Source organism: Cryobacterium lyxosi, from assembly GCF_004403345.1.
GTDB classification, from domain to species: domain Bacteria; phylum Actinomycetota; class Actinomycetes; order Actinomycetales; family Microbacteriaceae; genus Cryobacterium; species Cryobacterium lyxosi.
This window is the reverse complement of the sequence record NZ_SOGT01000012.1, coordinates 342698-457074: the sequence shown is the minus strand read 5'-3', so window position 1 is coordinate 457074 and position 114377 is coordinate 342698. Positions and strand designations below refer to the sequence as shown.

Annotated in this window: 101 protein-coding genes, 1 pseudogene and 1 riboswitch (2 of these 103 running past the window's edge); of the genes and pseudogenes, 67 read left to right on the top strand and 35 right to left on the bottom strand. The window is 65.0% G+C overall.

Annotation, left to right across the window (positions count from 1 at the left end; translation table 11 throughout):
* The 6 genes from rpsM to E3T27_RS11835 form a co-directional block, all read left to right on the top strand.
* A protein-coding gene (gene rpsM / locus E3T27_RS11860) for a 30S ribosomal protein S13 (RefSeq protein WP_092449488.1) crosses the window boundary here: on the top strand, window positions 1-256 show its 3' portion. Its footprint begins 119 nt before the window's first position; only the last 256 of its 375 coding nucleotides appear in the window; its start codon lies off the left edge, out of view; it ends in the stop codon at window positions 254-256.
* Window positions 257-302: 46 nt separating this feature from the next.
* A complete protein-coding gene (gene rpsK, locus E3T27_RS11855; RefSeq protein ID WP_035834641.1) occupies window positions 303-701 on the top strand; it encodes a 30S ribosomal protein S11 in 399 nt (132 codons plus the stop codon).
* 129 nt (window positions 702-830) lie between these two features.
* The gene (locus tag E3T27_RS11850; RefSeq protein ID WP_092107272.1) at window positions 831-1820 is read left to right on the top strand and encodes a DNA-directed RNA polymerase subunit alpha; all 990 of its coding nucleotides are present in this window, start codon (window positions 831-833) and stop codon (window positions 1818-1820) included.
* A 50-nt stretch (window positions 1821-1870) separates the two neighbouring features.
* On the top strand, window positions 1871-2431 hold the full coding sequence (gene rplQ / locus E3T27_RS11845) for a 50S ribosomal protein L17 (RefSeq protein ID WP_134572949.1): 561 nt from the start codon (window positions 1871-1873) through the stop codon (window positions 2429-2431).
* Window positions 2432-2517: 86 nt separating this feature from the next.
* On the top strand, window positions 2518-3561 hold the full coding sequence (locus E3T27_RS11840) for a GNAT family N-acetyltransferase (RefSeq protein ID WP_104198449.1): 1044 nt from the start codon (window positions 2518-2520) through the stop codon (window positions 3559-3561).
* Window positions 3562-3599: 38 nt separating this feature from the next.
* Window positions 3600-4643: a GNAT family N-acetyltransferase gene (locus E3T27_RS11835; RefSeq protein ID WP_134572947.1), complete on the top strand. Its 1044-nt coding sequence runs from the start codon at window positions 3600-3602 to the stop codon at window positions 4641-4643.
* Window positions 4644-4646: 3 nt separating this feature from the next.
* On the opposite strand, the gene E3T27_RS11830 is transcribed toward E3T27_RS11835, so the two are convergent.
* Window positions 4647-6551 carry an acyltransferase family protein gene (locus E3T27_RS11830; RefSeq protein WP_206750167.1) on the bottom strand — a complete coding sequence of 635 codons (1905 nt, stop codon included), beginning with the start codon at window positions 6549-6551 and terminating at the stop codon, window positions 4647-4649.
* Between the two features lie 142 nt (window positions 6552-6693).
* Here E3T27_RS11830 and truA point away from each other — a divergent pair, with 142 nt between their 5' ends.
* The 4 genes from truA to glmM all read left to right on the top strand — a co-directional run bounded on the left by truA (window position 6694) and on the right by glmM (window position 10140).
* Window positions 6694-7644: a tRNA pseudouridine(38-40) synthase TruA gene (gene truA / locus E3T27_RS11825; protein ID WP_241992231.1), complete on the top strand. Its 951-nt coding sequence runs from the start codon at window positions 6694-6696 to the stop codon at window positions 7642-7644.
* 132 nt (window positions 7645-7776) lie between these two features.
* Complete coding sequence (gene rplM / locus E3T27_RS11820; protein ID WP_104083755.1) at window positions 7777-8223, top strand: 50S ribosomal protein L13; 447 nt, start codon at window positions 7777-7779, stop codon at window positions 8221-8223.
* Between the two features lie 50 nt (window positions 8224-8273).
* Window positions 8274-8759 carry a 30S ribosomal protein S9 gene (gene rpsI / locus E3T27_RS11815; RefSeq protein ID WP_104198445.1) on the top strand — a complete coding sequence of 162 codons (486 nt, stop codon included), beginning with the start codon at window positions 8274-8276 and terminating at the stop codon, window positions 8757-8759.
* 19 nt (window positions 8760-8778) lie between these two features.
* Window positions 8779-10140: a phosphoglucosamine mutase gene (glmM, locus tag E3T27_RS11810; protein WP_104198444.1), complete on the top strand. Its 1362-nt coding sequence runs from the start codon at window positions 8779-8781 to the stop codon at window positions 10138-10140.
* A 100-nt stretch (window positions 10141-10240) separates the two neighbouring features.
* On the opposite strand, the gene pulA is transcribed toward glmM, so the two are convergent.
* On the bottom strand, window positions 10241-15985 hold the full coding sequence (gene pulA, locus E3T27_RS11805; protein ID WP_134572943.1) for a pullulanase-type alpha-1,6-glucosidase: 5745 nt from the start codon (window positions 15983-15985) through the stop codon (window positions 10241-10243).
* Between the two features lie 179 nt (window positions 15986-16164).
* Window positions 16165-17121, bottom strand: coding sequence for a type I pantothenate kinase (gene coaA, locus E3T27_RS11800; protein ID WP_104198442.1), 957 nt, complete (start codon window positions 17119-17121; stop codon window positions 16165-16167).
* 34 nt (window positions 17122-17155) lie between these two features.
* Between coaA and glmS the strand changes: the two genes are divergently transcribed.
* The 10 genes from glmS (at window position 17156) to E3T27_RS11750 (ending at window position 25192) form a co-directional block, all read left to right on the top strand.
* Window positions 17156-19006: a glutamine--fructose-6-phosphate transaminase (isomerizing) gene (gene glmS / locus E3T27_RS11795; protein ID WP_134546174.1), complete on the top strand. Its 1851-nt coding sequence runs from the start codon at window positions 17156-17158 to the stop codon at window positions 19004-19006.
* Between the two features lie 19 nt (window positions 19007-19025).
* Window positions 19026-19382: a holo-ACP synthase gene (locus E3T27_RS11790; protein ID WP_104198440.1), complete on the top strand. Its 357-nt coding sequence runs from the start codon at window positions 19026-19028 to the stop codon at window positions 19380-19382.
* 47 nt (window positions 19383-19429) lie between these two features.
* Complete coding sequence (gene alr / locus E3T27_RS11785) at window positions 19430-20500, top strand: alanine racemase (RefSeq protein WP_134573044.1); 1071 nt, start codon at window positions 19430-19432, stop codon at window positions 20498-20500.
* Entirely contained in the window at window positions 20493-21011 is a 519-nt protein-coding gene (gene tsaE / locus E3T27_RS11780; RefSeq protein WP_134572941.1) for a tRNA (adenosine(37)-N6)-threonylcarbamoyltransferase complex ATPase subunit type 1 TsaE, read from the top strand. Before alr ends, tsaE begins: the two co-directional genes overlap by 8 nt.
* 68 nt (window positions 21012-21079) lie before the next feature.
* Complete coding sequence (locus E3T27_RS11775; protein ID WP_134572939.1) at window positions 21080-21847, top strand: sulfite exporter TauE/SafE family protein; 768 nt, start codon at window positions 21080-21082, stop codon at window positions 21845-21847.
* A 55-nt stretch (window positions 21848-21902) separates the two neighbouring features.
* The gene (tsaB, locus tag E3T27_RS11770; protein WP_104200429.1) at window positions 21903-22538 is read left to right on the top strand and encodes a tRNA (adenosine(37)-N6)-threonylcarbamoyltransferase complex dimerization subunit type 1 TsaB; all 636 of its coding nucleotides are present in this window, start codon (window positions 21903-21905) and stop codon (window positions 22536-22538) included.
* Window positions 22535-23032 carry a ribosomal protein S18-alanine N-acetyltransferase gene (gene rimI, locus E3T27_RS11765; protein WP_134572937.1) on the top strand — a complete coding sequence of 166 codons (498 nt, stop codon included), beginning with the start codon at window positions 22535-22537 and terminating at the stop codon, window positions 23030-23032. The genes tsaB and rimI overlap by 4 nt, the downstream gene beginning before the upstream one ends.
* A gap of 5 nt (window positions 23033-23037) precedes the next feature.
* Complete coding sequence (gene tsaD, locus E3T27_RS11760) at window positions 23038-24123, top strand: tRNA (adenosine(37)-N6)-threonylcarbamoyltransferase complex transferase subunit TsaD (protein ID WP_174722214.1); 1086 nt, start codon at window positions 23038-23040, stop codon at window positions 24121-24123.
* Between the two features lie 85 nt (window positions 24124-24208).
* Window positions 24209-24688, top strand: coding sequence for a DUF4190 domain-containing protein (locus E3T27_RS11755; protein WP_134572935.1), 480 nt, complete (start codon window positions 24209-24211; stop codon window positions 24686-24688).
* 102 nt (window positions 24689-24790) lie between these two features.
* Window positions 24791-25192, top strand: a complete 402-nt coding sequence (locus tag E3T27_RS11750; protein WP_134572933.1) for a hypothetical protein — start codon at window positions 24791-24793, stop codon at window positions 25190-25192.
* Between the two features lie 82 nt (window positions 25193-25274).
* Here E3T27_RS11750 and E3T27_RS11745 read toward each other — a convergent pair whose 3' ends face one another.
* A complete protein-coding gene (locus E3T27_RS11745) occupies window positions 25275-26480 on the bottom strand; it encodes a class I SAM-dependent methyltransferase (RefSeq protein ID WP_134572931.1) in 1206 nt (401 codons plus the stop codon).
* A gap of 126 nt (window positions 26481-26606) precedes the next feature.
* On the opposite strand from E3T27_RS11745, the gene groES reads away from it, so the two are divergent.
* The 4 genes from groES to E3T27_RS11725 all read left to right on the top strand — a co-directional run bounded on the left by groES (window position 26607) and on the right by E3T27_RS11725 (window position 30187).
* The gene (gene groES / locus E3T27_RS11740) at window positions 26607-26903 is read left to right on the top strand and encodes a co-chaperone GroES (protein WP_092107311.1); all 297 of its coding nucleotides are present in this window, start codon (window positions 26607-26609) and stop codon (window positions 26901-26903) included.
* Between the two features lie 99 nt (window positions 26904-27002).
* Window positions 27003-27947 carry an EamA family transporter RarD gene (gene rarD / locus E3T27_RS11735; protein ID WP_134572929.1) on the top strand — a complete coding sequence of 315 codons (945 nt, stop codon included), beginning with the start codon at window positions 27003-27005 and terminating at the stop codon, window positions 27945-27947.
* 101 nt (window positions 27948-28048) lie between these two features.
* Window positions 28049-28756 (top strand): hypothetical protein, encoded by a 708-nt coding sequence (locus E3T27_RS11730; RefSeq protein ID WP_134572927.1) that lies wholly within the window; start codon window positions 28049-28051, stop codon window positions 28754-28756.
* Between the two features lie 126 nt (window positions 28757-28882).
* The gene (locus tag E3T27_RS11725) at window positions 28883-30187 is read left to right on the top strand and encodes an ABC transporter substrate-binding protein (protein ID WP_134572925.1); all 1305 of its coding nucleotides are present in this window, start codon (window positions 28883-28885) and stop codon (window positions 30185-30187) included.
* Window positions 30188-30320: 133 nt separating this feature from the next.
* Here the strand turns inward: E3T27_RS11725 and E3T27_RS11720 are convergent, their stop codons facing one another.
* Together E3T27_RS11720 and E3T27_RS11715 are read right to left on the bottom strand one after the other, a co-directional pair.
* Window positions 30321-31988: an MFS transporter gene (locus E3T27_RS11720; RefSeq protein ID WP_134572923.1), complete on the bottom strand. Its 1668-nt coding sequence runs from the start codon at window positions 31986-31988 to the stop codon at window positions 30321-30323.
* Window positions 31985-32803, bottom strand: coding sequence for a tryptophan-rich sensory protein (locus E3T27_RS11715; protein ID WP_134572921.1), 819 nt, complete (start codon window positions 32801-32803; stop codon window positions 31985-31987). Before E3T27_RS11715 ends, E3T27_RS11720 begins: the two co-directional genes overlap by 4 nt.
* A gap of 57 nt (window positions 32804-32860) precedes the next feature.
* Here E3T27_RS11715 and E3T27_RS11710 point away from each other — a divergent pair, with 57 nt between their 5' ends.
* A complete protein-coding gene (locus E3T27_RS11710) occupies window positions 32861-33334 on the top strand; it encodes a MarR family winged helix-turn-helix transcriptional regulator (RefSeq protein WP_241992230.1) in 474 nt (157 codons plus the stop codon).
* Window positions 33335-33456: 122 nt separating this feature from the next.
* Here E3T27_RS11710 and E3T27_RS11705 read toward each other — a convergent pair whose 3' ends face one another.
* From E3T27_RS11705 to E3T27_RS11690, 4 genes are read right to left on the bottom strand one after another with little or no spacing between them, the layout of a single operon-like run.
* Entirely contained in the window at window positions 33457-34224 is a 768-nt protein-coding gene (locus E3T27_RS11705; RefSeq protein ID WP_104127893.1) for an ABC transporter ATP-binding protein, read from the bottom strand.
* Complete coding sequence (locus tag E3T27_RS11700) at window positions 34211-35131, bottom strand: ABC transporter ATP-binding protein (protein WP_174722213.1); 921 nt, start codon at window positions 35129-35131, stop codon at window positions 34211-34213. The genes E3T27_RS11705 and E3T27_RS11700 overlap by 14 nt, the downstream gene beginning before the upstream one ends.
* A gap of 25 nt (window positions 35132-35156) precedes the next feature.
* Window positions 35157-36137 (bottom strand): branched-chain amino acid ABC transporter permease, encoded by a 981-nt coding sequence (locus tag E3T27_RS11695; RefSeq protein ID WP_104198424.1) that lies wholly within the window; start codon window positions 36135-36137, stop codon window positions 35157-35159.
* Window positions 36138-36145: 8 nt separating this feature from the next.
* Window positions 36146-37411, bottom strand: a complete 1266-nt coding sequence (locus tag E3T27_RS11690) for a branched-chain amino acid ABC transporter permease (protein ID WP_134572919.1) — start codon at window positions 37409-37411, stop codon at window positions 36146-36148.
* A 273-nt stretch (window positions 37412-37684) separates the two neighbouring features.
* On the opposite strand from E3T27_RS11690, the gene guaB reads away from it, so the two are divergent.
* The 3 genes from guaB (at window position 37685) to E3T27_RS11675 (ending at window position 42243) form a co-directional block, all read left to right on the top strand.
* Window positions 37685-39187, top strand: coding sequence for an IMP dehydrogenase (gene guaB, locus E3T27_RS11685; protein ID WP_134572917.1), 1503 nt, complete (start codon window positions 37685-37687; stop codon window positions 39185-39187).
* A 95-nt stretch (window positions 39188-39282) separates the two neighbouring features.
* Window positions 39283-40401 (top strand): GuaB3 family IMP dehydrogenase-related protein, encoded by a 1119-nt coding sequence (locus E3T27_RS11680; RefSeq protein ID WP_104198421.1) that lies wholly within the window; start codon window positions 39283-39285, stop codon window positions 40399-40401.
* Between the two features lie 111 nt (window positions 40402-40512).
* Entirely contained in the window at window positions 40513-42243 is a 1731-nt protein-coding gene (locus tag E3T27_RS11675; RefSeq protein ID WP_134572915.1) for a glycerol-3-phosphate dehydrogenase/oxidase, read from the top strand.
* A 125-nt stretch (window positions 42244-42368) separates the two neighbouring features.
* On the opposite strand, the gene E3T27_RS16610 is transcribed toward E3T27_RS11675, so the two are convergent.
* A complete protein-coding gene (locus tag E3T27_RS16610) occupies window positions 42369-42533 on the bottom strand; it encodes a hypothetical protein (protein WP_166786197.1) in 165 nt (54 codons plus the stop codon).
* A gap of 182 nt (window positions 42534-42715) precedes the next feature.
* Between E3T27_RS16610 and E3T27_RS11670 the strand changes: the two genes are divergently transcribed.
* The 6 genes from E3T27_RS11670 to guaA all read left to right on the top strand — a co-directional run bounded on the left by E3T27_RS11670 (window position 42716) and on the right by guaA (window position 48007).
* The gene (locus tag E3T27_RS11670) at window positions 42716-43039 is read left to right on the top strand and encodes a hypothetical protein (protein WP_134572914.1); all 324 of its coding nucleotides are present in this window, start codon (window positions 42716-42718) and stop codon (window positions 43037-43039) included.
* Window positions 43040-43143: 104 nt separating this feature from the next.
* Window positions 43144-43677 carry a cation:proton antiporter regulatory subunit gene (locus E3T27_RS11665; RefSeq protein WP_241992229.1) on the top strand — a complete coding sequence of 178 codons (534 nt, stop codon included), beginning with the start codon at window positions 43144-43146 and terminating at the stop codon, window positions 43675-43677.
* Window positions 43678-43680: 3 nt separating this feature from the next.
* Window positions 43681-45162, top strand: a complete 1482-nt coding sequence (locus E3T27_RS11660; RefSeq protein WP_134572912.1) for a cation:proton antiporter — start codon at window positions 43681-43683, stop codon at window positions 45160-45162.
* A gap of 5 nt (window positions 45163-45167) precedes the next feature.
* Complete coding sequence (locus E3T27_RS11655) at window positions 45168-45947, top strand: SURF1 family protein (RefSeq protein WP_241992237.1); 780 nt, start codon at window positions 45168-45170, stop codon at window positions 45945-45947.
* A gap of 9 nt (window positions 45948-45956) precedes the next feature.
* Window positions 45957-46391 carry a DUF3817 domain-containing protein gene (locus E3T27_RS11650; RefSeq protein ID WP_104198415.1) on the top strand — a complete coding sequence of 145 codons (435 nt, stop codon included), beginning with the start codon at window positions 45957-45959 and terminating at the stop codon, window positions 46389-46391.
* Window positions 46388-48007 carry a glutamine-hydrolyzing GMP synthase gene (guaA, locus tag E3T27_RS11645; RefSeq protein WP_134572908.1) on the top strand — a complete coding sequence of 540 codons (1620 nt, stop codon included), beginning with the start codon at window positions 46388-46390 and terminating at the stop codon, window positions 48005-48007. Before E3T27_RS11650 ends, guaA begins: the two co-directional genes overlap by 4 nt.
* 15 nt (window positions 48008-48022) lie before the next feature.
* On the opposite strand, the gene E3T27_RS11640 is transcribed toward guaA, so the two are convergent.
* The 3 genes from E3T27_RS11640 to E3T27_RS11635 form a co-directional block, all read right to left on the bottom strand.
* On the bottom strand, window positions 48023-49255 hold the full coding sequence (locus tag E3T27_RS11640; RefSeq protein ID WP_134572906.1) for an MFS transporter: 1233 nt from the start codon (window positions 49253-49255) through the stop codon (window positions 48023-48025).
* Window positions 49256-49328: 73 nt separating this feature from the next.
* Window positions 49329-49481 (bottom strand): hypothetical protein, encoded by a 153-nt coding sequence (locus E3T27_RS16605; protein WP_158251916.1) that lies wholly within the window; start codon window positions 49479-49481, stop codon window positions 49329-49331.
* Between the two features lie 88 nt (window positions 49482-49569).
* Window positions 49570-50388 (bottom strand): Bax inhibitor-1/YccA family protein, encoded by an 819-nt coding sequence (locus E3T27_RS11635; RefSeq protein WP_134572904.1) that lies wholly within the window; start codon window positions 50386-50388, stop codon window positions 49570-49572.
* 220 nt (window positions 50389-50608) lie between these two features.
* On the opposite strand from E3T27_RS11635, the gene E3T27_RS11630 reads away from it, so the two are divergent.
* The 5 genes and pseudogenes from E3T27_RS11630 to E3T27_RS17010 all read left to right on the top strand — a co-directional run.
* The gene (locus E3T27_RS11630) at window positions 50609-51619 is read left to right on the top strand and encodes a glycerophosphodiester phosphodiesterase family protein (protein ID WP_134572902.1); all 1011 of its coding nucleotides are present in this window, start codon (window positions 50609-50611) and stop codon (window positions 51617-51619) included.
* 42 nt (window positions 51620-51661) lie between these two features.
* The gene (locus tag E3T27_RS11625; RefSeq protein WP_134572900.1) at window positions 51662-54202 is read left to right on the top strand and encodes an ATP-dependent helicase; all 2541 of its coding nucleotides are present in this window, start codon (window positions 51662-51664) and stop codon (window positions 54200-54202) included.
* A gap of 186 nt (window positions 54203-54388) precedes the next feature.
* Window positions 54389-55723, top strand: coding sequence for a ferredoxin reductase family protein (locus E3T27_RS11620; RefSeq protein WP_134573040.1), 1335 nt, complete (start codon window positions 54389-54391; stop codon window positions 55721-55723).
* Entirely contained in the window at window positions 55720-56160 is a 441-nt protein-coding gene (locus E3T27_RS11615) for an FMN-binding protein (protein ID WP_134572898.1), read from the top strand. Before E3T27_RS11620 ends, E3T27_RS11615 begins: the two co-directional genes overlap by 4 nt.
* Before the next feature lie 31 nt (window positions 56161-56191).
* A pseudogene (locus E3T27_RS17010) lies at window positions 56192-56446 on the top strand (FAD:protein FMN transferase); the annotation flags it as partial.
* Window positions 56447-56599: 153 nt separating this feature from the next.
* Here E3T27_RS17010 and E3T27_RS16600 read toward each other — a convergent pair.
* Together E3T27_RS16600 and E3T27_RS11605 are read right to left on the bottom strand one after the other, a co-directional pair.
* A complete protein-coding gene (locus E3T27_RS16600; protein WP_166786203.1) occupies window positions 56600-57010 on the bottom strand; it encodes a DUF3054 domain-containing protein in 411 nt (136 codons plus the stop codon).
* Window positions 57011-57070: 60 nt separating this feature from the next.
* A complete protein-coding gene (locus tag E3T27_RS11605) occupies window positions 57071-57781 on the bottom strand; it encodes a VIT1/CCC1 transporter family protein (protein ID WP_104198408.1) in 711 nt (236 codons plus the stop codon).
* Window positions 57782-58034: 253 nt separating this feature from the next.
* On the opposite strand from E3T27_RS11605, the gene sucC reads away from it, so the two are divergent.
* The 6 genes from sucC to E3T27_RS11575 all read left to right on the top strand — a co-directional run bounded on the left by sucC (window position 58035) and on the right by E3T27_RS11575 (window position 64959).
* Window positions 58035-59204 (top strand): ADP-forming succinate--CoA ligase subunit beta, encoded by a 1170-nt coding sequence (gene sucC, locus E3T27_RS11600; RefSeq protein WP_104198407.1) that lies wholly within the window; start codon window positions 58035-58037, stop codon window positions 59202-59204.
* 13 nt (window positions 59205-59217) lie between these two features.
* A complete protein-coding gene (gene sucD, locus E3T27_RS11595) occupies window positions 59218-60105 on the top strand; it encodes a succinate--CoA ligase subunit alpha (protein WP_104198406.1) in 888 nt (295 codons plus the stop codon).
* A 103-nt stretch (window positions 60106-60208) separates the two neighbouring features.
* Window positions 60209-61456 carry a cell division protein PerM gene (locus E3T27_RS11590; RefSeq protein WP_104198405.1) on the top strand — a complete coding sequence of 416 codons (1248 nt, stop codon included), beginning with the start codon at window positions 60209-60211 and terminating at the stop codon, window positions 61454-61456.
* A gap of 10 nt (window positions 61457-61466) precedes the next feature.
* A complete protein-coding gene (gene purN, locus E3T27_RS11585; RefSeq protein ID WP_104198404.1) occupies window positions 61467-62060 on the top strand; it encodes a phosphoribosylglycinamide formyltransferase in 594 nt (197 codons plus the stop codon).
* Entirely contained in the window at window positions 62057-63733 is a 1677-nt protein-coding gene (purH, locus tag E3T27_RS11580; RefSeq protein WP_134572894.1) for a bifunctional phosphoribosylaminoimidazolecarboxamide formyltransferase/IMP cyclohydrolase, read from the top strand. The genes purN and purH overlap by 4 nt, the downstream gene beginning before the upstream one ends.
* A 146-nt stretch (window positions 63734-63879) precedes the next feature.
* Window positions 63880-64959, top strand: a complete 1080-nt coding sequence (locus E3T27_RS11575) for a Glu/Leu/Phe/Val dehydrogenase dimerization domain-containing protein (protein ID WP_134572892.1) — start codon at window positions 63880-63882, stop codon at window positions 64957-64959.
* Window positions 64960-64982: 23 nt separating this feature from the next.
* On the opposite strand, the gene E3T27_RS11570 is transcribed toward E3T27_RS11575, so the two are convergent.
* Window positions 64983-65705, bottom strand: coding sequence for a DedA family protein (locus E3T27_RS11570; protein WP_104198521.1), 723 nt, complete (start codon window positions 65703-65705; stop codon window positions 64983-64985).
* Window positions 65706-66257: 552 nt separating this feature from the next.
* On the opposite strand from E3T27_RS11570, the gene E3T27_RS11565 reads away from it, so the two are divergent.
* Window positions 66258-68120: an ABC transporter ATP-binding protein gene (locus E3T27_RS11565; protein ID WP_134572890.1), complete on the top strand. Its 1863-nt coding sequence runs from the start codon at window positions 66258-66260 to the stop codon at window positions 68118-68120.
* On the top strand, window positions 68117-69922 hold the full coding sequence (locus E3T27_RS11560; RefSeq protein ID WP_134572888.1) for an ABC transporter ATP-binding protein: 1806 nt from the start codon (window positions 68117-68119) through the stop codon (window positions 69920-69922). The genes E3T27_RS11565 and E3T27_RS11560 overlap by 4 nt, the downstream gene beginning before the upstream one ends.
* Window positions 69923-70132: 210 nt before the next feature.
* Here the strand turns inward: E3T27_RS11560 and E3T27_RS17365 are convergent, their stop codons facing one another.
* The 4 genes from E3T27_RS17365 to E3T27_RS11540 form a co-directional block, all read right to left on the bottom strand.
* On the bottom strand, window positions 70133-70384 hold the full coding sequence (locus E3T27_RS17365) for an HIT family protein (protein ID WP_420898065.1): 252 nt from the start codon (window positions 70382-70384) through the stop codon (window positions 70133-70135).
* Between the two features lie 186 nt (window positions 70385-70570).
* Window positions 70571-71035: a MarR family winged helix-turn-helix transcriptional regulator gene (locus tag E3T27_RS11550; RefSeq protein WP_134572886.1), complete on the bottom strand. Its 465-nt coding sequence runs from the start codon at window positions 71033-71035 to the stop codon at window positions 70571-70573.
* Entirely contained in the window at window positions 71032-71817 is a 786-nt protein-coding gene (locus tag E3T27_RS11545; RefSeq protein WP_134572884.1) for an alpha/beta fold hydrolase, read from the bottom strand. Before E3T27_RS11545 ends, E3T27_RS11550 begins: the two co-directional genes overlap by 4 nt.
* Before the next feature lie 64 nt (window positions 71818-71881).
* A complete protein-coding gene (locus E3T27_RS11540) occupies window positions 71882-72271 on the bottom strand; it encodes a cupin domain-containing protein (protein ID WP_134572882.1) in 390 nt (129 codons plus the stop codon).
* Between the two features lie 145 nt (window positions 72272-72416).
* On the opposite strand from E3T27_RS11540, the gene E3T27_RS11535 reads away from it, so the two are divergent.
* Entirely contained in the window at window positions 72417-74045 is a 1629-nt protein-coding gene (locus E3T27_RS11535) for a DUF4389 domain-containing protein (RefSeq protein WP_134572880.1), read from the top strand.
* A gap of 45 nt (window positions 74046-74090) precedes the next feature.
* On the opposite strand, the gene E3T27_RS11530 is transcribed toward E3T27_RS11535, so the two are convergent.
* From E3T27_RS11530 to E3T27_RS11520, 3 genes are all read right to left on the bottom strand, one after another.
* The gene (locus E3T27_RS11530) at window positions 74091-74993 is read right to left on the bottom strand and encodes a sugar ABC transporter permease (RefSeq protein ID WP_369831177.1); all 903 of its coding nucleotides are present in this window, start codon (window positions 74991-74993) and stop codon (window positions 74091-74093) included.
* A complete protein-coding gene (locus E3T27_RS11525) occupies window positions 74990-76603 on the bottom strand; it encodes an ABC transporter permease subunit (RefSeq protein WP_104198396.1) in 1614 nt (537 codons plus the stop codon). The genes E3T27_RS11530 and E3T27_RS11525 overlap by 4 nt, the downstream gene beginning before the upstream one ends.
* 92 nt (window positions 76604-76695) lie before the next feature.
* A complete protein-coding gene (locus E3T27_RS11520; protein WP_104198395.1) occupies window positions 76696-77931 on the bottom strand; it encodes a sugar ABC transporter substrate-binding protein in 1236 nt (411 codons plus the stop codon).
* A 251-nt stretch (window positions 77932-78182) separates the two neighbouring features.
* Between E3T27_RS11520 and E3T27_RS11515 the strand changes: the two genes are divergently transcribed.
* A complete protein-coding gene (locus E3T27_RS11515) occupies window positions 78183-79199 on the top strand; it encodes a LacI family DNA-binding transcriptional regulator (RefSeq protein ID WP_134572878.1) in 1017 nt (338 codons plus the stop codon).
* 48 nt (window positions 79200-79247) lie between these two features.
* Here E3T27_RS11515 and E3T27_RS11510 read toward each other — a convergent pair whose 3' ends face one another.
* Both E3T27_RS11510 and E3T27_RS11505 read right to left on the bottom strand, forming a co-directional pair.
* Window positions 79248-79607 (bottom strand): MGMT family protein, encoded by a 360-nt coding sequence (locus tag E3T27_RS11510; protein WP_134572876.1) that lies wholly within the window; start codon window positions 79605-79607, stop codon window positions 79248-79250.
* A gap of 18 nt (window positions 79608-79625) precedes the next feature.
* Entirely contained in the window at window positions 79626-80078 is a 453-nt protein-coding gene (locus tag E3T27_RS11505; RefSeq protein ID WP_104198392.1) for a GNAT family N-acetyltransferase, read from the bottom strand.
* Between the two features lie 158 nt (window positions 80079-80236).
* On the opposite strand from E3T27_RS11505, the gene E3T27_RS11500 reads away from it, so the two are divergent.
* The 6 genes from E3T27_RS11500 (at window position 80237) to E3T27_RS11475 (ending at window position 92655) form a co-directional block, all read left to right on the top strand.
* Complete coding sequence (locus E3T27_RS11500) at window positions 80237-81451, top strand: NADP-dependent isocitrate dehydrogenase (protein WP_104198517.1); 1215 nt, start codon at window positions 80237-80239, stop codon at window positions 81449-81451.
* Window positions 81452-81801: 350 nt separating this feature from the next.
* Entirely contained in the window at window positions 81802-85500 is a 3699-nt protein-coding gene (locus E3T27_RS11495; protein ID WP_241992227.1) for a S8 family serine peptidase, read from the top strand.
* Between the two features lie 255 nt (window positions 85501-85755).
* Window positions 85756-89430 carry a S8 family serine peptidase gene (locus E3T27_RS11490; RefSeq protein WP_134572872.1) on the top strand — a complete coding sequence of 1225 codons (3675 nt, stop codon included), beginning with the start codon at window positions 85756-85758 and terminating at the stop codon, window positions 89428-89430.
* 252 nt (window positions 89431-89682) lie between these two features.
* A complete protein-coding gene (locus E3T27_RS11485; RefSeq protein WP_134572870.1) occupies window positions 89683-90861 on the top strand; it encodes an MFS transporter in 1179 nt (392 codons plus the stop codon).
* A gap of 75 nt (window positions 90862-90936) precedes the next feature.
* Window positions 90937-91944: a ring-cleaving dioxygenase gene (locus E3T27_RS11480; RefSeq protein WP_134572868.1), complete on the top strand. Its 1008-nt coding sequence runs from the start codon at window positions 90937-90939 to the stop codon at window positions 91942-91944.
* Between the two features lie 60 nt (window positions 91945-92004).
* Window positions 92005-92655, top strand: coding sequence for an alpha/beta hydrolase (locus E3T27_RS11475; RefSeq protein WP_241992226.1), 651 nt, complete (start codon window positions 92005-92007; stop codon window positions 92653-92655).
* 57 nt (window positions 92656-92712) lie between these two features.
* Here E3T27_RS11475 and E3T27_RS11470 read toward each other — a convergent pair whose 3' ends face one another.
* The 3 genes from E3T27_RS11470 to E3T27_RS16595 form a co-directional block, all read right to left on the bottom strand.
* Complete coding sequence (locus E3T27_RS11470; RefSeq protein ID WP_241992225.1) at window positions 92713-93069, bottom strand: YrdB family protein; 357 nt, start codon at window positions 93067-93069, stop codon at window positions 92713-92715.
* Window positions 93070-93176: 107 nt separating this feature from the next.
* Complete coding sequence (gene purU, locus E3T27_RS11465; RefSeq protein WP_104200381.1) at window positions 93177-94037, bottom strand: formyltetrahydrofolate deformylase; 861 nt, start codon at window positions 94035-94037, stop codon at window positions 93177-93179.
* A 4-nt stretch (window positions 94038-94041) separates the two neighbouring features.
* Entirely contained in the window at window positions 94042-94191 is a 150-nt protein-coding gene (locus E3T27_RS16595; RefSeq protein ID WP_158251915.1) for a hypothetical protein, read from the bottom strand.
* Window positions 94192-94232: 41 nt separating this feature from the next.
* Here E3T27_RS16595 and E3T27_RS11460 point away from each other — a divergent pair, with 41 nt between their 5' ends.
* The gene (locus E3T27_RS11460; RefSeq protein WP_134572867.1) at window positions 94233-95498 is read left to right on the top strand and encodes an MFS transporter; all 1266 of its coding nucleotides are present in this window, start codon (window positions 94233-94235) and stop codon (window positions 95496-95498) included.
* A 52-nt stretch (window positions 95499-95550) separates the two neighbouring features.
* Here E3T27_RS11460 and E3T27_RS11455 read toward each other — a convergent pair whose 3' ends face one another.
* Window positions 95551-97026 (bottom strand): amino acid permease, encoded by a 1476-nt coding sequence (locus tag E3T27_RS11455; protein ID WP_241992236.1) that lies wholly within the window; start codon window positions 97024-97026, stop codon window positions 95551-95553.
* A 428-nt stretch (window positions 97027-97454) separates the two neighbouring features.
* Here E3T27_RS11455 and E3T27_RS11450 point away from each other — a divergent pair, with 428 nt between their 5' ends.
* Genes E3T27_RS11450 through mnhG form a run of 6 tightly spaced genes read left to right on the top strand, consistent with a single transcriptional unit; the run spans window position 97455 to window position 103769 of the window.
* Complete coding sequence (locus tag E3T27_RS11450; protein ID WP_134572865.1) at window positions 97455-100406, top strand: Na+/H+ antiporter subunit A; 2952 nt, start codon at window positions 97455-97457, stop codon at window positions 100404-100406.
* The gene (locus E3T27_RS11445) at window positions 100403-100933 is read left to right on the top strand and encodes a sodium:proton antiporter (protein WP_134572863.1); all 531 of its coding nucleotides are present in this window, start codon (window positions 100403-100405) and stop codon (window positions 100931-100933) included. Before E3T27_RS11450 ends, E3T27_RS11445 begins: the two co-directional genes overlap by 4 nt.
* Window positions 100930-102537, top strand: coding sequence for a Na+/H+ antiporter subunit D (locus tag E3T27_RS11440; protein WP_134572861.1), 1608 nt, complete (start codon window positions 100930-100932; stop codon window positions 102535-102537). Before E3T27_RS11445 ends, E3T27_RS11440 begins: the two co-directional genes overlap by 4 nt.
* A complete protein-coding gene (locus E3T27_RS11435; protein WP_104198383.1) occupies window positions 102534-103136 on the top strand; it encodes a Na+/H+ antiporter subunit E in 603 nt (200 codons plus the stop codon). The genes E3T27_RS11440 and E3T27_RS11435 overlap by 4 nt, the downstream gene beginning before the upstream one ends.
* On the top strand, window positions 103133-103402 hold the full coding sequence (locus E3T27_RS11430; RefSeq protein ID WP_174722211.1) for a monovalent cation/H+ antiporter complex subunit F: 270 nt from the start codon (window positions 103133-103135) through the stop codon (window positions 103400-103402). The genes E3T27_RS11435 and E3T27_RS11430 overlap by 4 nt, the downstream gene beginning before the upstream one ends.
* Before the next feature lie 34 nt (window positions 103403-103436).
* Complete coding sequence (mnhG, locus tag E3T27_RS11425) at window positions 103437-103769, top strand: monovalent cation/H(+) antiporter subunit G (protein WP_134572859.1); 333 nt, start codon at window positions 103437-103439, stop codon at window positions 103767-103769.
* 85 nt (window positions 103770-103854) lie between these two features.
* Here the strand turns inward: mnhG and E3T27_RS11420 are convergent, their stop codons facing one another.
* Window positions 103855-104952 (bottom strand): LLM class flavin-dependent oxidoreductase, encoded by a 1098-nt coding sequence (locus E3T27_RS11420; RefSeq protein ID WP_134572858.1) that lies wholly within the window; start codon window positions 104950-104952, stop codon window positions 103855-103857.
* A gap of 140 nt (window positions 104953-105092) precedes the next feature.
* A riboswitch (ZMP/ZTP riboswitch) is annotated at window positions 105093-105181 on the top strand.
* A 21-nt stretch (window positions 105182-105202) separates the two neighbouring features.
* On the opposite strand from E3T27_RS11420, the gene glyA reads away from it, so the two are divergent.
* Both glyA and E3T27_RS11410 read left to right on the top strand, forming a co-directional pair.
* Window positions 105203-106495 (top strand): serine hydroxymethyltransferase, encoded by a 1293-nt coding sequence (gene glyA / locus E3T27_RS11415; RefSeq protein ID WP_420898059.1) that lies wholly within the window; start codon window positions 105203-105205, stop codon window positions 106493-106495.
* Between the two features lie 181 nt (window positions 106496-106676).
* Window positions 106677-107561 (top strand): bifunctional methylenetetrahydrofolate dehydrogenase/methenyltetrahydrofolate cyclohydrolase, encoded by an 885-nt coding sequence (locus E3T27_RS11410; RefSeq protein WP_104127945.1) that lies wholly within the window; start codon window positions 106677-106679, stop codon window positions 107559-107561.
* A gap of 133 nt (window positions 107562-107694) precedes the next feature.
* Here E3T27_RS11410 and E3T27_RS11405 read toward each other — a convergent pair whose 3' ends face one another.
* From E3T27_RS11405 to galT, 3 genes are all read right to left on the bottom strand, one after another.
* A complete protein-coding gene (locus tag E3T27_RS11405) occupies window positions 107695-108237 on the bottom strand; it encodes a gamma carbonic anhydrase family protein (protein WP_104198380.1) in 543 nt (180 codons plus the stop codon).
* A gap of 110 nt (window positions 108238-108347) precedes the next feature.
* Window positions 108348-109523, bottom strand: coding sequence for a galactokinase (gene galK / locus E3T27_RS11400; protein WP_198416532.1), 1176 nt, complete (start codon window positions 109521-109523; stop codon window positions 108348-108350).
* Window positions 109524-109549: 26 nt separating this feature from the next.
* A complete protein-coding gene (gene galT, locus E3T27_RS11395; protein WP_241992224.1) occupies window positions 109550-110734 on the bottom strand; it encodes a galactose-1-phosphate uridylyltransferase in 1185 nt (394 codons plus the stop codon).
* Between the two features lie 86 nt (window positions 110735-110820).
* Between galT and E3T27_RS11390 the strand changes: the two genes are divergently transcribed.
* Genes E3T27_RS11390 through E3T27_RS11380 form a run of 3 tightly spaced genes read left to right on the top strand, consistent with a single transcriptional unit; the run spans window position 110821 to window position 113617 of the window.
* On the top strand, window positions 110821-111714 hold the full coding sequence (locus tag E3T27_RS11390) for a DeoR/GlpR family DNA-binding transcription regulator (RefSeq protein ID WP_174722210.1): 894 nt from the start codon (window positions 110821-110823) through the stop codon (window positions 111712-111714).
* Window positions 111715-111723: 9 nt separating this feature from the next.
* Window positions 111724-112695 carry an aldose 1-epimerase family protein gene (locus E3T27_RS11385; protein WP_134572856.1) on the top strand — a complete coding sequence of 324 codons (972 nt, stop codon included), beginning with the start codon at window positions 111724-111726 and terminating at the stop codon, window positions 112693-112695.
* 1 nt (window position 112696) lies between these two features.
* A complete protein-coding gene (locus E3T27_RS11380; protein ID WP_104198378.1) occupies window positions 112697-113617 on the top strand; it encodes a DMT family transporter in 921 nt (306 codons plus the stop codon).
* 149 nt (window positions 113618-113766) lie between these two features.
* Here the strand turns inward: E3T27_RS11380 and E3T27_RS11375 are convergent, their stop codons facing one another.
* Window positions 113767-114377, bottom strand: partial view of a heavy metal translocating P-type ATPase gene (locus E3T27_RS11375; RefSeq protein ID WP_134572854.1) — the final stretch only. The gene runs 1591 nt beyond the window's last position; only the last 611 of its 2202 coding nucleotides appear in the window; the start codon falls outside the window, past its right edge; the stop codon is at window positions 113767-113769.

The following is a 114377-nucleotide window of genomic DNA, read 5'->3' as shown; positions in this document are numbered from 1 at the left end:
CGGAAACATCCGCGTCAAGGATTTGAGCGACGACCAGCTCGTCCTTCTCCGCGACTACGTCGAGGGTACCTTCAAGGTTGAGGGTGACCTCCGCCGTGAGGTTGCCGCTGACATCCGCCGCAAGGTTGAAATTGGCAGCTACGAGGGCATTCGCCACCGCAAGGGCCTGCCCGTTCGCGGTCAGCGCACCAAAACCAACGCTCGCACCCGCAAGGGCCCGAAGCGCACCGTAGCCGGCAAGAAGAAGGCGCGCTAGGCCCTCGGTCTAACCCGCTAACGCCTTTAGGATTCAGGAGAAATTCATGGCACAACCCAAGTCGGCCGTACGGAAGCCGCGTAAGAAAGAAAAGAAGAACATTGCTGTGGGCCAGGCCCACATCAAGAGCACTTTCAACAACACGATCGTGTCGATCACCGACACGACCGGAGCCGTCATCAGCTGGGCCTCGTCCGGCCAGGTTGGCTTCAAGGGTTCGCGCAAGTCGACCCCTTTCGCTGCCCAGCTTGCGGCCGAATCCGCCGCCCGCCAGGCGCAGGAACACGGCATGAAGAAGGTTGACGTCTTCGTCAAGGGACCCGGTTCGGGCCGCGAGACCGCGATCCGTTCGCTTCAGGCCGCTGGCCTCGAGGTCGGTTCGATCAACGACGTCACGCCCCAGGCTCACAACGGATGCCGTCCGCCGAAGCGCCGCCGCGTCTAAAGCACACGCTGTCATCTCGACGGGCTCGGTACTTGTTACCGAGCCCCGTCGAGACTCTTTTCTTTCACTTTTCACTCTCTCGTCATTGCAAGTGTCATATAGCGGACACTTAGCCGAAAGGAATCAACAGTGCTTATTGCACAGCGTCCAACGCTCACCGAAGAGAACATCTCGGAGTTCCGTTCACGGTTCATCATTGAGCCGCTCGAACCCGGCTTCGGCTATACCCTCGGCAACTCGCTTCGCCGTACCCTGCTCTCCTCGATCCCGGGCGCTGCTGTAACCAGCATCCGTATCGATGGCGTGCTGCACGAGTTCAGCACCGTTCCCGGTGTGAAGGAAGATGTCACTGAGATCATCCTGAACATCAAGGGTCTCGTCGTTTCGAGCGAGCATGACGAGCCCATCACCGCGTACCTGCGTAAGCAGGGTGCCGGCCAGGTTACCGCCGCTGACATTTCGGCTCCGGCCGGCGTCGAGGTGCACAACCCGGAACTGGTGATCGCAACCCTCAACGACAAGGCGAAGTTCGAACTCGAACTGACCATTGAGCGTGGCCGTGGTTACGTCTCCAGCACCCAGAACCGCAACGAGTTCTCCGAAGCCGGCCAGATTCCGGTCGACTCGATCTACTCGCCAGTGCTCAAGGTGACTTACCGGGTCGAGGCGACTCGTGCCGGTGAGCGCACCGACTTCGATCGCCTCGTCGTTGACGTGGAGACCAAGTCGGCTATTTCGCCGCGCGACGCCATCGCATCCTCCGGTCGCACCCTGACCGAACTGTTCGGTCTGGCCCGCGAGCTCAACACCGCTGCCGAGGGCATCGAGATCGGCCCCGCGCCGGTTGACGCTGTGCTCTCGACCGAGCTTTCGATTCCGATCGAAGACCTCGACCTGTCGGTGCGTTCGTACAACTGCCTGAAGCGCGAAGGCATCAACAACGTCAGTGAACTGGTCGCCCTGTCGGAGACCCAGCTGATGAACATCCGCAACTTCGGGCAGAAGTCGGTTGACGAAGTGAAGGACAAGCTCGTTGAGCTCGGCCTGTCCCTGAAGGATTCGGTTCCCGGATTCGACGGCGCACACTTCTACAGCGGCTACGAAGAAGAGACCATTTAAGGCTCGCGCTTCAACGCTGCCTTTCGATTTTTTGATACTGGAGATTACCAATGCCTAAGCCCACAAAGGGCCCCCGTCTCGGTGGCGGCCCGGCGCACGAGCGCCTCATGCTTGCGAACCTGGCCGCGGCCCTGTTCACCCACAAGTCGATCAAGACGACCGAGACCCGGGCCAAGCGCCTGCGTCCGCTCGCCGAGCGCATGGTGCAGTTCGCCAAGCGTGGCGACCTGCACGCGCGTCGTCGCGTCCTCGCGACGATCACCGACAAGACCGTCGTGCACGAGCTGTTCACGGTCATCGCCCCGCAGGTCAACGAGCGTCAGGGCGGCTACACCCGCATCACGAAGCTCGGTTTCCGCAAGGGTGACAACGCTTCGATGGTGCAGATGGAGCTCGTTCTCGAGCCCCTGACCCCCAAGGTCAAGCGTTCCAAGACCGCGACCGTTGCTGCGACCCCCGTCGGAAGCGACAACGTCGTTACCGACGACGTTGTAGCCGACGACGTTGTCGTCGACGAGACCGTCGTAGCTGACGACGTTGTAGCTGAAGACGTTGTTGCCGAAGACGCAGCAGCCGATGACGCCGTTGCCGATGAGGCCGACAAGAAGTAGCACCGCCACCAAGGGAGGGCCAACAGCTGTTGGCCCTCCCTTTTTGTGTATCCGTCCGTCTCGGCTGCCGAAGATAGGGTTGAGAAATGGATCAACGCGAGACTCCGCTGGGTGAGCGCATCGGTATCGTTCCGGCGCCGGTGCTTCCGGTGCACCGGGACGTCCCGACCTGGCGAGCAGCGACCAGCGACGACATCGACGGTATCTGGCAACTGCGCCGCGCCATGGGTGAAGTCGACCACCCCAACTACCTCACGGCGCGCGGCGCGATCGCCGCAGACTTCGGTTACTCTCATTTTCACCCGGAGCTCGACTCGCTGGTCGGCGTCGACCAGGCTGGCCGCATCGTCGCGGTCGGCATGGTCATGTTCCCGCCTCGCCAGGTGACTCTGGTGCGGTCGATGCCGATCGGCGGGGTGCACCCGTCACTGCGCGGCCGCGGCATCGGCCGCCAACTCCTGGCCTGGCAGCTGGGCCGGGCCAAGCAGCAGCTCGCGTCGTCGACCCAGGCGCTGCCCGGTTGGATCCTCACCTACGCCGACGAACGCTCACCGCAGAACGCGGCCTTGTTCGAGCGGGGTGGCCTGACCCTCGAGCGCTACTTTCTCACTCTCGAGCGACCGCTGGATGCCCCGGTGCGCGTCGTCGACGCGGCCGACGGCATCCGCATCGCCGTCTATGCCCCCGCTGCCGCGACCGAAGTGCACGCCGCCCGCGACGATGCGTTCATGGACCACTGGGGCAGCCAGCCGATGAGCGACGAGAACTGGAACGCCTTCGTCGGCGGACAGTGGTTTCGCCCCGACCTCTCGTTTGTGGCCTACGGCACCGATTCGACCGGAACCGAACGGGTCGTCGGCTTCGTCCTGTCGACCGCGAACGAGAACGTCTGGGCCACCCAGGGTTTCACCGGCAGCTACATCGATCTGGTCGGTGTTGTGAGCGGATGGCGCGGCCGCCACATCGCGCAATCGTTGCTGGCTGCCCAACTCGCGGCCGGGCAGGCTCTCGGGCATGAGCGGGTGACGCTCGCGGTCGATTCGGCCAGCCCCACCGGCGCCCTCGGCCTCTACACCGGCATGGGTTTTGTGCCCACGCACCGCAAGCTGGCCTACACGCTCGAGTTCTAACGCTGGCCGCGTTCGGGGTTGCGTGGATAGGGTGAGGCATGACCGTTCCCACGACTCCGCTCTCTGCGCGCGTGACTGCGCTCTCGTCGCTGCCTGTTCCCGACCATGCCGATGTCGCCCTGTGGCGGCCGGCGACGGCCGCCGATACCGACGCCATCTGGCAGCTCGAATTAGCGATCGGCCGCGTCGACCACCCCAACTACGTTCGTGAGCGCGATGACGTGAGCGAGGCATTCACCTTCTCCTTCATTGACGTCGACGCCGACACGCTCGTCGCTTTCGACGCTGACGGGCGCCTCGTTGCCCACGGTCTCGTGCTGCTCCAGCCAGGGCAGGAGACGCTGGTGAAATCCAACCTCGGCGGTGGGGTACTGCCCGAAATGCGCGGCCGCGGCATCGGTCGCCAACTGCTGAACTGGCAGGTAGCCCGCGGTAAACAGCAACTAGCGACGTCCGACAAGCTGCTGCCCGGCTGGATCTCCACGTCCTGTGACGAGCGTGCCCCACAGAACGTCAGTCTCTACGAACGATTCGATCTAGCGTGCACTCGAAACTTCCTTTCGCTCGACCGCATGCTCGTCGACCCGATTCGTGAATTCGTGCTGGCCGCGGGCATCCGTCTGGCTGGTTATACGCCGGAGCTCTCGAACGCCGTGCACGCCGCACGCGACGCGGCATTCAGGGACCACTGGTCCAGCCAGCCGATTCCCGACGAAAGCTGGAACTCCTACGTGACCGGCCCCTCTTTCGTCAACGAGCTGTCGTTCGTTGCGTTCGGAACAGAACCCGACGGCAGTGAGCACGTCGTCGGTTTCATCATGTCGAGCGTCAACGAACAGGACTGGGCGGCGGCCGGCTACCGCAGCAGCTATATCGGGCTCGTCGGCGTGCTGAGCGGATGGCGCGGCCGGCACATCGCGCAGGCCCTGTTATCGGCGCAGCTGGCCGCCAGCCGCGCCGCCGGGCACGAGCGCGCCACCCTCGATGTGGACTCGGCGAGCCCGACCGGTGCGCTCGACCTGTACACGGGCATGGGCTTTTTCGCCACCAACCGGGAGCTCGCCTACGTGCTCGAGTTCTGATTCTCAGCGGTACGGCGGCGAACTGGGCGCGTCGGGGCCGCGCATTAACCAGCTGTTGTCGGGCAGCGGCGGCACCGCCGCGAGACGCTCCAGCGCGGCATGCACCTCGTCGGCGTAGACCTGCCCGCCGGTTGGCCCCGGATGCACGTGATCGCCGGCCAGCAGGTCGAGTCGCCCCGCGATCGCGTCGTGCCAGTTCGCGAGCTCGACCCGACGATTGCCGGCAGCGAAATCAGCGAGCTGTGCGTTGACCGCGGCGGTCCAGTCGCGTTCGGCGTAGGCGTTCACGAGCACGAGCCGCCGGTCGGGCCCGAGAATGCGCAGAATCTCAGTGAGTTCATCGGTCGTGATCGGCCCGTTGGTGCCGAGGCCGATCACCACAACCGGCTTTAACTGGCCCGCCGCCGCGAGGGCCGCCAATATGTCGTCTGCGGAATACATCGCGCGGGAGACCGACGCGTCAACGGTCATTCCCGCAAAGGTGGCCTGCAACTCCGGAGCCGAGGCCAGCATGACCGAGTCGCCGATGGCGGTGATCGGGCTCTCGGCCAGGGCAGGGGCCACTGCGGCTTGGCGGGCCGCCTCGGTGGCCGCAGCCTGCGCGGCGACCCGCGCCGCAGCATCCATTGCCCGCTGACCCCGTTCGATGCGCAGTTGCGCCGAGGTCTGCGCCGGCGCTGCGACGACGGCGGCCGTGGTGCCGCCGACCAGCAGCAGCGATAAGGCGGCCGTCGCCGCAACCAAGCGGCGGCGACGGGTAGGCCCGGTCCACTGCGCACCAATTCGACGGATACTGGCGCGCACGCCGATCCGCCGGATCGGCACTTCCAGCCAGCGGTAGGACACGCCCGCCAGCACCACGGTGATGACCGAGGCGAGCAGACCGATCGGCAGCAGGCTGCCGGCCGGGGACGACGCCGGCCAGAGCAGCTGGATCAGCACGAGCACCGGCCAGTGCCACAGGTAGATGCCGTAGGAGCGCTCACCGAGGTAGCGGAGCGGCGCTGCATCGAGCAGTCGCCCGAACCGGCCACCGCGCACTCCCGCCCAGATGGCGACGGCGGTGGCCAGGGACACGGCGACGAGGCCGCCGCGGTAGGTTATGGTGCCGTTTTCCGGCAGCCAGAGGGCGAAGGCGATGATCGCCAGAATCGCGCCGCCGCCGAGCCATGGACGTATCCGGGGCAGTTCGTTGCGCTGCCCGCTCGGGCGGCGGAGCAGCAGGGCGAGGGCGGCGCCCGCGAATAAGCCGAAACTGTGTGTGTCCGAGCCGTAGTACACCCGGGTGGGGTCGGTGCCGGGCTGGTAGAGCACACCCATCCACAGGGCCGAGGCGACGAACAGTGTGGTGACGATGGCGAGTCGCACGCGGGGACGGCGAACCAGCAGGACGGCCATCAGGAGCAGCGGCCAGACCAGGTAGAACTGCTCTTCCACGGCAAGGGACCAGAGGTTGCGCAGCAGTTCGGGTTCGCTGAGGCTGAAATAGCTGGCGTCGGTTGCGATCGACACCCAGTTGTAGCCGAAAGTGCTGGCCCCGAGCAGTTGCCCGCCGAGACCCACGAGCACGTCGCCGCCAATGAGAAACGCGATGGTGCAGCAGATCAGGACGACCGGAATGAGTGGGGGTATCAGTCGACGGGCGCGCCGTTGCCAGAACCGACGCAGGGAGATATGCCCGGTGTGAGTGTGCTCGGAAACAAGCAGACCGGTGATCAGAAAACCGCTGATGACGAAGAAAACGTCGACGCCGATGAAGCCGCCCGGCAGCATCGCCGGAAAGAAATGATAGAGCGCGACGGCGATGACGGCGAGGGCGCGCAGGCCGTCGAGGCCGGCCAGTCGACCCCTGCTCGGGGCGTTTTTCGGCCCCAGGACCGGTGTGTTCGCGGGGCCGATTGCGGACAATGCTGACCGAGTCCTCCCGGTGAACGGGAACAACAGCGGGGAACGAGTCATGGGCAACACAGCGTTTCTTGGCACTCTTTATGGGGGTAGACCATAGGCCGGAGTCAACGATAACCCGAGCGCGCCGCCTAGGCTTACCCTCGTGAATCTTTTCGTGCCCCGCGCCGCGAACGCAGCGCTCGGCTCCACGCGCATCCGCCTCGACCTCGCCTACGATGGCACCGATTTCACCGGTTGGGCCCGGCAGCCTGGCTTTCGCACCGTTCAGGCCGACATCGAAAATGGGCTCGCGGGCATTCTGCAAAGCTTTCCTCCGCATCCCACCCTCATCGTCGCCGGCCGCACGGATGCCGGGGTGCACGCCCGCGGGCAGGTTGCCCACTTCGACCTCACTGCCGAGCAAGCCCACTCCCTCGTGCGCATCCAGCGGGGCACCGGTAACCGCCCGCCGGTCGACCTCGGCACCGCCGTGCTGCGCCGCCTCGGCGGCATCCTCGTCACCAAGCCCGACATCGTGCTGCGCCGCGCCACGGTCGTGCCCGGCGGCTTCGACGCCCGGTTCTCGGCCATGTGGCGTCGCTACGAATATCGCATCGCGGACCCCCTGGCCCTGCACGACCCGCAGCAGCGCCTGCGCACGACCTGGCACCCGTTCAAATTGGACCTCGCCGCGATGGACGCCGCAGCGGCGACATTGGTGGGCCTGCACGACTTCGCCGCATACTGCAAGCCGCGCCCGGGAGCTACGACCATTCGAACCGTTCAGGACTTTCGCTGGTACCGCGACGACGATGGACTGATCATCGCCAGTATCAAAGCGGATGCCTTCTGCCACAGTATGGTGCGCGCCATGGTCGGTGCCTGCGTGGCAGTGGGGGAGGGGCGCCTCGACGGTAGTACCCTCGCCCACCTGCACTTCGACAAACACCGCATCAGCGAGTTCAAGGTAATGCAGGCGCACGGCCTCACGCTCATTGATGTCGGTTACCCCGATGACGCTTCCCTCGCGCAGCGTGCCATCGACACGCGCAACCGTCGGTCACTGCCGACCAGTGCCCAAGTTGCGCCCACGGTCGGGGCCGACTATGGTTGACCCTTGGTGTTTGTGCGTTGCAGCGCGGCACCCGAACGTGAGCCCTCCATCGACAGTGTTCTCCTCACGAGAACACACCCGGAGCGGGATTCACGAACACCTCCGTTCGAAAAAAAAGAAAGCAGCACAACAGTGACGCGCACTTACACCCCCAAGGCAAGCGAACTCCAGCACGACTGGGTCGTCATCGATGCCACCGATATCGTTCTCGGACGTCTGGCCAGCCACGCGGCAATCCTGCTGCGCGGCAAGCACAAGGCCACCTTCTCCCCGCACATGGACGGTGGCGACTTCGTCATCATCGTCAACGCTGAGAAGGTCGCCCTCACCGGCAAGAAGCTCGACCTGAAGATCGCGTACCGCCACTCCGGTTACCCGGGCGGCCTCACGGCGACCAACTACTCCGAGATGCTCGAGAAGCACCCGACCCGCGCGGTTGAAAAAGCGATTCGCGGCATGCTGCCGAAGAACTCGCTCGGTCGCGCCCAGCTCACCAAGCTGAAGGTATACGCCGGCCCTGAGCACCCGCACTCCGCTCAGCAGCCCACGCCGTACACCCTCAGCCAGGTCGCGCAGTAGCGCCGGCAACCAGACCTCTCGACTCTTAGATAAAAAGGATTCCCATCATCGTGGCGAAGATCGCAGACCAGATTGACCAGGCTCCGGAGAGCTACTCCACCGAGACCCCGGCCGAAACCGTAACCAAGGTGCCCCGCGCCGTCCTCAACGTTCCCGGCGCAGCCGTTGGCCGTCGCAAGCAGGCTATCGCCCGCGTGCGCATCGTCCCCGGCTCCGGAACGATCGTTGTGAACGGCCGCGAGTTCGCCGACTACTTCCCGAACAAGCTGCACCAGCAGCTCGTCAACGACCCGTTCAAGGTGCTCGACCTGCTCGGCTCGTACGATGTCATCGCCCGCATCACCGGTGGTGGCCCGTCCGGCCAGGCCGGCGCACTTCGCCTCGGCATCGCACGCTGCTTGAACCTGATCGACGAAGAAAACAACCGCGCCATCCTCAAGAAGAACGGCTTCCTCAGCCGCGACGCGCGAGTCAAGGAGCGTAAGAAGGCTGGACTCAAGAAGGCCCGTAAGGCACCTCAGTTCAGCAAGCGCTAACCCGAAAGCCGACGACGATATGACTCGTCTGTTCGGCACGGACGGCGTTCGGGGCCTGGCCAACCGTGATCTCACGGCTGGCCTGGCCCTCAGCCTTGCCCAAGCCAGCGCCGCAGTGCTGACCAAGGGTCGTCGTGCCCAAGCACGCCTCGAAGCGGGCCGCCGTCCCGTGGCAGTGGTCGCTCGTGACCCGCGAATTTCCGGTGAATTTCTCAACGCTGCTGTCGCGGCCGGTTTGGCTTCCAGCGGCGTCGACGTCCTTGACGCCGGGGTCATCCCAACACCCGCCGCAGCTTTTCTGATCAACGACATCGGTGCCGATTTCGGTGTGATGATTTCTGCCTCCCATAACGCGGCGCCCGACAACGGCATCAAGATCTTCGCCTATGGCGGAACCAAACTTCCCGACGACGTCGAGGACCGCATCGAGTCCTATATCGGTCGCGACACGCTGATGCCGATCGCCGGCGACGTGGGGCGCATCCGTCGTTTTGCTGACGCTGAAGACCGCTACGTGGTACACCTGCTCACGACTCTGCCGCACCGCCTCGATGGCATCCACGTCGTGCTGGACTGCGCCCACGGCGCAGCCGCCGGCGTGTCGCCGCAGGTGTTCACGGATGCGGGTGCTCGCCTCACCGTGATCGGCGCCGACCCTGACGGTCTCAATATCAACGACGGCGTGGGCTCGACCCACCTCGACAACCTCGCCCGAGCCGTGCTCGAACACGGTGCCGACGTCGGTATTGCGCACGACGGCGACGCCGACCGGTGCCTCGCGGTGGACCGCGACGGCAACATTGTCGACGGCGACCAGATCATGGCGATCCTCGCCGTGTCGATGGCCGAACGCGGAGTGCTGAAAGACCGCACACTCGTGGCGACCGTCATGAGCAACCTCGGCTTGCGGAAGGCCATGGCGGCCAACGACATCACCGTGGTGCAGACCAAGGTCGGCGACCGCTACGTGCTCGAAGAACTCAACGCCCACGGGTATTCCCTCGGCGGCGAACAGTCCGGTCACGTCATCATGACCAAGTACGCCACGACGGGCGACGGTATTCTCACCGGGCTTCACCTCGTCGCCGAAATGGCGCGCACCGGTAAGACGCTGGCCGAACTGGCATCCGTTATGACGGTATACCCGCAGATTCTGGTGAACGTGCGTGGTGTCAACCACACGGGTCTCGGCGCCGATGATGTCATCGCCGAGGCCGTACTCGCGGCCGAAGCCGAACTCGGCGACACCGGTCGTGTGCTCCTGCGCCCCTCCGGTACCGAGCCGATGGTGCGGGTCATGGTGGAAGCTGCCGACCAGCCCACGGCGGACCGCCTGGCGCACTCCCTCGCCGACGTGGTGCGGGAGCGCCTGCCCCTCTAGCCCTACCGGCCAGCACTAAGGGACGGGGCCCGGGCCCCGTCCCCGGGCCCAGCCTATAAACTGGGCCCGCGTTCGGGGCCCAGGCCCCGTCCGCTTCCGGTCACTTCCCACGCTTCTTCTGGTCGTCCACGAGCACCGCCACAGTACGGGCAGGCACGGTGACCGTGCCGGACACCCGGTTCCAGGTGGTGGTCTTGACTACGGCATCCGTGCCATTGGCCTGGATGCTACTGAGCCTGTAGGTCATGCCGGCCAGGTCCGCCAGGGTGATGGTCTGCGACTCGGGGCTCGCGTTGAAGATAGTGATCAGCCCGTCCAGCCTGCGATCGACATCCGTGCCGACGGTGTCGTCGATGCGCATCACGATGACACCGGGGATGGCCGTGGGTCCGCTGGCTGGAAAACTCAGCTTCTGCGTGATGAGCGTGGCGTCACCGAGCCGGAAAAGCTCGGTCGACTGCTTGAGCCGGAGCAGGTCCTTGGCCTGGTTCGACGCCGCGGCGATGTCGGCCGGTGTTGGCACGAGTGCCGGGTTCTCCAGCAACGGGCGCTGGATGTCCCACTTGTCCTCGTTGGAGTCCGCCGACGGCAGCCCCACCCCGAAGTTGTTCGTTTGGCCGGTCCAATCGATGCGGTTGAACCAGTCGCCGGCGTTGTAGCTGTCCCGGTCGAGGGACTTCGAGCGCAGCAGGTCGGTTCCGGCATGCCAGAGCGACGGAGCCTGGGACAGGGTCGCGGTGGACAGGGACAGGGTGTTCATCCGCACCCGGTCGGTCATCGAAGAATCGGAGGGCATCTTGAGGGCGAGAAGATCGAAGAGCGTCTCGTTGTCGTGCGCGTCGACGTAGTTGATCACCTCGGCTGGCTGGTCGGCATAGCCGGCCGGCGACCCGTTGTAGTCCAGTTCGTCACCGCGCTTGACGGTTCCGTCGGCGGTCACGAAGCTGAAGTCCCTCAGGTTCGCGGCCAGCCCGAGTCGCACCAGGTCGCTGGCCTGCGTCAGCTTCTCCAGCGCCTGCTCTGGCGTGCCGTTGATGGCCGCGCCGTTCGGGTCGGTGCCGAGACCGGTGCCGAAACCCTGCTGCTGCACGGTGCCGCCATCGACGGGGCTGCCGCCGTGCACGGCGTCACGCAGCCTGTCGTTGAAGGTACCGATGCCGGTGCCGCCGAGCTGACCCTGCTTCGCCTGCTCGAACAGGGCGTTGTCGGCTACCTCGCCGAAGTTCCAGCCCTCGCCGTAGAGGTAGATTGCCTTGCCGTCGACGCCGTCCTTCTTCTCGGTGAGCTGGTTGAGGGCCGCCCGCACCGCGAGCAGGTTGGCCGTGGAGTGGTGGCCCATAAGGTCGAACCGAAATCCGTCGACCTTGTATTCCCGGGCCCAGAGCACGGTCGAGTCGACCATCAGCCGTTCGGCCATCTGGTGTTCGGTGGCCACGTTCTGGCAGCAGGTGGACGTTTCGACCGCACCGAGCGGGTTCAGCCGATGATAGTAACCCGGTACGACGCGATCGAGCACCGATGTGGCGGCCTGGCCGCTGGCGTTCGTGTGGTTGAAGACTTTGTCGAGCACGACCTGCAGGCCGTCCTCGTGTAATGCCCCGACCATGCCGCGGAACTCGGCCACTCGGGCCCCGCCGCGCGGGTTCACCGCGTACGAGCCCTCTGCTGCCTGGAAATGCAGCGGGTCGTACCCCCAGTTGAACCCATCGGTGTCGGCCGTGGCTTGAATGCAGGCCTGCTGCTCGGGCGAGGCCGGACCGAACGATTCGAGGTCGCACGCAGGCGTGGCCTGCGCAGCGCGGTCTTCCTCGATGGTCGCGATGTCGAACGTCGGCAGCAGGTGCACGGTGTTCAGTCCGGCATCCGCCAGCTCGGCCAGGTGCCTGGTACCGGCACTGTCCACATCGAACGCGCCATAGGTGCCGCGCAGAGCTTCGGGCACGGTCTCGTCGGAAATTGAGAAGTCCCGAACGTGCAGCTCGTAGATCGACCGGTCGACGGGGTTGTCGATCGTCGGCGACTCGGCCTTCTCCCACTTCTTCGGCCGGTAATCCTTGTTCGCCAGGTCGACGAACACCGAACGCGTGGAGTTGGTCGTCAGCGCCACCGAGTACGGGTCGGTGACCTGGTTCACTTCGATGGTGCCCGTGCTGGGTGCGAACACCGTCACCTCGAACACGAAGGATGCATCGGCCCAGTCCTTGGCGCCGCTCGCCGCCCAGGTGCCGTCCTTCTGGCGCTTGAGGGTGACCCGCTCGGGTTCGGCGGCATCGCCGGCGGTCCAGACGAGCAGGTCCACCTTCTGAGCCGTCGGCGCCCAAACTGCGACGGTCGGCCGTTTCTTCGACCAGGTGACACCGAGCGTCGTGGAGGCCGCGGCATCCGCGTAGAGGTCGTCGAGCACCCCGGGCAGTTGCACCCCGGTGAGTGCGGTGAGCACCCCGTCGGACCCGGCCTGGCTGACCTGCAGCTGGGTGGTGAGCAGCCGCTCGACGGCGGCGCGGTTCGTGTCGACTGGTCGCAGCACGGCGGAGTTTGCCAGCGCTGGGAACAACGTCTTCTGTGCGTCGGTCAGGCCGGCCGTGTCGTAGACGAGTTCCACGGTATCGCCGCCGGTCACTGCACCGTCTGCGAGCGTGAGCGTGGCGTCGGACGAGGAGTGCAGGGCATAAACCAGGTCGGCGGGGTCGGCGTTGATCGGCAGCAGGTCGCGCGGCCAGGCCAGCGTCTTGTCGTCGATCCAGTGGGCCCGCTGGGCGCCGGTACCGGCCAGTGGTTGGCTTGCGGTCTCAATGGTGAGTACGTGGCTGGCCAGATCGTAGCTGAAGGCGGTCGCTTCTCCGGTTGTCACACTGAAGCCGATGTTGGCCCCGTTCGGCGCGCCGTCCGCGCCGTAGTTCTCGTTCCAGCTGAGATTGTGCGCCACCTTGCCTTCGTAACTGCCGGTCGGCAGGGTGCTGGTGTTCCAGGTGAGGATGCCGTCGCCGTCGACGTCCTGCAGCCACGTGGCGAGGCAGTCGGGTGTCCAATCCGCGGGGCATCCGGCTTCCTCCTGGAAGGAACCGGCGGCCACGACGATCGGGCCCTGCGCGGTGTTCTGGAAAAAGTTGTTGCGGGGGTCGAAGTAGAAGGTGACCGGTCCGCCGGGCGCGGTGAAGGAGACGTTCGAGCCGTTCGGCACGCCACCGGCCCCGTAGTTGACGTCCCAGGAGCCGTTGATCGCGATCTTGTATTCGTAGGTACCGGCCGGCAGATCGAAGGCACCGGCGTAAATGCCGTCGGCGCGCTGGGTGAGCCTGGCTGCCTCGCAGCCGGGCTGCCAGTCGCCCGCACAGCCGATCTCCGAGTCCAGGTCACCGGCCACGGTGACGAGGTCGATGGCGGGCGCCGGGGTGCCCGTTTCGGCCAGGGTAACCGTGTTGCCCACGGATGCGAAGGTGGAGGCGGCCGCGCGCTGGCCCGCGGCATCCGTGGTCACCGCACGGTACTCGACCAAGGTGCCATCGGCCAGACCGGCCGTGTCGTGGAAGACCCGGGGCGTGGTGTCCTCGGCGGTGCCGAGGGAGGTCCAGTCGGGCGAGCCGACAACGCGCCACGCGAAACCGGTCTCGGCCCAGGTTGAGCCGTCCACCATGGCGCCTACGGGTGACACTCCGGATACGCCGGCGCCGGCCATCGGGGCAGCGACCGTGATCGCGGTGGCGGCGGTGGGCGCCGTGACCGTGCGGTCGGCGACGAGCACGACCGACCCCAGCGCGGGTACGGTCACCTCGAGTTCGCCGGTGGCGGTGGCGGTCGCAGCGGCTCCGGCTCCGTACAGCACTGAGAAGGCTGCACTGTCGGTGAGGGTGGGGACGGTGACGGTCTTGACTGCGGCGGAGTTGTTGACGGCGACGAGGTGTTCGATCTTCTCGGTGCGATCGACCCGGCTGAAGGCGTAGACGCCGGCCCCAGTGTCGGCGTAGCGCTCGATCTGGGCGCCGGTGGCCAGGGCCGCGTGCGCTGTGCGGAGCGCGGAGAGCGCACTGATGTGGGTGTACAACGGAGCATCCACATCGAACCTGTCGACCGAACCCGCCGTTTCTCCCGTGATCAACGGCTGGTCGGTGTAGTCGCTGACCTGGCTGGCGAACAGGGACTGGCGGGAGTCCTTGTCGCCGCCGGTGCCGGCGAAGCCCTGCTCGTCGCCGTAGTACACGACGGGCTGGCCGCGAGTGAGGTACATCAGTTCATGGGCGAGCTTGTCGCGTTGCACCGGCGAATCGGAGCTCTTCAGGAACGAGCCGATGCGACCCATGTCGTGGTTGCCGAGGAAGGTCGGCAGGGCGTAGGCGTTGGAATCGGGGGTGGTGTAGCGGTCGTCGCTGGCGTACAGCTGGCTGAGGCCCTTGGCCGAGTTGCCGGCTGCGAAGCTCGTGGCCTGTGACTGGAATCCGAAGTCGAGCACCGAGCTGAGGTCGGTGTCGCGCACGTAGGGGGAGGTCGTAGCGGCATTCGCGTCGTAGACCTCGCCGAACATGAAGAAGTCGGGCTTGCCCTGGGCGTGTGCGTAGTCCCGCACCGCAGTCGACCAGGTCTGCCAGAACTCGAGGTTGACGTGCTTGACGGTGTCGATACGAAAGCCGTCGATGCCGAAGTCGACCCAGGTCTTGTAGATGTCGATGAAGCCGTCCACGACGGCCGGGTTTTCCGTCATCAGGTCGTCGAGGCCGGAGAAGTCGCCGTCGAGGGCGCTTTCTCCCTCGAAGGTCGAGTCACCACGATTGTGATATAGCGTGGGGTCGTTCAGCCAAGCCGGCACCTTGCGGTCGGCGTTGGCCGGGGTCACGGTCGGTGTGTACGGGAAGGACGTGTCGTCCAGCTCGGGAAAATTGTCGGTGCCCGCATAGTCGGCAGGGTCGAAGGCGTCGCCCGCTGCGGTCGAGTACGGGGACGTGGCCTTGTCGATGTAGGCGTACGCCTTCTCCGCGTTGTCGATCAGGTCGGCGGTGTGGTTGGTGATGATGTCGAAATAGACTTTGATACCGCGAGCGTGCGCGTCGGCGATGAGCGCCTCGAGTTCGGCATTGGTGCCCAGGTGCGGATCGATCCGGGTGAAGTCGGTGATCCAGTAGCCGTGGTAACCGGCCGAGGCGTTGGCCCCCTCACCCTGCACCGGGTTGTTCATGAACGATGGGGTGAGCCAGAGGGCGGTGGTGCCGAGCCCTTGAATGTAGTCGAGGGAGGAGCGGAGGCCCGCGAGGTCGCCGCCGTTGTAGAAGCCCTTGTCGGTCGGGTCGAAGCCGGAGACCATCGGGTCGGAGCCGAGACCAGCGGTGTTGTTGCTCGGGTCGCCGTCCTGGAACCGGTCGGTCATCACGAAATAGAACTGCTCGTCGCTGCCGGGCTGGCGAATGGGCTCCGTCGCTAGCGACGCATCAGCTTCTGAGTACGGTCCGGCCAGGGACAGCGCTTGCAGCCCAACCCGTTTCTTGGCGACGTCGAAGCTGAACCGCAGGGTGCTCTCGCCCGCGATGGTCAGCGGGATGTTGTCGGCGCCGCCATCCAGGCCGTAGGTGACGTCCCAGCTGTCGTCGAGGGCTACCTTGTAGTCGTAGCTGCCAGCGGGGAGGGTGAAGTCCGCCGCCCAGATTCCCTCGGTGCCGGTCGGGACCAGTTCGGTGGCCGCGCAGGCTGGCACCCAGTCTTCGCTGCAACCGAGCTCGTTCTGCAGGCTGCCGACGAGGGCCACGGTCGGCGTGGCCGCTGCCGCTGCACCGGGTGCGAAGACGAGACCGGAGGCGAGAATCGCCCCTGAACCGACCATGGCCAGGAATCGGCGTGCGGTGATCTGGCTAGTCAGCATTGACTTCCTTCGTTCGGCGCCGGAAAGCGCAAAGGACAACGGATCAGACGCTACCCCTCATGGGGAACAGACTGCAAGCGTTTGCACGGATTACTCGGCGGATCGCCCTGTCGTAAAAATCACGGCTGATCGGCCTGCCACGGAACGGGGTCTCGACAGGCTCGACAGACGGTTACCGGTCAGACCTTGCGCAGCAGTACCTTGGAGACGGCGTGCGTGGGGTCTTTGCGCAGTACCAGGGTCGCGCGCGACCGGGTAGGGCGTATGTTCTGCAGCAGGTTGGGCTGGTTGATGCTGGTCCAGATGCTGCGTGCCTTGCCGCGCGCTTCGTCTTCGGTGAGCGCCGCGTAGCGGTGGAAGAACGAGTTGGGGTTGGCAAATGCCCCGCGCTGCAGCTTGAGAAATCGTTCCTCGTACCAGCGGGCAATGTCCTGGGTGCGAGCATCCACATAGATGGTGAAGTCGAACAGGTCGCTGACCGAGAGACCATGCCCAGGGGTGGGAGGCTGCAGCACGTTGAGGCCCTCGACGATGAGAATGTCGGGTTGTCGCACCACGATCTGTGCGTCGGGAACGATGTCGTAGCTCAGGTGCGAGTAGAACGGTGACCGCGCCTCCGGGGCGCCGCTCTTGACCGCGCTGACGAACCGCAGTAACGCACGCCGGTCGTAGGACTCCGGAAATCCTTTGCGTTCCATCAGGCCGCGGCGATTGAGTTCGGCATTGGGAAACAGAAAGCCGTCGGTAGTGACCAGTTCCACCCGGGGGGTGTCGTCCCAACGGGCGAGCATCTCGCGCAGCAGTCGGGCGGTCGTCGACTTGCCCACCGCAACCGAGCCGGCCACGCCGATCACAAACGGGGTAGGACGAGCGCGTTGCCCGAGAAATCCGCTGGTTGCGCGGTGCAGGGTGCGGGCATTCGCCGCGTAGAGGTTGAGCAGGCGACTGAGCGGAAGGTAGACATCCGTCACCTCGTTGATATCGAGCGGCTCGCCGATGCCGCGCAACTGCACGATCTCGGTCTCTTTGAGCGGCCGCAGAGTGGTCGGCGCGAGGGCAGCCCAGTCCGCTCGGTCGAGCTCTACAAAAGGGGTACCGTGACCATTCGCTACAGGGGCCAGCACCAGATCGGACATTCCCCCAAGCTTAGTCCGACTAAAATCGATCTCTATGTGCGGAATCGTAGGTTATGTCGGAAGCAATAAGACCGTTGACGTTCTCATGGGAGGACTCGGACGGCTGGAATATCGTGGGTACGATTCCGCGGGTATCGCCGTGATCGACGAATTCGGGGTGCTCAACACGGCTAAGAAGGCCGGCAAGCTGTCGGCCCTGACCAAGGAGCTCAAAGCCCACCCCATCAACGACGGCACCACCGGAATCGGTCACACCCGCTGGGCCACCCACGGCGGTCCCAACGACGAAAACGCGCACCCGCATCTCGGCGACAACAACAAGCTCGCCCTCATCCACAACGGCATCATCGAAAACTTCGCCGAGCTGCGGGGCGAACTGCTCGCCGAAGGCTTCACCTTTCTGAGTGAGACCGACACTGAGGTCGCCGCGGTGCTCCTCGGCCGTGAATACCAGCGCGTCGGCGATCTGGCCGAGGCCTTCCGCACCATCGTGGCACGCCTCGACGGAGCGTTCACGCTGCTCGCCGTGCACCAGGACCAGCCCGGCATCGTCGTCGGAGCCCGCCGCAACTCGCCGCTCGTCATCGGTCTCGGCGAGGGCGAGAACTTTCTCGGCTCCGACGTTGCGGCGTTCGTCGAATACACCCGTCGCGCCGTCGCCATCGGGCAAGACCAGATCGTCACCATCACAGCGGATGCCGTCACCGTCACCGACTTCGACGGTCACCCCGTCGAAACCGAAGAGTTCGACATTGCCTGGGATGCCTCCGCCAGTGAAAAAGGAGGCTGGACCAGCTTCATGGCGAAGGAAGTCTCCGAGCAGCCTGATGCCGTCGCCAACACTCTTCGCGGGCGCATCACCGCCGAACAGGTGGTCGTTCCCGAACTGACCGAATTCGGCGACGACGTGCTCGCTGGCGTCCGTCGTATCGTGATCATCGCCTGCGGAACTGCGGCCTACGCTGCCCAGACAGCCAAGTACGCCATTGAAAAGTGGGCGCAGGTACCGGTGGACGTCGAACTCAGCCACGAGTTCCGCTATCGCGACCCGGTACTCAGCGAAGACACCCTGGTGATCTCGATCAGTCAGTCCGGCGAGACCATGGACACGCTCATGGCCGTCAAATACGCCATGTCGCTCGGCGCCAAGGCCATCTCCATCTGCAACACGCAGGGCGCGACCATCCCACGTGAAAGTGACGCGGTGATTTACACCCACGCCGGGCCCGAGGTTGCCGTGGCGTCGACCAAGGCCTTCGTGGCCCAGATCACCGCCCTCTACCTGTTCGCCCTGCACCTCGCCCGGGTGCGCGGGAGCCTGAGTGCTGCCGAGCAGGCCGCACAGGTTGCCGAACTGCAGGCCATGCCGGAGAAGATCCAGACCGTTCTCGGCGTTGAAGACGAGGTGCGCCAGCTGGCGCGCTGGATGAGCGATACCCGCGCGGTACTGTTCCTCGGCCGCCACGTCGGCTTTCCGATCGCGCTCGAGGGGGCGCTCAAGCTCAAGGAGCTCGCCTACATCCACGCCGAAGGCTTCGCCGCCGGTGAACTCAAGCACGGCCCGATCGCCCTGATCGAGCCCGGCCAGCCGGTTTTCGTCGTCGTGCCGAGCCCGCGCGGCTCAGCCCATTTGCATCCGAAGGTCGTCTCCAACATTCAGGAGATCCGGGCCCGCGGCGCTCGCATCATCGTCATCGCCGAGGTCGGAGACGCCGCGGTACTGCCGTTTGCCGACACCGTCATTCACATTCCCCTCGCGGCGCCGCTGTTCGAGCCGCTACTGGCTGTGGTGCCGCTGCAGATGTTCGCCATGGAGCTAGCTATAGCCAAGGGTCTCGACGTCGACCAGCCGCGCAACCTCGCAAAGTCCGTCACGGTCGAGTAGTGCCAGTCGAGGTGGCACGATGATCAAGGGCATCGGGGTTGACGTGGTCGACCTGGCGCGGTTCGCACGTCAGGTCGCGCGCACGCCGCGCCTGGTGCCGCGGTTGTTCACGGAAAACGAACGCGGTCTGCCGGTGCACTCTTTAGCAGCGCGTTTCGCCGCCAAGGAAGCCCTGATCAAGGCCCTCGGTGACAGTGGGGGCGCTACCTGGCACGAGATGGAAATTGTGAATGACCCGCACGGCAATCCGGAATTCCAACTCAGCGGGGCGGCCCAGGCTGCGCTCACCGAGCGTGGCATCACGCGGGTGCACGTCACCATGACGCACGACGCGGGCGTGGCTTGCGCCTTCGTCGTCGCCGAGGGGGAGCAGTGACCGGTTTTCGCGAGGCCGTGGTCGACCTCGCCGCCATTCGCCACAACATGGCCCACCTGCGCGCTGTCGCCGGCACCGCGCACGTTATGGCGGTCGTCAAAGCCAACGCCTACGGGCATGGTGCTGTGCCGGTGGCGCGTGCTGCCCTCGCGGGCGGGGCCGACTGGCTCGGCGTCGCCGACATCGACGAGGCCCTGGTTCTGCGTGACGCCGGAATCGATGCACCGATTCTCGCCTGGCTGCACGACCCCGACGCCGATTTCAGCGCCGCGATCGACGACGACGTCACGCTCGGTCTCTCCTCAGCGCAACAGGTGCAACAGGTAGCGGATGCCGCGGCGGAACTCGGCCAGAGCGCATCCGTTCATCTGAAACTGGAAACCGGCCTCAACCGGAACGGCGTGCACGAGAACGACTGGGCCGAGGTCTTCGCGCTCGCCGCTGCGCTCGAAAGGGTCGGGCTGCTGCGCGTCGACGGTGTCATGAGCCACCTTGCCAATGCGTCGGCGTTCGATGACCAGCAGGCGCTCGAATGCTTCGAACGCGGTGTCGCTGCCGCCCGCGCGGCCGGGCTGACCCCCACGCTCGTGCATCTTGCATCGTCCGCAGCGGCACTGCGGCTGCCGGCTGCTCGCTTCACCATGGTGCGATTCGGCATCACTATCTACGGGCTGTCGCCCTTTGACGATGCAACCTCGGCCGATCTCGGCTTGATTCCGGCCATGACCCTGCGCGGACGGGTAGCCCTGGTGCGCCGGGTCAGTGCCGGCGCCGGAGTCTCGTACGACTATCTGTGGCGCGCACCGCAGGATTCCACGCTCGTGCTCGTGCCGCTCGGCTATGCCGACGGCATTCCCCGGCAGGCCTCGGGGGCGGCGCTCGTGCACATTCACAGCGCGAACTACCCGCTGGTCGGACGGGTGGCGATGGACCAGTTTGTCGTGAACCTCGGCTCCGAAAACCCGGGCGTGGCTGTCGGCGACGAGGTTGTACTGTTCGGCGACCCGGCCACGGGCGCGCCGAGTGCCACCGACTGGGCCGACGCCGCCGGCACGATCAACTATGAGATCGTCACGCGAATCGGGCCCCGGGTGACGCGGCGACACATCAATGGCTGAGCTGCACCGCACGATTGCGAATGCGGCGGCGATGCACCGGTTCGGGGTGGATCTCGCCGCTACCCTGCTGGCCGGTGACCTCATCGTACTCACCGGACCGCTTGGGGCGGGCAAGACCACGCTGACGCGCGGCCTCGGCGAGGGGCTGCAGGTGCGTGGAGCCGTGACCAGCCCTACTTTCGTGCTCGCTCGCACACACCCCAGTCTCGTGGGCGGGCCGCCGTTCGTACACGTCGACGCGTACCGCCTCGGCAGCGCCATGGAACTCGACGACCTCGATATCGACTTCGCCCGCTCGATCGTCGTGGTCGAGTGGGGCCGCGGCCTGCTCGATGGCATCACCGAATCCTGGCTGGACATCGAGATCGAGCGGCCGCAGGGCCGCGCGCTCGGGACGTCGGAAACGGATGCTGCAGCATCCGTTCTCGACCTGGATCACGACTTGGATGAGCCGCGTACCGTGACCCTGGCCGGTCACGGCCCCCGCTGGGACCGTCTGGCGTTGGTCTAGCGTGTCTGCTGGTACCCGCTGTCGGCGACGTCGCCGTTGAACACTCAAACACAGGGAACTCTTACTCAATGACTCTTCTTGAAGGCGCGATCATTCTGGTCGCCGGGATTGCCGCTGGCATCATCAACGTGGTCGCCGGCGCGGGGACTTTGATCACTTTTCCTACGCTGCTAGCCCTGGGCGTGCCGCCGATCACCGCGAACGTGTCGAACACCGTTGGCCTGGTTCCCGGGTCGGTCGCGGGTGCCTACGGTTACCGGCGGGAACTCAAGTCACAGTGGCGACCGGTGGCCTGGATGGCCGTGTTTTCGGCTGTCGGTGGGGTGACCGGCGGTTTGCTGCTGCTGATCCTGCCGGAGGAGGCCTTCTCGGTGGTCGTTCCGTACCTCCTGCTGTTGGCCGCCATGCTTTCGGCGGTGCAGCCCAAAGTGGCACGGTACGTTCGGCGCAAAGCGCCCGAAGGCGCCACCACCGACACCCGCCCGATCACCTTCGGTTTGGTACTCGGTATTCTCGGTACGGGTGTGTACGGTGGATATTTCGGAGCGGCCCAGGGCGTGGTGCTCCTTGCCCTGTTGGGAATCCTCTGGTCCACCGATATACACCGGGCAAACGGAGCCAAGAACGTTCTGGCGGGCATGGCCAACCTCGTGTCGGCGATCATTTTCATCTCGAGCGGAACCGTGGACTGGGTGATCGTTCTGTTGATCGGCGTGGGGTCAGCCTTCGGCGGCTGGATCGGCGCCCGCATCGGTCGGCGCCTCTCGGCCCCGGTGTTGCGCACGATCCTCGTCGTCGTTGCACTAACGGCCGCCACCGTGCTTTTTCTGACCTGATCACACCAGCGCCCGCCGCGCAAAACGCTCGCCCCATCAAAGCTAGGCTGAACGAGTGCTACTCGCCATTGATACCTCTGCTGGCACGAGCGTTGCCGTCGTCGACCTCACCCGGGGTGTGATCGCCGAACGCGGCGAGGCCGACACGATGCGCCACGCCGAAATCGTCGGCCCGTTCATTCTCGAGTGTCTGCGGGAAGCGGATATCGCGCCCGCTGCACTCTCCGGCGTGGTCGGCGGTATGGGCCCCGGACCCTTCACCGGTCTGCGCGTCGGCATCGCCTCGGCCCGTGTCTTCGCGCTCGGAGCCGGCAAACCGCTCGTGCCGGTCATCAGCCACGATGCCATCGCCTACGGCCACTACCGTCGTGGACACAGTGGACCGCTCGTCGTCGTGACCGACGCCCGCCGCCGCGAAATCTACTGGAGCGCCTATTCCCAAGCGGATGCCGTGGGTCTGCCGGTGCGCGTCGGTGTGCCCGGCCTCGCCAAACCGGCCGAACTCGACGACCCGACCTGGTTGCACGCGCTGTGGCCCCGAATCGACGCCGCCACGGTGGCGGCTGGAGATCTCGGACTCGTGGCCGAGCTGAGCTTCGCCCACCACCGCCCTTTCGCGGCCAATGCGCCGCTGTACTTGCGCTCACCCGATGTCACGTTGTCGAACGGCCCCAAGCGGGTCAGCCGATGACTTGGCAGCTGCGCCGCGCGCACGAAGTCGACCTGGTTGCCATCATGCACCTCGAGACGACCATTTTTGAAAACGATGCCTGGTCGGCGCCCATGATGCTGCGCGATCTCGGAGACCCGGCCTGCTACTACCTCGTGGCTTTCCCGCCGGATTCCCCGGGCACGATCGAAGCCTACGCCGGACTGCTCGCTCCCCAAGGTGCCACAGAAGGCGACATCCAGACCATCGCCGTCGCCGACTCGGCCCGCGGTCACGGACTCGGCCGTGCACTCATGGAGGCGCTCATCAGCGAAGCTCGCAAACGCGGCGCCCGGCTGATCTTTCTCGAGGTTCGCGCCGATAATCCGGGTGCCCAGCGCCTGTACGCGCGCCTCGGATTCCTTGACGTGGGGGTGCGCCGCGGTTATTACCAGCCAGACAACGTCGACGCCATCGTCATGCGCCTGAATATACCCGAATTGGAATCAATGCTAGTAGCCGTGGAGATCCCGTGACGATTATGAACCGCACCGATCCCCTCGTGCTCGGCATCGAAACCTCCTGCGACGAAACCGGCATCGGCATCGTGCGCGGAACCACCCTGCTGTCCAATACCATCGCGAGCTCGATGGACGAGCACGCCCGCTATGGCGGCGTCGTGCCGGAGATCGCGGCCCGCGCGCACCTCGATGAACTGGTGCCGGCCATCAACGCGGCTATCGCTGAGGCCGGCATCCGCCTGCACGATCTTGATGCCATCGCCGTCACCTGCGGGCCCGGACTCTCCGGCGCCCTGATGGTCGGTGTCGGCGCTGCGAAGGCGCTCGCCGTTGCGCTCGACAAGCCGATCTACGCGGTCAACCACTTGGTCGGCCACGTCGGGGCCGACCTGCTGCATCGTTCCATTCACACCAGCATGACCGACACCAGCGACGCAGTCCCGCTCGAGTACCCGACGATCGCGCTGCTGGTCTCCGGCGGGCATACCTCGCTGCTGCTGGTGCGCGACCTGGTCAGCGACGTCGAACTGCTCGGCGAGACCATTGACGATGCCGCTGGCGAAGCCTTCGACAAGGTGGCCCGGCTGCTCTCGCTGCCCTATCCCGGCGGACCGCAGATCGACCGAGTCGCCGCTGACGGTAACCCGAAGGCCATTCGCTTTCCGCGCGGTCTCAGCCAGCCCAAGGACATGGCCGCGCACCGCTACGATTTCTCCTTTTCGGGGCTGAAAACCTCGGTCGCCCGCTTCGTGGAACAGCGTCAGGATGCCGGCGAACCGGTGCCAGCAGCCGATGTTGCGGCGAGTTTTCGCGAGGCGGTCGTCGACATTCTGCTCACCAAGGCTCTCGCTGCCTGCGCCGACTACGGCGTGCCGCGGCTGCTGCTCGGCGGCGGTGTCATCGCTAACCAGCGGCTGCGCCAAGTAGCCACCGAAAGAACGGATGCCGCCGGCATCGCCTTGCGCATCCCGCCCCTCTCTCTGTGCACCGACAACGGCGCCATGATTGCAGCCCTGGGCGCGCAGCTCATCATGGCTGGAAGCGAACCTTCAACGCTGGAATTCGGCGCCGACTCTACCCTGCCGGTCGACCAGATTCAGGTCTGATCTGCCCCGGAAGTCACCGACTCGCAGGCTCACGCGATATTCTGGTCGAGCGACCCTGAATTTTTGAGCACAGAGGAGACCGCAGATGTCTGATCCCACCCAGCCCCCCGCCAATCCGACGAGCAACGACCCGACGCGCTCCAGGCCGACCGATCCCAGCGCACCCCCCGCTTACGAAACTCCGGCCGCTCCGGCCTATCCGGCGGCGCCAAGCTACCCGGCAACGGAAGGTCAGGAAGCGCCGGGATATGGCCAGGCTCCGGTTTACGGTCAGCCGCCGGCCTACGGCCAGAATCCGTACGGCCAGCAGAACCCGCAGGACAAGTACAACGTTCTGTCGATCATCTCGCTCGTTACCTCGATCCTCCTCGTCTCGGTCGTCGGTATCGTCACCGGCCACATCGCCCTGAGCCAGATCAAGAAAACCGGCGAAAAGGGACGCGGGCTTGCTCTCTGGGGAACCATCCTCGGCTACGTCGGACTGCTCGGCGGCACCATTTTCACCATCATCACGATCGCTTTCGTGATTGCCGCAGCCTCCACGGGCGCGGGTTATTACAGATAGCGACGCAGCAGTGGCCCCGTGCGGGGCCGCTCGGCACGTTTCGACCGACCACGGGTTGATCCCAGCGTTCCGTTGCTCGCGGTTCGCGGCCAGAGGACACCCATGACGACACACCACCAGCACGATGACGCCTCGGCGCAGCTGGGCTACACGCGTGCTCCCGCGCCGCCTGGCAGCCAGCTCGACTGGGCGTCCACCGTGACCGCTCCCACCGAGTTCGTGCCGTACATCTACACCGAGGCGGAGGTAGAGCGCATCACCGGCCGCCGCCGGCTCTCGATCGCCGCCGTGGGTTGTGGCGTGGCCGGGCTCGGCCTGGGAGTGATCGGTGTGTTCGGCCTGCCGCCAGCGCTCATCGCGATCACCCTCGCGCTGATCGCGCGCACCACCGAGAACCGGGCGCGTACTCTCTGGCTCAGCGGTCTCGTCAGCGGTCTCGTTGGCGTTCTACTCGCGGCCGGCTGGATCGTCTTTATCAGTCACACCGTGCTGCCCCTGCTCTAGGGCGGTCCGTACCGAGCTTGAAAATTCGCTCGAATACGCGTACCCGCCGAGAATTTTCGCAGTTGGGCAGCAAGCTCGCCAGCTAGCGCACACGCTCCACGAGCAGCGCAACGCGCTGCCCGGCTGCCCGCGTCAGAATCAAGGTCGCTGACTCGGGCCCCTTGAGCTTGAGTCGGGTGCGCAACGTCGCCGGATCCACGTCGACGCCGCGTTTTTTGATCTCGAGGGTACCGATCCGTCGATGAAACAGCGCCAACCGCAGCTTCTTTTCGTCGAAGGGCAGAGTCTCGAGCACCCGGAACGCGCTCGCGAACGGTGTTGGAGTGAGCCTGTCGTTGGTCAGGTAGGCGATGCCCTCGCTCAACATATGCGCGTCCAGCGAGCGGGCTAGATCACCGATCAGCCGCGCCCGAATCACCGCGCCATCGGGTTCATATACGTAATTTCCCAGGCTGCCCGCTTCGACGTCTGCACTGTCTTCGGGGGCAGTCAGTTCGTGCGTGCCGTCGTGAGTCAAGAGCAGAGCCGATCGACGGATGCCGGTGCGTGCGAGCGCGCCAAACCACAGCCCCATTTCCACCAGCTGGCCATCCACCGACACCCACTGGGCCTCGGCGTCGACAGGAATCCGGTCGCGGTCGTGACCGGGGCCGAGCTTCATCCCGAGCGGCAAGCGGGTGGCCAGCAGGTACGCGAAGTCGAGTGAGGGGGAGTAGTCCTCGGAGCGGGTCAGCCGCGTCGTGTTGCTGTGTCCACTCGTGCGGCGGGCTGGGTCGAGCCAGACCGCGTCGAAGTCACCCAGGTCGAACGTCTCCGCGTCGGCCTGCAGGGCAGAAGCGTTGGGAAACGGTGCAAGGTTGAAGCTCGCGACGGTCGCCGTGACCTCGTCGGCGTCGATGGCGACGACCGAAACGTCCAGGGCCGCGAGTGCCATAGCGTCGCCGCCGATGCCGCAGCCGAGGTCGGCGACCCGCGGCGGGCGGCCCAAGGCTGTGCTGAGCCCGGCGAACCGACCGGCGTGCAGCGCGGCGACTCGCAATCGTGTCGCTTGCTCCAGGCCAGCCTCCGTGAACAGCATCCGTTCGGCGAATTCACCGAACTTGACGGTGGCCTTCGCCCGAAGCCGGGACTGGTTGAGCACGGCCGACACGACGTCGGATGGGTGTCCGGCCTTGCGCAGATCGCTCACAAGCTTCAGCACGTCGCCATGGCTGTCATACGGCGGCAGGGAGTCCAGCAGTCGCAAACTCGCGGGGGAAAGCAGGTCAACGAGTTCGGTTCGATCCATGCTGCAACGTTAGCAAAATGACCCCCCATCTGGCACTCACGTTGCGTGAGTGCCAGAACCCCCCTAAACTTCACTTGGCACTCTCGCTGGGAGTCTGCTAACCCAAATCTTAGAAAGAGGTCAACCGTGTCGGTCTCCATCAAGCCGCTCGAGGATCGCATCGTCATCAAGCAGGTCGACGCCGAGCAGACCACCGCATCAGGTCTGGTCATTCCTGACACCGCGAAGGAAAAGCCCCAGGAGGGCGAAGTTGTTGCAGTCGGCCCCGGCCGCATTGACGACAACGGCAACCGCGTCCCCCTCGACATCGCCGTCGGCGACAAGGTGATCTACTCCAAGTACGGCGGAACCGAGGTCAAGTTCGGTGGCGATGACCTGCTGGTTCTCTCCGCTCGCGACGTGCTCGCCGTCGTCGTACGCTAAGTAGTTCTCTTCGCTCCTAGTCTCTAGACTGAAACTCCCGAATAGCATTGCTGTTCGGGAGTTTTTTGTTTGTGCACTTTTGTTCCGCAGGAGAAGACCATGACGGATGCTGCCGCATCGCACCGCACGACAGCCCATTCCACGTACCGTACCGGCCTTGTCTTCGGTGGTCTCTCCTATGCCCTCTGGGGTGCGCTGCCGCTCTATTTTCTGCTACTCGCGCCCTCCGGCGCGTTTGAAATCGTGGCCTGGCGGGTGCTGTTCTCGCTCGTCTTCTGCGCTCTGATCATCACGGTCACCCGCACCTGGACGGTGCTCGGGCGGGCCCTGCGGCAGCGGCGCCTGGTGTGGACCATGGGCCTGGCCGGGGTGTTCATTTTCATCAACTGGCAGACCTACGTGATCGCCGCGACCACCGGACACGTCGTCGAAGCGGCCTTGGGCTACTTCATCAATCCGATCGTGACCGTGTTGCTCGGCGTTTTCGTGCTGCGGGAAAATTTGCGCCGGCTGCAGTGGGTGGCCATCGTGGTCAGCTGTGTCGCCGTCGTCGTTCTCGCCGTCGGATACGGTTCCCTGCCGTGGATCTCGCTCATTCTCGCATTTTCCTTCGGGCTGTACGGTCTGATCAAAAAGCGCGTCGGTCCGAGTGTGGATGCCGTCACCGGTCTCACCCTGGAGACCGCGTGGCTGGCCCCGGTCGCCGTCGTGCAACTCGTTGTCGTCTCGGGACTCTCCGGAATCACCTTCGGCACGGTGTCGCCCTGGCACACGGCGAGCCTGCTCGCGGCCGGGATCATCACCGCGGTGCCGCTGCTGCTGTTCGCTGCGGCCGCTCGGCGGCTGCCGTTGACCGTGCTCGGGCTCATTCAATTCGTGGCGCCGGTGCTCCAGTTCCTCGTGGGCGTGGTCATTCTGAACGAGGCAATGCCCTTCGAACGCTGGGTCGGCTTCGGACTGGTGTGGGTGGCCCTGATCATTTTGATGGTTGACATGGTGGCGTCCGGTCGCAGTCCTCGGCGTAGCATCCGTGAAGTCGCCTAGCTCCAAAGAACGGGCCGGCCAGCCGATACGTTGAACCGTCAGCTCGCACGCGTCAGGCCAGTTCAGTTCATTTCATTTCATTTCAGTACTTGAGGATTCACATGCCCCATCGCCCCACGATCGCCGTAGTTTTTCTGCTCGCCCTGGCCCTGACTGGCTGTACTGGCGCGCCGGCGGCCACGTCGACCACAATTCCAATTCCGGTCGTCAGCACCAGCCCGACCGGCGACGGCACGCTGAGCATCGGCACGCTGTTTCCCATGACCGGTGATAATGCTGCGAGCGGCGCGGCCCAGGTAGCCGGCACCGAAATCGCCGTGCGCGATATCCTCGCCGACCAGACCACTCCCACCCACCCCGTGCAGCTCATTCACCGCGACTCCTATGGCGACCTCGCCGCCGCCTACGCGGACCTTGCGGCGCGCGGCGTCGACCTGGTGCTGTGGGACGCAACGACAGCGCTGCCAGCGGATGTTGACAGTTTTGCTGGCAACACGACCATCGTGGCCCTCATCGACTTTGCCAACGGGGGAACCCCCCTTGCCGCTGACGAGGAGTTCACTGCCCGGCTGAAGACCGCCGACCCAGGGCTGACGGCCACGGCTGGCGGCGCGGAAGCCTATGACGGGGTCATCACGGCAGCCCTGGCCGCGGTCATCACCGCAGACGATGGTGGCGCCTCGCTCGAAGCGGGCTGGCCCCGGGTGGTTTCGGGAACCGCCGTGTGCACATCCTGGGGAGAGTGTGTTTTTGCCCTGACGGAGAACCAGGTCATCGATTATCAAGGGATGACCGGCCGCCGTTCGTAACGATTTGGTCGCTTTACCAAGTTCTCCTATGAAGGGGTAGGTTTCCGGGCCATTGATTGCCTACTCTGACACCACGGCAGTCAATCGGCTGACCAGTCTTACCCCTTTTATCAATCAAGGAGCAACATGAGCGTTTTCGCGAAGGCCTCGGCCTCCCGCTCAGTTCATACCCTCGTTACCGGTGTCGCCCTCATCGGCGTGAGCGCCCTCTTGCTCACCGGCTGCAGCAATGGTGCTGCTACGGCGCCCGCAGAATCAGCAGCTCCCACTGCGGATTCTGCTGCAGACTTCCAGCCGGTCCAGGCTGGTGATCGCGATCTTTCCCTGAAGATCGGCACTATCCTCCCGCAGAGTGGTGGACTGGCCTTCCTCGGCCCGCCCGAAGAAGCGGGCGTTCAGCTGGCCATCAACGACATCAACGAGGCTGGCCTCGGCATCAACATTGATGCGATCTTCCGCGACTCGGGCGACACCACGACCGATACCGCCACCGTCTCCGTGACCGACCTGTTGTCGCAGGACGTCTCGGCCATCGTTGGTGCAGCCTCATCGGGTGTGTCCAAGACCGTGATCGACCAGATCACCGGTGCCGGCGTCGTGCAGTTCTCCCCGGCCAACACCTCGGACGCGTTCACCACGTACGCCGATAACGATCTGTACTGGCGTACGGCGCCCTCCGATGTGCTGCAGGGTGAAGTGCTGGGCAACCTGATTGCTGAAGACGGAAACGCCACTCTTGGCCTCATCGTACTGAACGATGCCTACGGAACCGGTCTGGCCAAGTACGTCAGTGATGCATTCACCGCCGGCGGCGGCGAGGTCGTCGCGACGGCCTTGTTCAACGAGGGCGACCCGAACTTCACCGCTCAGATCGCCGAGGTCACGGCTCAGGATCCCGACGCGATTGCCCTGATCACGTTCGACCAGGCCAAGGTCATCGTTCCCGACCTGGTCGCCACGGGCTTCGCGGGCGACAAGCTGTACCTCGTCGACGGAAACGTCTCCGACTACAGCACCGACTTCGCGGCCGGCCTCATCGAAGGTGCCCAGGGCACGTTGCCGGGCCTCGATACCGCATCGCTCGGTGACTTCACCAAGCGCCTGCTCGAAATCGACCCGAAGCTAACCGACTTCAGCTACGCCGCCGAGTCGTATGACGCCGTCGTTCTGATCGCCCTGGCCGCCTACGCGGGCCAGGACGTGTCGGGCAAGTCGATTGCGAGCTATCTGCGTCAGGTCTCCGGTGGAACCGGCGATGGCACCAAGGTCACCGATTTCAAGACCGCTGCTGCAGCGCTCCAGGCCGGTGAGCAGGTCGACTATGACGGCTTCTCCGGTCCGATCACGTTTGATGAGAACGGCGACCCCACCGGTGCAACCATCGGCATCTACAAGTTCGATGCAGAAAACAAGTACTCCCGCACCAACTAGCTCGACTGCCTGACCTGAAGGGCCCCGGCTTCTGCCGGGGCCCTTCTCCATGCGGCCGGGCGTCACCATGCCAGTACGAGACATGTGCCGGAATCTCTGCCAAAAACCCTCGCCAGGCTATAAGCAACAGGCCCTAGACCGGTTCCCCCGACGTGCGGGCGGCGGTGACGCTTGCTCCGGTCGCTTCCTCTTCGCGCTGCTCGTGATGCGGCGCCGTTCCGGAGAGCCGCAGCGTCGCCAGGAAGCCGAGCACGAGAAACCCGGCCGCGGCGAAGGCCGAGTACCGGGTACCGTCGCTGAAGGCCTCCCGCGCGGCATCCGCCACAGCCGGGCTCTGCGCCTCGAGAGCCGGGATCGCGGAGCCGGCACTGTTCACGACCGCGTCGACGATCTGCGTCTGGGTCTGGGCCGAAAAGCCCGGCACGGAGGACAACTTCGCGTCGAGCGATGCGCCGACCGCGGTGAACAGCACCGTGCCGAGCACCGCGATTCCGAGCGCGGACCCGATCTGTCGGGCGGTGCTGGAGGTGCCGGAGCCCTGGCCGCTCTGCGACACAGGGACGTCCTTGAGCACCACGCCGGTCAGCTGCGCGGTGGCCAGGCCGACGCCGATCCCGTAGACGAACAGGAACGGCACGACCGTTAGCCAGGTGGCTTCCGCGGTGATGACGATGCCGAGCCCGGTGACACCGATGATCTCCGCGATGATGCCCATGCGCACGATCGCCTCCGGCGAGGTCTTGTTGCCGAACGCGCCCGACAGCCCGCTGGCCAGGAACGAGCCCACCGCGAGGGCGAGCAGCACGAAACCGGTCTGCAGGGCGTCATAGCCGAGCACGTTCTGCAACCAGAGCGGCAGCGAGAGGATGATGCCGAATTCGCCGAGCGACACGATCATGGCGGCGATGTTGCCGTTACGGAACGAGGGGATCGCGAACAGGGAGAAGGCGAGCAGGGTGCTTTGGCCGGCCCGTTGCCGGTAGCGGCCCCAGGAGACGAAGGCGATCCCGCAAACGATGGTGAGCAGGAAGACGAACGGGATAACCGACCATGAGTACGGCCAGGTCCAGTCGCCGATCGTCGGGGCGTTGTTGGTGCGCCACCAGCCGTAGGTGCGGCCCTCGATCAGCCCGAAGACAAGCGAGGCGCTGGTGATGACCGAGAGGATGGCGCCAACCACGTCGACGCGGCGAGGCTCCCCGGCATCCCGGGATTCGAGCACGAAGACCAGCACACCGATGATGATGACGATGCCGAGGGGCACGTTGATGCCGAACGCCCAGCGCCAGGAGAAGTAGGTGGTGAGCCAGCCGCCGAGCAGCGGGCCGACGGCCACCATGCCACCGATGGTCGAGCCCCAGATCGCGAACGCGATGCCGCGGTCCCGGCCACGGAAGGTGGCGTTGATGATCGACAGGGTGGTCGGCAGCACCATCGCGCCGCCGACGCCCTGGATCAGCCGGGCCAGGATCAGCAGGTCGCCCGACTGGGAGAACGCGGCGAAGACGGATGCCGTGGCGAAGACGATCACGCCGAGTATCAGGAGGCGGCGGCGCCCGAAGCGGTCAGCGAGCGTGCCGAACACGAGTAGGAGCGCGGCAAAGACGAGCGTGTAGCTCTCCTGCACCCACTGCACCTGGGTCGACGTGATGCCCAGGTCATCCACGATCGAGGGGATGGCGACGTTGATGATCGTGGAGTCGACAATGATCAGGGCGATCGCGACGCTGATGAAGACGAGGCCGGCCCAGCGGCGGCGGGCCGAGGGGGCCGAGGGGGCGGTGGGGGCGGTGCTGGTCATGCGGGTACCAGTCCTCGCGTTGACGAGGGGGAGGAGCTTCGGATGCGAATGGTGATGGTGACGGTGAGAATGACAACCACCGCGACGAGGGCCGCGATCGCGGCCGGGGCGGAGAGAAGGGGGCCTGTGAGACGGGCAACGGCGATCCAGGCGAGTCCCCAGCAGAGGGACGCGGAGGGGGCGAGCCGGCCACGCCCGGAGAGGGCGATCAGCACGCCGACCACACCGGCCACCGCGATCACCCCGACTGCCCAGACGTCCGGGCTGATGCCGAAGCCGCCGAAGCCGCCGAAGCCGCCGGCGACGAGCACGGCCGTCACGTTCGCCGCGGTGGCGATGCTGACCCAGCCCAGGTACAGGCCGATCGTGCCGTCGGCGACGATCGTCTCGACCAGGTTCTTCGGTCGCGAGGCGAGGGTGAGCTGGAACGCCCGGACGAGCACGGCCAGAAGCAGCACGATCACGGGAACGCTGAGTGCGAGCAGGTCGAATTGGATGCTGAGGATCCAGGCCGCGTTCAGGACCAGTGACGCGGCGACCGGGTAGCCGAGGCTGCGTTGCCGGGCATCCGTTGTCTGCGCCGGCAGGAACTGCCAGATGGCGTAGGCGATGAGACCGAGGTAGATCAGCGTCCAGATGCCAAATGCCGGGCCGGCGGGGGCGATCGGGGTCGCATCGGCGGCCAGGGCTCCGCCCGATGCGTTCTGGATCGGGGTTCCGCCGGCGGCGCCCGAACCGATGAACGATCCCGCGATGGCCAGGATCGCACTGACCAGCACCACGGTCTGGCGCAGACGATCGCTGCTCAGTTTCATCTCAGTCTCCTACTAGTCAGCTAGCTGATTAGTTGACGCTAGCACTAGATTAGGGGCATGACTACACCTGATCCGGAACCCCCAGCGGAGCAGCAGCCGAGACCGGCGCCCGTGCAGGAGTCCATGGCCTGCTGGCCGACCGGACGCCTGCTTTCGACCGCCGCGCGGCTGGTCGAACACGCCTGGGTGGAGGCGCTGGGCCAGCTGGGACTCACCCACGCCGGCATGATCGCACTGCACCTGCTCGGCCCGGGGCCGCTCAGCCAGACCGAACTCGCACATGCCGCCCGCGTGCAAACGCAGACCATGTCCCGCACCCTCGAACGACTCGAGCGCGAGGGCTACGTCGAGCGCACCCGGGATGAGCACGACGCCCGGCGGCACTCCGTGGTCAGAACGGATGCCGGCGCCGCCGTCTGGGAGAAGTCCCGCACGCTCGAGGCCGACCTCTTTCCCGAGCTCGAGAACGTGGACGCGATGCGTGACGCGCTGCTCACGATCATCTCCGCCTCCTCAGCTCGCCGCTGGTGACCCGGGCCATCCAACACTTGGCAACCCCTCCAAAGAGTGTCTCCTAACGGCTCCAACCAGATCGTGACGGCGCGGTGGACGTCTCCGCCCGAACCCCGACTCCACCGGTTAGAAGACTCGCCCTAGTCCTGCCCGAGGGTTCCCAGGTACAGGCCGATCACCTTGGGGTCGTTCAAAAGCTCACGTCCGGTGCCGGTGTACGCATCCCGGCCCTGATCGAGCACGTAGCCGCGGTCGCAGATCTGCAGGCAACGACGTGCGTTCTGCTCGACCATGATCGTGGTCACGCCGGCCTTGTTGATCTCCTTCACTCGCAGGAATGCTTCGTCCTGGCGCACCGGGGAGAGGCCGGCGCTCGGCTCGTCGAGCAGCAGCACGTGCGGACCCATCATGAGCGCACGGCTCATGGCGACCATCTGGCGTTCCCCACCCGAGAGCGATCCCGCGCGCTGGGACATGCGCTTACGAAGCTCGGGAAAGATCTCGGTGACGAATTCGAGCCGTTCGACGAGCCCCTTGGGCTTTTGAAATATGCCCATTTCAAGGTTTTCGCGAATGGTCAGGGTGGGAAACACGTTGTTGTTCTGTGGCACGAAACCGACGCCCTGCGCGACCAGCTTGTTGGCCTTGAGGTTCGTGATGTTGTTGCCGCGTAGCAGAATTTCGCCGTCGCGCACCTTGACCTGGCCGAAGATCGACTTGAGCAGCGTCGACTTGCCGGCGCCGTTCGGGCCGATGATGCCGATGAGCTCACCGTCGTAGGCGGTGAGTGAACAGGAGTTGAGAATGTTCACACCGGTCACGTAACCGGCGGTGACGTTCTTGACCTCGACGACAGCGTCGCGGGTCTCGGTTGGAGCCGGCACGGCCAGCGGGTTAGCGTTCGTCATCGAGCAACTCCTTTATGGCTGACACGTGCTCGGTCTCGGCATCGGGGTCTACCCCAATGTCTTCGTCGTGGTGCTGCCCCAGGTAGGCGTCGATCACGGCCGGATTCTGCATGACCTCGTGGGGGTCTCCCTCCGCGACAACCTTGCCCTCGGCCATCACGATCACCCAGTCGGCGATGTGGCGCACCATGTGCATGTCGTGCTCGACGAACAGTACGGTCATGCCCTGGGACTTGAGGTTGAGAATGTGATCGAGCAGGGACTGGGTCAGTGCGGGGTTGACCCCGGCCATCGGTTCGTCGAGCATCACCAGAGTCGGGTCGCTCATGAGCGCCCGAGCCATTTCAAGCAGCTTGCGCTGCCCGCCGGAGAGGCTCGCCGCATAGTCGTTTTTCTTGGTGTCGAGCTTGAACCTGGTGAGCAGGTCGAGCGCTTTCGCCCGGTTCTCCTCCTCCTGGTTGCGCCAGAGGAACGGCATCAGGGCCCGGAACATGTTCTCGCCGGTCTGACCCTTGGCGCCGAGGAGCATGTTGTCCATGACGGTCAGCAGCCCGAGGGCTTTGGTGAGTTGGAATGTGCGAATCTGCCCCATGCGGGCGACCTTATACGCGGGAACACCGGCGAGGGAACGGCCGTCAAAGGTCCACTTGCCGCCGTCGGGCTTGTCGAAACCGGTCAGCAAGTTGAACAGGGTCGTCTTGCCGGCGCCGTTCGGGCCGATCAGCGCGGTGATCGCGCCGCGCGGAACCTCGACGTGGGCGACGTCGACGGCGGTGAGGCCGCCGAAGGTACGCCGCACGTTATCGACGACGAGAATTGGATCGACCTTCGCGCAGCCTGGTGCGGCCTCGCCGATGTGCAGGCCGGTCGTTTTGACCGGCTTCTTGGTGGGAACGGGCGGCTCCAGCGGAGCCGCCGCCTGAGGAACAGCGTTAGCGGACAAAAGCCAACTCCTTTTTATTGCCGAAGATGCCTTGCGGTCTGAAGATGACTATCAACATGATTGCCACTCCGACGAGGATGAAGCGCAGTTGGCCGCCTTGGATAGACGTCATGAACGGCAACCAGCCCGCTTCCACAGCCCGGGCGACGAAGCCAGAGAAGAATGACAACAGCACCCAGAAGATCATCGAACCGATGATCGGACCGAGCACTGTCGCGGCACCGCCGAGCAAAAGAATGGCGTAGATGAAAAAGGTCAGCGTGGTCTGATAGTTCGACGGAACAACCGCCCGCGGCAGGGCAAAGATCATTCCGGCGATAGTGCCCAGTACGCCACCGAAAATAAGGGATTGCATTTTGTAGGCGTAGACGTTCTTACCGAGGGCGCGTACGGCGTCTTCGTCTTCCCGGATGCCCTTGATGACGCGGCCCCAGGGGCTCCGCATGATCTGCCAGACCAGCAACGCCGCAAGAATCACGATGGACCAGGCCACGATCCGCAGCCAGGTGTCATAGGCGTTATTCGTGAAAGGGCCGAAACCGTAGGTGCCGTCGGCGAGCGGGTTGAGGGCCGCGAACTCGTTCTTGTAGCCACTCAGCCCGTTGGCCGACCCCGTGACGGAGGCGTAGGTGTTCGTCGTGAACAATAGCCGCACAATCTCGGCGGCAGCAATTGTGACGATCGCGAGGTAGTCGGCGCGCAGTCGCAGCGTTGGAATCCCCAAAATCAACGCAAAGATGACGGACGCGCCGACGCCGACCAGAAAGGCGCCCCAGACGGGAAACCCGAAGGTCAGAATCGAGATCGCGTAGCCGTAGGCTCCGAGAGCCATGAACCCGGCCTGGCCGAAGTTCAGCAGGCCGGTGTAACCGAAGTGCACGGCGAGCCCGAGGGCGGCGAGTGCGTAGGCGGCAGTGGTCGGGCTGATCAGCTCGACGGCTGCGTTGCTAAAGATTGCTCCCCAGTCCATGTGAACCCCTAACCAATTCTTTCTTTACGACCCAAAATGCCTTGCGGTCGAAACAGCAATACCAGGATCAAAATAACAAGGGCGCCGACGACTTTCATGTCGGACGGAAGCCAGAGCGTCGATAGCTCAACGAAAAGCCCGACGATGAGGGAACCGACGAGGGCTCCAAAGGCCGTACCGAGACCGCCGAGGGTCACCGCGGCGAAGACGAGAAGCAGCATCTGGAATCCCATGTCCCAGCTGACGCCTGGGCGAAAGTAGGCCCACAAGACGCCGCTGAGCCCGGCCAGCGCGGCTCCGACCACCCAGACGATGCGAATGACGTTATCGACGTCAATACCGCTCGCCGAGGCCAGGCTCGGGTTATCAGAGACGGCGCGAGTGGCTTTGCCGATGCGGGTGCGCAGTAAAAAGAAAGCCACGGCGAGCAGCACCACGATGCTGATGCCCATACTGGCCAGGTCAATCGGAGACAACGAGATTGGACCGAACTTCAGGTCGGTCATTCCGGCCCCGGGGAGCTGACTCGTGCTGCCGCCGAAAAAATACTGGTACAGGTAGCGCAGGGCGAGCGACAGGCCGATGCTCACGATCATGAGGGGGATCACGGCCACGCCCTTGCGGCGCAGCGGTTTCCAGATCACAGTGTCGAGGCCGTACCCCAGCACGCCGCTGAGCGCGATGGCGATCAGAATGGCGAGCCAGATCGGTAGCCCGAGGTTGACCGAGAAGACCAGGGTCATCAGGGCGCCAAAGGTGATCATCTCGGCGTGCGCGAAGTTGCTCAGGCCGGTGGTGCCGAAGATCAGCGACACCCCGATCGCCGCGAGCGCGAGCAGCAGGCCGAAGTTTAAACCGTTCACGAACCGGTTAACGAACTGATCGAAGAAACTTACCGTGTTGCGGGTGCCTTCACCGAGGAAGAAGTTGACCGATTTACGGTCGGTCAGGCCGAATTCCGTATCGATAACGTTACCTCCCTTGGCGACGACGACGCCCTTCGGCAGGGTTTCCTCGTCGAGGGTGACCTCGTAGGTGCCCTTCTCGGGAACGCCGATCGCCCACTTGCCGGCGGCATCCGTCACGGTGTCGGCTGTGTAGCCGTTGCCGTCGACGGCGATGGCCACACCGTCAAGGGCTTCACCGTTGAACTTCACGTTGCCCGAGAGAGTGAAGTCGTACTCGGTGCCTACCTCGTCGGCGTGCGCACTGGCCGCCGAGAACGTAGCCATGGACAGGGCTGCGAGGAGTGTTACGAACAGAATGACAAGCATTCTGGGTAGGTATCTCTGAGCCGTAAGAGTGGACTTCACGGGACCTCCATGTTGGTGCCGACCGGTGGCTGACCGAGCGGGCGCCGGACAAGTACAGCCAACGTCGTTGGTGTTGTAAGTGCCGATTATGTCCTAATTTTTTCGAAAGTTCGCACCAGTTCACGATTCGTGGGCGGAATGTGATGAGCGCAAACACGCTTAACATTGAAGAACCCGTTAAATCATGCGATTTGGCGGACAATTTTCTGTTTTCAGCTAGAGGTAAGGGGTTACATGGATCAGCCAGATCCGTTCGGATTCACCGGGCTCACCTACGACGACGTGCTGCTCCTGCCGGGGCACACCGACGTCATTCCCAGCGAAGCGGTCACCAAATCCCGCTTGACCCGACGAATCGACGTGTCGCTGCCGCTGCTCTCCAGCGCCATGGACACGGTCACCGAAACGCGCATGGCGATCGCCATGGCCCGCGAGGGCGGCTTGGGAATCCTGCACCGCAACCTCTCAATCGAGGACCAGGCCGAACAGGTCGACCTGGTCAAGCGCAGCGAATCCGGAATGATCACCAACCCGGTCACGACGTCGCCCGACGCCACTGTGGCCGAGGTCGACGCCCTGTGCGGCCAGTTCCGCGTGAGCGGGCTGCCCGTTATTGACGGCGATGGAATTCTGGTGGGCATCATCACCAACCGGGACATGCGTTTCGTGCCGTACGCCCGGAAGGCGTTCACCCGGGTGAGCGAGGTCATGACGAGGTCCCCGCTGATCACCGGCAAGGTCGGAATGGCTCCCGAAGACGCCCTGGCGATCTTCGCGAAACACAAGATCGAAAAGCTCCCCCTGATCGACGCCAACGGCAAGCTCACCGGCCTGATCACCGTGAAGGACTTCGACAAGAGCGAGGAATATCCCCTCGCCACCAAGGACGATGCAGGACGCCTCCGCGTCGGCGCGGCCATCGGCTTCTTCGGTGACGCCTGGCAGCGCGCGACCGCACTGCTCGAATCCGGGGTGGACGTGCTCGTGGTAGACACCGCCAACGGTGACAGCGCCGGCGTGCTCGACATCATTCGACGCCTGAAGGCCGACAAAGCCTTTGCCGATGTCGATGTGATCGGCGGGAACGTGGCCACCCGGTCCGGTGCCCAGGCGCTCATTGACGCGGGCGCTGACGCGATCAAGGTGGGCGTTGGCCCCGGCTCAATTTGCACCACGCGCATCGTGGCCGGGGTGGGTGTACCCCAGATCACCGCCGTCTACCAGGCCTCGCTGGCCGCGCGGGAAACCGGTATTCCGGTCATCGCCGACGGCGGGCTGCAGTACTCCGGTGACATCGCCAAGGCTCTCGTGGCCGGCGCTGACACCGTCATGCTCGGTTCTCTGCTCGCCGGCTGCACCGAAAGCCCCGGGGAACTCGTCTTCGTCAACGGCAAGCAGTTCAAGACCTACCGCGGTATGGGATCGCTCGGAGCGCTGCAGACCCGCGGCACGAAGACGTCCTATTCCAAAGACCGGTACTTTCAGAACGACGTTCCCAGTGACGAAAAACTCATTCCCGAGGGCATCGAGGGTCAGGTTCCATTCCGCGGCCCCCTCGCCGCCGTGGCCTACCAGCTGGTCGGTGGCCTGCGGCAGTCCATGTTCTATGTGGGAGCCCGCACCATCGCCGAGCTCAAGCAAAAGGGCAAGTTCGTGCGTATCACGCCCGCCGGACTCAAGGAATCGCACCCGCACGACGTGCAGATCGTGGTTGAAGCCCCGAACTACCGTCGGTAGCGCTTTTCGGTTCGTCGCCCCTGCCTCTGAATCGGGTGGGGGCGGCGGCATCCGCTCGAAAAAGGGATGTCGGTGGCTCCGTCTAAACTAGGACCATGGAAATCGAGATCGGCCGTTCCAAGCGCGCACGCCGCGTATACGCCTTTGACGACATCGCGGTGGTGCCCAGTCGGCGCACCCGCGACCCGGAGGACGTGTCGGTTAGCTGGACCATCGATGCGTACCAGTTCGCCATTCCGGTACTCGCCGCGCCAATGGACTCCGTCGTTTCGCCCACCACGGCCATCATGATGGGGCAGCTCGGCGGCGTCGGTGTTCTCGACCTCGAGGGCCTCTGGACCCGGCACGAGAACCCCGAGCCGCTGCTCGCTGAAATTCGCAACCTGCCCGCCGATAAGGCCACAGCACGCATGCAGGAGATGTACTCCGCGCCGATTCAGCCGGCCCTGGTCACCGCCCGGCTCGCGGAGATTCGTGCGGGAGGGGTCACGGTGGCCGGAGCGCTCTCGCCCCAGCGCACCCAGGAACTCTATGAAACCGTCGTTGCCGCGGGCGTCGACCTGTTCGTCATTCGCGGAACCACAGTGTCGGCGGAGCACGTGTCGCAGAACCAGGAACCGCTCAACCTCAAGAAGTTCATCTACGAACTCGATGTACCCGTTATCGTCGGTGGCGCGGCCACCTACACGGCGGCGCTGCACCTCATGCGCACGGGCGCCGCGGGCGTTCTGGTCGGTTTCGGCGGGGGAGCGGCGTCGACCACCCGCGCGACCCTCGGCATCCACGCGCCGATGGCGACTGCTGTAGCGGATGTCGCCGGCGCGCGCCGCGACTATATGGACGAATCCGGTGGGCGCTACGTCCACGTCATCGCTGACGGCGGCCTCGGTGCCTCGGGGGACATCGTCAAGGCCATCGCCTGCGGCGCCGACGCCGTCATGCTCGGAACCGCGCTGGCCCGGGCGACGGATGCCCCCGGTGGCGGATTCCATTGGGGCGCCGAGGCGCACCACGCGCAGCTGCCGCGCGGCAAGCGGGTCGAGGTGGGCACAGTGGCCCCGCTCGAAGAGATTCTGTATGGCCCGGCACCGGTCGCCGATGGCACGGCCAACCTCATTGGCGCGTTGCGTCGGTCGATGGCAACCACCGGATACTCCGATCTCAAGGAATTTCAGCGAGTGGAAGTGGTTGTCGCGCCGTACCGAGTGAACTAGCGTCGAAAACAGACGTACTTTTCAGCATTACCCGCAACACTGATGTCGCAGTTGTTTGTCGCACCTCCCCTGACCTCTCGTCTTAAACACTGAGTCTGAACAGGAGTAGTAATGGCCTCCCACAATTCGGTCACGCGGTCCACAAAAATGGGTCCTGAGGAGCGGGTCTCCGCTCTCGCCAAGCTCAGAGAAAAGGAACTCGACATTCTCGTCGTCGGCGGCGGCATCGTCGGCGCCGGCGCCGCACTCGATGCCGTCACCCGCGGTCTGAGCGTGGGCATCCTCGAGGCGCGGGACTGGGCGTCGGGCACCTCGAGCCGGTCGTCCAAGCTCGTGCATGGTGGCATCCGCTACTTGGAGCAGCTCGACTTTCGCCTCGTGCGCGAAGCGCTCACCGAGCGTGGTCTGCTGTTGCAGCGCATCGCCCCGCACTTGGTGAAGCCGGTCCGGTTTCTCTATCCGCTCAAGAAGCGCTTTACCGAGCGGTTCTATATCGGCGCCGGAATGCTGCTCTATGACATCTTCTCCTACACCGGCGGTCGCCCGCCCGGCGTGCCGCACCACCGCCACCTGTCGAAGAGTCAGGTGCAGAAGCTCATGCCGAGCCTGGCCAACGACGCCCTGATCGGCGGTATCACCTACTACGACGCCCAGGTCGACGACGCCCGCTACGTCTCGTCACTCGTGCGCACCGCCTCGTTCTATGGTGCCCATGCGGCCAGCCGGGTGCGCGTCGAAGGCTTCATCAAGGTGGGGGAGCGCGTCGTCGGCGTGCGCGCCCACGACCTGCAGACCGACGAACACTTCGAGGTGCGGGCCAAGCAGGTCGTGAACGCGACCGGGGTCTGGACCGACGACACCCAGCGCATGGTTGGCGAGCGGGGAACCTTCAAGGTGCGGGCGTCGAAAGGTGTGCACCTCGTGGTGCCGCGCGACCGGTTCCAGAGCGCCATGGGCCTGTTGCTGCGCACCGAGAAGAGCGTCTTGTTCGTCATCCCCTGGGGCCGGCACTGGCTCATCGGCACGACCGATACCGACTGGTACCTCGACAAGGCGCATCCCGCCGCGACGGCGGCCGACATCGACTACATCCTCGAACACATCAATGAAGTTTTGACGGTACCTCTGACCAGGGAAGACGTCGAGGGTGTCTACGCTGGCCTGCGTCCATTGCTGGCCGGTGAGAGTGACCAGACTTCCAAGTTGTCCCGCGAACACCTCGTCGGACACTCCGTTCCCGGCCTCGTCGTGATCGCCGGCGGCAAATGGACCACCTACCGCATCATGGCCAAGGACGCAGTGGATGCCGCAGTGTCGGCCCTCGATGGCCGCATTCCCGCTTCGGCGACCCAGGACATCCCCTTGCTCGGTGCTGAGGGCTATCAGGCGGCGTGGAATAAGCGCGGCAAGATAGCCAAGGCGTTCGGTGTGCACACCGTGCGGGTGGAACACCTGCTCAACCGCTACGGAACCCTCACCGACGAGCTGCTTGACCTCATTCGCGCCAACCCGGCGCTCGCCGAACCGTTGCCTGGCGCCGACGACTACATCGGTGCTGAGGTCGTCTACGCGGCCTCGCACGAAGGCGCGCTGCACCTCGAAGACGTGCTCGCGCGCCGCACCCGCATCTCGATCGAGGCGTGGGACCGCGGGGTTTCGGCCGCGCCGGTCGCCGCAGCGCTGATGGCGGGCGTGCTCGGCTGGGACCAGGAGCGCATCGACCGCGAGGTCGGCTTCTATCTCACCCGGGTTGCCGCCGAGCGTGCGTCGCAGGAGGAGCCGAACGACGAATCCGCTGACCGGGTGCGTCTCGAGGCCCCCGACATCGTGGTCACCAACTAGCCCGCCCGCGCCCGCGGTGGTCGTGCAACCTGTCGGTGGTCGCGCCAGCTGTCGGTGGTCGCGCCTCCTTTAGCGGGAGCGCCCACCGGCACCGGGCGCGGTGACGGCGCAAGAACGCGGGTGTGCTATCGAGTCCGGGGGACGCCGCTTCGCGGGAGGAACATTCCGAAAGCCTCGAGGTCGCGCGCGACCGGCCAGTCCCACCGCGAAACGGATGGTCCGCACGCGCGAAGTCGATCTTCACGGCGCTTCTCGTTCATCACGACCTCGTCGGTGGTGCGTCCGCTCATGTAGGCCTCCTTGACGTACTTGCCGAGCCCGTCGAACTCGCCGACCTTGTTGATGCTTCGCCAGAAGAAGTCGACATAAGCGATGAACCCTGCGGCATCGCGCGAAGCGCACCTGCAACTCGGCGCGCGTCACCAGTATCGTCACGGGACTGCCTTCGGGTGCCATCCTGCGTGGTACGTGAATGGCCTTGTCCATCATCGCGACAGCCTGCGGAAACGGCAGCACGCGCGCCATCGTGACGGCGGTCTGCGCCGCGGACGTGACCAACAGTCCGCCGCGCGCGATAGCGCCGCTCGGCAGGGCGTTCGGGGTGGTGGCGCTGTGCCGCACGATTCCGGGCTGGGAACGACCGCTCAACGCCTGCGGGACGGTGATGTGGACATCCGTCGGCCAGCTTGCGGGTCGTGGGAATCCCCAGATCGCCGCCGCAGAGTGGTGGGAGAACACCGGTGGATCGGCGCTGACCGCTCACCGGGCCGAGTGCCGCAGGTCGCGCCAACTCTAGCGGGAGCGCCCACCGGCACTGGGCGCGGTGACGCACCAGGTGGCGCGCGGACGGCAAAAGCGGCTCCGGTAGAATAAAGGAACTGCCCCTAGACCTCAGGAGTCATGACAATGGTTGATGTTCGGCGGGTCAAACTTCCCGGCGTGGGTGTTCTGCACACCTTCATCACGGATGACGGTGGCAAGGTCGGCGTCATCGCCCACCGCTCCGGCCACAGCGACCTCATCACCTTCGCCGACGAGGAGGGCGGGCCCGACGCGAGCAAGGTCTCGCTCCGGCTCAACGAAGACGAGGCGCACACCCTCGCCGAGTTGCTCGGCGGTACCCAGATCACCGAGTCGCTCAGTGCCCTCGACCAGATTCCCGGCCTCAGTATCGACTGGTTCACCGTCGACTACGAAGACCATATCGCCGGCCAGCCCCTCGGTAATCCGGCCGACCGCGGCATCGCCGGACTCACCGTCGTCGCCGTCGTGCGCGGCGAATCGGCCAACCCTGCCCCCGCTGCCGACTTCAAGGTCTTCCCCGGTGACACCCTGGTCGTCGCGGGTTCGCCCGAAAAAGTCGTCAAGGCCTTCGCATTCTTCCGCACCGGTGAAGTGAAGGCGAAGACCGTCGACGCTCCACCCGGGGGGTAAGCGATGCACGTGGGCGAAGATCTCCTCGTTCTTGGCACCCTGCTCGTCGTCGCTTATGTTCTTGGCCGCCTGGGCAAAGTGATCGGGCTCCCCACCATCCCGATCTATATGATCGTGGGCCTTCTCGCGAGCCCGAACACCGACTTCTTTCCCCTCGACTTTGAGTCCGGCGACATCGAACTCATCGCGGTGTTCGGCCTGATCCTGTTGTTGTTCAGCCTTGGCCTCGAGTTCGACCAGGAGGAATTCTTCGGCAACGCCAAAACCCTGATCATCTCCGGCGGATCCTGGATTCTCATCAACATGGGCGCCGGCTTCATTTTCGGCCTGCTCGTGGGTTGGGGGCCGCGCGAAGCCCTCGTCATCGCCGGCATGACCGGTACCTCCTCGAGCGCGATCATCACCAAACTGCTCATCGAGCTTCGCCGCCTCGCGAACAAAGAGACACCGATGATCCTCGGCGTGACCGTGGTCGGCGACATCTTCATCGCCATCTACCTGTCGATTGTCTCCGTCGTGCTCAGTGGCAAGACCGAGATCTGGCCGATCGTGCTCCAGCTTTCTATCGCATTCCTCTTTCTCGTGGCCATGTTCTCGCTCGCCAGGTGGGGCGGCCGAGTGGTGTCCCGCCTTATGCGCACCAAAGACGATGAACTGTTCACGATTTTGTTCTTCGGCCTCGTGGTGTTGTTCGGTGGCATCGGTGAGATTATCGGCGTGACCGACGCGATTGGCGCATTCCTGATCGGTGTCGTGCTCGGAGCGAGCAGCTACCGCGCCCGAATCGAGCGCGTCGCGGTACCGTTGCGCGACATTTTCGCGGCGTTCTTCTTTCTCAACTTCGGCCTCGCCCTCGACGTGGCCCAGTTCGGATCGGTGATCGGCGTGGTGCTCGTGGCCATCGTGATGACCTTCGTCTTGAGCCTGCTGTCGGGAGCGCTGCTGGCCTGGCTGCACAAAATGGGTCCACGCGAGGCCCTCAACACCGCCGCGATCTTCGTCAACCGCGGCGAGTTCACATTGATTCTGGCAACGCTCTCCGTCGCGGCCGGGCTCGACCCGCGGTTGCAACCGTTCGCGGGCCTCTACGTTTTGGTCATGGCGATTCTTGGTCCGCTGTTCGCGGCGAATTCCGAGAAAATCGGGTCGGCCCTGCGTCGCCGCGTGCCAGCATCCGCTACCACGCGTGCGCCGCGCAACCCGATGCTCGACGAGGAGATCGCGCTGGTCGAGGCAGCGACAACCGCTCAGGCGACGGATGCCGACGAGGCCACCCGGCGCGCGGCCAAGCGGATGGTCGACTCGGCCAATTCCCAAGCGTCGGCCGATACGCTAAACGCAGCGAAACGCTTGCATTCAGCCGATTCCGGTTCGGATTCTATGGCCGATTTCGCTCTCGGTCAGCATTCCCCAGAACCCGATGACACGACCGAGACACCAACACGCAAACCCGGGCGAGAAACGCACACAGGTGACTATTCGTGATCAGAATGATGCTGCGCCCCCGCTGGGTGGCCGCGCTACTGCTTGCCCTCGGTATTGCCGCAGCCTTTGCCCTGCTCGGGCACTGGCAGCTGGAGCGCGCCATCGAGTCCGGCGTCGTAGTGGAGCGAGCGACCGAGCAGGTGAAGCCGCTCGCCGAAGTGGCGCAGCCTGACGGCGGGGTGACACAGATCGCGACCGGCCAGATGGTAGCCACCACGGGTGCCTGGGTGGCCGGTGATGAGGCGCTGATCACCACCCGCTTCAACGGCGGTGTCGAAGGGTTCTGGGTCGTCAGCCATTTTCGAACGGATACCGCCGCCAGCATCGCTGTCGCGCGCGGCTGGGCGCCAGACAGAGCCACGGCCGAGGCCGTCATCGCTGAACTTCAGACCGAACCGAAAAACACCCCGGTTACCCTGACCGGGCGTTTTCTCACGGGGGAGGCCCCTGAGCTGCCCGACCCCGAGGGCGATTCGATGGAGCTGACGAAGGTCGCGCCATCCGCTTTGATCAATCTGTGGGCCGATTTCACGGACGAGTCGGTCTATTCGGCTTACATCGTCAGCGCTGACGCCACGGCCGGCCTCGACCTGATTGACTCCCCGGTACCCCAAGTCGACCAGTCGCTGAACTGGCTGAACATCTTCTACGCCATCGAGTGGGTCGTCTTCGCTGGGTTCGCCGTGTTCTTCTGGTACCGACTAGTGCGCGATGCCCTGGAACGCGAGCAGGAAGAAGCCGCGCTCGAAGACGTGGCTGCAGGGGCTCCCAGCACGGGCGCATAGAATTGCCCTATGCCACTTGATCCCAAGCCCGCCGACGTCTCTCGAATCCCCGGTGCGCTGCGGCTCTACCAGGTGTCGTCCATCATCACCGGTGTTTTTCTGCTGCTGCTCTGCGCCGAGGTCTATGCCAAGTTCGTGCTCGGCTACGAACTCGAGATGAACGGCTCCGAGGGTTTTCTTGCCTTCGTGCCGCGCGACACGGTCGTCGCGATCAACCTCAGCACGATCATTCTGATCGTGCACGGCTGGTTCTACGTGCTGTACCTGTTCGCCGATTTCCGCTTATGGAGCCTGATGCGCTGGCCGTTGCCACGCTTCGTGCTGATCGCGCTCGGCGGCATCATCCCCACGCTCTCGTTCTTTCTGGAAGGCCCCATGACCCGCCGCGTCAAACGTTCCCTCGCGCAGCTCGAAGCGAAAAAGGCTGCCGAGGTGCGTTCATGAGTGACACCTTCGACACCGCGTCGGCGGAGCCGGCCCTCCCCGATTCAGGACTCGATCGGCCCGTTCTCGTGGTCGACTTCGGCGCGCAGTATGCGCAGCTGATCGCACGGCGCGTGCGTGAGGCATCCGTCTATTCGGAGATCGTGCCGCACAGCATCACCGCCGCCGAGGTGCTCGCCAAAAACCCGCGCGGAATCGTCCTGAGCGGTGGGCCATCGAGTGTCTACGCCGAGGGGGCGCCCACTTTCGATGCCGCGATCTTTGAGCTCGGCGTGCCCGTGCTCGGTATTTGCTACGGCTTCCAGGTGATGGCGACCGCACTCGGCGGTACCGTCGCCCAGACCGGAGCCCGCGAATACGGCTCGACCCCGGTCGTCGTGAGCAACGCCGACAACGTTCTGTTGGCCGACCAGCCCGACAGCCAGACGGTCTGGATGAGCCACGGCGACTCGGTTGCCACCGCGCCCGACGGCTTCACCGTGCTTGCCTCGTCGACGTCGACTCTGGTCGCCGCGTTTGCCAACGATGAGAAGCGGCTCTATGGCGTGCAGTGGCACCCCGAGGTCAAACACTCCGAAAACGGCCAGCATGTGCTGGAAAACTTTCTGCACCGTGCCGCCGGCATCAACCCCGACTGGAACAGCGGCAACGTCATCGCGGAGCAGGTTGCCAAGATTCGGGCCCAGGTCGGCACCGGAAAGGTCATCTGCGGCCTCTCCGGCGGAGTCGATTCCGCCGTGGCCGCAGCCCTCGTGCACAAGGCCATCGGTGACCAGCTGGTGTGCGTCTTCGTCGACCACGGCCTATTGCGCGAAGACGAGCGCCGCCAGGTCGAGGAGGACTACGTCAAGGCCACCGGCATCCGCCTAGTTACCGTGGATGTGCGCGAGCAGTTCCTTGATGCGCTGAAAGGCGTGAGCGACCCGGAGACCAAGCGCAAAATCATCGGTCGCGAGTTCATCCGCACCTTCGAGCAGGCCCAGGCTGAACTGATCGAAGAGGCCAAGGAAATCGACGGCGACCCGATCCGCTTCCTGGTGCAGGGCACCCTCTACCCCGACGTCGTCGAGTCCGGCGGCGGCAGCGGCACCGCCAACATCAAGAGCCACCACAACGTGGGCGGCCTGCCCGACGACCTCAAGTTCGAACTGGTCGAACCGCTGCGTACCCTGTTCAAAGACGAGGTGCGCGCGATCGGTGCCGAGCTCGGCTTGCCAGCCGAAATTGTGCAGCGCCAGCCTTTCCCAGGCCCCGGCCTGGGCATTCGCATCGTCGGGTCGATCACCCAGGAACGCCTCGATCTGCTGCGCAAAGCGGATGCGATCGTGCGCTTCGAGTTGACCGCCGCCGGCCTCGACCGTGAGATCTGGCAGTGCCCGGTCGTTCTGCTCGCCGATGTGCGGTCAGTGGGCGTGCAGGGCGACGGACGTACCTACGGGCATCCCATCGTGCTGCGCCCGGTGTCGTCGGAAGACGCCATGACCGCCGACTGGACCCGCCTGCCCTACGACCTGCTGGCGAAGATTTCGAACCGCATCACCAACGAGGTCGACGGGGTGAACCGCGTGGTGCTCGACGTCACGTCGAAGCCACCGGGAACCATTGAGTGGGAGTGATCCCCACGTAAGGGGCTAGTCGTGCTCGCACTCGTTGGGAATGACGATGGCCGCCAGGACCGCGCAGCACACGAAGACTCCACCGCCGACGGCGATCGGCAGCGGCAGATTCACCACGGCCAGCAGGCCGCCGAGCGCGGAACCGAGCGCCAGCCCGAGAAGGCTGAGCACGCGGGACGCAGCGTTGACTCGGCCGCGCAGATCGTCGGGGACGAGTCGTTGTCGGAGAGAGGTCGCGCAGATTCCCCACGCCACAGCGTGGAGGATATAGACCGCCAGAAGCGCAGCGGCGATGGCACCACTCGTGCTGATGGAGAGCGCGAGCAGCGACACGGCACCCGTGACAAGGCTTGCGACGATCGTGCCGCGATAGCCGATGCGGCCTGTCGCGCGTGGTGTGGCGAAGGATGCGACGAGCCCACCGAGTGCGGAAACGGCGAGGATCACTCCATAGCCCAAGCCATCGAGGTGAAGCCGCTCCGCAGCGAACAGAACGAGGATCGAGAAGGAAAGCATATAGCCGACGCTCGCGAGGGCACCGATCAGGGCGAGCCCGCCAACCGTGCGGTTGCCGGCCAGCCACCGGGCACCCTGCATGGCCTCGCGAACGGCGGGCTGGCGTCGTATCAGCGCGCTTCCACTGCGCACCCCGAGCCCGCGCACCCCGAGAGTGCGCACCCCGAGAGTGCGCACCGGCAGCGCCAGTGCAAGAAGCCCGGCCGCAGCCCACAGCCCGCCCATGAGGTACAGGGGAGTCGCGGCCGCGACGGCGAACAATAATCCGCCGAGCGGGGGCCCCGCGAACTCATCGGCAACCAGCTGTGCTGCCGAGATGCGGCCATTCGCACGATCCAGCTGCTCGACCGGCACGACCCCGGGCAGCAGAGAAACAGATGCGTTATCCGCCGCGCTCTCCAGCGTTCCGACCACCGCAAACACGGCATAGAGCAGCGGCAAGGTCGCAAGCTCCAGGTGCACAAAGACGGCCAAACCGATCACGACCAGTCCCCTGATGAGGTTGGCGCCGATCAGCAGCGTGCGCCGATCGATCCGGTCGACCCAAACCCCGATGGGCAGCGCTACCAGAAGTCGAACCAGGGCGTAGGTCGTCGCCAGGCCTGCGACGAGTCGCGGATCATCGGTGAGCGATGCGGCCAGGAGCGGCATCGAGATGAACGCAACCCCGTCAGCGAGATTAGAGGAGGCACTGGATGTCCACAGCGCTCGAAAGGGGAGACCGAGCGACATGACCCCGAGTTTAGATCAGGCGCACACGATGACGGCGTCGCTGCTTGCCGACGGCGTTCTCCTCGCCGGCAGATCAGTCCTTGGGGGCCTTGAGGTAGCGACGGATAGCGATGATGACCACCCAGGCGAGGCCGAGGAGCACGATAGCGCTGCCGATATAGCCGAACGCGGCGTTCATGCCGTTTGCTTCGAGCGGGAGCAGTGCATGCAGGTCAGTAAAACTCATTGCTTCAGCCAACCACATTTTGGTGTGCCGCGGGAACGAAAAAACGCCCTCGCTCCGGGGAACGAGGGCGTTTTATCGACGGGTAATGCTATTCGCGACTGAGGGCGAAGATGCGCAGCATTTCGACGTAGAGCCAGACGACGGTCATGATGATGCCGAAGGCGCCGGTCCAGCCGTACTTGCGCGGCAGGCGGTTGTTGACGCCCTTCTGGATGAAGTCGAAGTCGAGCACGAGCGAGTACGCGGCTAGGAGAACTGCGAAAATGCCGATGATGACTCCGAGTTTGATGTCGAAGCCGAGGATGCCGATGGTGTTACTGCGCATACCGAAGGCCTGGTCGGTACCGCCGAAGATCATCATTCCCACGTTGATCAGCGAGAACGCGGCGTAGCCGATCATGGCGACCAGAAAGATCTTGGTGGCTTTCTTCGAGGCGCGGATCTTGCCGCTCTTGAACAGCGCCAGGGTGACGGCGACCACGACGAGGGTGGCGAGAACCGCTTGCACCACGACGCCCGGGTAGATGTCGTCGAAGACACGCGAGATTCCACCGACGAACAGGCCCTGCGCCGCGGCGAAGGCCAGGATCAGCGGAGCCGACGGCTCTTTCTTGAAGGTGTTGACCAGGCCGAGCACGAAGCCGGCGATGGCTCCCAGAATGAAGAGGAAGGGAAGCACCGGCGTGGCGACCCAGGAGATCATTGCCGCCACAAGCAGCAGCGCAAAACCGAGACCGGTCTTGGTGATGGTGTCTTCATAGGTCATGCGCTCGGTGTCTTGCGAACCAGCAGACGGCCGGTTGTACATCGACTGCAGATCGTTGTCCGAGAGGGCCTGCGACGACGCCACTGCGCCGCGAGGGCCGAACGCCTCGTTGCGGGAGAAAGCGGGGTTGGAGGATGCCATGTGTTGCTGTACTCACAATCAGCTGGGGGAGTAACGGGTGCGCGCGGGCGGACCAACACGCAGCGCCTGGTGCGGCACATCTTCAAAGGTACCCGAGAGCGCATTCGAATGTGCTGGGGATCAGCCGATTTGCAGTATTCCGGGCGGCACGCGAATGCGTTTCGCTAGCAGCGGATTTGCCCCGCAGCATCCGTTCTGGCGGCGCGGTTAGCCTGAAACCATGCAAGCGATCGTCATTGGCCACCGCGGGGCGAGTGGCCACCGGCCAGAGCACACGCGTGCCGCCTTCAATCTTGCCTTCGCGCTCGGGGCCGACGCCGTCGAACCCGACCTGGTGGCAACTCGCGACGGTGTTCTCGTGATCCGCCACGAAAACGAGATCTCCGGTACCACGGATGTCGCCACGCGCGCCGAATTCGGCGCTCGCCGCACCGAAAAGTACGTCGACGGCAAGCTGGTCACCGGCTGGTTCACCGAGGACTTCACCTGGGCAGAATTGAGCACCCTGCGCGCCAGGGAACGGTTGCCGAACCTGCGGCAGAGCAACACGACCTTCGACGGCCAGCAGCCGATTCTGCGACTGCGGGACCTGTTCGATCTCGTCGACGCCGCGGCCGAGCAGACCGATCGGGTGCTCGGCATCGTCGCCGAGATCAAGCACGGCAACTATTTTGCGGGGCTCGACCTGCCCCTGGCCGAACTGTTCGCCGCCGAAGTGTCCGCGGCCGGCTGGAACACCGACCGGCTCACCGTGGAGAGCTTCGAACCGAGCGTGCTCGCCCAGGTGCGCGCCCAAGGCGTGCGCGGCAAACGCATCTTCCTGCTCGAAGACCAAGGGCACCCGGCCGACCAGGTCGCCGAGCACGGAGCCGGCGCGCTGCCTTACACCGACCACCTCACGCCAGACGGGCTTGCGAACCTCGCCGCCGGGCCGGAAAGCATCGACGGCATCAGCGTCGTGAAATCGCTCATTCTCGAAACGGATGACGGGGGCGACGTTGTCGGGGCATCCGCTTTGGTCGATGATGCCCACAAAGCAGGGCTGGAGATTTACTGCTGGACTCTGCGGCCAGAGAATAAGTTTCTGGCGAAAACGTTCCGGCGCGGTATTCGTCGAGCGGACTTCGGCCATTGGCAGGCGGAGTTTCGCCTCATTCTCGAGACGGGTATCGACGGTGTGTTCGTTGACCACCCCGATCTGGCCGTGCACGTGCGCGACGGGTTGCGCTGACCCGCCCGCCTGTCAGGGGCCTCGCCTACACTGGAAACCGCCATGATCACACCTCTTAACGCAGAATCCGCGCCCGAAACCTCAAATCGTTCGGCCACGCCGATTATTCTCGATTCGAACGGGTACGCCGGCACGGGGCAAAGCGAACAGAGCCCACTGCTCGACGGGCTCAACCCGCAGCAGAAAGAGGCGGTCGAATACCGAGGCCAGGCGTTGCTCATCATCGCCGGCGCCGGTTCGGGCAAGACCAGCGTACTGACCCGTCGGGTCGCAAGCCTGCTGGAAACCCGCGATGCCTGGCCAAGCCAGATTCTCGCCATCACCTTCACCAATAAGGCCGCCGCCGAAATGCGCGAACGCGTGCACGCCATCCTCGGCCAGGGCTCCGATGGAATGTGGATCAGCACCTTCCACTCGTCGTGCGTGCGCATACTGCGCCGCGAAGCCGAGAAGATCGGCCTTGCCCGCACGTTCAGCATTTACGACTCGGCCGACACCAAGGTCACCCTCAAGCGCATCATCAAGGGGCTCGACGCCGATACCTACGGGTTCACTCCCGGCTCGGCGGGCGCCAAGATCTCCAAGCTCAAGAATGAGCTCGCCGACGCCGATTCCTACGCCCGCAATGCGAACATGAGCGACCCGCAGGAGGTCATGTTCGTCGAGATTTTTCGACAGTACTCGGCCCGACTACGCGCCGCGAGCGCGCTGGACTTCGACGACCTCATCGGCGAGACCGTCTACCTGTTCCGCGCATTCCCCAAGGTGGCCGCCCTGTATCGGCGCAGGTTTCGGCACCTGCTGGTCGACGAATACCAGGACACCAACCACGCCCAGTACGCCCTCGTGCACGAGCTCACCCGGCCGGTCACCGCCGAGCTCGCCAGGGAGATGGAAGACGACGGCGTACACGTGCGTAACCTGCGTGACGCCACCGGCGCCATCCCCGGGGCGTCGCTGACCGTGGTCGGTGACTCCGACCAGTCGATCTATGCCTTCCGCGGGGCAGACACCCGAAACATCAGCGGTTTTGAACGGGACTACCCGGGAGCAAAGGTGATTCTGCTGGAGCAGAACTACCGGTCGACCCAGAACATTCTCTCGGCAGCGAATGCGGTGATCGGCCACAACTTCGACCGCACCGACAAGAAGCTCTGGAGTGCCGGCGGCGACGGCGAGAAGATCGTCGGTTTTACCGCGTATTCCGGACACGACGAAGCCCAGTTCGTCTCCGATGAGATCCAGGTGCTGCACGCCGCCGGCATGGCCTACCGCGACATGGCGGTGTTCTATCGCACCAACGCGCAGACCCGAGCGCTCGAAGAGATTTTGGTGCGCTCGGCCACGCCGTACCGGGTGGTCGGGGGCACCAAGTTCTACGAGCGAGCCGAAATCAAGGATGCCCTGGCCTACCTCATCGCCGTCGCCAACCCGGTCGACGAACTCGCCCTCCGCCGCATTCTGAACACCCCCAAGCGTGGCATCGGCCCGGCCACCGAAACCGGGCTGTCGAGCTTCGCCGACGACAACGAACTCACCTTCCGGCAGGCCATGCGCAACTCGGCCGCACTCGGCCTCGGCCCCAAGGTGACCGGGGCCATCCTGAAACTGGCCGAACTGCTCGACGCCGCAGCGCTCATGCTCGTGCCGACCTCGGTCACCGATGACGGTGTGCCGGTCGGTGGCTCCAACGTGTCCGAAGTGCTGGAGTTTCTGCTGAGCGGCAGCGGGCTGCTTGCCGTACTGCGCAACAGCCGCGACCCGCAAGACGAGGTTCGGGCCGAGAACATCGAAGAGCTCGTCGCCCAGACCAAGGACTTCAACAAGGAAAACCCCGACGGCGGCCTGGTTGACTTTCTCACGCAGGTCTCCCTCGTGGCTGCGGCTGACGACCTCGACGACGCCTCCGGCACGGTCTCGTTGATGACCCTGCACACCGCGAAGGGCCTCGAATACGAGGCCGTGTTCCTGACCGGCGTTGAAGAAGGGCTGCTGCCGCACCAGATGTCGGCGAACGAACCCGGCGGCCCCGCAGAGGAACGCCGCCTGTTCTACGTCGGCATCACCCGTGCCCGCAAACGGCTCTATCTCTCGCTCGCTATGACGAGGGCCCAGTTCGGCGACATCAACGTGGCCATGCCGAGCCGATACCTGCAGGAGATTCCGGCCGATCTCATCGACTGGAAGCAGTCGCCGGGCATGGCTAACTCCCGCGGGGGCACGCAGCCGCGGGCGCTCAACGCGCGACGCGACGGCGGCTTCGGCGGCTTCGGCAACTCGCTGGGCGGATCGGGCAGTTCAGATGGATTCGGCGGGCGCAGCAGTGGCAGCAACAGCGCGAAGCAGACCGGCCTGCCGCCGGGCAAGCCCAAGACCGAGTGGGCCAACAAGATCACCGGAACGGTGCGCGACAACGGCACCCTCGAGCTGGAAGCGGGCGACCGCATCCGTCATCACGACTTCGGCGAGGGCCGGGTCAATCAGGTCACCGGTGAGGGCACCAAGCGCATCGCGCACGTGCAGTTCGACACAGCGGGTGCCAAAAAGCTGTTGATCAAGATCGCCCCGATCGAAAAGATCTAGCGTTCTGCGTCCGCTGTGCTCGACGCATTGGTAACACACAGACTGTTCACAGGCTCTCGATAGCTGTTCGAGGGGCGCCCGCCCGATGCTCGTCTCATGAGCCTCGATACGCGCAAAACTCGAATCGGCACCGCGCCTGCGAACACCCCACGGGTGACCTCGCCGCACCCCGCATACAAAAAACGGATGCGCCTCGCTGACAGCCTGCAGATTCTCTGTGTTGCCTCGGTCGCCATCGTGGTCGCCATCTTTCTCGCGGATGGGGGAGCAGCCAAGTTCGGCACCCCCGCCGACGCATTCACGTCCCTGGGAATCGTCGCGGGCCTGGTCGGAACCGACTTGCTGCTCATAATGCTCGTGCTGGCCGCTCGGCTGCCCCCGATCGACCGCGCCTTCGGGCACGACCAGGCTATGGCCGTGCATCAGTCGCTCGGCAAGCCGGCCCTCTACCTCATCCTCGGTCACGCTGCGCTGCTCATCACCGGCTATGCGCTCGCCGAAAACGTCAACGTTGTTGCCGAGACCTGGAACATGTTCACGACCCTGCCTGACATGCCGCTCGCCTTTCTCGGCCTGGCGCTCATGATCGGTGTCGTCATCACCTCGCTCGTGGTGGTGCGCCGCAAGTTTCGCTATGAGGCCTGGCACGCCGTGCATCTGCTCGCCTACTTCTCGGTGCTCGTGGCCATCCCGCACCAGTTGAGCGTCGGTGGTCTGCTCCGGGACGGTGCCATTGCCCGGTATTACTGGCTCGCCCTGTACGCGGCGGTAGCCGGCTCCATCATCGTGTTCCGATTTTTGCTGCCGGTCATCCGGTCATTGCGCCACCGCCTCGTCGTGGACCGCGTGGACGCGGTCGCTCCAGGCGTCGCCTCAATCACCCTGACCGGCCGAAAGCTGGACAGGCTCCGGGCGACCTCCGGACAGTTCTTCGTCTGGCGGTTCTGGGCCGATGGACTCTGGTGGCAGGCGCATCCGTTTTCGCTGTCGTCAGCGCCGAGTGAGCGCGGACTGCGCATCACGGTTCGCGGCCTGGGCGATGCTTCGAAGCAGCTTCCCCACTTGAAACGCGGCACCCGGGTCAGCTTCGAAGGTCCATATGGGCTGTTCACCGAGAACGCTCGAACCTCGCTCCGCGTTGTGCTGATCGCCGCAGGCATCGGCGTCGCCCCCATTCGGTCGCTCTTAGAAACGGTGTCGTTCGCGCCCGGCAACGCCACAGTACTGCTCCGCTCGCACAACCTTGGCGATACCTACCTGGTCGACGAACTCACCGACCTGTGCCGGCTGCGCGGCGCCGAGCTGCGCATAATCGCCGGCAAACGCCCCCAGGGAGTCAGTACCTGGCTTCCCGCAGATGCCGTCAGGGCCCGAATCTCCCTGAGCACGATCGTGCCCGAGCTCGAAAGCTCAGACATCTATATCTGCGGTCCCCGACCCTGGACCGACGCCGTCGTGCGCGACGCCCGCTCTGCCGGGGTGCCCAAAAAGCAGATCCACTACGAAAGGTTTGACTGGTGAGAGCACGCGCGGTAGCCCTGGCCACCCTGGCCTCCGTTTCGATCGTCGGTATCGGGTGGCAGTTGGGATCCTCGGCGATTGAGGCCTCGCAGAGCCTGACCGCGTCCAGCGGCGGCACCGCGACGGCCGCTGCCGCATCAGCGGCCCAGGCGGCAGCGCAGTCAGGCACCTTCACCGGCGCGGTGGTGCCGACCCAATACGGCAACATGCAGGTGTCGGTGACCCTCGCCAACGGCGCGATCACCGAGGTCACCCCGCTGCAGCTGACCAACCGTGGGGGCCGGTCGGCCGGTATCAGTAATCAGGCCGCGCCGATTCTGCGCTCCGAGGTGCTCACCGCGCAGTCCGCGAACGTGCACAACGTCAGCGGTGCCACGTACACGAGCGAGGGCTACCTCCGGTCGCTGCGATCAGCGCTTGATACGGCCGGATTCTAGGGTGGCGATTGTGGGCGGGGACTACGAGCGGATGCCGGCGCGCACCTGTGCAACGATGGGGACGGTCGTGAGCCTGCGCCTGGGTGGTTCCGCCGGAGATGTTGATTCCGCTGCCGTCGAAGTGGTCAAGTCGGTATTTCGTCGCTGGGACGAGCAGTTCAGCTTGTACCGGGAGGACTCGGAACTGAGTCGCATCGCGCGCGGGGACATCCGTTTGACCGAGGCGAGTCAGAGTCTGCGCACCTGCTACGCCCTCGCGTTGGACTGGCGTGAACGCACCCAGGGCGTGTTCACGCCACATCGTGCCGATGGCGTCATCGACCTCTCGGGCGTGGTCAAGGCTCTCGCCATCGCCGAAGCCGTTTGGTCGTCTGGTGGCGCAACGATTCTGCTGCTTCGAATCGACCGCGCTCGCGTGGGCGAGAGGCTGATCCTGAAATCAGGCCGCGGTTGGCGTCCGCTGGCGGCCTCGGCGGAGCAGGAGCGCGGCGATGGCCCGCCAGCCGAGCAGGAACAGGCCGAGGACGATGGTCGTGACGATCGCGAAACTAAGTTGAACGCCCTGACCGCTGGCGAGGCGCAGCAGCAGGCCACCCGCTACGGTGGCAATCCAAATGCCGACGCCGGTCCAGACGATACGGCGCGGGTGTCGCCAGGCACGCAGCAGGAGCCAGCCGATAATCAGGCCGCCGAGGAACGGCCAATAGGTCACGCCGAGTCCCGCCAGACTCTCGCCGTGGCTCAATCGGCCGATCGCAGCGAAAGCCAGCACGAGGGCCGCGTCAAAAACGCCCGCCGTACTGATCGATGATCGCGATATGGAGCCAGCTCCGATGCGCAGTGTTGCCATTTTTTCAGCCTATCCACCCGGTCGGCACGGAACCCGGAGTTGGCTGTGAGCCCAGCTCGATCAGACGCTGCCGCCGATGAGGGCGCCGATCACATAGGTCACGGCGAGGGCGAGGATTCCGCCGATGACGATGCGGGCGATGGCCCGCGACTTGGGGCTGTTGCCGAGGTGGGCGCTGAGCCAGCCGGTGATGACGAGGGCGATCAGGACCGCGACGAACGTGGCGCCGATACGGTATTCGGCCGGCGGCAGCAGTACGGCGAGTAGGGGGAGCGCGGCGCCGACGGTGAAGGCGATAGCGGATGCGTAGGCCGCATGCCAGGGGTTCGACACGTCTTGTTCGGTGATGTGCAACTCAACCTCGAGGTGGGCTGCGAGAGCGTCATGCTTGGTGAGCTCGACTGCCACCTGCCGGGCGGTGACGGATGAGAGTCCCTTGGCTTCGTAGAAGCCAGCCAATTCGGCGAGCTCCTCCTCGGGCTCGTTCTCGAGTTCCCAGGTTTCCTTGGCGATGAGGGCGCGTTCGGAGTCGCGTTGGCTGCTCACCGAAACGTACTCGCCGAGGGCCATCGAAATGGCGCCGGCGAGCAGGCTCGCAACCCCGGCGATGAGGATGACGTGGGAGTCGGTGGTGGCTGCGGCAACACCGACGACAAGGGCGGCGACGGAGACGATGCCATCGTTCGCGCCGAGAACACCGGCGCGCAGCCAGTTCAGCCGGGAAGCGAGGCCGGCGGCGTGCGGTTCCACCGCTTGAGCAAGATCAGTCATAGTACTAGATAAGCACCCAGCGGGAGCGTCGTCCAGCAAGGTGTGGCTAGCCTTCGCGGTGGCGTTTCGTGGCAGCACGGCGGTGTTTCGGCAGCTCTGCGAGTGCGCCCTGACGCTCGAATCACGCGCTAGAGTTTTCACGGGCCGGTATGTCTTGATGTCGAGCTAATTTACGGCGAGGACTGCTGTTACCACTAACCTCATATATCTTCACCGGCGGTGTGATCGCCAAGACGCGGATTGGAAGAGCAGCGTGGATCTTTACGAGTACCAAGCGAGAGACCTTTTTGAGGAATATGGTGTGCCGGTTCTGCCGGGCATCATCGCGGACACCCCCGCCGAAGTACGCGCAGCGGCCGAGAAGCTCGGTGGCGTTGTCGTGGTCAAGGCGCAGGTCAAGGTCGGCGGCCGCGGCAAGGCCGGCGGCGTCAAGGTAGCCAAGACTCCGGATGACGCCGAGGCCGCTGGCCAGGGCATCCTGGGCCTCGACATCAAGGGCCACACCGTTCACCGCGTCATGGTGGCCGGTGGAGCTCGTATCAAGGCGGAGTTCTACTTCTCCGTCCTACTGGACCGCTCCAACCGGTCCTACCTGTCGCTCGCCAGCTACGAGGGTGGCGTGGAGATCGAAGTTCTCGCCGTCGAGAAGCCCGAAGCGCTCGCCTACACGGCCATCGATCCCTCGGTCGGCATCGACCTCGCCGTGGCGAAGCAGATCGCTATCGACGCCAAGTTCCCGGCCGAGCTCGTCGACAAGGTCGCCCCGGTCTTCGTCAAGCTCTACAACGTATTCAAGGGTGAAGACGCGACCCTGGTCGAGGTCAACCCGCTGGTGCTCACCGAAGAGGGCGACATCATCGCGCTCGACGGTAAGGTCACTCTCGATGAGAACGCCGATTTCCGTCACCCGAAGCACGCTCTTCTCGAGGACGCCGCTGCGGCCGACCCGCTCGAAGCCAAAGCCAAGGCTGCCGGCCTCAACTACGTCAAGCTCGACGGTGAAGTCGGCATCATCGGCAACGGGGCGGGGCTCGTCATGAGCACCCTCGACGTCGTCGCCTACGCCGGCGAGAATTTCGGCAGCGTCAAGCCGGCCAACTTTCTCGACATCGGGGGCGGAGCCTCCGCTGAGGTGATGGCCGCCGGCCTCGACGTTATTTTGGGCGACCCGCAGGTCAAGAGCGTTTTCGTCAACGTCTTCGGTGGCATCACCGCGTGTGACGCCGTCGCCAAGGGCATCGTGGGTGCGCTCGCCGAGCTCGGTTCGAGCGCCAACAAGCCGCTCGTTGTTCGCCTCGACGGCAACAACGTCGAGGAGGGTCGTCGCATCCTCGCCGAGGCGAACCACCCGCTCGTAACACTGGCCGCCACCATGGACGAGGGCGCCGCCAAGGCCGCCGAACTCGCCCACGCAGCGAAGTAAGGGACAACCACGCATGTCAATCTTCCTCAACAAGGACTCCAAGGTCATCGTTCAGGGCATCACCGGAGGTGAGGGCACCAAGCACACCGCCCTCATGCTCAAGGCCGGTACCCAGGTCGTCGGTGGCGTCAACGCCCGCAAGGCCGGTACCACCGTCGTGCACGGCACCGTCGAGCTGCCCGTTTTCGGCACGGTCGCCGAGGCCGTCGAGAAGACCGGCGCCGACGTGTCGATCATCTTCGTGCCGCCGGTGTTCACCAAGGACGCCGTCATCGAAGCGATCGATGCCGAGATTCCGTTGCTCGTCATCATCACCGAGGGTGTTCCCGTGCAGGACTCGGCCGAGTTCTGGGCCTACGCCATCAAAAAAGGCAACAAGACCCGCATCATCGGCCCGAACTGCCCCGGCATCATCACGCCCGGTGAGGCACTCGTCGGCATCACGCCGGCGAACATCACGGTCAAGGGCCCGGTCGGGCTCGTCTCCAAGTCGGGTACCCTCACCTACCAGATGATGTACGAACTGCGCGACCTCGGCTTCTCCACCGCGATCGGTATCGGTGGCGACCCCATCATCGGCACCACGCACATCGATGCCCTCGAGGCCTTCGAGAACGACCCGGAGACCAAGGCGATCGTCATGATCGGCGAAATCGGCGGCGACGCTGAAGAGAAGGCCGCCGAGTACATCAAGGCGCACGTCACGAAGCCGGTCATCGGCTACGTGGCCGGTTTCACCGCCCCCGAGGGTAAGACCATGGGCCACGCCGGCGCCATCGTCTCCGACGGAGCCGGAACCGCTCAGGGCAAGAAGGAAGCCCTCGAAGCCGCCGGAGTCAAGGTAGGCAAGACGCCGAGCGAGGCTGCGAACCTGCTGCGTGAGGCACTCGCCGCACTGTAATTCACTGTCGGAAGGGGCTCGCCGAAATTTCGGCGGGCCCTTTCTGCATGGGTGGGCGCGTGCTGGTGAGCATTATCGGCCCGGCGATATAGGCTCGCAACGGATGAACCGCATAACGACCGCCCTGCTCGCCGCTCTCGAGGCTCTACTTATCGTTGCCATTGGCATCGGTATCGCGATGGTGCCGCTCACCGTGCTCTGGGCCGCCCACTTCGGCCTCTCTGTGGAATGGTTCGTCTTCTGGCGCGCTGCCGCTGATATCTGGTTGCTCGGCAACGGCGTCGACCTCACGGTGCAGCTTGGCCCTGACGTCGCCGCTGCGCTCGCCCTGACCGGCGCAGACACCCCTTTTCTCATCTCGGTGGTGCCGCTCGGCTTCGCAATGCTCTCGGTGCTGATGGGCGTGCACACTGGCCGTCGCGCCGCCGAGACCCCGCACCTCGTCACCGGCGTCGGCGTCGCCGTGGGCACGTACGCAGTTCTCGCCGCGCTGGTGACCGTGTCCGCGGTGTCGGAAACGGTTGCGCCCAACCAACTGCAGGGGCTCGTGCTGCCGACGCTCATCTATGCTGCCGGGGTTCTGGTGGGGGCGGAACTGGGGCGGCGCAAGACCGCGGGGGCGGTGGTGGGCTTGGATCGGGTGAACCGCGGTATCCGCTCGGCCTACCAGCGGATACCGCACACCGGTCGCACCGTCATCGAGGGTGCACTGCGCGGTGGAACAGCCGCCGCCGCGGGCGTGCTGATCGTGTCGGCCGTGGCTGTTGCCGTGCTCATCGCGGTCAATTACGCGACCATTATCGGGCTCTATGAGGCGGTGCAGGCCGGTATCTTCGGCGGCGCTACCATCACCCTGGCGCAGCTCGCACTCATTCCCAACCTCGTTATCTGGGCTGCCGCGTGGTTCGTCGGGCCAGGCATCGCGCTCGGCGCTGGCACCACCGTCTCGCCGATCGGCACCGTCGTGGGAACCCTTCCCGGCCTGCCTCTGTTCGGCGCCCTCCCGCAGGGCACCCCGACGTACGGCTTTCTCGGGTTGCTTGCGCCCGTTCTGATCGGTTTCGTTTTCGCTGTCGTGACCCGGCAGTTTTTGGACCGCGCTGGGGTCCCCGAGAGAACCACGCGAGCACACGTTTTCACCGGCCTCGGCATGGGCGTCGTCGCCGGCACACTCCTCGGCCTGCTCGCCTGGTGGTCGGCCGGCGCGATGGGCCCGGGTCGACTGGTTCAGGTCGGGCCGAATCCGCTACTGGTCGGCGCGCTCGCCGCCGCCGAAATCGGCGTCGCTGCGGCACTCGGCATGCTCGCCGGCCGGGTACGGCTCCCCTCTCGGCGCTCCGCCAAACGGTAGGCTCAAGATCGTGCTGTCTATTGTCGTGCTGATCTCCGGTGGAGGATCCAACCTGCGAGCCCTGCTGGAAGCGTCAGAAGACGCCGAGTTTCCGGCACGAATCGTGGCGATCGGAGCTGATCGTGACGCCGACGGGCTCGAGCTCGGCGTCGAATTCGGTGTCCCCGCCTTCTCCGTCCCGTTCTCCTCTTTCGCTGACCGGGCGGCCTGGGGCGACGAACTGCTCGCGCAGATTCAGCAGTGGCAGCCCGACCTGGTTGTGCTCAGCGGCCTGATGCGGCTGCTGCCGCCGCGCGTGGTCGCCGCCCTGTCGCCAAACCTGATCAACACCCATCCCGCTTACTTGCCCGAGTTTCCGGGGGCGCACGCCGTGCGCGATGCCCTGGCCGCTGGCGCGGTTCGAACCGGAGCGAGCATCATCGTGGTCGACAACGGTGTCGACGCTGGCCCCATCCTGGTTCAGGAGCGCGTCGACGTTCTGACCGGCGACACCGAAGCTTCCCTGCAGAATCGCATCAAGATCGTCGAGCGGCGCCTACTCATCCAGGCTGTGCTCGACATCGCCAACGGACACATGAACCTCAAGGAGAACAGCAACGCATGATCGCTCACACCAGCGCGCCCAGCTCGTACCGTAACCGGGACCAGATCGTGATCGAGCGTGCGCTCATCTCCGTTAGCGACAAGACCGGACTGCTCGAGCTCGCCGCTGCACTGACAACCGGAGGCGTCGAAATTGTTTCCACCGGCTCCACCGCGGCCACCATTCGCGCCGCCGGCTACGACGTCACCGACGTCTTTTCGGTTACGGGCTTTCCGGAATCGCTCGACGGCCGGGTCAAGACCCTGCACCCCGGGGTGCACGCCGGCATCCTCGCCGACCTGCGCCTCGAAGCGCACGAAGCGCAGCTGACCGAGCTCGGCATCAAGGCCTTCCAGCTTGTCGTTGTCAACCTGTACCCCTTCGTCGAAACCGCCCTGAGCGACGCCGAACCGGCCGATGTGATCGAGCAGATCGACATCGGCGGACCGGCGCTCGTGCGGGCATCCGCTAAAAACCACGCCAACGTGGCCATCGTCGTCGACCCGGTCAACTACGGTGAGATCATCGAAGCCATGGCCGCGGGTGGCTCAACGCTCAAGCTGCGTCAGAAGCTCGCCTCGCTCGCCTTCGAGCACACCGCCGACTACGACCTGAGCGTTTCGGCCTGGTTCACCGAGAACGTCTACGACCAGTGGCAGGACGACACGGAGGCGCTCGATGAAGACGCCACCTTTGACGACGACGATGACGACGACGACGATGATGACGACGAGTCGCCGTTCCCCGAGGGGCTCGGCATCGAGGTCACTCGCGACGCGATCTTGCGCTACGGCGAGAACTCGCACCAGGCAGCCGCGCTCTACGTCGGGGACGGTGGCCGCGGCATCGCGCAAGCCCGGCAGCTGCACGGCAAAGAAATGTCGTACAACAACTACGTCGATGCGGATGCCGCGGTGCGCGCCGCCTTCGACTTCAGCGAGCCGGCCGTTGCGATTGTCAAGCACGCCAACCCCTGCGGCATCGCCATCGCCAAGCCCAATGCACCGGATCCCATCGCATCCGCCCACCTGCGCGCGCATGCCTGCGACCCAATCTCCGCGTTCGGCGGCGTGATCGCTGCGAACCGCGTGGTCACTCTGGGTATGGCCGAAACCATCAGCGAGATCTTCACCGAAGTGCTCGTCGCCCCCGGCTTTGAACCGTCAGCAGTGGAACTGCTCACCAAGAAGAAGAACATCCGCCTGCTTGAGCTGCCCGCCGACTATGAGCGTTCTTCGCTCGAACTGCACCAGATCTCCGGCGGCCTGCTCGTGCAGGAGACCGACAGCTTCGAAGACTTCAGCTCAAACGGTTGGACTCTCGTAGCGGGTCCCGAAGTGGATGCCGCCACCCGCGCCGATCTGGAATTCGCCTGGAAGTCCTGCCGCTCTGTGAAGTCGAACGCTATTCTGCTTGCGCACGCCGGGGCATCCGTCGGGGTAGGTATGGGCCAGGTCAACCGGGTCGACTCCTGTCACCTCGCCGTGAGCCGCGCCGGCGAACGGGCCGCGGGTTCGGTCGCCGCGTCGGATGCGTTCTTCCCCTTCGCCGACGGCCTCGAAGTGCTGCTCGACGCTGGCATCGCCGCCGTCGTGCAGCCCGGCGGATCGGTGCGCGACCCCGAGGTCATCGCCGCAGCCACCGCGGCGGGTGTCTCGATGTACTTCACGGGAGAGCGCCACTTCTTCCACTAGGTTTCCACCCACGAAAAGCACCTTCGACGTTGAATCGGGGGTGCTTTTTGGGTAGTCCGCACGCCCACCGGTTATCCTGAACGCGGCGGTGCCACACACCGGCGCCGCCACACTCGGCCCACAAGGCCCGAAACAACGGAGTTTCCATGACCCTCACGCACCCGGCAGCAGCCCTCGATTCCCTCGCGCAGATTCCACTTTCCCATGAAAAAGTATTGATCGAAACGGGAAAACGATCTGGGCTGATGATCACGGTGGCCATCCACTCGACTCGTCTCGGCCAGGCCCTCGGCGGCGCGCGCCTCTGGCAGTACGCAAGCTGGACCGACGCGGTCGCCGACGCCCTGCGCCTCTCCGCGGCCATGACCCTGAAAAACGCGGCCGCCGGTCTCAACCGCGGCGGTGGTAAGTGCGTCATCTATCTGCCGCTCGGCACGGTGCTGACCGACGCCGGGAAGCGGCTGGCCATGCTCGACCTCGGCGATGCCATCGAGAGCATGAAAGGCGCGTACATGACGGCCGAAGACGTCGGAACGAGCGCCGAGCTCATGGCCATCGTGGCCGAACGCACGAGCCACGTCTGCGGGCTGCCTGCCGCGAGCGGCGGCGTCGGCGAGCCAGCGGATGCCACAGCGGCCGGCGTGTACGCGAGCATCGAATCCACCCTGGAGGCGCTGTTCGGCAGTCGCGAGGTGCGCGGCCGCCACCTGGTGATCTCGGGCCTCGGCCAGGTTGGTGGCCGCGTTGCAACGGCCGCCGCTGCTGCTGGCGCCACCCTCACCGTCACCGACATCAACCCCGACAAGCGCGCCCTCGCCGATGAACTCGGCGCCCGTTGGGTGCCGGTCGCTGATGCGCACCGGGTGCATGCCGATCTGTTCGTGCCGTGCGGCCTCGGTGGTGTGCTGACATCCGCCGTGATCGCGGAGTTGAACGTGCTCGGCATCTGCGGCGCAGCCAACAACCAGCTTGAGAATCCGGCCGGCGCCGCCCAGTTAAATGCGCGGGGCATTCTCTGGGCGCCCGATTTCGTCGTCAACGCCGGCGGCGTCGTCTACCTTGACCTGGCGAGCGAACCGAACGCCGATCGCGCCAAGATCACCGAGCGCGTTGCGGGCATCGGGTCCGTGCTCACGCAGATCTTCACGGATGCCAGCGCGAGCGAGATCACGACCCTCGCGGCCGCCGAACTGCTCGCCGTGACCCGCCTGAACGCCGCCAGCTAGGCTGCTCACGGCAGGAACAAGGTTTATTCGCGCAGGTCGACCGGGATGGTGGGCACAACGCGGGCGGCCACACGACGCTCCTTCAGCGTGGTGCGACCGGCCTTGGCCAGCTCGGTGAGGATCGGAATTCCGGAAAGCAGAATGATGCCGATGATGAAGTACTCGGAGTACGCCTCGACAAACGCGATCTGACCGAGGAAGAAACCGATCAGGGTGAGGCCGACGCCCCAGGCGAAGGCGCCAATCGCGTTGTAGGTCACAAAGCTGCGGTAGCGCATCTTGCCGACGCCCGCGGCAACCGGCACGAAGGCACGGAAGACCGGCAGAAAACGGGCCAGAATGATGGACTTACCGCCGTGCTTGGCGAAAAAGGCGTTGGTGCGCTCGACATTCTTCGGGTTGAAGAACCGGTTCTTCTCACGCGAGAACACTGCGGGACCGGCCTTGCGGCCAATGACGTAGGCGAGCTGGTCACCGGCGAATGCGGCCACGAACACGACCAGGCAGGTCACCCAGATAGGCAGCGGCACGACGCCGGTCGCGGTAAGCAGTCCGACGGTGAACAGCAGCGAATCGCCCGGGAGGAACGACAACACGATGAAACCGGTCTCGACGAACACGATAACGGCGACGCCCAGCAGCACGAATGATCCAAACGAGTGGATCAGCCACTCAGAGTCGAGAAAATCGATTCCGAACAGGGTGGGCAGCATGAAGAATCCTTCCAACAAGCGAGCGCGGGGCATGGCCATGCCAACGAGAGGCGCAGACTCCAGACTACGGGACGTGATGCTGGGATATGCGGGGGTGTCCGGGCTCGACGCAGGCATGCCCGCCCGGCGAGCGGATGCTCCCGGTTCAGAAAATACTTGTGTTCTGCCCCCGTTTCCCAATATTCTGAAAGGCTGCCTGTTCCGGGGGCATGTGACAGACATACTTGAGGCGCCCAGGAGGCAGACATGACAAAGACAGCACCGATCACGCTCGCAACGGCTGCGAACCACGGCGCTTCCTTTGGCGCTTCTTTCCCTGCCCGCCTCACCACCCGCGCCGCCGCCGTGGTGACCTGCGCCGGCTAGTTTCGCAGTTGCTCATCAGGGCAGGCACTCAGCATGTGTGCCCGTGAGCCAACTCAGCCGCGCTTTACCGCCGCGCCTTACCGCCGCGCAGGGCACCTCACCACTGCGGTACGTTCTCGTTGGCACTGCCAGCCCATTTTCGGCACGCTATCGGCGACCAGAATCATCCCCTGCCCGGCGCAACCCGAGGCGCGGCCGCACCACAATCAGGACTGGACCATGACCACCACCGCATCGAAGGCACCGCCGCCGCCCACCAATGACGCCCCAGTACGCAGCAACACCTTTCGCAGCCTGCAACGGCTCCACCCCTACGCCAAACCGGCCCTGCCGCGCATCTACTGCGGCATGGTCGCGGCGCTTCTTGCCGGTCTCGTGGCCCTGGCCATACCGCAGGTGCTGGCCTGGCTCGTCGACGGCCCGCTCAGCGCGGTAGGGAACGGCGACAGCGCCGTACAAATCTGGCCAGCCGTGTGGATGGTTCTCGGACTCGGTGTGCTCGAGGCGATCATGATCGCCCTGCGCCGCTGGTTCGTACTCACCCCGGGCACTCACATCGAGGCGCGCATGCGCAACCATCTCTATGCCCGGCTGCAGGACCTGCCGGTGAGCTTTCACGACCGCTGGCCGAGCGGGCAGCTGCTCTCGCGCGCGGTGAGCGACCTCAACCTCATTCGCCGCTGGGTGTCGTTCGGGCTCGTGCTGCTCGTGGTCAACTTCCTCACAATCGTCGTCGGCGTCGTCATTCTGCTCTGGATGCATTGGCTCCTCGGCGTGATTTTCGTGGTCTGCTCGATTCCGATCTGGATCTACGGCTACGTCTTCGAGGAGAAGTACTCCGTGATCGCCCGGCGCAGCCAGGACCAGGCCGGTGACCTCGCAACCGCCGTCGAAGAGTCCGTGCACGGAATTCGCGTGCTCAAAGCGTTCGGCCGCGGGTCGTTCGCGCTGAAGAACTTCGCCTCGCAGGCGGAAAGCCTGCGCGGCACCGAGATTGAGAAGGCCCGCGCCATTGCGGGCATCTGGCTCTGGTTGCTGCTCGTGCCCGACGTTGCATTCGCGTTCTGCCTCGTGGTCGGCGTCTGGCTCACCAGCCAGGACGACCTGAGCAGCGGCGAGCTGCTGGCCTTCTTCGCCACCGCCACCGTGCTGCGGTTTCCCGTGGAATCGATCGGGTTCCTGCTCTCGATGACCTTCGACGCGCGCACTGCGACCGACCGCTTCTTCGACATTCTCGACACCCCGAACGAGATCACCGACCCGAAGGAACCGGCCACCGTGGCGGCACCGCTCGGCCGGCTCGCGTTCGATAACGTGCATTTTCGCTACCCGGACTCGCCCGAGCGCTTTCCTGACCTGCTCAACGGCATCGACCTCGTTCTCGAGCCGGGGGAGACCATGGCGCTCGTCGGCCTCACTGGAAGCGGCAAGTCCACACTCACGGCCCTCACCACCCGGCTGTATGACGTGACTGCGGGCGCCGTGACGCTCGACGGTGTCGACGTGCGGGCGCTGCGCCGCGAGGAACTGCGCAGCCACCTCGCGATGGCATTCGAGGATGCCACCTTGTTCTCGGCATCCGTTCGTGACAACGTTCTGCTCGGTCGCGCCGACCTGGCCGACAGCAGCCCCGAAGCGGATGCCGTACTCGCGCAGGCCCTACAGATCGCGCAGGCCGATTTCGTGCACGACTTGCCCCTCGGCGTCGACACCCTCGTCGGCGAAGAGGGAATGAGCCTGTCCGGCGGGCAGCGGCAGCGTCTGGCGCTTGCCCGCGCGGTCGCGGCGCGGCCATCCGTTCTCATTCTCGACGATCCGCTGTCGGCGCTCGATGTGAACACCGAATCGCTCGTGGAGAACGCGCTGCGCGAGGTGCTCGTCGACACCACAGCGCTCATCGTGGCGCACCGACCATCAACGGTCATGCTCGCCGACCGCGTGGCACTGCTCGAAGACGGCCGCATCACCGCCGTCGGAACGCACTCCGAGCTACTGCGCACCAGCGCGCACTACACCTTCGTCATCTCCAGCCTCGAAGACGAAGAACGCAGAGAATCGAACCGAGCGGAGGAAAAGCTGTGACCGTCAGTGGTGTCAAGGGCGAGGAACGCCATAACTTCACCAAGGCCGAGAGCAAGCAGATTCGCGCGCGTTCGCTGCGGCTGCTCGGCTCGCTCCTCTTGCCGGTGCGGGCCAAGGTCGTGCTCGCCATGCTCATGGTGGTTGTCTCGACTGCCGCCCAGGTCTCCGGTCCAGCGCTGATTGCCTTCGGCATCGACCGCGGCTTGCCCGCGCTGCTGGAGCAGGATTGGCTGCCGCTGGCTGCGACCGGCGGCGTTTATCTCGTGGCCGGGGTGCTGGGCGCGTTGCTGATCGCCTGGTATACCGTGCTGTCGGCCCGCATCAGCCAGGCCGTGCTGATCGACCTGCGCAAGCGGGTATTTTTGCACACGCAGAAGCTCAGCCTCGAATTTCACGAGTCGTATACCTCCGGCCGCATCATCTCGCGCCAGACCAGTGACCTCGATGCCATACGCGAACTGCTTGATTCCGGCATCAACCAGCTGGTGCAGGGCATCCTCTATATGTCGTTCACCGCGATCGCCCTGGTGTTGCTCGACGGCACCAGTGGACTCGTGCTGCTCGGCGCCGTGCTTCCGCTCGTCATTCTCACGCGCTGGTTCCAGGTGCGCTCGCAGAGTCTGTTCCGGCAGTCGCGGGTCGCGTCGGCGAGCCTGATCGTGCGTTTCGTCGAGACGATGACCGGCATCCGCGCGGTGAAGGCGTTTCGCACCGAGAAGCACAACGAGACCGTATTCGGCAAGCTCGTCGAAAGCTACCGCATGGTCAACGCGCGCGTCATCCAGCTGTTCGGGGTGTTCGACCCTGGGCTCGTGCTGATCGGCAACGTGACGGTCGCGGCCGTGTTGCTGGTCAACGGTTTTCGGGTCGCTGACGGCCAGCTGGCCATCGGAGCGCTGCTCGCGACGCTGCTCTACACCCGCCGGTTCTTCGACCCGATGGAGGAGATGGCGATGTTCTACAACTCCTACCAGTCGGCCGCTGCGGCGCTTGAGAAGATCTCCGGCGTGCTCGAGGAGCGCCCTGGCGTGCCCGATCCAGTCGCCCCGGTGGACCTCTGGGAGGCTCATGGTCGGGTGCGGTTCGACAACGTGCAGTTCGCGTATCAGGCGGATCGGGAGATCCTGCCGCACTTCGACCTCGATATTCCGGCCGGGCAGACCATCGCTCTGGTCGGGTCGACCGGAGCCGGTAAGTCGACGCTCGCCAAGCTGATGAGCCGGTTCTACGACCCGACGGATGGCCAGGTTCGGCTCGATGACGTAGACCTGCGTGACCTGCACCCCAAAGACCTGCGGCGCGCGATCGTCATGGTCACCCAGGAGGCCTACCTGTTCAGCGGTTCGGTCGCCGAGAACATCGCAATCGGCAAACCGGATGCCTCGGCGCAGCAAATTTGCGCTGCCGCGGCTGCCGTCGGTGCTCACGAATTCATCGAGAATCTTCCGAATGGCTATGACACCGATGTGAACAAGCGTGGCGGGCGCGTGTCAGCCGGACAACGCCAGTTGATCTCGTTTGCGCGCGCTTTTCTCGCCAACCCGGCGGTGCTCATCCTCGATGAGGCCACATCGTCGCTCGACATCCCGAGCGAACGGCTCGTGCAGGAGGCGTTGCAAACCCTGCTCGCTGATCGCACGGCCGTGATCATCGCCCACCGCCTGTCGACGGTCGCGATCGCCGATCGGGTGCTCGTGATGGAACACGGTCGCATCGTGGAGGACGGAACCCCGAATGACCTCATTTCGGGAACCGGCCGTTTCGCGACCATGCACGCCGCCTGGCGCGAGTCTCTCGTGTAGCCACTCCAGGGAGACGGCGAGCGTCTTCGTCGCTCCCGGAAACGGACCATTCTCGGACCACGACGGTCGTGCACATCGAACGTCGGGTTCGGTAGTCCTCGTGCCGATGACCCGGTTGCGGGTTGTCCCCGGCGACCTGTTCGAGACCGCCGTTTCGTGACCCGCAGGTGTGCTCAGCGCTAGCGGCAGGTGAACCGTGCGGGTGGACGTCTAGTCTTCGTAGTCGCCATCCCGCTTCGTCCACGACGGAACCAATTCGTCACTTTCGGAACGAGGGACGAGGTGAAAATGAGCATGGAAGACTGTCTGCCACCCAGCCGATCGGTTGGACTGAAACAACGTCAGCCCGTCGGGTTGTAGGCGGTCTTCCAGTCGCCGAGCCACCCGTTGCAAGCCCACTCCGAGACACGCAGCCATGTCGGGGTGCAGATCCCACAGATATTTCACATGCTGCTTCGGCACCACAAGGGTGGTCACAACACGGTGACAGATATTGCATGCAACATGAACGGATCCGGACCTCTAATTCGGAGGCGTCGCTCGCCGCCTCGAACGGTCGGAGCGTACGCCGCTGCGGCACGGGCGCCGGAATGACCAACAGCTCGAGCGCCACGCACGCAAGGGGAACCCTCCGCGGGACAGTGCACCTCAACTTGCCGCAGATGTTGTCGAGCGGCGGTCTACCGCGATTCCGGCCGGGCGGCCAGAGACGAACTTGCGCAGTAACGTGTTGACGCTCTCAATCTCAACAGCAGTCATCGATTGCTCGATGAAGCTATGAAGTACGGCTTCGACGCCCCGAATACTGACTTCTTTCTCCCGACCGGTATCCGTCAGGGAGAGGATCACTCGGCGCCGGTCGTCGAGCGCTGGTATCCGCTCGAGCAGGCTCGCGGTCACCAGACCATCCACCAGACGGCTGGGGCTGCCGGTTTCACAAACAAGCAACACTCCGAGGTCGACCAAGGAAAGAGGACCGTGATCGGCCACCACCCGAATCACCTCAGCTTGGGATGGTGATACACCGAGGGGGCGAAGCAGATCGAGAAGGATCCGGTTGCCGTCACGTTGGGCTGCGAGAACGAGATATCGCAGCTCTTCGGATGCATTCATGATGCGCTGAATTCGGCCGAATCGCGAACCCCTTGGACGCTGTCGACGAAGGTGCGGATGGCGTTCGAATACAGGGTGGGATGAGTGAAGCGGAACATGTGACCCGTTTGGGGCAACACGATCTCCGACGAGCCGCGAATGCCGTCAAGCAGTTGGCGCGCAGCTTCCGCGCCGACCAGTCGGTCATCTGCTGGCGTCAGCACGAGCGTTGGTACATCAACTCGTGCCAGGTCGTTGATCATATTGAAGCGGGTGATGGACGTCACTCGCGCCGTGTAGCTCGATCGCGGAGTGTTCTGCACAAAGAGGTCTCGGTAGTCGTTTTGAGTGTGCGGTACTTCTGCCTCGGCGTCGAAGTGTGAAGCGAGCTGGAAGGCGTGAAACCGCAGCGTGCCGTGCCCGTAGACGGCGCCATTGGCGAACCTCGACAGTTTCGCGGCGATGCCCTTCCATCTCGGGAGCGGGTTTGCGGCGAAGCCTCCGGAAAGCACGAGTCCCACAAGGCCTGCCGGCTGCCGGGCGGCGAGGGCAAGGCTAATGACGGCGCCGAACGAATCTCCCACCAGAACGTACGACGTGAGACCGTGAACCTGTTCAGCCAGGGCAGTGGCGTAACTTTCAACGTCAGCAACGTCCTCTGGCAGTCGCATTGTGCGCGCTGGAAGACCAACGAGACCGGGGAGCGCGGCTAAGTCCCACGGCGCACCCGAAAAGCACGGCACGCACACGATTGTCGGGAGAACTGTCCCACCGAGATTAGATAATGCATCATTGAATGACATGTCATTAATGTAGCGCACAGCGACAGCCGGATAGCCAATGGCTTCTCCAGTCGAGTCGGTCAGCTCAATCGGGCACGGGACTGAGGGGATCAGCGGGACTGAGGGGACCAACGGGACCGAGGGGCTCGGGGGAGCCGGGGGCGAGTGGATCCGGGGCAGGTTCCTTGAGTTCCACGAAAATGGTATGCGTGGCCGTTTCTCCGATGTTCGCACCGGCATGCTCCTGGGCGGGGAGCCACCGAGCCACGCCCTCCGGGAGCTCAAGGTCGACGGATCGACCATCGGTAGTCAGCCGCCGGGTGAAGGCCGTGAGGGTGAACATGACGCTGTCCGGGTGCCGATGCGGCGTTGTTTCGTCGCCGGGCCGGTCGAGGTACTCGAGCACCCGCACCCGCTCGTTTTCAAAGATCACCCGATAGAACTGCGGGTTGGTAACGACCGGATCGCTCTGCATGTCAGCACGGTAGCACCGCGCCGAAGGCCTGCACAGCAAACCACAGTCGGGTCTTTGGTCACTGGTCAGGCGTGCGGAGGTGGGGCATGCTGGAATCGAACGTTCATTCCCGGGGCATAAACGTTTTCAGAAAGGCTGCCAGACGATGAGTAACCTGAATTCACCTACCCGACCCGCGCTGCCCCCTTCCGATTCAGCGCCCACAACTCCCGGTCGCGTACGGTCAGGGACAGGCCCGGGTGCGATCATCATGCTCGTTCTGGGCACGGTGCTGGGCATGGTCGGTGCTGGCATGCTGTCCGGGGGAACGTCGCTCGCCGTCGCCACGGCGGCCCAGGGAAATGATGGATACTTCACGTCGAAGGCCGAGACCTTCACGACCGATTCGTCCGCGATCACATCGCCGAATTTTGACATTGGCAGAGACTTCAATGTGCCGACCGGAGTCGGATTCAACCTGGCCACGCTGCGCTTGCAAGCCAGCAATGTCGCGACCGACCGGGACGTGTTCATCGGCATTGCGCCACGCGCCGACGTCGATGCGTACCTCGCCGACGTGAACCATAGCGAGCTGCGTGACGTGCAGACGTCACCGTTTCGGGTCGATTACCTCGACGTTCCCGGCACCCAAACGCCCCCCGCTCCCGCCGACCAGACTTTCTGGACCGAATCTGCAGCGGGCTCGGGAGCTCAGGAGATCATCTGGAAACCCGCCGCAGGCGACTGGTCGGTCGTGGTGATGAATGCCGACGCCAGGCCCGGAATCGCGGTGAACCTCGCAGCCGGCGTCCACACCGATCTGCTGGGGCCGATCAGCATGGGGCTCGTCCTGGGCGGTGGCATCCTTTTTCTGCTCGGTGTTCTTCTCGTCGTATTCGGTGCCATCGGCCTCGGGAGAAGGCTCACGCCGACGCCGGGCGCGCCCGGTGCTTTCGGTGATGCTGGCGCGCCAGTGCAGCCGCCCGCCTTCGGCCGAGTGGATGCGACAGGCCCGGTCGCCCCGCAGCGGGTCGCCCGGGCGGCGACCGCGCTACAGGCATCCGTTCTGGGCGCTTCTGACTCGGTCAAACCCGTGTATCCGTCAGCACTGACCGGGGACCTCGACCCTGTGCTGTCCCGTGGCCTGTGGCTGATCAAATGGCTGTTGGCCGTTCCGCACTTCGTACTGCTCGCCGGCCTGTGGTTCGCGTTCCTGGTCACGACGGTGGTGGCGGCGTTTGCGATTCTGTTCACCGGTCGCTACCCGCGTTCGATCTTTCATTTCAACGTGGGCGTGCTGCGGTGGAGCTGGCGCGTGTTGTTCTACGCCTATTCAGCCCTCGGTACCGACCGATACCCGCCATTCACCCTCGCGCGCACCGACTACCCCGCCGACTTCGACGTCGAATACCCCGAGCGACTGTCGCGCGGCCTCGTGCTCGTGAAGAGTTGGCTGCTCGCCATTCCGCACCTGGTGTTGCTCACGGTACTCGTCGGCGGCGGGGCGGCCGGGGCCTACCCCTGGCGAGGCGACGGCGGCGCGGGTGCTGGCGGAACCGACGGGGTGTCGCTCCTCGGCATTCTCGTCGTGGTCGCCGGGGTTATCCTGCTGTTCACCGGCCGGTATCAGCGGCCGCTGTTCAACGTCATCATGGGGGTCAACCGCTGGGTGTTTCGCGTCGTGACGTACACGGCGCTGCTGCGCGACGAATACCCGCCGTTCCGACTGGATCAGGGCCCGACCGAGCCTGCCACCGAAACCGCCGCTCAAACGCCCGCTGGGTCGACGCTGTAGACAGTGCCGGGCCGTTTGACTTGCCGCGGTCGGGCCAGCCGTTCGCTACTTGTCCGACCCAGCCGTGAGGCCGCCCACGATGTACTTCTGCAGGTAGAGGAACAACGCCATCACCGGCAGGGCGGCCAGCACTGCCCCGGCCGAAAAAGCACTCCAGTCGGCGTAGTTCGGATTGGACACCAGCCGGTACAGCCCAACGGCGAGGGTCTGCTTGTCCGGGTCGATCAGCAGCACGCTGGCGACCACGAAATCGTTCGTCGTCGCGATGAACGACAGTAGCCCCACCACCGCCAGAATCGGGGCGACGAGTCGCAGAATGATCGTGAAAAAGATACGAGCGTGACTGGCCCCGTCGATCTTGGCGGCCTCATCGATCGATGCGGGAATGGTGTTGAAGAACCCGTACATGAGGTACGTGTTCACGCTGAGAGCTCCGCCCAGGTACACCATGATCAGCCCGATCTGCGTGTTCAGGCCGATTGCCGGGAAGAGATCACTGATCGTGCTCATCACCAGAAAGATCGCAACGACGGCGAGCAGCTGCGGAAACATCTGCACGAGCACGAGGGTGAGCAGCCCCACGCGGCGACCGGTGAAGCGCATGCGCGAAAAAGAATATGCCGCGAGGGCGCCGAGGAACACGGTGAGGATCGCCGTCGTCGCAGCGATGACGATGGTGTTGCCGAACCACAATGCAAAGGGGGCTTCGGGCGTGCTGAGAATACGAGCGTAGGCATCGAAGCCGATGCGCGAGAACAACTGGTTCGATCCGGTGAGGGTGCCTTGCGGATTGAGCGACGCCGACAGCACATACAGCAGCGGAAAGCCGGAGAACACGACCATGACGATGCCCACCAGGTGACGCCAGCCGGTGCGAGCAAACCAGCGCCGAAGTGTGAACGGACGTTTGAGCGGGATTACCCGCGTGGCCCCGTCGACAGACATCATCGGTTCAACTCCTCGAGTGCCTTGGTCTTGCGGAACGCGACCACGGAGATGACCGCAACCAGAATGAAGATGATGATCGAAAATGCGCTGGCGAGTCCGTAATCGCGCGCTTGACCGGTGAACGCGACCTTGTACACCATCGAGATCAGGATGTCGGTGGCCCCGACGTTCACATCGGCCGCGGCATCGCGCGGCCCGCCGCCGGTGAGCATGTAAATGAGATTGAAATTGTTGAAGTTGAAGGCGAACGATGCGATGAGCAGGGGGGCAACGGAGACGAGGAGCAGTGGCAGCTTGATCAGCCGGAACACCGCCCAGGGCTTGGCACCGTCGACCGTGGCCGCTTCTTCCAGCTCTGCCGGAATGGATTGCAGCGCTCCGGTGCAGACCAGGAACATGTACGGGAAGCCAAGCCACAGATTCACCACGAGAACGCTGATCTTGGCCAACCACGCATTGGTCAGCCACGGAATCTCAGCGCCGCCGAGTAGAACCTGGTTTACAAAGCCGAAGCTTTCGCTGAGCATTCCAGCCCAGACCAGCGCGGACAGGAACGCGGGAAAAGCGTACGGCAAGATCATGGCGACACGATAAAACTTACGGCCCTTCATGCGCATGTCGTTGAATACGATCGCGAGGAAAAGCCCGAGGAAGAACGTGGTCGCGACCGACAGCGTGGCGAAGGTGATGGTCCACAGGGTCACGCTGATCAGCGGGGTACGGATGCCTTCCTCGGTGAACGCGCGGGCGAAGTTGTCGAATCCCACGTTGATGCGCCAGCCCGGCAGCATCTCCTCGCCAGTTGCGGAAACAAACGCGCCGTCACCGGTGTCGGTGAAGATGGTGCCGGTTTTGGCATCCGTCATCGTGTCGGCCTGCTCGTCGTAGACGAGGGAGGAGAGATACAGGTACGCGCTACTCCCGTCGTTGGTGCGCAGGGCGCCGTCGTTCGGATCATCGGAGAACGGCACCGCCAGGGCCGTGATTTCGGTGGTGCGCGACAGGATGTCCTGAAAGCTGAGGGTCGTGTAGCCGGTGAGGCCGACGCCCTCGCCGCCGTCGATGGTGGCGTTGTTGACTTGGGACAGTGGGCTGTCGGCCGAACCGAGGCTGACCTCACCGTTGGGGTCGGTGACCAGAAAGCTCAGGGTGCCGAATTGGTCGAGTACCGTCACCGCGTAGGTGGGGGAGTCGGGCACACGCTCCTGGGCGCTGCTCATCAGCGCCGAGATGGCCTGCGCCTTGTCGCTGTTGTGCCCGGTGCTGTAGTTGGTGAAGCCGATGTAGGCCGTGTAACCGACCACGAAGATTTGGAACACGACGAGAAAGATGACGCCGGGGGTGAGGTACTTGGCCGGTAGCTTGCCGGGCGTGAAATAGATCCAGTTGACGACCAGAGTGACCGCGGCGACGAGCCCGAAGATGATCCACTGCTGCTGAAGGAACAGGATGAACAATCCGTAGAGGGCGATCGCGTCTACGATGCCGAGGAGCGTGATTTTGATCAGGATGGTTTTGAGGCCGCCGGACGCCGCCTCGGCGATCATCGCGGCGCGGTGGTGACGCTTCGACGGTTTCGTTGTGCTGGCATCGGTGTCATCGGTGCGCATAGTTCTGCTTTCAAACGGTGAACGGGTATCTGGCTTGTGGCCGCCGGACGGGCGGCCACAAGCCATTGGGGTAGCGCGGGAACGTACGCTTTCTAGCCGATGGCGCCCTGCACGTCGGCGGCCAGTTTCTGCCATGTGACGGTCGGATCTTCACCGTTGATGATGGCGGCCTGGGCGATTCCCCAGAACTGCCAGACCTGGCCCATGGCAGGGATGGCGGGCATCGGCACGGCTTGAGCGCCTACGGCAGCGAAGCCGGCAACCACGGGATCGGTCGAGGCAGCTTCAACGGATGCCTTCAGCGCGGGAAGCACCTGTCCTGACTCGAACAATGCCGTCTGTACTTCTTCGGTAGCCATGTAGTTGACCAGAAAGTCGTTGGCGGCGACCTTGTTGGCGCTCTGCTCGCTGATGAAGAATCCCTTGACGCCGGCGAAGGGAGCCGCAGTACCCGTTGACGGAGCGGCGATCGGGTCGACGGCGAGATTGATGCCGGCCTCGAGCGCAGCGCCGACGTTCCACGGTCCAGTCAGCCAGAAGGCCGCGTCGCCGGAAGTGAACGCGGTCTTGGCGATGTCACCGGTGATCTCGGTGTTGAACACCCCGGTACCGTTTTTGCCTTGGCTGGCGAGCCAGCTCGCGAACGCCTCGCCGCCGGCATTGCCGATCTCGAGCTTTGTGGCGTCGTAACCACCGGAAGCGTTGGTGCCGAAGACCGGAGCGCCGAAGGAGGTTTCGAATGGGTACAGGTGATACGGGTTACCGTCAACACCCTGCTCGACGAGGAACGGGTAGGTGACCCCGGCGGCCGTGCCTTTGGCGATCATGTCCTCGTAGGAGCTGGCCGCCTCGGGGACGAGGTCCGCGTTGCGCAACAGGGCGAGGTTCTCGACGGCATAGGGCAGCTCGTACACCTGGCCGTCGTAGGTGGACGCTGTGATGGCGACGGGGAGAAAATCGTCGGCCTTGTCGCCGAGTTCGATCGGGCTCACGACCCCATTGGTGACCAGTTCGCCAAGCCAGTCGTGGGCGCCCATGGTGATGTCGGGACCCTTGCCAGTGGGTACCTGCTGAATGAAATCGTCCTTGAGAGTGGCGTTGTCTTTCGAAACGAGATCGACCTCGACACCGGTTTTTTCGGTGTAAGCGGCCGCGGCGGGTTTCAGGGCCTCGACTCGTTCGGCGTCAACCCACACGGTCAAGGTGTTGGTAGACGAGTTGTCACTGTTGGTGTTATCGGACGACGCGGGGGAGCATCCGGCCAGGGCCAGAGATGCGACGACCGCGAGAGCGCCGACTCGGAGCAGGTTCTTGGTATTCACCGTCATTGGTGTGGAGCCTTTCGCAAAATAGTGCCTGCAGCGGTGCAGACCGGCTATGACCGGCTCGTTTTGCAAGCGATTGCACAACGAGCCTGCACTGAGGTTAGTCCAAAATCGGGTTAATTAGGTCACAAAATGACAACAAACTAACCGTCACTCGCATCGGGGGCGAATCATATTGCAATCGCTTGCAGTGTCTATAAAATGTGTAACATATTAACTGCGCCACCAACGAGGGCGGCACGTTTGAGGACTTCATGATCAATATTGCAGACGTCGCGCGTCACGCCGGAGTATCCACGGCCACCGTGTCACGGGCGCTCAGCGGCGGTCATCACGTGTCGCCAGCCACCCGCCTGCGCGTCGAGGCATCCGCTACGCACCTGGGGTATGTCGTGTCGTCGAACGCGTCCAGCCTGGCGTCCGGGCGCATGAAGAATATCGGCGTGGTCGTGCCGTTTTTAAATCACTGGTTTTTCGCGAGTGTCGTCGAAGGCGCCCAACAAGCGCTGCAACGCCACGGGTACGACCTCACTCTCTACAACCTCACCGGCGGACTCGAAGCTCGCCGCAGCGTCTTCGAACACTTTCTGCTGCGTCAGCGAGTGGATGCTGTCATCGCGGTTTCACTCGAGCTCACCGAAAACGAGGTGGCCCGGTTGCACGCTTTGAACAAGCCCCTCGTGGGCGTCGGCGGTCCGCTGGCCGGCGTGCGCACGCTCACCGTAGACGATCTCGCCGTCGCCCGTCTCGCGACGGAGCACCTCATTGCACTCGGCCATACCCGCATCGCGCACATCGGTGGTGACAAGGCATTCGATCTGGATTTCAACCTGCCGACCAACCGGCGCTTCGGCTACGAGGCCGCCCTCGTGGCCGCGGGAATTGAGGCGCGCCGCGATGATTTTCGTCCGGCCGATTTCACCACTGCCGGGGGCTATCAGGCGGCCAAGCAGTTACTTGGGCGGCCGCACGAACGCCCGACCGCCATCTTTGCCGCCTCCGACGAAATGGCCATCGGCAGTATTCTGGCCGCGCGCGACCTTGGCCTCGCCGTGCCAGGGGACGTATCGGTGATCGGTGTCGACGACCATGAACTGGCAGCTTTTTTCGGGCTCAGCACCGTGGCACAGTTTCCGCAACAGCAGGGCGAGAAGGCCGTGGAGGTGCTCATGGAAGAACTCCGACCGCACCCGGAGTCGCGCACTGGGCTCAATATCAACATGCCGTTCGAACTCATCGTGCGGGGCAGTACGGCTCGTCCAGCAATGTAACCTGCACCACGGTTTTACCCCCGCTGCAGCTGTTTGGCGGGCTTGGGCCTAGTCCACTGCGCTCTGGTATTTCGTGCACGGCGCCCAGCGGGCAGCGGCGTAGTCGACGCGGTAGACGGCATCCGTTGTCGCCTTATCCTTGACCACGCAGAGCAGCGGCGTGTGCTCGGCCTCGTAGTGCGGCAGCGCCTGGGCCTCGTGCCCGATCGGCGGATGCCCGCCGGCGCGAATCACCCGCCACCACGCCACGTCAGAGCCAGAGCGAGCCATGACTTGGCCGACAGCGCGGGCGGCACGGGAGCCGAGCTCCGCCGCCACTGCACCATACGTCATCACACGACCCGCCGGGATGGACTCAACCACGCCGAGCACCCGCGAGACGAAGTCATCGGGCTCCGGCGTGGCCATGCGCAGACTGAACGCGGCTCAGAGCTTCAGTGAACCGATGACCTCGCCGTACTGGGTCTCGCCGACGTCGACGAAGCCCAGGCGGTGGAAGAAGGCCTCCGGGCCGTCGGCGCCGGGCTCCCAGATGACGTTGACGTGATCGAAACCACGATCGCGGGCTTCAGCGGCCAGCGCCTCGGCGGCGAATTTGCCAACGCCCTGACCCTGGGTCTCAGCGTTGACGTTGATGCGCCAGATGCAGGCGCGAAACTCTTCGTGCTCGGAGTTAGGGTCGAAGTTGCCGTGGATGAACCCGGCGACGACGCCGCCGAGAAGTACCACGCGCTGCCACGATGTGGCTGGGTTGATCACCGAAGCGGCAACGGAATACGAGACCGGTGCAATGAATTGCTCCTGGCCCGGCTTCAGGCTCAGGTTGTTGGCCGCAACGATGTTGCGTGCGGATAGTTCTTCCAGCGTCAGCTCACCCATGTGATCAGGCTAACGTGCGCCCGGGGTCGCCGGTAGTCGATCAAAGCTTCGGTACCCGCAATTCACTCGCAAATTTATCTCGATGTCAAGATAGTTGTGAGTTTCTAGTAAGCTCGTCGATGGTCGTGACGGCCACACTGAACAAAGAGGAGAAATTTTTGTCGAAGATCAAGGTTGAGGGAACAGTTGTCGAACTCGATGGCGACGAGATGACCCGCATCATCTGGCACGCCATCAAAGAAACGCTCATTCACCCGTACCTCGATATTGACCTCGAGTACTACGACCTCTCGATTCAGAAGCGCGATGAAACCAACGACCAGGTCACGATCGACGCCGCCCACGCCATTCAGAAGCACGGCGTCGGGGTGAAGTGCGCGACCATCACCCCCGACGAAGCCCGAGTGGAAGAGTTCGGCCTCAAGAAGATGTGGCTCTCGCCGAACGGCACCATCCGCAACATCCTCGGCGGCACCATCTTTCGTGAACCGATCGTCATTTCCAACATCCCGCGCCTGGTGCCGGGCTGGAACAAGCCGATTATCATCAGCCGCCACGCCTACGGCGACCAGTACAAAGCCACCAACTTTCGTTTCAAGGGCAAGGGCACGCTCAGCATGACCTTCACGCCGCAGGACGGCAGCGAGCCGTCGACGTTCGAGGTATTCGAGTCCCCTGGCGACGGCGTCGCCATGGGCATGTACAACCTCGACTCGTCGATCACCGACTTCGCTCGCGCCACCCTGGCCTACGGCCTCGAGCGCAACGTGCCGGTCTTTCTCTCGACCAAGAACACCATCCTCAAGGCCTACGACGGTCGGTTCAAAGACATCTTCCAGGACATCTTCGACGCCGAGTTCAAAACCGCCTATGAAGCGGCCGGCCTCAGCTACGAGCACCGCTTGATCGACGACATGGTCGCCTCAGCCATGAAGTGGGAGGGCGGTTACCTCTGGGCCTGCAAGAACTACGACGGCGACGTTCAGTCCGACACCGTCGCCCAGGGCTTCGGCTCGCTCGGCCTCATGACCAGCGTGCTCTCCACCCCCGACGGCAAGATCGTCGAAGCGGAAGCCGCCCATGGCACTGTGACACGTCACTATCGCCAGCACCAGCTCGGCAAGCCCACGTCGACCAACCCGATCGCGTCGATCTACGCCTGGACCCGCGGACTGTCGCACCGCGCGAAGCTCGACAACAACGCGGCCCTGGCTGAGTTCGCGTTGACCCTCGAAGACGTCGTGATCAAGACCGTCGAAAGCGGCAAGATGACCAAGGACCTCGCGCTTCTGGTCGGCCCCGACCAGGGCTACCAAACCACCGAAGAGTTCCTCGCCTCGCTCGCCGAGAACCTGCAGACCCGCCTGGCGTAAGCGCGGGTAGCAGTAGCACTCAAGGCCCTGACCAGTCCTGGTCGGGGCCTTTGTGCATTTGCGAGTGGATGCCGGTCGCGGATGTATCCGGGTGGGGGACGGAGCGGCGGCGTCGGCCGCTGCCGAAACGCGCGAAAAAACGGACAGACCGGGACACCCAGCAGTAGACAGACCGGTCTGATTCGGGAGCTTAGAACGACCCGGACTGTGCACTCGCCCAGGTAACGATCGTGTTACCGAGCAATCTGCGCACTGTACGGGGGCTGAGCTCGTGCGATACGTTCACGATCACGCTCTGCCCCCAACTGCGGCAAAGCGGCCAGCGCACTCCGATCGGATTGGACACGCACGTGAAATCACACTTCAGGCGAATCGCACTCCCGCCCGAAAGCCCGCATTTCGCTCCTCGCTTCGCCACCTACCAACCACTCGCGCAGCCCCGGGGACGCGGAGTGATGGCGCTCGGTGTCACCATGACCCTGGTCGCCGCCAGCGCCCTCGTTGGCGTCAGCGGCGCCGCAGCCGCCCCGATGGCCCCGGGCCTTGGCGGTAGCATCGGCGCCGGCATCGCCGCATCGGCCACCGACTTCACCGATGGTCGCTACATTGTGACCCTGGCCGACGATGCTGTCGCCACCTACACCGGAGGGGTTTACGGGTTCGCCCCGACCACCCCGGATGCCGGCGCCCGCCTCGACCCGCGCAGTCGCGCCTCGGCGAGCTATTCCGGCTACCTAAGTGGCAAGCAGAAGAAGGTGGCGGCATCCGTTGATGCCACGATCGACTACTCCTACACGCTCGCCCTCAACGGGTTCGCCGCCGAACTGACCGCCGAGCAGGCCGCGGCGCTCTCAGCCGAGAAAGACGTCGTGGCCATCACCCCCGACGAGCTCAAGCACGTGACAGCGACCCCGTCGACCGACTTTCTCGGACTCTCCGGCGATGACGGCGTCTGGGCCAACACCGGCGGCACCGATACCGCGGGCGCGGGCGTCGTCATCGGTGTGCTCGATACCGGCCTCGCACCGGAGAACCCCTCCTTTGCCGGTGACGCGCTCGGCAGCACGGCCGGCAGCGCTCCCTACCTCGACGGTGACACGATCACCATGACCAAGAGCGACGGCGCCACCTTCACCGGCGAGTGCGTCACCGGGGTGCAGTTTGCCCCGAGCGACTGCAGCACCAAGATTGTTGGTGCGCGCTACTTCGTGACCGGCTTCGGAGCCGATCGTATCGGCTTTGCCGACACCGGCGAATACCTTTCACCGCGGGATGGCAACGGCCATGGCTCGCACACCGCAAGCACCGCCGGCGGCAACCACGACGTGGCCGCGATCATCAGCGGACTCGACTACGGACTCATCTCCGGTGTCGCCCCGGCGGCGAAGATCGCCGCCTACAAGGTGTGCTGGTCCGGCCCCGACCCGACGCGGTCCACCGACGACGGCTGCGCCACCTCCGACCTGCTGGCCGGCATCAACCAGGCGGTCGCCGACAACGTCGACGTGCTGAACTACTCGATCGGCGGTGGAGCGGCCGACACTACGGTCTCCCCGACCGACCAGGCTTTCCTCGGCGCCGCTGCCGCCGGCATCTTCGTGGCGGCCTCGGCCGGCAACTCCGGTCCCGGTGCGTCCACGCTCGACAATGCCGCCCCGTGGATCACCACGGTCGCCGCGAGCACCATCCCCGGCTACGAAGCCACCGCGACCTTCGGCGACGGCACAGCATACGCGGGCGGATCGATCTCGGTTGACCGTACCCCGGGCGCTACCCCGCTGGCCGCTCCGCTCGTGCGTGGTGACCTCGTCGCCGTCGCCGGCCACGACCCGGCTGATGCCCGGCTCTGCGGCCCCGATTCGCTCGATGCCGCGCAAGTTGCCGGCGTCATCGTGTTCTGTGAACGCGGTGTCTATGGCCGGGTAGCAAAATCGGCCGAGGTACTGAGAGCCGGTGGCATCGGCATGCTCCTGGTGAACCGCGTGCCCGGCTCGGTCGACACCGACGAGCACGCCGTACCCACCGTTCACCTCGACGCCCCGTACTGGGACGCGGCGTTTGGCTACGCGGGCAGCGCCGGTGCATCCGTCGTGTTCACCGATGGCAACACCACCAGCTACACACCGCCGACTCCGCAGGTGGCCGGGTTCTCCTCCCGCGGACCGGTACTCGCCGACGGCAGTGACATTCTCAAGCCCGACGTGACCGCGCCCGGTGTGGCCATCGTCGCCGACGGTCCCAACGCCCAAGATGGCCCGCCGACCTGGCAGTTCCTCTCGGGTACATCGATGTCGAGTCCGCAGATTGCCGGACTCGCCGCGCTGTACCTCGGTGAACGACCACTCGCCACTCCGGGCGAGATCAAGTCGGCCCTGATGACGAGCGCCTACGACACGGTCGACTCTAACGGCATCGCCGTCACGGACCCGTTCACCCAGGGGGCCGGCCACGTCGACCCGACAGAGATGTTCGAACCGGGCCTGCTCTACCTGAACGACACAGCGGACTGGTACTCCTACATTCAAGGCATCGGCTATGACGTCGGCGCCGACCCGGTGGACCCGAGCAACCTCAACCTGGCCTCCATCGCGATCGGGTCACTGACCGCGCCGGAAACCATCACCCGCACCGTCACGAGCACCGAGGCCGCCACCTTCACCGCCCAGCCGGTAACGGTGCCGGGCATCGACGCCGTGGTCTCGCCCAGCACCCTGAGCTTTGGTGCCGCGGGTGAATCGGCCAGTTACACCGTCACCTTCACCCGAACGGATGCACCGCTCGACGAGTTCTCGACCGGCTCGCTCAACTGGGTGAGCGGCGCGGGCACTGTTGTGCACAGCCCCGTTGCCATCCAACCGGTGACGCTCGTCGCCCCCGCCACCGCGGACGGCACCGGGGTGGATGGTTCGGTCGACGTGTCGATCACCCCCGGGGCCACCGGGGACGTGGCACTCAACCTGATCGGCCTCGCGGCCGGGCTGCACCAGAGCGACGCCGCCGACCCGTCAAGCCCGACCACTGGAACCGGCACCGCCGGCGAGGAGTTCCGCTACCAGGTCGAGGTGCCCGAGGGTACCGAGCTCGCCCGGTTCGACCTCGATGCGCTCGATGAGACCGCCGATCTCGACCTGATTGTTTATCGCCTGGACGGCGACGGCGGCGCTCCGGTCGCCGGCTGGCAGTCCGCGACCGGATCGGCCGATGAACGGATCGACCTGGTCTCTCCGGAGGCCGGGTTCTACCAGGTGATCGCGTCGGTCTACAGCGGAACGACGGCGTTCGACGTCAACACCTACTCGGTGCTCGCCGGTGCCAATGCTGGGTCGTTCGCGGCCGACCCGCCGGTCATTTTGGGCCAGCAGGGCGTTACGGCAACGTACGCGCTGTCCTGGTCTGGCTTGACGCCCGAGACCGGGTATCTCGGGCTCGTCGGCTATGGCACCAGCTCGGTGTCAACGGTCGTGTCGGTCGAAAGCGGAGCAGCGCCCGACCCGGAGGCACCCGTGAACACGGCCCTGCCGTCGATCGAGGGCACCGCGGTGGTAGGCCAGAAATTGACCGCCGATCCCGGTCTGTGGGATGTCGCCGGGGTGGAGTACTCCTTTCAATGGCAGGCCGATGGTCGCGATGTAAAGAAGGCCACCAAAGCCGACTACACGCCGACCAACTCACTCGGCGGCACGATGCTCACCGTGGTCGTGACGGCACGGGCCGACGGGTTGCCGGCAGGCACGGCCACCTCGGCCGGGGTCGTTGTGAGGTACGGTGCCACGGTTGACCTCAAGATCGATTCGAGGGCCAATCCGCACTCGACGGGCGTGAAATTCGAGGTGTCGGTGCAGACCGACGCCCCGCGCTCAGTACAGCCTAAGACGGTGCAGGTTCTGGTCGATGACCAGAGCTACGAGATCGCCCTCGATCAGATGGGTCGGGGGTCGCTCACCCTGACCGACCTCAACCGCGGCACCTACACGGTGACCGCGGAGTATGCGGGCAGCGACCTCGTGGCCGCGGCGACGAGCAAGCCGCGCACGCTGACTGTGCGGTAGCTGGGGCGAGGGCCAGGCGCGCGCCGCAGCATCCGTTTCGAAGCGGATGCTGCGGTGCGTTTGCGGTGCGCGCCAACGCGCACCGCTGCCGGACGTACCTGCGGAATGCCCCTATCCGCAGGGCGGTCAGCGCGCTACGGTCACCAGCGAACTGTCCCGCGCATCGGAACAGCGAACCGTTCCTGCTGTGGAACGAGACCACCTCGCACCCTTATCGGATTGGACACCAACGTGAGTTCTTTCTTTAGGCGCACGATGTCTGCGCCGGATTCAGCGCTGAACCCGGCGCCAACATCCCGCACACGTCGCCGCGCCACAATTGCGGCCACCGTCACCCTCGCTCTGGTGGGCGCTTCAGTACTCGTCGGCGGCACCCTGCCCGCCGGCGCTGCCCCCGCTGCGACCGGCCTGTTCGGCAGCATCGCCGCTCCCGGCGGACAACGGATGGACTTCACCGCCGGACGCTACATCGTGACCCTCAGCAACCAGGCTGTCGCGCTGTACCAGGGTGGGATCAACGGTTTCTCGGCGACCATGCCGGATGCCGGAGCCAAGCTCGACGCGCAAAGCCGCTCGGCCGAGACCTACAAGGACTATCTCACCCGACTGCAGAGTGAGGTAGCAGCATCCGTCGACGCCACGGTGGCGTATTCCTACACGCTCGCGGTGAACGGATTCGCCGCTCAGCTGACCGGCAAACAGGCGGCAGCCCTCGCTATCAAGAAGAACGTGGTGTCGGTTGTGCCCGACGCCCTCCGTCACGTGACCGCCGAGTCATCGACCGACTTTTTGCGGCTGAGCGGGCCGACCGGACTGTGGTCCAAGCTGGGTGGATCGAGTGAGGCAGGCAAGGGCGTGGTGATCGGCGTGCTCGACACCGGCATCGCCCCGGAAAACCCCTCCTTTGCCGGCTCATCGCTCGGCACGACACCCGGCGATGAGCCGTGGCTCGATGGCGACACGATCACCATGAACAAAGCCGACGGGACCACCTTTACCGGCACCTGTCAGACGGGTGAACAGTTCACAGCGGATGCCTGCAGCACCAAGGTGATCGGCGCGCGTTACTTTCTCGACGGCTTCGGCGCCGGCCAGATCGGCGACGCGTCAACGGGTGAATATGTCTCCCCGCGCGATGGTGACGGTCACGGTTCGCACACCGCGAGCACCGCCGGCGGAAACGTCGACGTTGCCGCGAATCTGAACGGCGTCGACTTCGGTAACATTTCCGGTGTGGCTCCGGCCGCCAAGATCGCCGCCTACAAGGTGTGCTGGTCCGGCCCCGACAACTCGGTCACGACCGATGACGGATGCACGGACACCGATATTCTGCGTGCCATCGACCAGGCCATCTCCGACGGCGTCGACGTGATCAACTACTCGATCGGCGGCGGCCCGGCCCAGACTACGTTCTCACCCACCGGCCAGGCCTTCCTCGGGGCGGCGGCAGCTGGCATCTTCGTGGCCGCTTCTGCCGGCAATGCCGGACCCACGCCGTCGACCCTCGACAACGCATCACCGTGGATCACCACGGTCGCTGCGAGCACGATCCCGTCCTACGAGGCGACGGCCACTCTGGGTGACGGCTCGCAATACGTCGGTGCCTCGATCACCGTTGACCGCACGCCGGGAGCCACCGCGCTCTCCGGTGATCTCGTGCGCGCCGACCTCGTATCGGTGAACGGCTTCGACCCGGCCGACGCGCTGCTCTGCGCGCCGGATTCACTCGACCCGGTCAAGGTGGCCGGCGCAATTGTGTTCTGCCAGCGCGGCGTCTACGACCGAGTGGCCAAGTCGGCCGAGGTGCTTCGGGCCGGCGGCAGCGGAATGCTGCTGGTCAACCGCACACCGGCTGACGTGGACACCGATGAGCACTCGGTGCCGAGCGTCCACCTGGACGCGAACGCCTTCGATCCGGTCTTCGCGTACTCGGCAACAGATGGCGCAACGGTCACGTTCACTCCCGACAACAGCACCGCCACGCAGACTCCGGTGCCCCAGGTGGCCGGGTTCTCCTCTCGTGGACCGGTTACCGCCGACGGTGGCGACCTGCTCAAGCCCGATATCGCCGCGCCCGGTGTCAGCATCCTGGCCGACGGCGCCAACGCGGCCGGGGCCGACCCGACGTTCGAGTTTCTGTCGGGTACCTCCATGGCCAGCCCGCATATCGCCGGTCTCGCCGCGCTCATTCTGGGCTTTCGGCCGCTCGCGACTCCGTCCGAGATCAAATCAGTCATGATGACGACCGCGAAGGACACGGTCGACGCCAACGGTGACCGGGTGACCGACCCGTTCGCGCAGGGTGCTGGGCAGGTCAATCCCTCGTCCTTCGACTTTCCGGGCCTGGTCTACCAGAGCGGCCCGGCCGACTGGCTGGCCTACCTGCAGGGAATCGGATTCGACGCCGGCGTAGAGCCGATCGATGCGAGCAACCTGAACCTGCCGTCGATTCAGATCGGAGCGTTGACCGCGCCCGAGACGATCACCCGCACGGTCACCGCAGTGCGGGTCGGCACCTACACGGCCCTGCCGATCGTGATTCCCGGCATCAACGCTGTCGTTTCGCCGGCCGAGATGACGTTCGGCGCGGTCGGTGAGAAGCAGAGTTACACGGTGACGTTCACTCGAACGGATGCTCCGCTCGACGTGTACACGACCGGCGCGCTGGACTGGGGCTTCGGAAACGGTGGCTCGGGTGACCCGGGCGACTTCTTCGACGTCGTGCACAGCCCAATCGCCATTCGTCCGGTCACTGTCGTCGCCCCGACCGAGGTGGCTGGCGCCGGAGTGGACGGTACGGTCGACGTGACCGTGGCCCCAGGTGGTTCAGAGCCAGTGGCGCTGAACCTCGCCGGCCTCGCCAACGGAGTACATCAGAACAACGCCGACGACCCGTCCAGCCCGCACACCAATATGGGCACGACCGGCGATCAGTTCACCTACGAGGTGGAGATTCAGGAAGGCCGGCTGGCCCGGTTCGATCTGAACGCCGTCGATGATTCAACCGACCTCGACCTGTTCGTGCTGTTGCTCGACGGCCCCGGTGGCGACCCGGTTGCCGGCTGGCAGTCGGCCACCGGGTCGGCCGACGAGCACGTCGACCTGAACGACCCCGAGGCCGGTTTCTACCAGGTGGTCGTTGACGTGTTCTCCGGTTCGACCGCGTTCGATGTGAACACCTTCTCGGTCTCGTCGGGGGAGCCCAGCAATGGATTCACAGCGACCCCGCCCGCGATCCAGGGACCGCAGGGCGTTCCGATCACGTATACGCTGAGCTGGGCCGGCCTCGTGCCGAACACGCCGTACCTCGGTGTGGTCGACTATGGCGACAGCGCTGCGTCGACGATCCTCACCGTGGCTGCCAGCCAGGGCGGCCAAACGGATGCCCCGGTGAACACGGTGGCGCCCATCGTGTCGGGTACGGCAGAGATCGGGTCGGTACTGACCGCTGACCCCGGCCAGTGGAACACCGAGGGCCTCGCCTTCGGCTACCAGTGGCAGAGCAACGGCGTCGACATCGCCCGTGCTGCCTCGGCGACCTTCACACCGACCAAGGCGCTCGCCGGAACCACATTGACCGTGGTGGTGACCGCCACGGTACCCGGCGGGCCGAGTACCACGGCGACGTCGGCCGGGGTCGTCGTGAAGTATGCCGCGAAGGTAGCCCTGAGTATCAACCACCGGGCCGTCTTCTTCTCCAGCCGGGTCACGGTGTCCGTTACGGTCAGCAGCAAGGGTGCGGTCGGCGACATGGCGACCGTGACAGTCGATAAGCGCCGGTTCACCGTGGCGCTCGACGCAAATGGGCGCGGCAGCATCACGCTGCCGAAGCTCGGTCGTGGCCTGTACAAGGTCGTCGGGCACTACGCCGGCAACGACGTGGTCGCCGCCGCGACGAGCCCGGCGCGTTCCCTGCTGATCGTGCGGTAGTCCCGCCGCTTACCCGCACCCCGGGCCCCGTCTCTCTCTGGACGGGGCCCGGGCCCCGTCCGTGGGCCCAGGTTAGAAACTGGGCCGGTGGTCAAAAGGTGGGCCCGGGCTCGGCACGGGGCGAGGTGCGGGGGCGAGGTGCGGGGGCGAGGGGCGAGGTGCGGGGCAGCTTAGGCTGGAGGGATGCGAGTGGCGGAATGGATGCGGGGGCGACGCCGGGCATCCGCTGTACCCGAAGTAGGCCCAGGCAGCATGAGCTCGAAGCCTCGCTTGAATCGCGACGTGATCGTGCTCGGCGTCATCGCCTTCTTCGTGATGGTGGGGTTCGGCGTTGTCGTTCCGGTGCTTCCGGTCTATGTGCAGAGTTTTGGGGTGGGCAACCTCGAGGTCGGGGCGGTCGTCTCGGCGTTCGCGCTCATGCGTTTCGTGTTCAGTCCGGTCTGTGGGCGCCTGATCGACTGGGCGGGGGAGCGCACCGTGCTGGCAATCGGCATCGGAATCGTCGCCCTGTCCAGCGGGCTGGTCGGCGCCGCAGACAGCTACCTGCAACTGCTGCTGCTGCGCGGCGCGGGCGGTATCGGCTCAGCCATGTTCTCGGTGTCGGCGATGACGCTGTTGCTGCGCACGGCGGAACCGGGCCGACGGGCCCGCGCGATCGGCTTCTATCAGGGCGGATTTCTCATCGGCGGCATGGCCGGCCCGGCGATCGGCAGCCTGCTCGTCACGATCTCCCTGACGGCGCCCTTCTTCTTCTACGCTGGTACCCTCACCGTGGCTGGCCTGGTCGGGCTGTTTCTCTTGCGCTCGGGCGGGCGAAGCGGCGCGCTGGCCGGAGGCGACGCATCCGTCGTGCGCACGCCGTTTCGCACCGTGCTGCGCGATGAGCGGTTTCGCGCGGCCTGCATCGCCAACTTTGCCCAGGGCTGGACCTCGCTCGGGGTGCGCACGACACTCATTCCCCTGTTCGTCGTCGTGGTTCTCGGCGGAACGAGTTCGTGGACCGGAATCGCCCTCGCCGCCGCCGCCGTGGCCCAGGCCCTCGCCCTCGCTCCGGCCGCCCGCTTTGTCGACACCGTTGGGCGTAGACCGGCCATCATTGGGGCGTTCACTATCGCCGGACTCGCGATTGTAGCGATCTCGTTCTCACCGAATATCTGGGTTCTCGGCGCCCTGCTCTGCGTCTACGGAGTTGCCGCCGCGTTCATGGGCACGGCGCCGGCCGCAGCCGTAGGCGATGCCGCCGGTGCGCACGGGGGCCGCCCGGTGTCGGTGTTCTCCATGTGCGCGGACGCCGGTGCGATCGTCGGTCCGCTCGTCGCGGGCCTGCTCGTTGACACCTTCTCGTTCTCGGCCGGGTTCGCGGTCGGCGGGATGTTCCTTGTCATCGCGGCCATCTATGCAGTGCGGATGCCGGTGGAACGGCGCGTCTGAGAATTTGGGAATGAAACCCGATATGCATGCGTTTGCATCAATATCGAACGTTTGATTTGCCAAAGAGAGGACCTCATGACCGTCCAGACCACCGGACTGCACCATGTCACCGCGATCGCGGGCGCCCCACAGAGCAACATCGACTTCTACGTGACCGGGCTCGGCCTGCGCCTCGTCAAGAAAACCGTGAACTTCGATGACCCGGGAACTTATCACCTTTACTACGGCGACGATTCCGGCCGACCCGGCTCACTGCTCACTTTCTTTCCCTGGACCGGTATTCAAAGCGGTCGCATCGGCGCCGGCCAATCGACCACGACCGCGTTCTCGGTTCCGGCCGGCAGCATCGGCTGGTGGAAGGACCACTTCGCCAAGCTTGGCGTGGAGTCCGACGTGACCGGGCGCTCCTCCCACGAGGAGCGGCTCTCACTGCGTGACCCGGACGGACTGCAGCTGGATCTGGTGGCGTCGTCGACGGTGGATCCGCGTAATCCCTGGGATTCCGCATCCGTTCCCGCCGAGTTCGCGGTGCGCGGCCAGCACTCCTCCGTGCTCACCGTGGCCGACCCGGCGAAGACCGTGCAGGTGCTCACGGCCGACCTGGGCATGCATATCATCAGTGAAACGGCGGGCCGCATTCGCGTGGGCGCCGGCGATGGCGCGCCCGGCAACCTCGTCGACGTGCTGGCCGACCCCAGGAATGAGCCCGGTTTGACCGCCGGCGGCAGCGTGCACCACGTGGCCTTCCGGGTGCCTGACCGGGCCACCCAGGTCGAATGGCGTGAGCAGCTCGCGGACCGCGGCTACAGCGTGACCGCCATTCTCGACCGCCAGTACTTCACCTCGATCTACTTTCGCGAACCCGGTGGCGTACTGTTCGAAATCGCCACCGACACCCCCGGATTCGACATTGACGAGCCGCTCCTCGAGCTCGGCCGGTCGCTCAAGCTTCCGCCGTGGCTCGAGCCGAGCCGCGAGGCCATTGAGAATGCGGTCGTGCCGATCACTCTGCCGCCCGGGAACAACCCCGGGGCAGCGGATGCTGCGGCGCCGGTTTCGGCTGCCGCCTCGGTCACCGAATGAGGGTCGCGGCGCACACGTCGAGCGGACCGGCCGAATGAGCGCCGTGAACGAGACTGCGCCGTGAACGAGACTGCGCAGTGGCCGCACCTGTTCCGGCCCGGTTCTGTCTCAGCGCCCGTGCTGCTGATGCTGCACGGTACCGGCGGCGATGAACAACAGGTCAGTGGTCTGGCCGCGGCGCTCGATCGAAACGCCGCCGTGCTCGCCCCGCGCGGTCGCGTTCAGGAGAGCGGTATGAACCGCTGGTTCCGGCGCCTGTCAGAGGGTGTCTTCGACACCGACGACGTGGTTCGCCGAGCCGACGAGCTGGCCGGATTTTTGGTCTGGGCGCGTGACCACTACGAGTTGGGTGACCGCTCGCTGGTCGCCGTCGGATTCTCGAACGGCGCCAACATCGCACTTGCGACGGCGCTGTTACACCCCGAGGTGGTGCCGCGCGTGATCGCGTTCTCTGGCATGCATCCGCTCGACCAGGCTGCATCGAATGCAAAACCTGACGCGCGGGTCGCCGGGAACGAGCTGGCGGCATCCGCTCTGCTGCTACTGAACGGTCGCAGCGACCCGATGGCACCGCTGCCGAGCGTTCAGAAACTCGTGACGTTGCTCGAAGCGCGCGGCGCGCAGGTGCAGCAGGAGCTGCGCCCTGGCGGGCACGGCATTGCCGAAACGGATGTTGCCGCCGCGGTGGCGTGGCTGGGTGCCGTCTTATAGCCTGCCGCAAGTGTGCGAAGTGCCCGTTCCCACGGGTACTTTTCGCGCCCGAACGGGCTAGCGGAGTTCTTTTCGACCCGAGATGACGCCGCTCACCGTGGCGACGACGGCGAAGACCACGGTGATGATGGGGAAGCCGAGGTCCCACCAGGCGATCGCGGCTGCGCCGAAGATGGCGATCTCGATGAAGGCCTTACCGAACGGGTCGAGTCGGAACACGGCCTTCGGGGACCGGAACAGGGCCCAGACCAGTATCGCGAAAGCCGGGGTCGCGAGGCCGAACAAGATACCGGGCCAGGGGAGTGGCCAGGCGATGAAGCCCCAGAATCCGAGGCTGATGAAGGCGAAGAGTTCGAGCACGAACCGAAGCATGTCGTTGGGGCCGACTTTCGGGAGGCCGCGCGTATCTGTCACCCGTCAAGCTTAGCGATGCCCTCCGCCCCCGCGGCCCGGGCCTGGACCCTGGGCCCAGGATAGAAACTGGGCCCCGGGTCAGAAGGTGGGCCCGCGAATCCGCGCGGTTACTTGAAGATGATCGTGCGCGCCCCGTCGAGCAGTACCCGGTTCTCGGCAAACCACTTCACCGCCTGGGTCAGTGTGCGGCTCTCCTCGTCTTGTCCGATCGACACCAGCTCCGTCGGGGTGCGCGAATGATCGACCCGCACCACGTTCTGCTCGATGATCGGTCCCTCATCGAGGTCGCCGGTCACGAAGTGCGCCGTCGCCCCAATCAGCTTCACGCCGCGGGCGTGCGCCTGGCGGTACGGGTTGGCCCCCTTGAACCCCGGCAGGAACGAGTGGTGAATGTTGATCGCCCGACCGTTGAGCCGAGCGCACAGTTCGGGCGAGAGAATCTGCATGTAGCGGGCGAGCACGACGAGTTCGATATCGAGCTCGTCGACAGCGTCGATGACGCGGGCCTCGAAAGCGGCCTTGCTGGCGGCATCCGTTATCGGCAACGACTCGAACGGAACGCCGTAAAACCCGACCAGGTCGCGCAGCGTGCCGTGATTGCTCAGCACGAGCGGAATCTCGACCGGCAACTGCCCGCCACGCTGGCGAAACAGCAGGTCGTTCACGCAGTGGCCGGCCGACGAGGCGAGCACGAGTGTGCGCAGCGGACGCCCGACGACATCGATGATCGACGCCATCGCGTAGCGTTCGATCACGGGCGCGAGCGCCGCCTCGAGCTCGGGCCGGGTCGCCGGCGACTGCACCTGCAGCCGCATGAAAAAACGCCCGGTGTCATCACTGGAGAACTGCTGGCTCTCGGAGATATTGCCCTGCGCTTGCACGATCGCGCCGCTGACCGCGTGAACGATTCCGGGCTGGTCGGCACAGACCAGCGTGATAACCCAGTGATGTGGGGTGGAAGAAGTCATTACCTCAGAATACCGGGCGGTCGAGCGGATGCCGTGGTCCGACAAGTCTGCCGATCACCTCGTGTGGGTAGACTACCCGGTGGTCGTCCTGAACAAGGCGGCCCCGGGCGCGCACGTCGGCGCGCAGTCGAGTGGTTTTGACGTCGGTGTGCATGGTCCCACCGGTCGGCTTCGACTCTCAGCATGAATGCAGACATGACCAATACAGCCAATATTTTTCTGCCCACCGGGTCGATCCCCGTCGTGCCTCCCGCCCGCACCCACGCGAGTGAACCTCCGTTTCCCTGGGTCGGATTGATCACCCTGTCGGCTGCCGTATTTCTTTCAGTCACGAGCGAAATGTTACCGACGGGCCTGCTCCCCGAAATGAGCGGCAGTCTGGGCGTCGCCCAGTCGCAAATCGGGCTTCTGGTCTCGTGGTTCGCCTTCACGGTCGTGCTCACGAGCGCCCCGGTCGCAATTTGGACCCGCCGCTTTCCGCGCCACGGCCTGATCATCGTTGTGCTCATCATCTTCGCGGTGAGCAATATCCTCACCGCCATCGCTCCGACCTACGAGTTCGTCGTTGCCGCCCGAGTGCTCGGCGGCGTCGCGCACGGCTTGTTCTGGTCGGTTGTCGGCGCCTACGCTGCCCACCTCGTGCCGAAGGCGCAGATCGGTCGCGCGGTTTCCATCACGGTCGCGGGCGGCACTCTCGCCTTCGTCTTCGGGGTTCCGGTCGGCACTGCGGGCGGGCATCTGCTCGGCTGGCGGCTCTCTTTCGTCGTGCTCGCCGCCCTGATGCTCGTCGGTGCGGTACTGGTCTGGAAGTTTCTGCCGCCGGTGGCGCGGCACTCTACGGGCGCATCGGCATCCGCTGACCCGACCAAATCGGCAACGAAAAACCGTCGGGACGCGACTGTACCGGCGGTGGTGTTGATCTGCAGCATCACCGGCATCACGATGATCGGCCACTACAGTTTCTATACGTACATCACGCCGTTCCTGCTCGATGGGCTCGGCGTCGACCCCGTTCTTCTGGCCCCGCTGCTCTTCGCCTATGGCGTGGCTGGTGCTGTCGGATTGCTGCTCGTCGGCACGGTTTTCGGTTCCCGACCGAGCCTCGGCCTGGTTCTGGGCCTCGCCGCGAGCGCCGTCAGCGTGAGCCTGCTCGCCCTGTTCACGGCGACCCTGCCCGTCGCGATCGCCGCGTTCGTGCTCTGGGGCATGGTGTTCGGCATGCTGCCCCCGCTCATGCAAACGCGGATGCTGCACGCCGCGTCGCCGCATATCCGCGATACCGCAAGTGCCTTCTACACCACCGCGTTCAACGCTGGTATCGGCGGCGGCGCACTGCTCGGCGCCGTGCTGATTGACAGCGTCGGGCTCGAAACGGTGCCGATCGTCTATGTCGGGGTGCTGGTCGTGGCGCTGGTGCTCGTGATCATTACCGACCGCATGGCGACCCGCCGCAGCAGCTGAACGCCGCAGCGACCAAACGCCGAGCAGCGCGATGCTCAGGGAAGGCGGATGGCTAGTGGCGGGGTCGGTCGGACAACGGACGGTTGGCGACGACCGGCACGTGGCCGGTGAAGCCCTCGCGGGCCGCTGCGATCTCGAGAATGCGGCCGCGGCAGGCATACCAGCCGATCATCAGTCCCGGAATGATGAGCACGAGTGAACTGATCGTGAGCGTGCCGACCGGCCAGTCGAATGCCATCAATACGAGCACCCCGACCAGGAACACGAGCGTCACGTAGCCGGAGTATGGCGCCCACGGCATGCGGAACACCGGGCGCACCAGAATGCCCCGTTTAGCCCAGGCTTGCAGTCGAAGCTGGCACAGCACGATCATGCCCCAAGCGCTCACGATGCCGATCGCAGCCATGTTGAGCACGATCTCGAATGCATTGTCGGGCACGATGGCGTTGAGTCCGACGCCGAGCAGCGTTACGGCACCGGTCAGCAGGATGCCGCCGAACGGCACCCCGTTGCGGCTGATCTTGCCCGCGAAGCGCGGCGCCGACCCGGCGAGCGACATCGACCGGAGTATGCGTCCAGTGGAATATAAGCCAGCATTGAGCGAGGACAACGCCGCTGTGAGCACGACGAGGTTCATGACCACGTCGACGCCATCGACCCCGATCGTGGCAAAAAAAGTGACGAACGGGCTCTCGCCGGCCTTGTAGGCCGTGTACGGCAAGAGCAGTGAGAGCAGCAGGATCGAGCCCACGTAGAACACCGCGATGCGAATGATGACCGTATTGATCGCCTTCGGCATCACCTTCTCGGGGTTCTTCGTCTCGCCCGCTGTCGTGCCGACCAGCTCGATCGAAGCGTAGGCAAAGACGACGCCCTGTACGACCAAAACGGATGCGATCAGCCCGTTGGGCAGCCAGCCCCCGTTTTCCCCGATCAGCGCAAACCCAGCCGTGGCGCCGTCCAGCGGCGTGCCGAAAATCACCATCCAGGTTCCCACGATCAGGAACGCCACGATCGCGAGCACCTTGATGAGCGCGAACCAGAATTCCATCTCCCCGAACACCTTGACCGAGAGGAGGTTGAGGAACATGACCAGGCTGAGAGCCGCGAGGGCATACAGCCATTGCGGCACCGAACCGAACGGTGCCCAGTAGGTGGCGAAGAAGTTCATATACAGCGCAACCGCTGTCACATCGACGATGGCTGTCATGGCCCAGTTCAGCCAGTACAGCCAGCCGGTCACGAAAGCCGTCTTCTCGCCGAAGAACTCGCGTGCGTATGACACGAAGGAGCCGGAACTCGGACGGTGCAGCACCAGTTCACCGAGCGCCCGCAGAATGAGAAAGGCGAAGAAGCCGCAGATTGCATAAATGACGACCAGGGCGGGACCGGCGCTGGCCAGGCGTCCGCCAGCGCCGAGGAACAACCCGGTGCCGATCGCTCCACCGATCGCAATCATCTGTACGTGGCGAGACTTCAGTCCCTTATGCAGCGCGTCATCTTCGTGCACGCTCAGGGCGTCTTCGATGTGCTCGAAGGGGGTCTCTCCGGGCGGATTTGCGTGGTCGTGGTGTCCGTGCGGCTCAGAAGGAGAGGAACCCGGTGCGGGGGTGGAGGAGGGCTTCTGGCCGTGGGTGGGGCTCACAACGGTGCTCGATTTCGTTGGCTGGACGCTCACGAGCAACTTCTTCAGAACGAAAACAGTGCGTTCGAAGAAACGGTCGAGAGTGTCGCGGAAAGTGGCCGGAAACGGTCAGTTCGCGCGCATCTAGCGGCGAGCGACGTCGGCCGGGTGGATAACGTAACCCTACCCCGCGGTCCGATGTGCCCGGCTGGGAGATGCGCCGGACTTCCACTTCCCCGTCCGGGGCACCGAACGGCGGGTAGAATTGGTTTTCACGCCCTGACCAGACACGCCTGACCAGACAAGCCCGACCTGACTAGCCCGGAGGACGCATGGTTCCATTCCTCCTCGCATTCATCGTCATGTCGGTACTCACGCCCGGGCTCACCCGGTATCTGGGTACCCGCGTCTTCTACCTGATCGCCCTGCTGCCGGCCGGCGCCTTTGCCTACACGCTCACCCAGACGGCCACGGTCACCGCGGGTGGGGCCGTCACCCAGTCGATCCCATGGATTCCGCAGCTCGGCATCAGCCTCTCCTTTCGGGTCGACACCCTGGCCTGGTTGCTCGCCCTCGTCGTCACCGGGATCGGCGCCCTCGTACTGGTCTACTGCGCCCGCTACTTCACCGATCAAGAACCCAGCCTCGGTCGTTTCGCCGCGCTGCTGCTCGCCTTCGCGGGCACCATGTACGGGCTGGTCACCGCAGACGACCTGGTGATCATGTTCATGTTCTGGGAGATCACGAGCGTGCTCTCCTACCTGCTGATCGGGCATTACACGCACAAACGCGAGAGTCGCGGCGCCGCCCTGCAGGCCCTGATCGTGACGACCTTCGGCGGCCTGGTGATGCTGGTCGGCGTCGTGATGATCTCGGTCGCTTCCGGTACGACGAGCCTCGCCTACATCGTGGCGCACCCGGTGACCACCCAGATGGGCACCTGGGCGATTCTGCTCATTTTGGTCGGGGCGCTTTCCAAGAGTGCCCTCGTGCCGTTCCATTTCTGGCTGCCCGCCGCGATGGCCGCGCCGACCCCGGTCAGCGCTTACCTGCACGCCGCCGCCATGGTCAAGGCCGGCATCTACATCGTCGCCCGGCTCGCCCCCGGTTATGCCGACAGCGACGGCTGGCTGCCGGTGCTCGTCACCTTCGGCGTGTGGACCATGGTCGTCGGGGCCTGGCGGGCGCTGCGTCAGTATGACCTCAAGCTGCTGCTGGCCTACGGCACGGTCAGCCAGCTCGGCTTTCTCATGATCGCGATCGGGTTCAACACCCGCGACACCGCGCTCGCCGGCGCCGCTCTGCTGCTGGCGCACGCCGTGTACAAAGCCACACTCTTTCTCGTGGTCGGGGTCATCGACCACCGGGCAGGCACTCGAGACTGGCGCAAACTCAGCGGCGTCGGTCGCAGCGCCCCGGCGCTGGCCGTCATCGCTTTCGTGGCGGTCGCGTCGATGGCAGGCCTGCCGCCGCTTTTGGGTTTCGTCGCCAAGGAAGCCGTGTTCACCTCACTACTCGACGCCGGTGTCGGCGGTTCCGGCTGGGGTTATGCGGCGCTGATCGGCACGGCCGTTGGATCCGTTCTCACCGTGGCCTACAGCATCCGTTTCTTCTGGGGCGCGTTCGGAACGCGCAAGAAGCAGCCGGCCACAGTGCTGCACGCGAGTCCGTGGGACACGCTTCTCGCCCCCGGTGTACTCACAGTGGCGACCATCGGCCTTGGCCTGTTCGCCTCGGTGCTCGACCCGTTGCTCACGCCCTACGCTGACACGGTGCCGGGCGTCGGCAGCCTGACCGAACCGCCGTATCACCTCGCGCTCTGGCATGGGCTGGAACCGGCACTGTACCTGAGCGCGGTTGTCCTGCTGCTCGGAGCTCTCATGTTCCGCGCTCGCCGCAAAGTATTGCGACTGCAGGCCAAGGTGCCCGACGTTATCGATGCCGGCCGCGGCTACGGCAAAGCCATTCGCGGTGTCGACCATCTTGCAGCCCGGGTCACTCATTTTGCCCAGCGTGGCGGGCTCCCGCAATACCTGGGCACCATCCTCACCGTTTTCGTGCTCGCCCTCGGCTTTGCAGCCTTCGTCAACCGCACCTGGCCGGACACAATCGTGTGGTGGGACTACCCCGGCCAGGTGCTTATTGCACTGATCATGGCCATCTGCGCGGTCATGGCAGCGCGGGTCGGGCAGCGGATGACCGCGGTCATCCTTGCCGGTGTCACCGGTTACGGCCTCGTCGCCCTGTTCGCTTTTCACGGCGCGCCCGACCTCGCCCTCACCCAGGCCTTGGTGGAATCGATCACCCTCGTGATTTTCGTGCTGGTATTGCGCCGCCTGCCCGCAAACATCGCCCAGCACAACAAACCGGTGCGCCCCAAACGCCGCCTGCTGATCGGCAGCCTCGTGGGCCTGGTCATGGGAACAATCGGCTTCATCGCGCTCGGCGCCCGCCAGTTCGACAGCATCGCCGGCGCCCTGCCCCGATTGTCGGTCGAAGAGGGTCACGGCGACAACATCGTCAACGTGATGCTCGTCGACATGCGCGCCTGGGACACCATGGGCGAGGTATCGGTGCTCATCGTCGTGGCGACCGGCGTCGCGAGCCTGCTGTTCGTCTCGGGTCGCAATGCGGTCGTGCCGCGACTGAAGGAATCCCGCAGCCTGCGCTCGGCGGCCAACCGCCGTCGAGTCGTCGCCGACCCCGAACTCTCGAGCGAGGGCCACGCCGTCACCCGGCAGGCTTTCCTGCTCGCCGGGCGTAAAAATGATCCGCGCAGCCGGTCGATTCTCATCGAAGTGCTCGTGCGGCTGCTCTTCCACCCCGCAATGATCGTGTCGATCTACCTGCTCTTCGCCGGCCACGACCTGCCCGGCGGCGGATTCGCCGGGGGACTGCTGGCGGGCCTGGCGCTCGTGGCCCGGTATCTCGCCGGCGGACGCTACGAGCTCAGTGAAGCGGCCCCGATCGACCCGGGCAAGCTTCTCGGCTTCGGCGTCATCCTCGCCGTGGGGATGGCCGTCGTCTCGCTGTTCTTCGACGGCCTGCCGCTTGAATCGGCTTACTTCACGGCGACCGTGCCCGTGCTCGGCGACCTGTCGTTTGGCACCTCGACCATCTTTGACATCGGTGTCTACCTCGTCGTCATCGGCCTGACCTACGACATTCTGCGCAGCCTCGGCAGCGAGATTGATCGGCAGAGTGACAATGACGAGATCGGGCCGCCGCCGGACACCGCTCCCGAGGGCGCATCCACGACAACTCCCGAGCAGGTCACCCGATGAGCGCCTCCCTGACCCTCGTCATCGTGATGGCCGTCATGTACGCGGCCGGCGTCTACGTGATGCTTGAACGCAGCCTCACCCGGGTTCTGATCGGCTTTCTGCTGGTCGGCAACGCCGCCAATCTGCTCATCTTCATCATGAGCGGCCGGCCGGGCAGCGCGCCGATTGTCACCGGTGCGAGCGTCGAAGATATGGTCGACCCGATTCCGCAGGTGCTCATGCTCACCGCGATCGTGATCAACTTCGGCATCACCGCACTGCTGCTCGCCCTCATCTACCGGTCGTGGTGGCTGGCCCAGCTCGGCGACGAGGGCGATACCCTCACCGACGAACACGCCACCGAGAGTGGCGACGATGCCGACGCCACGTTCCGTTCTTCCTCTGATGACGACGACGCGGTCGCCGAGTCGATCGACGAGTTTGAGCGCGGTGACGGCGCGACGAGCGACGAAGACATCGTCTCCACCAAAACGGATGCTGCCGGCGGGGCCGCCGCCTCCGCTTCCAACCGGGGGGACACGCGGTGACCGCGCTCGTTCCCCTCATCGTCTGCCTGCCGCTGCTCGGAGCGGCCGTAGCGCTGATGCTCGGCCGGCGCCGCCGCCTCCAGGTGCTGGTCAGCGTGCTGAGCCTCACCGCCGCCACGGTGATGAGCGCCGTGCTGCTCGTGTTGGTCGACCGGTTCGGCCCGGCCGTGGTGCAGGTCGGCGGTTGGGAGGCACCGTGGGGAATCGTGCTCGTCGTCGATCGGCTCTCGGCGCTCATGCTGCTCATCTCGGCGCTCATGCTGCTCGGCGTGCTGGTGTTTGCGGTGGGCCAGGGCATCATCGACGGTGACACCGAGACTCCGGTCTCGATCTTTCACCCCACCTATCTCGTGCTCGCCGCCGGATTGTTCAACGCCTTCGTCGCCGGCGACCTGTTCTCGATGTACGTCGGTTTTGAGATGCTGCTCTCGGCCAGTTATGTGCTGCTGACCCTCGGCGGCACCGGCGCGCGCATTCGGGTGGGCATCACCTATATCGTCGTGAGCCTGGTGTCGTCCATGCTCTTTCTCAGCGCGATCGCCCTGATCTACGGCGCCACCGGCACTGTCACTCTCGCCTTGATCGCCGAGCGGATGCCCGACCTCCCCGCCGACATCCGGCTGATTCTGGGGCTGTTGTTGCTGGTCGCCTTCGGGGTGAAGGCGGCCGTATTTCCGATGTCATTCTGGCTGCCGGACTCCTACCCGACGGCGCCGGCGCCGGTCACCGCGGTGTTCGCCGGGCTGCTTACCAAGGTCGGTGTCTACGCGATCCTGCGCACCCAGACCTTGTTCTTTCCCGACAACCAGTTCTCGATGCCGCTCATGATCGTCGCCGCGCTGACCCTGCTCGTGGGCATTCTTGGTGCGCTCGCCCAGGCCGACATCAAACGACTGCTCTCGTTCACCCTGGTCAGCCACATCGGCTTCATGCTGTTCGGTATCGCGATTGGCACTCCGCTGGCTATTGCCGCGACCATCTTCTACGTTGTGCACCACATCGTTGTGCAGACGACGTTGTTTCTCACCACGGGGCTGATCGACCGTGTCGGTGGCACCACGTCGCTCTCGCGCCTCGGCGGGCTGCTGCGGTCATCGCCGCTCGTGGCCATCCTGTTCTTCCTGGGTGCCCTCAACCTCGGAGGGATCCCGCCGTTCTCGGGCTTTCTCGGCAAGATCGCTTTGTTTCAGGCCGGCACGATCGTGGGCGACCCGATCATCTTCGTGCTGATCGGAGTCGGGGCGCTCACCTCGCTGCTCACCCTGTATGCCCTGGCCCGGGCCTGGAACATGGCGTTCTGGCGGCCGAAACAGCAGGTCACGGATTACCCCTCGTCAATGTCGGTGTCGCTCGTGGAAGACCCGCACGACGAGGGAATCGTGTTGAAGAAGACGATCTCCCCGCTCATGATCGGGGCGACCACCTCCATGCTCGTGTTGACCCTGGCTCTGACGGTGTTCGCCGGGCCCATCTTCGACTTCACCACGCGGGCAGCCGCCAATATCAGCTCGCCGTCGACGTATATCGACGCCGTGTTTCCAAGCGGCACCGGTTCTATTGCCGAGAGTAACGTGGGCACCAACTTCGAAGGTGGCGCGAAGTGACCACACCGCGTGAACGCCTCGAAGCCGTGGGCAACCAGATTCCGCCGCTGATCGCCCTGATCGTGCTGTGGATGCTGCTGTGGGGCGAGTTCTCCTGGCTCAACCTGCTGGTCGCTTTCGTCGTGGGCATCGTGGTGACCGTGGCGTTCTACCTGGTGCCGGTGCAACTGAGCGGTCGGGTGCATCCGCTGCACGCCGTCGTGTTCTTCGTGCGCCTCATTCTGGATATCGTTCGGGCGTCGATCGACGTGGCCTGGCTGGCGATCAAGCCGAAGCTGGTCTCGAGCAACGCAATCCTGGCGATTCGCCTGCATACCCGCAGTGACCTCATTCTCACCTGGACCGCCGTCGCCACGTCGATCGTGCCCGGCTCGATCGTGGTGGACATCGACCGGGAATCTTCTATTTTGTATCTGCACGTGCTCGACATGCACAGCGCCGCTGACATCGAGAGTTTTCGTCGGCAGGTACTCGATACCGAGCAGCGTATTGTGCGCGGGTTCGGCTCACGCGAAGACGTCGAGCGGATGCGCGGGGTGCCGCCCGCCAACCGTCGCACCGCTCGCAGCGTCGACCAAAATGAACAGGGACCATTATGATTCTGCAGATTGTGGCCGTGGTCGCTTCGATCATGTTCGGGATCGCGGCGCTTTTCTCGGTGTATCGCATCGTCGTCGGCCCGAGCGTGCTTGACCGGGTCATCGCCTCCGATGTGCTGGTCGCGACGATCATCTGCGCCCTCGGCGCGGAGATGGCATTGAACCGGCACACCGACAACCTGCCGGTGTTGCTCGTACTGGCCCTGTTCGCGGTACTCGGGTCGCTGAGCGTCGCCCGCTTTCTGCCCGGGCGGGACAGCGCATGAGCGCCCCACTGTTCGGCCGGCTGGCGGTCAGTGTATGAGCGCGATTCTGCACGACGTGCTCACGGCGATTCTCGTGCTCGCCAGCGCAACCATGTGCCTCGCCGCCGGAATCGGGCTCATCCGCTTTCCCGACGTACTATCGCGCCTGCACGCGGCGACCAAGCCGCAGATCTTCGGTCTCATGGCCGTGACAACGGATGTTGCGATCAACAATTTCTCGGTCGGCACCGTGACCCTCGTTGTCGCGATCGTCGTGTTCCAGGCGCTGACAGCGCCGATGGCCGCGCACCTGGTGGGCCGGGCCGCCTACGAGACCGAGCACCTGCGGCCCGACCTGCTTATCGTCGACGAACTGAAAGGCCGCTGACCGGGGGGCATCGCTCGCGGCACTGACCCGGGATGACGGCACCCCGACCTCGGGGTGCCGTCATCTGCAACGAGTGCCGCGAGTGCTACGAGCGCGCCGGAGTCACCGGAGCCAGGGTGGCCAGACGCAGGGACTCGTGAGTGGGGGCATCCGGTACGTCGGCCGGGCGGTTCTTCGCGAATTCCCTGCGCAGAACAGGAACGACCTCTTCGCCGAGCAGGTCGAGCTGCTCGAGTACGGTCTTCAGCGGCAAGCCGGCGTGGTCCATCAGCCAGAGCTGGCGCTGGTAGTCACCGACGTAGTCGCGAAATCCGAGGGTGCGGTCGATGACTTCCTGGGGGCTGCCCACGGTGAGCGGGGTCTGCGCGGTGAAGTCCTCCATGCTCGGGCCATTGCCGTAAACCGGGGCTTTGTCGAAGTAGGGGCGGAACCTTTGTTTGGCGTCCTGGGAGTTCTTGCTCATGAACACTTGGCCGCCGAGTCCGACGATGGCCTGTGCGGCTGTGCCGTGGCCGTAGTGCTCGAAGCGTTGGCGGTAGTACTGCACCATTTTCGCGGTGTGCGAGGCGGGCCAGAAGATGTGGTTCGAGAAGAAGCCGTCGCCGTAGTACGCGGCCTGCTCGGCGATTTCGGGGCTGCGGATGCTGCCGTGCCAGATAAAGGGCGGCACACCGTCGAGCGGCCGCGGGGTGGACTGGAACCCGTGCAGTGGGGTGCGGAACTGGCCCTCCCAGTCGACGAAATCCTCGCGCCACAGCCGGCGGAGCAGGGCGTAGTTCTCAAGGGCCAGCGGGATGCCCTCGCGGATGTCTTTCCCGAACCACGGGTAGACCGGGCCGGTGTTTCCACGGCCGAGCGTCAGGTCCACCCGGCCGTCGGCGACGTGCTGGAGCATGGCGAAGTCCTCGGCGATCTTGACCGGGTCGCTCGTGGTGATCAGTGTCGTTGCGGTCGACAGGATGATGCGCTGGGTCTGCGCTGCAATGTAGCCGAGCAGGGTCGTCGGCGACGACGGCACGAACGGCGGATTGTGGTGCTCGCCGGTCGCGAAGACGTCGAGGCCCACCTCCTCGACCTTCTGCGCAATAGTGAGCATGGCCTTGATCCGGGCGTTCTCGGTGGGGGTGTCGCCCGTGGTGGGATCGGTGGTCCTGTCCCCGACCGTGAAGATTCCGAACTGCATGCCATCCTCCAAATTTCAATGCGTCTGCATGTATGTCTAGGATAACGGTGGATCGCCACGGGCTATTCCCTCGGTGGGCCGCTCGGTGCCGACGCGCAAACGGATACCGAGATCGCGGCCGGCAGCATCCGCTGATACGATGGTGGTGTCGCAACTGGCGTAGCACGAAGATGGGTCACCATCGGGGAGCGACTGACACGGTTAGTGGCCGCACGCCTGGGCCGCAACATCCACATAGAAGGAGAACTCCGTGCCTGATTCCGCCATCGCTTTGAAGTCAACTTTCAACGAACCACTCTCGGTCGTCGACCCCGAGATCGCGGCCGTGCTCGAGCTGGAACTCGGTCGCCAGCGCGACTACCTCGAGATGATCGCGAGCGAGAACTTCGTTCCGCGCGCCGTGCTGCAGTCGCAGGGCTCGGTGCTCACCAACAAGTACGCCGAGGGCTACCCCGGTCGCCGCTACTACGGCGGCTGCGAGTACGTCGATGTCGCTGAGCAGCTAGCGATCGACCGGGCCAAGAGCCTCTTCGGTGCCGCCTACGCGAACGTGCAGCCGCACTCCGGCGCCACCGCCAACGCCGCGGTGCTGTCCGCCATTGCCACGCCCGGCGACACCATTCTCGGCCTCGAGCTGGCCCACGGCGGCCACCTCACCCACGGCATGAAGCTCAACTTCTCGGGCAAGCTGTACAACCCGGTCGCCTACGGTGTCGACCCGGAAACCTTCCGCGTCGATATGAACGTCGTGCGCGACAAAGCACTCGAGAGCAAGCCGAAGGTCATCATCGCCGGCTGGTCCGCCTACCCGCGCCACCTCGACTTCGAAGCCTTCCGCGCCATCGCCGACGAGGTCGGCGCTCTGCTCTGGGTCGACATGGCTCACTTCGCCGGACTCGTCGCCGCCGGGCTGCACCCCTCGCCCGTGCCTTACGCCGACGTCGTGTCGAGCACCGTGCACAAGACCCTCGCCGGCCCGCGCTCGGGCTTGATCATCTCGCGCGACATGGCACTGGCCAAGAAGCTCAACTCCAACGTGTTCCCCGGCCAACAGGGCGGCCCGCTCATGCACGTGATCGCCGCCAAGGCTACCGCGTTCAAGCTCGCCGCCGAGCCCGAGTTCAAGGAACGCCAGGAGCGCACCCTGCGCGGTGCCAGCATCCTCGCTGACCGCCTCACCGCCGACGATTCGCGCGAGCACGGCATCGACGTGCTCACCGGCGGCACCGACGTGCACCTCGTGCTCGCCGACCTGCGCCACTCCGAGATCAATGGCCAACAGGCCGAAGATGCCCTGCACGAGGTCGGCATCACGGTGAACCGCAACTCCGTTCCCTTCGACCCGCGCCCGCCGATGGTCACCTCGGGCCTGCGCATCGGCACGCCAGCCCTGGCCACCCGCGGCTTCGGCGACGTGGAATTCACCGAGGTCGCCGACGTCATCGCCGAGGCCCTCAAGCCCGGCGCCGACATCGCCGCGCTCCGCGCCCGCGTCGGCGCGCTGACGCGGGCGTTCCCGCTGTACTCCGGCCTGCAGCAGTAACTTTCCCGAGAGCGGATGCCGCTGGGCGGGCCAGCGGCATCCGCGCGCGCACGGACCCAGTCATCACCACTGGACGGGGCCCGGGCCCCGACCCTGGGCCCAGGTTATAACCTGGGCCCGTGCACGGGGCCCGGTCCCCGTCCGAGCGAAGTGCATCGATCGACAACAGTAGGGAACCATGATGACGGCAATCACACTCGACGGGGTCAAGACCGCGTCCGACATCAAGGCCGAGCTGCGGGGCCGCATCGCTGCCCTGCGCTCCCACGGCGTGGTACCCGGCCTGGCCACCCTGCTCGTTGGCAACGACCCGGGCTCCGAGACCTACGTTGCGGGCAAGCACCGCGACTGCGCCGAGGTCGGCATCGAATCGCTGCGCATCGACCTCCCCGGTTCGGCGACCTCGGCGGATGTCCGCGCGGCCATCAAGGATCTCAACGACAGCCGCGAGGTGACCGGGTACATCATCCAGCTGCCGCTGCCGGTCGGCCACAACGAGAACGCGATGCTCGAACTGATTGATCCGTCCAAAGACGCCGACGGCCTGCACCCGACCAACCTCGGTCGCCTCGTACTCGGGATCGAGGGTGAACTGCGTTCACCGCTGCCGTGCACCCCGGCCGGAATCGTCGAGCTGCTGCGCCGCTACGATGTGCCGATCGTCGGCAAAAAGGTCGTCGTGGTGGGCCGCGGCCTCACCGTCGGTCGCCCGCTCGGCTTGCTGTTCACCCGCAAAGGCCTCGACGCGACCGTTACCCTGACCCATTCGCGCACGGTCGACCTCGCCGGTGAGGTGCGCCGCGCCGACATCGTCGTGGCCGCCGTTGGCGTGCCGCACCTGATTCAGGCCGACTGGATCAAGCCGGGCGCCGCGGTGCTCGACGTGGGTATCACTCGCGTACACAACGAAGAGACCGGCAAGGGCCGGCTGACCGGCGACGTGCACCCCGACGTGGCCTCGGTCGCCGGGCACCTCTCGCCGAACCCGCGCGGCGTCGGTCCGATGACCCGCGCCATGCTGCTCTCCAACGTGGTCAAGGCCGCCGAGCAGTCCCTGCTGGCGTAGCGGCTCGATCGGGAGTTCGGGCGGCCGTAGCTCACGCCGGTAAATCAGCGACACGCCGTCACCTCAGCGCATCTGGCTTGGCGCGTCACAGATCGACCGGCCTAGCAGCGGTGCATCCGCTCGTGCCGAAAGACTACTGCTGGGCGAGGGCTGCGCGGTGCAGTTCGGTGTGCTCGAGATAGTTCTTTGCGTTATGACGGATGCTGGCGATCTCGTCGTCGGTCAGGGGGCGTCGAACCTTGGCGGGGACACCGGCTACGAGCGATCCGGGTGGCACGACGGTGCCACCGAGCACGACGGCTCCGGCAGCCACGAGGGATCCGGTGCCGATGACGGCGCCGTTCAGAATGGTCGCGGCCATTCCGACAAGCACGTCGTCTTCAATCGTGCACCCGTGCAGCACGGCGCCGTGCCCGACCGAGACTCCGGTGCCGAGAGTGAGTGGAAAGTCGGTATCGACGTGGCAGGAGACGTTGTCCTGCAGGTTCGAGCGGGCTCCGATCGTGATCGGCTCGAGCTCGGCGCGCAGTACAGAGTTGTACCAGACGCTGGCCCGGTCGGCGAGGATGACATTGCCGACAATGACGGCCCCGGGGGCGACGAACGCCGTTTCGGCGATGCTCGGAGCCGGCGTGTGCGGCAGAACGATGATTCGGGCAGCGTTATCGGCAGTCATACGCGTCAGCCTAGCTGAGCCGCTTCCCGGGGCCATGCGTTGCGGGACCCTGGGCTGCCGCTAGAGCGTGCTGTACGGCGAGAACATAATCGGGTCGGGGGCGTGACGGCTCAAGGGCGCGCGCCACTGTCGCGAGCTGCCCCATCGGCAGCGTGCACCACGAACACGTCGGGGGTGGCAAAGCCTCGTTCGGTGAAGGCCACCATCACGGCGGCTGTCACCGCCGGCACGAGCTCGGTCGGGGTCAGGGCGATAGACGCGCCACCGAAGCCGCCACCGGTCATGCGCGCGCCGATGGCACCCGCGCGGCGGGCGGTGTCCACGGCCACGTCTAGTTCGGGTGCTGAAATCTCGAAGTCGTCACGCATCGACCGGTGTGACGCATCCAATAGCGGACCGATCGCGGTGCATCCGCTCGATCGCAAGGCCTCTACGGTGTCGAGCACGCGCTGGTTCTCGGTCACGATGTGACGCACTCGGCGAAAAGTCTCGTCGTCAAGCATCGCCTGCGCTCGGGGAAGATCGTGCAGGCTGAGATCGCGTAGGGCCGGAACGCCCAGAGCGCGGGCGCCGGCCTCACACGACTTTCGGCGGGCGGCATACCCGCCCGTCGCGTGTGAGTGGCTCACGCGGGTATCGATGATGAGTAGCTCGAGGCCTGCCGGGTTGAGTCCGAGCGGAATGACCTCGGCCGCGAGGCTTCGGCAGTCCAGGAATACCGCAGCGTCGGCCTGGCCGAGCAGCGATGCGGATTGGTCCATGATGCCGGTCGGGGCGCCGACGACCCGGTTCTCGGCGAGTTGGCCAACACGGGCCAGCGTTGCACGGCCGAGGCTCAGATCCCACACATCGTTGAGGGCTACCGCAACGGCGCTTTCGAGCGCTGCTGACGACGACAGCCCGGCGCCGACCGGCACGTCGGAGTCGATATAGACCTCGAATCCCGGCACGGCAGTGAGGTCAGCCCCGAACTGCCCGAGTGCCCAGGCCACGCCCAGCGGGTACGCCGACCAGCCGTCGAGCTTCTCGGGAACCAGCTCGTCGAGGGAAACCTCGACGGTCTCGGCCGCGAAGGAACTCGCCACGCGAACGACTCGGTCGGTCCTGGTCGACAGCGCAACGACCGTGCGCCGGTCGATGGCGAGCGGCAGTACGAACCCGTCGTTGTAGTCGGTGTGCTCACCGATCAGGTTGACCCGGCCGGGCGCCGACCACAGGCCTGTCGCCGATCGATGAAAGCGACTCTGAAAGCCCGCCTGGGCCGCGCGATCCAACGCATCGACGATGCCGGCGCGGTCAGCATTTTGGCCCGTCACGGGTGTCTCCTCGAAGCCACTGTGGCAAAGTCCGCCTCGGCGGCGCGCGCGACGGCCGCGCGAATCAGGGCGGCAGCATCCTCTGGAGTGACATCGCCGATCCAGGCGCCCATGGCGGCCTCCGACCCGGCGAGAAACTTGAGCTTGTCCGCGGCGCGTCGCGGGCTGGTCAGTTGCAGCATCAAACGGATGTCCGCCCGATGCACCCGCACCGGCGCCTGGTGCCACGCGGCGATATAGGGAGTCGGCGTCGAGTAGATCGCGTCGATGCCGCGCAGCAGCCGACGATACAACACGGCCAGCTCATCGCGTTCGGCGAGGGTGGTTTCGGCAAAGTCGGGTGTCTGGCGGTGCGGCAGCATGTGCACTTCGATCGGCCAGCGCGCTGCGAAGGGAACGAAGGCGGTCCAGTGTTCGCCGCGAAGAATCACCCGGTCGCTGGCTTGTTCGCTCGCCAGAATGTCGGCAAAGAGGGTTGGTCCATAGCGTTCGAGCGAGTCGACCAAGCGCTGGGTTCTTGGTGTGACGTAGGGGTACGAATAGATTTGACCGTGCGGATGCCGCAGGGTCACCCCGATCTGCTCACCTCTATTCTCAAACGGGAATACTTGCTCAACGCCTGGCAACTGCGACAGCACGTGGGTGCGTTCTGCCCAGGCCTCAATGACGGTTCGGGCTCGAATCACCGACAGGCTGGCAAAGGATCCCTCGTTCTCAGGGCTGAAACACACCACCTCGCAGCGGCCAACGGACCGGCGGGAACGGCCGATGCCGATGCGGTCAAGATCGGCCAGATCGACCGGGGTGGCGGCATCCGCCACAAGAGGACCAAATGCGGGGGACTTATTCTCGAAGACGGCCACGTCGTAGTTGCTCGGAATCTCCGAGGCATTGCCGGGGGATTGTGGTGCGAGCGGGTCGAGGTTGGCCGGCGGCAAGAACACCCGGTCTTGGCGATTGGCGGCAATGGAGACCCATTCCCCGGTCAGTGGGTCTTGGCGCATGGTCGCGGTAATCGAACGTTCGGCGGGTTCACGCAGGTCGGGCGCCCGATCCGGCGACAGCGCGGTGTCAGGGTCGTCAAAATACACCAGGTCGCGACCGTCGGCGAGGGTGCTGGACTGCCGCCCGATCGTCTCATCAGCGACAAAGTGCGGGCGGTGGATGTGTGGATTCATCATGGCCCTGCCACAGTAGCAAATTTTGCACAAGCGAAACCGTATGACTGCGTATTGATAAGCAAAAGAAACTAAGTGATACTAATTTGATGACCGCGACCGAACCAACGCGCAGCCCGATACTCAATCCGCTTCCCGCTCACGTTCGCCGCGAGCAAGCACAGCGTCTGGTGGACGAACGCGGGTTTGTGCGCGTGAGCGAATTGCGGAGCGCCTTCAACATTTCCGGAGTTACTGCGAGGGCGGATCTTGACGCCCTAGAGCTTCAGGGTTCTGTTCGGCGCGTGCATGGGGGAGCGGTACCGGCGCATTCCCTCGGCGAGGGTGAAAGTTTTCGCGCCGAACACGAGCACTCGTTCGAGGAAGCTCTGGAAGCCTCGATCGTTCCCAAACAACAAATTGCCCAGATCGCAGCCGGGCTCGTGCGCAGTGGGCAGAGCGTGATTCTAGATGTGGGAACCACGACCCACGCTGTGGCCCGCGCGCTGGTTGCGCGGGACGACCTGCACGACGTTGTCATCATCACCAATGGGCTCAGTATCGCCCTCGAACTGGAACAGGCCATTCCACGGTTCACGGTGATCGTCACCGGAGGGTCACTGCGCCCGCTGCAGCACTCGTTGGTCGAGCCGCTCGCCGGGCTGATGCTCAGCCAGGTTCACGCCGACCTGGTCTTCATCGGTTGTAATGGCGTCGACATCGCCGGCGGTGTCACCAACATCAACCTGCCCGAGGCCGGAATCAAAGCGCTCATGCTCACCGCGGCGGAGCGGGTGGTCGTCGTGGCCGACCGCTCCAAGCTGGGTCAGGTGCATCTCGGCCGGGTGGGCCCGCTGAGCGACTTCCACACGCTCATCACCGATGCCGCCGCAGATCCGGCGATACTGGATTCGCTGCGCGAGGTCGGGCTGAGAGTCTTGCTCCCCGTCGAGCTACCTGTCGAGCTAACCAAAACTGCGCCGCAGACGCCGGACCGGCCCTAGGCTGAACGGATGCGCGCACCGACTGGAATTCAATACGATCTGACTGTGCAGACAGCGAGGGGAACAGCCCACGCCGTCGTGACCGAGGTGGCAGCTGGCCTCCGGGTATATTCCGTGAACGGAATAGACCTGGTTGAGACCTTTCCCGAAGCAGCGCAACCTCCCATGGCTGCCGGCATCGTCCTCGTGCCGTGGCCCAATCGCATTCGCGATGGTAAATGGACCCAGAACGACGTCACCCGCCAACTCGCGCTCACCGAACCGGCCCGCCACAACGCCATTCACGGGCTGCTCCGCTTCACCTCCTATCGCGAGGTGTCGAGGCAGGGCGATTCGGTCACGCTCGCCGCGACGGTCTTTCCGCAGTCCGGCTACCCGTTTCACCTTAACACCGAGGTGAGCTATGCGCTCACTCCCAACGGTCTGAACGTGACACACCGACTGACCAACGTCGGTACCGACGCGGCGCCGGTGGCGGTGGGGGCGCATCCGTATCTGAAAATCGGTGACGTACCGACCGGCGATCTCATGGTACGAGTAGATGCCGCAACCCATATCGACGTAGACGACCGCCTCAACCCGACCGGCGAAACCCCCGTCGACGGCACCCGGTTCGACCTGCGCGGGGGCGTTGTGGTCGGCGAGCTCGACCTCGATGATGGCTTCGGCGGGGTCGGCCTGGCTGGTTCAAGCTCGGGCACGCCCGGCGAACACTCCCTCACGGCGACGGATGGCCGCAGCGTCACCCTCTGGGGCGATGAGAATATGCGCTACGTGCAGGTCTTCACGCCGCGCGTTTTTCCGGTTCGCACCGGAGCCACCGAGCCATTACGCGGCCAGGCGATCGCCATCGAACCGATGACGGCACCCGCCGATGCCTTCAACACCGGCGCTGGTCTGCACTGGCTGCAACCGGGGGAGGAGTGGATCGTGCGCTGGGGCATCCGTCATGCCGGGTTCGACTCGCCGAGCCAACCGTAGGATGACCACAACCCTGACGCACCGCATGCTGCCACGCCTCGGACGCTACCGGGTCGATCTTGTGCTGCTACTCGTGGCCTTGGTCTGGGGCGGAAGCTACCTGAGCGCGAAGGTGCTCACCGAGCAGGCGAGCGTATCGGCCGTGCTCGCGCTGCGCTTTCTGGTCGCGGCGCTCGCCCTGCTGATCGTCTGGGTGATGCGGCGCGAACGGTTGCCGTCGCGGCGTGCGTTCGGGGTCGGCGTGTTGCTCGGGGTGACCCAAGCGAGCATCCTCTGGCTTGAGACCCAGGGCGTGGCATTCACGTCGGCCACGAACGCGGGCCTCATCATCAGTCTCACCATCATTGTCACTCCGGTGCTGGAGTCGGTCGCGGCCCGTCGATGGCTGCCGCGCCCATTCTTCGTGGCCGCCGTGCTCGCCGTTGTCGGGGTTGCCCTGCTCGTCTCAGGCAACGGGTTTGCGCAGCCGAATGTGGGCGACCTGCTTATTCTTGCGGCGGCGCTCGTGCGCTCCCTGCACGTGACGATGATGGGCCACCTGATTCGTGGCCGCAGTGACAGCACCATAACGCTCACGCTGTTGCAGGCGGTCGTCGGGGCGGTCGTCTTCACCGCATTCGATGTTCCCGGTCTCGTCGCGGCCGCCCTGACCTTCAACCTGGCCGCGTGGATCGGCGTGCTCTACCTGGGCTTGGCCTGCAGCGTGTTCGCGTTTCTAGCGCAGATGTGGGCGATCCGCCGTACCTCGGCGGCACGGGCCAGCCTCCTCATGGGCACCGAACCGATCTGGGCGGTGCTCGTGGGGGTGTCGCTTGGCAGCGAAGCCCTCGGCCTCATCGGGGCACTCGGTGCCGTGCTCATCATCGTGGGAACGTTCTGGGGCCAGCGCATCGAAGCGAGCCACCGTCTGAACGTGGGGTGAGTACCCGTTGGGGTGATCCGGTCAGCGCGCTCCTTCGCCGAGCCGTGAGCTTCACGGCGCTGAATCGTTTGTAGGCGCGCAAGGCCTACGGGGCGGTTCATGAAACCCACACCTCGGTGCACGAACGCATGGTTCGAGGCCCGCGTGCCCTACGGCTCGCGCACACTCGCTTCCGGGCGCAGGTCGAGGCGGCGCAGCAGCTGCGCGTTCAGGGCGACGACCACGGTCGACACCGACATGAGCAGGGCGCCGATCTCCATCGGCAGCACGAAGCCGATCGGCGCGAGCACACCCGCGGCGAGGGGAACCGACAATAGGTTGTACCCGGCCGCCCACCAGAGGTTCTGCTTCATCTTGCGGTAGCTCGCCTGCGATAGCTCGATCACCGAGAGCACCGACCGCGGATCGTCGCTGGCCAGAATAACTCCCGCCGACGCGATCGCCACATCGGTCCCGGCGCCGATCGCGATGCCGACGTCGGCCTGCGCGAGCGCCGGGGCGTCGTTCACTCCGTCGCCGACCATCGCCACGCGGCGGCCCTCGCGCTGCAGATCGGCCACTTTGCGCGCCTTGTCTTCCGGATGCACGCCCGCGAACACCCGGTCGATGCCGAGCTCGGCTGCAACCGACTGGGCCACAGCTTGAGCGTCGCCGGTGATCATGACGACTTCGATACCCCGTCGGTGCAGGGCATCCACTGCCTGCCGCGACTCCTCACGGATCTCGTCGGCGAGGCCGATCGCGCCGACGACCATGCCGT

Excerpts from the sequence above, each read along its gene's own strand:
- rpsK (WP_035834641.1), top strand. The coding sequence starts at position 303 with ATGGCACAACCCAAGTCGGCCGTACGGAAGCCGCGTAAGAAAGAAAAG.
- rplQ (WP_134572949.1), top strand. The coding sequence starts at position 1,871 with ATGCCTAAGCCCACAAAGGGCCCCCGTCTCGGTGGCGGCCCGGCGCAC.
- E3T27_RS11840 (WP_104198449.1), top strand. The coding sequence starts at position 2,518 with ATGGATCAACGCGAGACTCCGCTGGGTGAGCGCATCGGTATCGTTCCG.
- E3T27_RS11835 (WP_134572947.1), top strand. The coding sequence starts at position 3,600 with ATGACCGTTCCCACGACTCCGCTCTCTGCGCGCGTGACTGCGCTCTCG.
- glmM (WP_104198444.1), top strand. The coding sequence starts at position 8,779 with ATGACTCGTCTGTTCGGCACGGACGGCGTTCGGGGCCTGGCCAACCGT.
- pulA (WP_134572943.1), bottom strand. The coding sequence starts at position 15,985 with ATGCTGACTAGCCAGATCACCGCACGCCGATTCCTGGCCATGGTCGGT.
- coaA (WP_104198442.1), bottom strand. The coding sequence starts at position 17,121 with ATGTCCGATCTGGTGCTGGCCCCTGTAGCGAATGGTCACGGTACCCCT.
- glmS (WP_134546174.1), top strand. The coding sequence starts at position 17,156 with ATGTGCGGAATCGTAGGTTATGTCGGAAGCAATAAGACCGTTGACGTT.
- E3T27_RS11790 (WP_104198440.1), top strand. The coding sequence starts at position 19,026 with ATGATCAAGGGCATCGGGGTTGACGTGGTCGACCTGGCGCGGTTCGCA.
- alr (WP_134573044.1), top strand. The coding sequence starts at position 19,430 with ATGGCCCACCTGCGCGCTGTCGCCGGCACCGCGCACGTTATGGCGGTC.
- tsaE (WP_134572941.1), top strand. The coding sequence starts at position 20,493 with ATGGCTGAGCTGCACCGCACGATTGCGAATGCGGCGGCGATGCACCGG.
- E3T27_RS11775 (WP_134572939.1), top strand. The coding sequence starts at position 21,080 with ATGACTCTTCTTGAAGGCGCGATCATTCTGGTCGCCGGGATTGCCGCT.
- rimI (WP_134572937.1), top strand. The coding sequence starts at position 22,535 with ATGACTTGGCAGCTGCGCCGCGCGCACGAAGTCGACCTGGTTGCCATC.
- tsaD (WP_174722214.1), top strand. The coding sequence starts at position 23,038 with ATGAACCGCACCGATCCCCTCGTGCTCGGCATCGAAACCTCCTGCGAC.
- E3T27_RS11755 (WP_134572935.1), top strand. The coding sequence starts at position 24,209 with ATGTCTGATCCCACCCAGCCCCCCGCCAATCCGACGAGCAACGACCCG.
- E3T27_RS11750 (WP_134572933.1), top strand. The coding sequence starts at position 24,791 with ATGACGACACACCACCAGCACGATGACGCCTCGGCGCAGCTGGGCTAC.
- E3T27_RS11745 (WP_134572931.1), bottom strand. The coding sequence starts at position 26,480 with ATGGATCGAACCGAACTCGTTGACCTGCTTTCCCCCGCGAGTTTGCGA.
- rarD (WP_134572929.1), top strand. The coding sequence starts at position 27,003 with ATGACGGATGCTGCCGCATCGCACCGCACGACAGCCCATTCCACGTAC.
- E3T27_RS11730 (WP_134572927.1), top strand. The coding sequence starts at position 28,049 with ATGCCCCATCGCCCCACGATCGCCGTAGTTTTTCTGCTCGCCCTGGCC.
- E3T27_RS11725 (WP_134572925.1), top strand. The coding sequence starts at position 28,883 with ATGAGCGTTTTCGCGAAGGCCTCGGCCTCCCGCTCAGTTCATACCCTC.
- E3T27_RS11720 (WP_134572923.1), bottom strand. The coding sequence starts at position 31,988 with ATGACCAGCACCGCCCCCACCGCCCCCTCGGCCCCCTCGGCCCGCCGC.
- E3T27_RS11715 (WP_134572921.1), bottom strand. The coding sequence starts at position 32,803 with ATGAAACTGAGCAGCGATCGTCTGCGCCAGACCGTGGTGCTGGTCAGT.
- E3T27_RS11710 (WP_241992230.1), top strand. The coding sequence starts at position 32,861 with ATGACTACACCTGATCCGGAACCCCCAGCGGAGCAGCAGCCGAGACCG.
- E3T27_RS11705 (WP_104127893.1), bottom strand. The coding sequence starts at position 34,224 with ATGACGAACGCTAACCCGCTGGCCGTGCCGGCTCCAACCGAGACCCGC.
- E3T27_RS11695 (WP_104198424.1), bottom strand. The coding sequence starts at position 36,137 with ATGGACTGGGGAGCAATCTTTAGCAACGCAGCCGTCGAGCTGATCAGC.
- E3T27_RS11690 (WP_134572919.1), bottom strand. The coding sequence starts at position 37,411 with ATGCTTGTCATTCTGTTCGTAACACTCCTCGCAGCCCTGTCCATGGCT.
- guaB (WP_134572917.1), top strand. The coding sequence starts at position 37,685 with ATGGATCAGCCAGATCCGTTCGGATTCACCGGGCTCACCTACGACGAC.
- E3T27_RS11680 (WP_104198421.1), top strand. The coding sequence starts at position 39,283 with ATGGAAATCGAGATCGGCCGTTCCAAGCGCGCACGCCGCGTATACGCC.
- E3T27_RS11675 (WP_134572915.1), top strand. The coding sequence starts at position 40,513 with ATGGCCTCCCACAATTCGGTCACGCGGTCCACAAAAATGGGTCCTGAG.
- E3T27_RS16610 (WP_166786197.1), bottom strand. The coding sequence starts at position 42,533 with ATGAGCGGACGCACCACCGACGAGGTCGTGATGAACGAGAAGCGCCGT.
- E3T27_RS11670 (WP_134572914.1), top strand. The coding sequence starts at position 42,716 with ATGGCCTTGTCCATCATCGCGACAGCCTGCGGAAACGGCAGCACGCGC.
- E3T27_RS11665 (WP_241992229.1), top strand. The coding sequence starts at position 43,144 with ATGACAATGGTTGATGTTCGGCGGGTCAAACTTCCCGGCGTGGGTGTT.
- E3T27_RS11660 (WP_134572912.1), top strand. The coding sequence starts at position 43,681 with ATGCACGTGGGCGAAGATCTCCTCGTTCTTGGCACCCTGCTCGTCGTC.
- E3T27_RS11655 (WP_241992237.1), top strand. The coding sequence starts at position 45,168 with ATGATGCTGCGCCCCCGCTGGGTGGCCGCGCTACTGCTTGCCCTCGGT.
- E3T27_RS11650 (WP_104198415.1), top strand. The coding sequence starts at position 45,957 with ATGCCACTTGATCCCAAGCCCGCCGACGTCTCTCGAATCCCCGGTGCG.
- guaA (WP_134572908.1), top strand. The coding sequence starts at position 46,388 with ATGAGTGACACCTTCGACACCGCGTCGGCGGAGCCGGCCCTCCCCGAT.
- E3T27_RS11640 (WP_134572906.1), bottom strand. The coding sequence starts at position 49,255 with ATGTCGCTCGGTCTCCCCTTTCGAGCGCTGTGGACATCCAGTGCCTCC.
- E3T27_RS16605 (WP_158251916.1), bottom strand. The coding sequence starts at position 49,481 with ATGAGTTTTACTGACCTGCATGCACTGCTCCCGCTCGAAGCAAACGGC.
- E3T27_RS11635 (WP_134572904.1), bottom strand. The coding sequence starts at position 50,388 with ATGGCATCCTCCAACCCCGCTTTCTCCCGCAACGAGGCGTTCGGCCCT.
- E3T27_RS11630 (WP_134572902.1), top strand. The coding sequence starts at position 50,609 with ATGCAAGCGATCGTCATTGGCCACCGCGGGGCGAGTGGCCACCGGCCA.
- E3T27_RS11625 (WP_134572900.1), top strand. The coding sequence starts at position 51,662 with ATGATCACACCTCTTAACGCAGAATCCGCGCCCGAAACCTCAAATCGT.
- E3T27_RS11620 (WP_134573040.1), top strand. The coding sequence starts at position 54,389 with ATGCGCCTCGCTGACAGCCTGCAGATTCTCTGTGTTGCCTCGGTCGCC.
- E3T27_RS16600 (WP_166786203.1), bottom strand. The coding sequence starts at position 57,010 with ATGGCAACACTGCGCATCGGAGCTGGCTCCATATCGCGATCATCGATC.
- E3T27_RS11605 (WP_104198408.1), bottom strand. The coding sequence starts at position 57,781 with ATGACTGATCTTGCTCAAGCGGTGGAACCGCACGCCGCCGGCCTCGCT.
- sucD (WP_104198406.1), top strand. The coding sequence starts at position 59,218 with ATGTCAATCTTCCTCAACAAGGACTCCAAGGTCATCGTTCAGGGCATC.
- E3T27_RS11590 (WP_104198405.1), top strand. The coding sequence starts at position 60,209 with ATGAACCGCATAACGACCGCCCTGCTCGCCGCTCTCGAGGCTCTACTT.
- purH (WP_134572894.1), top strand. The coding sequence starts at position 62,057 with ATGATCGCTCACACCAGCGCGCCCAGCTCGTACCGTAACCGGGACCAG.
- E3T27_RS11575 (WP_134572892.1), top strand. The coding sequence starts at position 63,880 with ATGACCCTCACGCACCCGGCAGCAGCCCTCGATTCCCTCGCGCAGATT.
- E3T27_RS11570 (WP_104198521.1), bottom strand. The coding sequence starts at position 65,705 with ATGCCCCGCGCTCGCTTGTTGGAAGGATTCTTCATGCTGCCCACCCTG.
- E3T27_RS11565 (WP_134572890.1), top strand. The coding sequence starts at position 66,258 with ATGACCACCACCGCATCGAAGGCACCGCCGCCGCCCACCAATGACGCC.
- E3T27_RS11550 (WP_134572886.1), bottom strand. The coding sequence starts at position 71,035 with ATGAATGCATCCGAAGAGCTGCGATATCTCGTTCTCGCAGCCCAACGT.
- E3T27_RS11545 (WP_134572884.1), bottom strand. The coding sequence starts at position 71,817 with ATGTCATTCAATGATGCATTATCTAATCTCGGTGGGACAGTTCTCCCG.
- E3T27_RS11540 (WP_134572882.1), bottom strand. The coding sequence starts at position 72,271 with ATGCAGAGCGATCCGGTCGTTACCAACCCGCAGTTCTATCGGGTGATC.
- E3T27_RS11535 (WP_134572880.1), top strand. The coding sequence starts at position 72,417 with ATGAGTAACCTGAATTCACCTACCCGACCCGCGCTGCCCCCTTCCGAT.
- E3T27_RS11530 (WP_369831177.1), bottom strand. The coding sequence starts at position 74,993 with ATGATGTCTGTCGACGGGGCCACGCGGGTAATCCCGCTCAAACGTCCG.
- E3T27_RS11525 (WP_104198396.1), bottom strand. The coding sequence starts at position 76,603 with ATGCGCACCGATGACACCGATGCCAGCACAACGAAACCGTCGAAGCGT.
- E3T27_RS11520 (WP_104198395.1), bottom strand. The coding sequence starts at position 77,931 with ATGACGGTGAATACCAAGAACCTGCTCCGAGTCGGCGCTCTCGCGGTC.
- E3T27_RS11515 (WP_134572878.1), top strand. The coding sequence starts at position 78,183 with ATGATCAATATTGCAGACGTCGCGCGTCACGCCGGAGTATCCACGGCC.
- E3T27_RS11510 (WP_134572876.1), bottom strand. The coding sequence starts at position 79,607 with ATGGCCACGCCGGAGCCCGATGACTTCGTCTCGCGGGTGCTCGGCGTG.
- E3T27_RS11505 (WP_104198392.1), bottom strand. The coding sequence starts at position 80,078 with ATGGGTGAGCTGACGCTGGAAGAACTATCCGCACGCAACATCGTTGCG.
- E3T27_RS11490 (WP_134572872.1), top strand. The coding sequence starts at position 85,756 with ATGTCTGCGCCGGATTCAGCGCTGAACCCGGCGCCAACATCCCGCACA.
- E3T27_RS11485 (WP_134572870.1), top strand. The coding sequence starts at position 89,683 with ATGAGCTCGAAGCCTCGCTTGAATCGCGACGTGATCGTGCTCGGCGTC.
- E3T27_RS11480 (WP_134572868.1), top strand. The coding sequence starts at position 90,937 with ATGACCGTCCAGACCACCGGACTGCACCATGTCACCGCGATCGCGGGC.
- purU (WP_104200381.1), bottom strand. The coding sequence starts at position 94,037 with ATGACTTCTTCCACCCCACATCACTGGGTTATCACGCTGGTCTGTGCC.
- E3T27_RS16595 (WP_158251915.1), bottom strand. The coding sequence starts at position 94,191 with ATGCACACCGACGTCAAAACCACTCGACTGCGCGCCGACGTGCGCGCC.
- E3T27_RS11460 (WP_134572867.1), top strand. The coding sequence starts at position 94,233 with ATGACCAATACAGCCAATATTTTTCTGCCCACCGGGTCGATCCCCGTC.
- E3T27_RS11450 (WP_134572865.1), top strand. The coding sequence starts at position 97,455 with ATGGTTCCATTCCTCCTCGCATTCATCGTCATGTCGGTACTCACGCCC.
- E3T27_RS11445 (WP_134572863.1), top strand. The coding sequence starts at position 100,403 with ATGAGCGCCTCCCTGACCCTCGTCATCGTGATGGCCGTCATGTACGCG.
- E3T27_RS11430 (WP_174722211.1), top strand. The coding sequence starts at position 103,133 with ATGATTCTGCAGATTGTGGCCGTGGTCGCTTCGATCATGTTCGGGATC.
- mnhG (WP_134572859.1), top strand. The coding sequence starts at position 103,437 with ATGAGCGCGATTCTGCACGACGTGCTCACGGCGATTCTCGTGCTCGCC.
- E3T27_RS11420 (WP_134572858.1), bottom strand. The coding sequence starts at position 104,952 with ATGCAGTTCGGAATCTTCACGGTCGGGGACAGGACCACCGATCCCACC.
- E3T27_RS11410 (WP_104127945.1), top strand. The coding sequence starts at position 106,677 with ATGACGGCAATCACACTCGACGGGGTCAAGACCGCGTCCGACATCAAG.
- E3T27_RS11405 (WP_104198380.1), bottom strand. The coding sequence starts at position 108,237 with ATGACTGCCGATAACGCTGCCCGAATCATCGTTCTGCCGCACACGCCG.
- galT (WP_241992224.1), bottom strand. The coding sequence starts at position 110,734 with ATGATGAATCCACACATCCACCGCCCGCACTTTGTCGCTGATGAGACG.
- E3T27_RS11390 (WP_174722210.1), top strand. The coding sequence starts at position 110,821 with ATGACCGCGACCGAACCAACGCGCAGCCCGATACTCAATCCGCTTCCC.
- E3T27_RS11385 (WP_134572856.1), top strand. The coding sequence starts at position 111,724 with ATGCGCGCACCGACTGGAATTCAATACGATCTGACTGTGCAGACAGCG.
- E3T27_RS11380 (WP_104198378.1), top strand. The coding sequence starts at position 112,697 with ATGACCACAACCCTGACGCACCGCATGCTGCCACGCCTCGGACGCTAC.